The sequence below is a fragment of the Pontibacillus salipaludis genome (assembly GCF_014642405.1).
Taxonomy (GTDB): Bacteria; Bacillota; Bacilli; order Bacillales; family BH030062; genus Pontibacillus; species Pontibacillus salipaludis.
On record NZ_BMIN01000003.1, the window covers coordinates 1 to 115343 of the forward strand.

Consider the following 115343-nt stretch of genomic DNA (forward strand, 5'->3'; position numbering starts at 1 on the left):
TCTAGGGCTTCGTAGTTTATCTCATCGATATAAATTTCTACGTCAAACTTAGGGAAACCGCCGAGTACGGGTCCGTACGCTCGGTGGTGTGAGAGGACGGAGGTTAGTCACCTCCTCCTACTCGATTGGGGGTAGTAAGACTAGTCATTTTGCTGGCTCAGCACTAATTTATTTACGGGGTTTTTCCATTCGACTCTGGCGTGAGGGTAATGAATCAGAATCTCCCTCTCGACGAAGTAAAGATCATTTCGTTCAAAGCCCTTTAAACTATTGGGCTGACTTGTCCACACAGAAATGGAAACCACATCAAAAGAATTTTCAGTTGTACCTAAGTATTTCTCTCCTTCAAACAGTACTCCTTTATAAGTGAGCAAAAAATTCTTCTTTACATTTTCGGGGTCATCTAAAAAATAAAACTGCTTTTTATCCTGAGCGAGTTCTAATTTTCGTTTTGGGTTCATGATGTATTTATAAGCTGTGTAGATCAGGAGGACAGCAGCAAGTAAAATTAAAAATCTAAACAAAATGATGATCATGTTGATCGACTCCCTTACCGAATCTATCTACTTCTCCATACGAATCAACTTGCAAAACGTTTCAACTTTTTATTTAGGTTTGTGAAATAGTCTATTATTTTGCGAACTACAAAGGGTAGGTCCGTTGCATTAGTTGTGTGGTGGGGGTGTCTGGGGAACGACTCGCTTTCCGCGGACAAGCTGTCGAGCCTCCTCGGGGAAACCCACCCCTGCGGGGTCTCGTCGACCTCTTTCTCCCGCAGGAGTCTCCCCGTTCCCCAGACACCCCTGGCTGTAGTTTTACGAACGGCCCCGCATCTTAAGGGTGGTGAGAGTTGCGAGGTATCCCCATATGGCATTTTTCCGTTACACCATATATGGAAGAGGTGGTTCGGGAAATTGCGAGACTCCTGCGGCATTAGGAGCCTAGGTAATAGGTGGAAGTGGAAGTTCGACTAAGACCGTTACGTCAATCGCCAACGTCGAATGACCCCACGTCGTATGGGGGCGCGGAAAGCGAGTGATTTCCCGAACCGCCTTACACTCAATTAAAGCAACGGAAACATTCTCTGACCATTCGATTGTTCGAGATTACGCTCCTAGTCTGGAACAACATCTTTTTTAATAAACGTGATACCCGTGCTATAATCGAACAAAACAGCTAAAAGGAGCTACAAAAACATGAATTGGGAAACTCTCTTTACGATGCAGCAACAATTAGACCAACGTATTGAAATGGAACATGGGTTGGAACAGGAGGATTTGTTTAGAAAAAAAGTTATGGCCCTTCTTGTGGAATTAGGGGAGCTTGCTAATGAGACAAGGTGTTTTAAATTCTGGAGTACAAAACCTCCTAAGGAAGATGAAGTGATTCTTGAGGAGTACGTAGATGGGCTTCATTTTATTCTCTCGCTTGGTCTTGAGAAAGGGTATCGTTATGATTGGAAGCAAGAGCAGCAGGGAGTTCATGAGGGTGGTTTAACGGATCAATTTCATAAAGTATATGGTGAAATCCACCTCTTTCAGGAGTCTCCGACTGATATGCACTATCAGCAACTCTTTGAGACGTTCTTAGACTTAGGAGTAAAGTTAGGATTTTCTGAGCAATCTATCCAAGACGCGTACTACCAGAAGAACGAAGTGAACCATCAACGTCAGGAAGATGGATATTAAGCTTTGGTGATTTTTGTGAATTTTTCAAAAAAGCGTTATAATGAGTAGCGTGAGTACATAGGAGGAGGAATTATAATGGCTAAATGGGATGATACCCTTACAATGCTTAAAGACTTAACCGACGCGAAAGGCGTTCCGGGTAACGAAAGAGAACCACGTGATGTGATGAAGAAATACATATCCCCTTATGCAGATGAAGTGTATACAGATAACTTAGGCAGCTTAATCGCTAAAAAAGTGGGTAAAGAAAACGGACCTAAGATTATGGTTGCTGGTCACTTAGATGAAGTAGGATTTATGGTTACGCGCATAGATGACAACGGCTTTCTCTACTTCCAAACAGTTGGGGGCTGGTGGAGCCAGGTTATGTTGGCTCAGCGTGTCACAATTATGACTAGAAACGGTGACCTCACCGGTGTTATTGGTTCTAAGCCACCTCATATCCTGCCAGCTGAACAACGTAAGAAGGCAATTGATATTAAAGAAATGTTTATTGATATTGGTGCATCTTCTAAAGAGGAAGCACAAGAATTTGGTGTTCGTCCTGGTGATTCTGTAGTTCCATACTTTGAGTTCACTCAAATGCCAAATGAAAAAATGCTGCTTGCAAAAGCATGGGATAACCGTATTGGCTGTGCCATTGCGATTGAAGTTCTGCGTCAATTAAAAGGACAAGAACATCCGAACGTTGTTTATGGTGTAGGAACGGTTCAGGAAGAGGTAGGACTCCGTGGTGCGAAAACTTCCACCAATGCCATCAACCCTGATATCGGATTTGCGGTGGATGTTGGAATTGCAGGGGATACACCCGGGGTTTCTGATAAAGAAGCAGCTAGTAAGATGGGCGAAGGCCCTCAGATTATTCTGTATGATGCCTCTATGATCTCTCATAAAGGATTACGTGATCATGTAATTGATACAGCTGAGAAAAACGAAATTCCTTACCAATACGATGTGATTGCAGGGGGAGGCACTGATGCAGGGTCTATTCATCTTACAGCAAATGGTGTTCCGGCTTTATCCATTACCGTAGCGACTCGTTACATCCACTCTCATGCGGCTATGCTCCATCGAGATGATTTTGAGAATGCGGTTAAATTAATCGTAGAAGTTATTAAAGGAATGGACGCTGAGACAGTAAAACAAATTACATTTAACTAAGGCCATATCTTTAACGTCTAGGGGGATCACCTCCTAGACGTTTTTTGTTCAACTAATCTCTATAAGTAATCGATGGTATATTTAATGATCTTCAATGGATATGTTCATGTCTGGTGTGGGAGGCTAATGGTATGAAAACATGAAAGTAGGGAGTCACATATGAGTGTATTTAACGGAAATATTTTTGAAGGAGAATTTGCTCATGATTTGGATTCATTTTATGTTAAATCTGTAAAGAGCGTGGAAACAGGTTCAAACTTAACAGAAGGTCAAGTGGAAGAACTGTTGAATTATTTAGAGGACCATCAAGGACAATCGACAGCTATTACGATTAATGACCAGATGCCAATGATGTTAGAAGCAGAAGAAGTCCAGTGTCTTATAGGGGAGTTACGTTTTATAAAAAGTCACTTAGATTAAAAAGAGGCTGTCCCGCGGAGCAGCCTCTTTCCATTATTGGTTCATATTTTGTACGTGGCTTTCAAGGGTTTCGAGGACTTCTTTCTTATCTTCCTCATTTGCATTTTCCCAGTAAAGTTCAAAGAGAACACCAAGTCCTGGAAGCATTTTCTCTTCGCCACTTTGAATAGCATCTTGAATGGTTGCTTCAATTTGTTCTTGGTTGTTACCCGAGATATTATTTAAAATAGCGTTTCTTAGGTTAAGGTTCAACTCATCCACCTCTTTTCTTAAGGATACGATCTAATTATAGTTTGACCCGGGTAAATAGAAATATGTATGATAAGATAGGAATTCAAGTGCGAACAAAGGGATGAACAAGATATGATTGAATCAATTCAAAACCCGTCGGTTAAACGATGGAAAAAGTTACAACGCAAAAGAACCCGTGATCAAGAACAAAAGTTTTTGGTTGAAGGGTTTCACCTTGTGGAGGAAGCGTTAAAGAGTCAGTGGAATGTTCTTGAACTTATTATCCGTGAAGACATTGAAATTCAAAACGAATGGCAGAATTATAAATTTACCTACGTAACTTCTCAAGTATTTAATGAGATCACGGAGACAGAGCAGCCTCAGGGTATTGCGGCTGTTGTTCAAATGGATGATCCAGAGTGGAAATCTTATGAGCGAATATTAGTATTAGACGCCGTACAAGATCCTGGAAACCTGGGTACGTTAATACGAACAGCAGATGCAGCTGGATTTGATGCGGTTATTGGTGGTAAAGGAACGGTAGACCCATTTAATGATAAGGTTCTACGAGCTACTCAAGGGTCTGTCTTTCATATTCCTTTCTTTAAGGGTGAGCTTTCAGAGTGGGTCCCTCGATTACAAGAAGAAGGGATTTCCGTATGGGCTACCTCATTAAAGCAAGCAAAAGATTATGCTGACTGTAAACCCACAAAGCCCGTTGCTCTAATAGTGGGCAATGAAGGTGCTGGGGTGCAAGAAACTTATGTAGATCAAGCTGATGAAAGGGTTATGATCCCCATTTATGGGCAAGCTGAATCATTGAATGTTGGAATCGCAGCCGGAATTTTAATGTATTATTTAAGGAACTAAGGTTGCAAAGAGCTTTTAGCTTTTCTATAATAGCTATTAGTTGAATAAAGTATAGCGTTGAAAGAGCCAGTAAATGGTTGCCACCCATACGATCTTCAGGGAGGGGATGTCTTAGACTGTGAACATTCCCAGATCGTTCAATCATTGAATTTTCACTCTTGAGCTGACACTGGGACCTCAGAATATGAGTAATAGTGTGCCGGATGAGAATCCGTTATCAATGATGAAGTGGACATTACCTGCATGAGGAATGTCAACAAGGGTGGTACCGCGAAACCATATCGAACAAGTCTCGTCCCTTTTTTATGAGGGAGGGGACTTTTTTATGTTCTCAAAAAATGACGATCGATTTATGAGGAGGATTAAGATGAAAGAGCGCTTAGTAGAACTGAAAACTGAAGCCCTTGAAAAGGTTGCGCAAGCTGAAGATGCAAAAGCTCTTCAAGATGTAAAGGTTCAATACTTAGGAAAGAAGGGCCCGATTACGGAAGTTCTTCGAGGTATGGGAAAGCTTCCTAAGGAAGAACGTCCTGTTATTGGACAAATGGCAAATGATGTTCGCGAGGAAATCTCGACGGCTATTGATGAGAAGCAGACAAAAATGGAAGAAGCAGCGCTTGAGAAGCAGCTGCAGGAAGAAACGATTGACGTTACGCTTCCTGGACGTCCTGCTCAAACAGGGGGGCCTCATCTTCTGACAAGTTTAATTGAAGAAATTGAAGATCTGTTTATCGGAATGGGCTTTGAAATTGCAGAAGGTCCTGAAGTGGAAGCAGATTACTATAACTTCGAGGCTTTAAATTTACCAAAAGGTCACCCAGCACGTGATATGCAGGATTCCTTCTATATTACCGAAGAGATCTTAATGCGAACGCACACCTCACCTGTACAAGCTCGTACAATGGAACAACATAAAGGGAAAGGTCCTGTTAAAGTGATCTGTCCAGGAAAGGTTTACCGTCGTGACACAGATGATGCTACACACTCTCACCAATTCACTCAAATTGAAGGGTTGCTAGTAGACAAACATGTTCGTATGAGCGATCTAAAAGGTGTTTTAAATGCTTTTGCTAAACAAATGTTTGGTGAAGAGCGTGAAATCCGCCTACGCCCAAGCTTCTTCCCGTTCACAGAGCCTTCTGTTGAGATGGATATCTCTTGTAAGATGTGTGGTGGAGAAGGATGTTCTGTTTGTAAGGGAACAGGCTGGATTGAAATTTTAGGTGCTGGAATGGTTCACCCGAATGTACTTGAGATGGCAGGTTATGATCCGAATGAATATACAGGTTTCGCTTTTGGTATGGGACCTGAACGTATTGCTATGTTGAAGTATGGTATCGATGACATTCGCCATTTCTACACGAACGATGTACGATTCTTGAATCAATTCCATAAGGCGTAAGGAGGAGAAAAGCATGTTTGTATCATTAAATTGGTTAAAACAATACGTGGATCTTCAAGGGCTAACACCAGAAGATCTAGCCGAAAAAATTACTAAGACAGGTATTGAAGTTGAAGGGGTAGAGCCGTTTGGTGAACCGATCGAGAACCTTGTTGTCGGATATGTTAAAGAATGCAACCAACACCCTAACGCTGACAAATTAAATGTATGCCAGGTGGACGTTGGCGACGAGGTTCTGCAAATCGTTTGTGGGGCTCCAAATGTCGCTCAAGGTCAGAAAGTAGCTGTTGCCAAACCTGGAGCGGTACTACCTGGAAACTTTCAAATTAAAAAAGCAAAGTTACGCGGTGAAGAGTCTTCTGGTATGATCTGTTCTCTTCAAGAACTAGGCATCGATGAGAAGTACGTACCGGCTGAATTTGCTGAGGGGATCTTCGTGTTTGATGGTGATCCTGAGGTGGGTGCGAACGCTTCTTCCTTATTAAACCTTGATGACATTATCATTGAACTTGGTTTAACGCCTAACCGTTCAGATGCTTTAAGCATGTTGGGTGTTGCCTATGAGGTAGCTGCGATTCTTGATACACCAATCCACTTCCCAAATGAAGACGTGCAAATTACCGAAGAGAAAGCAGAAGACGTTGTTTCTGTTACTGTTAAAGACGGTAACTTAAATCCTTATTATGGTGCAATGGTTGTGAAAAATATTGAAGTAGGTCCTGCCCCGCTATGGATGCGTAATCGTTTAATTTCAGCTGGTATTCGTCCAATTAATAATGTAGTTGATATTACAAATTATGTGCTTCTTGAATATGGACAGCCTCTTCATGCCTTTGACTATGACCGCTTCGGCAGCAACGAAGTTGTCGTTCGTCGTGCTACAGAAGGAGAAACAATCAAGACGTTAGATGGCGAAGAGCGAACTCTTTCTTCTAACCACCTTGTCATTACAAATGGCCAAGAGCCAGTAGCAATTGCAGGAGTGATGGGGGGAGCTGATTCTGAAGTTCACGAAGGAACAACGACAGTACTTTTAGAAGCGGCTTACTTTGATCCACAAGCTGTTCGCTCAGCTGCAAAGGAGCACGGATTACGTAGCGAAGCTTCTGTTCGCTTTGAGAAAGGTGTCGATCCTGATCGCGTTCAAAGAGCTGGCCTACGCGCAGCTCAGCTTCTTTCAGATTATGCTGGCGGTGAAGTGTTAGATGGAGTAGTTGCTTACGATGAATTGTCCTATGAAGAAAAGACAGTAACTTTCACTACATCACGCATGAATCATGTGCTAGGCACAGATATGGACGATGCTCATATTCAAGATATCTTACGTAAACTGCAGTTCTCTTATGAACAAGAAGGAGAAACGTTTACAGTGAGCATTCCAACACGTCGTGGGGACATTTCTCTTGTAGAAGATATGGTAGAGGAAATTGGACGTATGTACGGCTACGACAATATCCCATTCACGATGCCGCAAGGAGCTGGTAATGCTGGGGGCTTAACAGCGTATCAAGCATTGCGTCGTAAAGTACGTCGTTACCTTGAAGGTGCTGGGCTTTCTGAGACCCTGACGTATTCCCTGACGACAGAAGAGCGAGCGAATCTATTAGTGAGCCCTGATGTACAAGGAGAGAATGTTCGCCCGGTACACCTAGCGATGCCAATGAGTGAAGAGCATAGTCACCTTCGACTTAGTGCGTTACCTGAAATGCTTGCTTCGGCTTCTTATAATGTAGCACGTAAACAAAAAGACGTTGCATTTTATGAAGTTGGATCCATCTATGTAACGAAAGAGGCTGTTTTAACAAAGCAACCAGATGAGAAAGAGCGTTTAGCAGGTGTGCTTACAGGAAGCTGGCTAACTCATCCTTGGCAACAAGAAAAGAAAAACGTTGATTTCTATGTTGTCAAAGGAATCTTAGACGGTTTATTTGATTACTTGGATATAGAAGAGCAAATCTCTTATCAACAAGGTCAAGTCGATGGGATGCATCCTGGACGTACAGCATTGGTTAAGTTAAATGGAGAGACGATCGGTCATGTTGGCCAACTTCACCCTAAACTTCAAAAAGGATACGATCTAAAAGAAGCATATGCTTTTGACGTGGACCTAGAAAAAGTGTTTAAAGCGATCTCCTCAGAAGAGACGTATACACCGATCCCTCGTTACCCATCAATTAGCCGCGACATCGCGCTTGTGGTCGATGAGAATGTAGCAGCAGGAGATCTACGTAAGACGATTCTTGAAACAGGTGCTCCTTTAGTGAAGAATTGTTTAGTCTTTGACGTCTACCAGGGAGAACACCTAGAAGCTGGTAAGAAGTCATTAGCCTTCTCTCTTCTTTACTTGGATCCTACGCGTACGTTAAAGGACGAAGAAGTAGAAGAAACGCACCATGCGATACTTGATAAAGTAAAAGAACAATACAGCGCAGAACTACGCGCCTAAAATTAACCCTCTCTTTTTCGGAAGAGGGGGTTTTTAATTGGGTTTAAGATTACGTTATTGTCATTTAAATTAAGAGTTAGGTAGGGAGAAACGGAAAGCATAAAAGGTGTTGGTTGCTATTACCGCGGGTCATCCCCCATAATACAAATAAAAAGGGGAAAGGCGGTGATTGGGTGCAACATGTAAAAAACGTAGCACTTATCATAATAGGTTCCTTTATCTTCTCGTTAGGAATTAATTACTTTGCAATTCCTAATGGACTATCAGAAGGTGGAATCATTGGTATTTCGATTGTATTATATTACGTATTCGATTTGTCTACAGGACTGTCGACATTTATTTTAAATACGATTCTCATATTGGTTGGTTTTAAGTATCTAGATAAGCAGATGATGATCTACACCTTTATTGGAATCTTTACAACGTCTTTCTTCTTATGGCTTACGGAACATGTAGGAACGCCAATAGAGTCTGATTCATTACTTGCTCCTATATACGCAGGGCTCTTTGCGGGGGGCGGTATTGGTGTGATTTTTCGTGCAGGTGGTACTTCTGGTGGAACTCAAATCATCTCTCAAATGATGAAAAAAAACTGGGGCTGGAGTATGGCGAATGCTACCCTATTCATTGACATGATTGTTATTGGAGGTTCAGTCTTTGTAATTGGGCAGAAAAAAGCACTTTTAACCGTTATTGCTGTATACGTAGGGGCTCGTGCTATAGAATTTATAGTGGACGGACTTAACATGCGAAAAGCGGTGACTATTATATCAGAAACTCCAGATGAGGTGTTAGAAGCTGTCAACTCTAACGTGCCAAGAGGTGTTACAGTCTTAGAAGGTTATGGTGGCTATTCTAAAAAAGATAAGAAGGTATTGTACGTTGTCGTTCACAAACAAGAAACCTTTAAACTGCAGAGAATAATAAATGAAGTCGATGAACAAGCCTTTGTTGTTATTCACGATGTACGAAATGCCTTTGGCGGCGGATTTAAATAATGATATAAAAAAACGAGAGCTCTTGTAAAGGAGCTCTCGTTTTTTTGCTTCTACTCATTTCTAAGCGAAAGGAGGTGACTGAGTATAAGTCACATGTTAGGTGGGTCTTGGTCATGGAATAGAGTAATCTTTGGTTTTGTGTCTTTTCCTTTGTATACTCTACTAAAGTAATCATCGGTCAAATCAATAATCTCTTTTCTCATGAAGAAGAGTGGGATCACGTTAAAGACGACGACAGCGGCTAACATTAAATCAAGGAATTGCCAAACAAATTCTAATCCTCCTATACCACCTACAAAAATAGATACAATATATACAAAACGCATAATCCAAGATGCTTTTAATCCATATAGATATTCTGCCTGTTTTTCTCCGAAGAACACCAATACCCCTATGGTAGTTAGTACGAAGAAAAGGAGAAATAAAGATATGAATCCTCCGCCAAACGTATCGCCATACATAGTCGACAGAGCTATATCAATCATGTTAGATGCTTCTTCAGATGAATCGACCTTCGTCCAAGCCCCTGTCACAAGAACGGTTAATCCTGACACCGTACAGATAATGATTGTGTCAATAAATACACTAAAAACGCCCCAGAATGCTTGTTTAGAAGGGTGATCCGTTTGAGCGGCAGCGTGGGTGATAGGCGCTGTTCCAAGTCCGGCTTCATTCGAATATAAACCGCGAGCGATTCCCCACCGTAATGCAAGTGCAAATCCGGCTCCGGCAAATCCTCCCGTTGCGGAGATTGGTGTGAATGCATGAGTGAAGATTAAATTAAACACAGAAGGTAATTCTGTTAGATTAGCACCTATTACAATTAAACAAATCGTTAAGTAAGTAAGAACCATAAAGGGGACGACTTTGTCAGTGACGTTAGCGATTCGTTTTATTCCGCCGAAGACAATAACCCCTACTAAGGCAGTAATAATTAAACCAGTAATCCATCGATCCCATCCAAACGCTCCTTGTACTTGTGTTGTAATTGAGTTAGATTGAACCATAATGCTTGGTATGAGTTCGAGCATAAGTATAAAGGCAAATAAGAAGGCAACCTTCTTCCATCCTAGCGCTTTCCGGATGTAATACTGAGGCCCTCCAACCCATATTCCTTCTTTATTCTTTTCGCGATATTTTAATCCCATCGCAATTTCTCCATACTTAGTGGCCATACCTATTAATGCAATAATCCACATCCAAAATAATGCACCTGGGCCACCTAAGTAGATTCCAACGGGAACCCCGACGATGTTCGTGGCTCCGGCTGTTGAAGCGAGTGAAGAAGTAAAGGCTTGGAAGGGGGTGATTGAACCTTTTTGCTTGTCTTTTTTGAAGATTTGACCTGCGGTTTGATTGAGGATATGTCCAAAATGTCGAATCTGAAAAAACTTAAGTCTTACAGTGAAGAAAACACCTATAAAAATTAGGAGAGCGGATAACACGTACTTCCAAAGGAAGTTTGAGATCAAGGATAACCATTCCATTTAACAATCTCCTCCAAATAAGTAATTTTTGTTATATAATGGATGTATACCCTAATAATGTATATTGAATCGTTTTGAAAGATATAAAAAAGCTGCACCATTTATATGGTGCAGCTTAAGCCTTATTTAATCCATTTGTATGCTTTCTCTGTATTGGCAAAGTGTACTTTAGCGTATTGCTCTAAGGCTTCGCTTCCTTTTGTTTCAATAAGTTTAGCTGCGGCTTGATCCACTTTCTGTGATGCCCCTTTTGGTAGGGTCAATCCTGCTTGTTCAGATAGCTTATCCATCTGACGTACAAACCCAGTGCGGGCTATAATGGAAGCAGCTGCAACGGCGATGGAATAAGATTCGGCTTTTTTTAAGAAGTACACATTGTCCTGAAGCGTGGCTTTTTCAGAACGTAAGTGTTTCTCGTATATAGACCGTTCTGCAAACTGGTCAATCACCCATCCTTCTGGTTGAGTAGGATTCATTTTCTGTAACAGTTTATTATAAGCGTGGTGATGAAGCATCGTCTTCATTTTCCCTTGAGACCATCCTTTTCTCTGCCACTGGTTATATTTCTCATTATGCAGGGTAACGAGTGAATAAGGGACTTCCATTTGAACAATTTTACGGGCGATTTGCTCAATTTGTGGATCTTTTAAACTTTTAGAGTCTCGAACGCCCGCTGCTTTGAGCTTGGCGATCTGATCTTCTCGTACGTATGCACAGGCGACTGTAATTGGCCCAAAATAGTCTCCTGTCCCAGCTTCGTCAGATCCTGCATGGCTAGAAGTGTACAGGGAAGATGGAGGAGCATGGGTTGATTCAGTTGGAGAAGGCTTACTTGTTTTCTTCTTCTTATTCTCGGAAGGGTTTGAGGTTCCCCATTTGCTAGCTTCTTGCTCGTGATTCGGTCCTTGGAATAATACTTTTCCAGATTTATAGGCGGTAACGGAACAACCGTTTACTTTAGCAGCGAAAACAGCGCCAGGTGGTGGGTTTCCCTTTAATGACGCTTTGTAATAACTTTGCATTTTATATAATTGATTAGTTGGTAGTTTGAGGACTGATTGAGACAACTTGTACCATCTCCTTCTAAAAACGAATACTTTCAGTATACCAAATTGCAAGATAAAGCTGAATAATAGAGGTAAAGATAGGACAACGCTTTCCTTATTGAACAGCTTCATGTTAATATTAAATTTAGGATTCTAATGTGGGTGAGGGGGCATATCTCTGTGTCGAATTCAGACAAAAGAAGAACAACGGTCGATATACATAATCGAACATACAAGATCGTAGGAGAGGAGCCATCGCACCATATACGTATGGTGGCGAGTCTGGTGGATCAAAAGATGAAAGAGATCCAAGAGACAAACCCCAAATTGGATACTGCGCAACTGGCTGTTCTAACAGCGGTTAACACCATGAATGATTACTTAAAGCTAAAAGAAGATTATACAAGTATAGTTGAATCAAAAAGGAAAGAAGAGGATCGTTCAGACCATGATTGATTTATTATTATTGGGAATATTAGTTTTAGGGATATTGGTAGGTTTACGCAGAGGGTTTGTATTACAGCTCTTTCATATGACTGGTTTTATTGTGGCATTTATTTTGGCGGTCGTGTACTATGATGACTTATCTCCTAAGTTGCAGCTTTGGATTCCTTATCCTGAATTGCCGGAAGGGTCAAATTGGGCAGTATTTGTAGAATCTCTTCCATTAGAGGGGGCATTTTACCATGCTATAGCCTTTGCTGCGATATTCTTCTCCGTAAAGATTGTCATGCAAATTATTGCTTCGATGTTAGATTTCTTAGCGGACCTTCCTATTATTCATACAGCTAACGGATTACTAGGAGCAGCACTCGGATTTATAGAAATGTATTTCATATTGTTTATCTTTTTATACATATCGGCTCTTGTGCCAATTAACATAATCCAAAGTGCTATCGATGATTCATTCATTGCACAAACCATTGTTGAACATACGCCTTTATTTTCTGGTCAAATAAAGACCTTGTGGTTTGAGCATGTATCACCGCACCTTTAAAACTTCTCTAATGTGAGAAGTTTTTTCTTTACGGAATGGTTGAATAGGTGGATTTACTCAATTAAGACTTTTGTATTGATATCCTAAAAAGCAGGTGAAACGATGAAAGTAGATAAAAAAGAACTAGTTAAGAACTTGGAGCAGATTGCTGTATATCTGGAGCTGAAAGGTGAAAATCCTTTTAAAATCTCCGCCTACCGCAAGGCAGCACAAGCCTTAGAAAGTGATGATCGTTCTTTATCAGAGATTGAGGACTTTACAAAGATGACTGGTATAGGCAAGGGGACAGCTGCAGTTATTGATGAGTTCATTGAAAAAGGTGAATCTGACACTTTAAATCAGCTACAGGAGGAAGTTCCAGCTGGTCTTGTGCCGTTATTACAGCTTCAAGGGCTTGGCGGTAAAAAGCTTGCTAAACTTTATCAAGAGTTAGGTGTGATCGATGCTACCTCTTTAAAGTCAGCATGCGAAGAAGGTAAAGTTCGAGAATTAAGCGGATTTGGAAAGAAAACGGAAGAAAAAATACTTCAAGCTTTAGAAGATATAACAAAGCGCCCTGAACGACTTCCAATTGCAATTATGCTACCATTAGCAAAGAAGATTGAAGGCTATCTTGATGCTATGACTAGCATTGAACAGTATTCAAGAGCTGGAAGTTTAAGAAGGATGAGAGAAACGATAAAGGATTTAGATTTTATTATCGCTACGAACGATTATGCAGCGGTTCGTGATCAACTCCTAGAAATCGATAATGTAAAAGAAGTTATTGCCAAGGGAGATACGAAGGTATCCCTTCTCTTAGCGGAAGGCTATGATATTGCAGTTGACTTCCGTCTTGTTGCTCCTGTAGAGTTTGCCACTACACTACATCATTTCACTGGCTCGAAAGATCACAACGTGGCCATGCGTCAACTTGCGAAAGACCAGGGCGAAAAGATTAGTGAGTACGGTGTAGAAAACAGCGAAACAGGAGAAGTAAAAACCTTTAAGACTGAACATGATTTCTTTTCTCATTTCAATCTGAATTATATCCCTCCTGAAGTAAGAGAGCAAACAGGTGAAGTGGAAGCTTTTAAAGAAACTATACCATTGCTAGAGCACAAGGATATACGTGGTGACCTGCATATGCACTCTGCTTGGAGCGATGGGGCACAGTCTATTCGGGAAATGGCCGAAAGAGCAAAGGAAAAAGGCTATGAGTATATCGCGATAACCGATCACTCCAAGTATTTGCGTGTGGCAAATGGATTGGATGAAGACCGCCTTCGTAAACAAAGGGAAGAAATACAAAAAGTAAATGAGACAATGGATGATTTTCATATCTTCGCAGGGATTGAAATGGATATCTTACCAGATGGATCATTAGATTTCTCTAATGATTTTCTAGAAGAGATGGATTTTGTTATAGCTTCCATTCACTCTAATTTCAACCAACCTAAAGAAACGATTATGAAGAGATTGCAAACGGCCCTTGAATGCCCTCATGTTCACTTAATCGCTCACCCAACAGGGCGCTTAATTGGAAGAAGGGATGGGTATGACGTAGATATTGATCAGCTAATTAAAGGGGCTAAAGAAACGAACACAGCTCTTGAGCTTAATGCCAACCCGAATCGGTTGGACCTTGCGGCTTCTTATATACGAAAGGCTCAAGAAGAAGGGGTTCGCATAGCTATAAATACAGATGCACACAACTACTCTATGTTAGAAGATATGGAAGTGGGCGTTGGAATTGGTCGTAAAGGTTGGCTAAAGAAAGATACAGTGCTTAATACCTGGACTGTTGACCAACTTAAGGCGTTTATGAATGAAAACAGGTAATGAATAAAAGGGGTTCACAACCATGAATGAACGAATTTATCATGTTTTAGAATATAATAAAATGATTGAACAATTGTCAGAACAAGCATCTTCCTCCCTTGGGAAAGAGCAAATTCTGAAGCTTAAACCATCAATTGATGTTGAAGAAGTTCGTAAGTGGCAAGCCGATACGGACGAAGCGGCTCATGTGCTTCGATTAAAAGGACATGCTCCTCTTGGTGGAGTCTTTGATATTCGACCACATGTGAAACGAGCTAGTATCGGGGGCATGTTACAACCAGAAGAATGTCTAGATATTGCAAGTACCCTGTATGGCAGTAAACAAATGAAGACGTTCATTGAAGACATGGACGTCGAAGAGCTAACGATTCCGATTCTAGAAGAGATGGCTGAACAAATAGTGCCTCTTAATGATTTAGAACGATCGATACGAAATCGCATTGATGACCACGGAAAAGTGATGGACGGAGCTAGTGATAAGCTACGTACCTTGCGTTCTCGCATACGAACAACGGAAAACAAAGTTCGTGATAAATTGGACGGATGGACAAGATCTAAAAGTAAGATGCTTTCAGATGCCATTATTACAATTCGTAATGACCGCTATGTACTCCCTGTGAAGCAAGAATACAGAGGTTCTTTTGGCGGTATTGTTCATGATCAATCTTCATCAGGTGCTACCCTATTTATTGAACCTCAAGCTGTTGTGGAGTTAAATAATCAGCTTCAGGAAGCAAGGGTACAAGAGAAGCATGAAATTGAACGGATTTTAATTGAACTATCTGAACGGATTGCAGCGGATGAGGATTACTTGTATCAAAATGTTGAAGTACTAGCTCAGCTTGACTTTATGTTTGCTAAAGCTCGTTTTGGTAAATCAATGAGAGCTGCTAAACCTACAATTAACGACCAAGGGATCATTAAAATGAAGCAAGCGCGTCATCCGTTAATTCCTGAAGATGAAGTTGTACCAAACGATGTAGAACTTGGTGAAGATTTCACATCAATTGTCATTACTGGGCCCAATACTGGTGGTAAAACCGTAACACTTAAAATGGTTGGTCTTTGTCAATTAATGGCTCAAGCCGGTTTGCAAATTCCTGCACAAGATGGCTGTGAGCTTACCGTTTTCGAGAACATCTTTGCTGATATTGGTGATGAACAATCCATCGAGCAGTCGTTAAGTACCTTCTCTTCTCACATGACCAACATCGTCGATATTTTACAAAAAGTCGATCATAAAGGATTGGTTCTCTTTGATGAGCTAGGAGCAGGAACTGACCCTCAAGAAGGTGCAGCGCTTGCTATGTCCATTCTTGATGATGTGGTTGGAAGAGGGGCCAGAGTAATAGCTACTACCCACTACCCTGAGTTGAAAGCATATGGTTTTAATAGAGACGGCGTTGTAAATGCTTCTGTTGAGTTTGATGTAGAGACGTTAAGGCCAACCTATCGATTGCTCATTGGTGTACCTGGTCGTAGTAATGCGTTTGAAATCTCAAGAAGACTGGGATTAGATGAAGAAATCATCACAACTGCTAAAGGACATATGGGGTCTGATTCTGAGAGCGTTGAAAACATGATCGCTTCACTAGAAGAATCTAAACGTGGAGCAGATCGTGATTACGAAGAAGCGGAAGAATTGTTGCAAGAAGCACAAGAACTACGGGATGAATTAGAGCGGAAATGGTCTGAGTTTGAGAATAAGCGAGAAGGCTTATATCAAAAAGCAGAAGAGAAAGCTAAAAAAGCAGTTGATAAGGCGAAACAAGAAGCTGAAGAGATTGTATCAGAGATGCGTAACATGAAGAGTCAAGCTGAGCTTAAAGAGCACGAATGGATTGAAGCTCGGAAAATGCTTGATGAGGCTCAACCAGAACTGGCTAAGAAAAAACAAGACAAGCCTGCTAAGAAGAAAGCTGCCCAGCCTGCCTTGCAACCTGGTGACGAAGTGAATGTCTTATCATTAAATCAACAGGGACATATAATTGAAAAGGTTAACGAAAAGGAATTTCAGGTGCAGTTAGGGATTATGAAGATGAAAGTAAAGGCTAAAGACCTTGAATTTGTAAAGCGCGAGGAACCACTGAAGCAAAAGCCAATGGCTACAGTTAAAGGATCAAGTCACCATGTTAAGCCAGAGCTCGATCTTCGCGGAGAACGATATGAAGAGGCCTTACACCGTTTAGAGAAATATGTCGATGATGCTATTTTAGCGGGTTATAAAAATGTGAACATTATTCATGGAAAAGGGACAGGCGCCCTTCGTAAGGGAGTCGAAAACTTTGCTAAACAACATCGATCGATAGCAGGTGCACGTTCAGGAGGTATGAACGAAGGAGGAGGCGGAGTCACCGTCTTTGAACTACGTTAAAGGATTAAGGGGAGAGAATGATGAACTTTTGGGAGCATGCCCTTGTAGAGACAGCAGCACGCTATAGCGTTGCTGTTCTCTGCGCTGTTTTATTCCTTGCGATTTTTGAAGTCGTAACGAAATACAACAACTGGGAACAAATCAAGAAAGGGAACTTTTCAGTAGCTATGGCTACAGGTGGGAAGATCTTTGGGATTTCGAATATCTTCCGGTATTCTATTCTCCACAATGATTCTCTTTTAGAAATGATGGCTTGGGGATTATATGGGTTTGTGTTGCTATTATTTGGTTATTTTATTTTTGAATTCTTAACCCCAAGTTTCAGAATTGATGATGAAATCGAACAGGATAATAGAGCTGTCGGTTTTATCTCAATGGTCATTTCGGTAGGATTATCCTTTGTCATTGGAGCAAACATAAATTAAGGGAGAGAATCAGATGGAAACTTTAGCGAAAGTTTTAGGCATCGTTTCCGCCGCTTTTATCATCGTGGGAATTATTTATATGGTGTTTTTCGTTTAACCTGAAGCTTCCGCTGACTCTTACCAAGTCAGTGGAAGCTTTTTAATATCTCGGATCCTGTTTTAAGCGACAATCGTGCCTTCTGTAGAAGACTCGAAGCTGAGAGAATGCTTCCGATTACTCACATTGAGCACATTAAGGGGGAGGATTTCGGTTAAATTTTCTAAATTATCTTTCAATTTTGGCGGGACTATCGTTATAATATAGGTAAGAAGTCTATTTTTATTATTGGAGGGGGTACGGTATGAGTGAATTGCAGAAAGTAGATTCACGTCCATGGTTAAAACATTATCCGAGCGAGATTCCAAAGTCTATTCAGTACGATGAAAAGCCAATCCATCAATTCTTAGAGGAAAGCGCTCGAGAATACCCAAAAAAGAAAGCGCTTCACTTTTTAGGAAAGGAAATGTCGTATGAGTCTTTATACTCAGAGGTAAAGCAATTTGCAAGCTACCTGCAATATTTAGGGTTGAATAAAGGGGACCGAGTTTCTATTATGTTACCGAACTGTCCTCAGTCTGTAGTCGCTTACTATGGGATTTTGTTAGCTGGTGGAGTGGTGGTCCAAACGAATCCACTTTATGTTGAACGTGAACTCGAGTATCAAATGAAAGACTCCGGTGCAAAGATGATTGTATGTTTAGATGTTCTCTATCCTCGAGTATCAACTATTAAGGGGAAAACTGATCTTGAGCATGTAATCGTAACTGGGATTAAAGATTACTTACCATTTCCTAAAAATATTGTGTATCCATTTATTCAAAAAAAGCAATATGGGCTAATTGTCCAACCAGAACATGGGGGCGATACACACGTATGGGAAGATTTAATGTTAGATGCATCTGGAATTGTAAATGACGTAGCTGTTGACCCTAAAGAAGATGTGGCGATTCTTCAATACACAGGTGGAACAACAGGTTTTCCAAAAGGAGTTATGCTCACTCACTTTAACTTGGTATCCAATACCCAAATGTCGGATGCTTGGTTATATAAAGCTAAAAAAGGTGAAGAAGTGATCCTCGGTATTCTTCCTTTCTTCCATGTTTATGGTATGACCTCGGTCATGAACTTATCTATTATGTTAGGAAATAAGATGATCCTGCTTCCAAAATTTGAAGTAGAGGATGTGTTAAAGACCATTCAAAAGCAGCGTCCAACGCTATTTCCTGGTGCGCCAACGATTTATATTGCACTTTTAAATCATCCATCCCTACAGAAATATGATTTATCTTCTATTGAAGCTTGTATTAGTGGTTCTGCACCACTTCCGGCAGAAGTACAAGAACAATTTGAGCGAGTCACTGGCGGAAAGTTAGTAGAAGGGTATGGCCTATCTGAATCTTCACCAGTTACGCATTCGAATTTTGTTTGGGAGAAACGAGTAAGTGGTAGTGTTGGTGTACCATGGCCTGACACAGATGCAAAAATATTTAAACCTGAAACAATAGAAGAAGCTGAACCTGGTGAAATTGGGGAAATAGCGGTCTTTGGTCCTCAAATTATGAAAGGCTATTGGAATAAGCCTGAAGAAACAGATCAAGTGTTACGTGATGGATGGTTACTTACAGGCGACTTAGGATACATGGATGAAGAAGGGTACTTCTATATTGTTGATCGTAAGAAAGATATGATTATTGCTGGAGGTTACAATATTTATCCACGTGAAATTGAAGAAGTGCTGTATGAGCATGAGGCTATACAAGAAGTTGTAGTAGCAGGAGTGCCTGATCCTTATAGAGGTGAAACGGTCAAAGCATATGTTGTCCTAAAAGAGAATAGAACCCTTACTGAGGAAGAATTGGACGCATATAGCCGTAAACACATTGCTGCATATAAAGTGCCTAGAATTTATGAATTCAGAACAGAGTTGCCAAAAACAGCTGTTGGTAAGATTCTAAGACGTTCTCTCGTAGATGAAGAGAAAGAAAAGCTTGCCCAATCCAACAAAACAACTAGTTGAGCCTTTGGCTCTTTTTCTTTGGAATGAACAGAGACAAGCCTACTATATTTAGATTGACAGAAGTTAGATCCTTTTGTAGAATGAAAGATGAATGAATAGTCATTCATTTTATAACGTATAGTTAGGGGATCCACATGAATAAAAATCGACCAAAGTATAAACAGATTATCGACGCAGCAGTAGAGGTCATCGCCGAAAATGGCTATCATTCCTCGCAAGTATCTAAAATTGCCAAAAAAGCTGGTGTAGCTGATGGTACGATTTATCTTTACTTTAAGAATAAAGAAGACATCCTCGTGTCGTTGTTCCAAGAAAAAATGGGGCAATTTATCGAAAAAATAGAGGAAGATATAAAAACAAAGTCGAATGCTAAAGAGAAGCTTCTTGCAATGATTAACACTCATTACGGATTATTGTCACAAGATCATCATTTAGCAATCGTTACACAGTTAGAATTAAGACAATCAAATAAAGATTTACGTTTAAAGATCAATGATGTATTAAAACGTTATTTATTAGTTATTGATCACATCGTAGAAGAAGGAAAAACAGAAGGTCTTTTTCATGATTCGCTTGATTTACGACTCGTTCGCCAAATGGTATTTGGTACATTAGACGAAACGGTAACAAACTGGGTGATGAATGATCAGAAGTACAGCCTTACTGAACAAGCTGAGGAAGTTCATGAACTTTTAATACATGGACTTACTATACATGCTAAACAAGACTAGGGGAGGGAGCGTCATATGGATTACTTGCAGTTAGAAGCAAAAGAAGGCGTGGCGGTCATTACGATTCAAAGTCCACCTGCCAATGCATTAGCTAGCTATATTTTGAAAGATCTTGCCTCAGCTTTTGATGAGATAGAGGCAGATCGTTCTTTAAAGGCTGTGGTTTTAAAAGGAGAGGGAAAGTTCTTCTCAGCAGGGGCAGATATTAAAGAATTTACGTCCTTTCAGAGTCAAGAAGATCTAAGTAATTTAGGCCGTGAAGGGCAATTGCTCTTCCAGCGTATAGAGAATTTTAGGGCTCCTGTTATTGCAGCCATCCACGGAGCAGCATTAGGCGGCGGTCTAGAACTGGCCATGTCTTGCCACATGAGGATTGTGACAGAAGATGCTAAGCTTGGATTGCCTGAACTATCTCTAGGTATTATCCCTGGTTTTGCTGGTACACAGCGGCTTCCGCGTTATGTCGGCAGTGCAAAAGCTTACGAAATGATCTTAACGGGTGATCCAATCACCGGTAAAGAAGCGTATACAGCTGGGCTTGCTAATAAAGCGGTTACATTTGATTCTTTGGAAGAAGAAGCTATGAAACTAGCAAAAAAAGTAGCTTCGAAGAGTGGTCCTTCCATTGAAGCTGTTATGAGACTGATCCCTCATACAATTACTTCTACTTATGAACAGGGTCAACAGGAAGAAGCAAAAGAATTCGGGAAAGTCTTTGGAAATGAAGATGCCAAAGAAGGCGTGCAAGCTTTTATTGAGAAGCGTCAACCAAACTTTAAAGATCAATAGTCTTAGGAGGTTATATGATGAACATTTATGTATTAATGAAGCGTACATTTGATACTGAAGAGAAGATTCAGATTGACGGAGGACGTATTGAGGAAGAAGGAGCAGAATTCATCATCAATCCTTATGATGAATACGCGATTGAAGAAGCGATTCAATTAAGAGATGAACATGGCGGTGAAGTGACTGTCGTAACAATAGGTGAAGAAGAGTCTGAGAAACAACTTCGTACAGCGTTAGCAATGGGAGCAGATAAAGCTGTGCTGATTAACACAGAAGACGACCTTGAAGAAGGTGATCAATATACGACGGTTAAGATTTTAGAAGCTTTCTTTGAAGATAAAGAAGCGGATTTGATTCTAGCAGGTAATGTTGCGATTGATGAGGCAAGTGGGCAAGTAGGACCACGCCTAGCTGAACGTTTGAACTTTTCTTGTGCGACAACGATTACAAGCATCTCAGTAGACGGAGATAAGGCTCAAATTGAGCGAGATGTGGAAGGGGATGTTGAGAAGTTGGAAACGTCTCTACCGTTACTTGTTACATGTCAGCAAGGTTTGAACGAACCTAGGTATCCATCTCTTCCAGGGATTATGAAGGCGAAAAAGAAGCCTTTAGAAGAGCTTGAATTAGATGATTTAGACCTTGAAGAGGATGACGTAGAAGCGAAAACCAAAACAATTGAAATCTATCTTCCTCCTGAAAAGGAAGCAGGAAAGGTATTAGAGGGAGAAGTGGACGACCAAGTGAAAGAGCTTGTTTCTTTACTACAAAACGAAGCGAAAGTACTTTAAATCATTGTCAACGAAAGGGGAATCTGTATGAGTCGCAAAGTATTAGTGATCGGAGAAGTTCGTGAAGGGGCATTACGTAACGTTTCATTCGAAGCTATTGCAGCTGCAAAAACAATGAGTGATGGCGGGGAAATTGTTGGTGTATTATGTGGTTCAGACGATTTAACAAATATGGGTAAAGAGTTGATTTATTACGGAGCAGATCGTGTGGTTACGGTTCAAAGCGATCAATTAGCATCTTATACATCTGAAGGTTATAGCCAGGCGCTTATGGCTGTAATTGATGATGAGAGCCCTGAAGGTATTGTGATGGGACACACTGCTATAGGTAAAGATGTTACCCCAAAACTTGCAAGTAAAATTGAAACCGGTCTCATTTCTGATGCCGTAAACATCGAAGAGACGGGTGACAATATCGTCTTTACTCGTCCAATTTACTCTGGTAAGGCTTTCGAGAAGAAAATCATTACAGACGGTTTGATTTTTGCTACGATTCGACCTAACAATATTAAGGCACTTGATCGTGACGAAGGACGTTCTGGTGAGGTAACAGCTAGAGAAGTCGATATTAAAGATTTACGGACTGTCATTAAAGATGTTATTCGAAAGAGTACTGAAGGAGTCGACCTATCAGAAGCCAATGTCATCATTGCTGGGGGGCGCGGTGTTAAAAGTGAAGATGGGTTTAAACCATTAGAAGAACTAGCTGAAGTATTAGGCGGTGCTGTCGGTGCTTCTCGTGGAGCATGTGACGCTGAATACTGTGACTACTCACTTCAAATTGGTCAAACCGGTAAAGTGGTAACACCAGACCTTTATATTGCGTGCGGTATATCAGGAGCTATTCAACACTTAGCGGGAATGTCGAATTCCAAAGTTATCGTAGCGATTAATAAAGATCCAGAAGCAAATATATTTAATGTAGCGGATTATGGAATAGTCGGAGACCTTTTTGATGTTGTACCTAAATTGACAGAAGAGATCAAACAAATTAAAGTAAATGCATAAACATTCTCTGAGGTGCTCTTTGCAGCACCTCTTCCCTTTTTGGTCTTCTCGTTACGAATAAATGGAAGACTGAGGGGGAGGCTATTTATAAACAGATTATTAGCCAGGGAATTGTTGAAGTGATATACTTTAACCATATTCGATTTAGATGCAATTGAGGAGGAATACACATGGCTATTACACATGCAACTGATCAAAACTTCGCACAAGAAACAGGTGAAGGTTTAGTTTTAGCAGATTTCTGGGCACCTTGGTGCGGACCTTGTAAAATGATCGCTCCAGTTCTTGAAGAAATGGATGCTGAAATGAACGATCAAGTAAAAATTGTTAAATTAGACGTTGACGAAAACCAAGAAACTGCTGGGAAATTCGGTGTTATGAGTATCCCAACACTACTTCTTTTCAAAGACGGTAAAGTAGTTGATCAAGTAGTTGGTTTCCAACCAAAAGAACAACTAGTAGAACTAGTTAACAAACACGCATAGGTACTGAAGAAAACAGCCTGAGTCATCAGGCTGTTTTTTCAATAATAAGCAATTTTTTTGTAGTATTCCGCATCTAAGAAACACATTAGGTGTGTTACGTAGAAGGTGGAAGTGGGAAAAGGAGCTATAAATATCGTTTTGTAGTTTGGGAGAGTGATGAAACGTGTCTGATAACATCAAAGAAAAACTCGCTGTCCTTCCAGATCAGCCAGGATGTTATTTAATGAAAGATAAACATGGAACAATTATCTATGTTGGTAAATCAAAAGTATTAAAAAACCGTGTCCGCTCCTATTTTACAGGAGCAAATGACGCAAAAACACAACGGCTCGTGCAAGAAATTGTGGATTTTGAATACATTGTAACCTCCTCTGAAATAGAAGCGCTTATATTAGAAATGAATTTAATAAAGAAATATGACCCTAAATATAACGTCTTATTAAAAGATGATAAAACATATCCCTACTTAAAGATTACTGCAGAAAGACACCCCCGTCTGATCGTGACAAGAAAAGTGAAAAAGGATAAAGGCAAATATTTTGGACCTTATCCAAACGTAATCGCGGCCCGAGAGACGAAGCGACTTCTTGACCGGCTGTATCCGTTAAGGAAATGCAATACAATGCCTGACCGAGTGTGTCTTTATTATCATATGAATCAATGCCTCGGCCCTTGTGAGTACACAGTCACAAAGCAAAAAAACCAAGATATTGTAAATGAAATTGCACGCTTTTTAAGCGGAGGCTTCAAAGATATCAAGCAAGATCTACAGTCGAAGATGTACAAAGCCTCAGAGGATTTAGACTTCGAAAGAGCCCAAGAGTTACGTGATCAAATTCAGCATATCGAATCGGTCATGGAACAACAGAAGATGACCTTAAATGATCAAATTGATCGGGATATATTCGGATATTCTTATGATAAGGGATGGATGTGTGTCCAAGTTTTCTTTGTACGACAGGGTAAACTCATAGAGCGCGACGTGTCGATCTTTCCATTTTTTGATGATGCAGAAGAAACATTCTTAAGCTTTATAGGTCGCTTCTACCTTCATCAAAACCATCCAAAACCTAAACAAGTACTGATTCCTGTAGGAGCAGATCGAGACGTACTCAAAGAATTATTAGAGGTAGATGTAACGATACCGATGAGAGGTAGAAAGAAAGAGCTTGTAGAATTAGCAATGAAAAATGCTGAAATCGCGTTGCAGGAGAAGTTTTCATTAATAGAGAGAAATGAAGAAAGAACGATTAAAGCTGTAGAAGAACTTGGTGAGAAGTTGAACATTGAGATCCCTCACCGAATTGAAGCTTTCGATAACTCCAATATTCAGGGTGCTGATCCAGTCTCGGCTATGGTCGTATTTATCGATGGCAGACCGGAAAAGAAAGAATACCGTAAATATAAAATTCGTGACGTTAAAGGCCCTGATGACTATGATACAATGCGTGAAGTCATTAGGAGGCGTTATAAGCGAGTAATACGAGACGGATTGCCATTACCTGACTTAATTGTAGTAGATGGTGGTAAAGGGCAAATGTCAGCTGCCACAGATGTTTTAGAAAATGAATTGGGTCTTGATATTCCTCTTTGTGGACTAGCCAAAGATGATAAACATAGGACCAGTGAATTGCTTTACGGTGACCCGCCCGCTGTTGTAGAAATGGATCGCCAGTCTCAGGAGTTCTACTTAATTCAGCGTGTACAAGATGAAGTTCACCGATTCGCTATTTCATTCCACCGTCAATTACGTGGGAAAGGTGCAATCCAGTCCGAGCTTGATAAAATCCCAGGTGTAGGAGAAAAAAGGCGTAAGCTTCTGTTACGTCATTTTCAATCCGTTAAGCACATCAGAGAATCAAAAGTTGAAGATTTAACTAAACTTGGTGTACCAACCCCCCTTGCTCAAACTATCCTTGATTATCTTAATCAACCAGCAGAAGAGGAACCTGAGGAAGAAACTCTTGAATAGTATGTGATGTAACGCCTTCTCCTGTATTAGGAGAAGGCGTTATTTCTTCCTATAACCCCCCTTATATGGAAGGCTCGAAGTTGAGATATTTTCAGAAGGAAGGGACCGTTATGTTTGATGAGCGGTTGGGCTTGCTCGGGGACAACTCGCTTTCCTGCGGGGAGCTGGGAAGCCTCCTCAATCGCTACGCTCTCTGCGGGGTCTTCCCTAGGCTCCTTTTCCCGCGGGAGTCTCGCCGTCCCCGAGCAAGCCCTGGCTTTAATAGAGGTGAACGGCCTCGCGTTCGCATTAGGAGATCTGATGTCACCATATATGGCATGTTTTCGTTTATCCTTATATGGCAAAGGTTGGCCTGGAAACTGCGAGACTCCCGTGGGCAGAAGAGCCAGGCTAGTTCCAGCGTGGAGGACCTAGCGTGATAAGTCATCTTTTTTACAAAGGCTAAACGCCTTTTCCAAAAAGCTGTCTTATCCGTACGGTCCTAGGCACCACGCTTGCACTTTTCAATCTAGGTGAGACCCCGGAGACCGGCTTTGCCGGTTGAGGAGGCTCACCAGCTCCCCACAGGAAAGCGAGTGGTTTCCACGCCAACCTTACGCTCATATAAAGCAAACGGAAATACTCACTCAACTGTTAGTCTTCAACAATCCTGTCCATATCTGGAATAAGGCAACGATGATCGAAAGTGTAAATAAAAGGATGTATTATACACTGTAAATGAAAAAAGTTCTCATTGACATTGAGAATCGTTCTCTATATAATACATAACAGAACATCACTGAAAATCATTTTCATTTGGGAGGACTACATATGCCATTTAGCTTTAAGAAGACATTACTATTCACGGGGTTATCGTTTTCACTTGTTCTAGCAGGATGTGCTGGTGATAGTGAAGGGGAAGAAGAGTCAGAAGGGACAAATTCTGAACAGCAAGAAGAAGTGCAGGATAACGAACAAGAAGAGCAAGAAAAAGAACAAGATCAAAACGAAGAAGCTGAAACGGCTTCCATTGAAGATCAAGTTCAAGCTTATAAAGATATTACAAAAGAATTAGATAAGATGAAAGAAGATCAAGAAGTGAACTGGGACATGATTAAAGATACATATACAGCAGAACTTCAACAGGATTTAACTAGTGTGAATGGGGAATTTGATCAAGCGATTACAGCTGCTATATCTGCAGGGAAAGATGGTTCTTTAGAGAAAAATGCAGCTCGACAAATCATTGATAAAACGACTCAATCATACTTTTATCAAAAGCAAAAGGGTATGCATAGTGAAATTGCTAAAGAGCTAGAAGAAGGAACAAAAGAGAAAGCTCAACAGCAGTTTGATAAGCTTAAATTCCTAGCCAACGAAGTATTTATCCCTACAGCTGTGAAGCGTGACAGCTATTATGAATTAGAAGGGGACTCGAGTCTTGAGCAAAACATTAATGCTGGCTTAACGACTCAACAAGAAGCATTACAAGCAGGGAATGCAGATGACTTTGGTGTGTACAAACAGATTACGGACAAATCAATTTATCGCAGTTATTTCCTAGCTGCTCAGTCTTATGCTGAAAAGATTGAAAAGGCAGCTAATGAAGGTGCTTCTAATGATGAGCTTGCTGCTGAACAAGCAGAAGCATGGGGATTCTATCAAGCAATTAAAGGTTCACTTTCTTCAGGTGACGAAGAAGCGGCTAAGCAGATTAATACTTTATTCAGCCTTGATCAAACAGAACCAAATACGATTAAAGCAGATGAAGTAAATGACTTATTTGTTCAAGCTTTTGTAGGGAAAATAAAAGGCTATCATACTGAATCAGTTGAAGAAGTGAAAAACGGAAACATTACTAAAGCCCGAACAGAAGCTCTTGAAGCGAACATGTTCACGAAGGCAATTGAAATGTCAATGACAGAATCGCTTGGGGAAGAGCAAACGAAGGAAACACTTCAAAAAGCAGAATCTTGGTTAGAGGCAGTAAGTAACGAGAATGCTGAAGAAGCAGAGCAACTTGGTCAAGAAATTGTTTCAACGTTAGACCAACTTGTAAAGTAATCTTCTCGAGAAAAGAGTAAACGGTAAAGAAGATCCTGTAACTTTGACCTAAGTTACAGGATCTTTTTAATGGGTTCCTTAACTATACATATGCTATTCGAAACACGATTTAATTGTGATAAAATGAACAAGATGTCTTGATGAGGTGAGAATATGAACATACTACTAACCGGTGGAGCTGGGTTTATCGGTTCACATTTGACTGAATCTCTATTAAAAGATGGCCATAAAGTTACCATTATTGATAAATTTCATCCTTACTATGACTACAGTCGAAAGAAGGAACAGTTAGACCGACTCTTTAGTTACGATAACCTTACATTTCACGAGGTAGATTTATTAGATAAAGAAAGTTGCGCACCCATTTTTGGTCAGCCATTTGAAGCTGTTGTCCATTTGGCTGCTTTACCGGGAGTTCCTTATTCATTCGAACAGCCTTTAGAATACGTCGATGAAGATATTAAAGGAACCATCAACGTATTAACCCTTGCTGGAGAAGCTGGAATCCCGCACGTGTTATTTGGGTCTTCTTCATCTGTATACGGAAACAGAACCGGGAAGATGAGTGAAGATTTACCTATCCAAAATGTTTCTTCACCTTATGCTGCAGCTAAAGTGAGCGGGGAAACTTATGCACACATGTATCAGCAGGTATACGGCTTCCAATTAACAGTTTTCCGCTACTTCACAGTGTATGGACCATGGGGAAGACCGGACATGGCGATACCGAAATTCATTCAAGCAAGTCTTCAAGGTGAACCAATCGTCGTCTTCGGGAACGGTACAGCTCGTGACTATACTTATATAGATGACATAGTGGATGGTATGCGTCTGGCGCTTCAACATAGTAAGGGGAATCACGTATATAATATTGGTTCTGGTAACCCAGTCACAATTGAAACATTAGTGGAATCATTAAAAGAACTCTTTCCTGAATTGAAGGTTAATTATGCACCATTTCGAAAAGGCGATGTTCAACAAACATGGGCTGACTTGACAAAAGCTAAGCAGTTAATTGGGTATGAGCCAAAGCACACGTTTGAAGAAGGGCTTAGAAAAACAGTTCAATGGTTTATGAGTTATGAAAAGTAAAAGAATGGTTAGTTGGATCATTCGGATAGCTGGTCTCCTTTTATCAGGCTTATTTATATATCTAACTGTACATTATTTTTCTTTAGAGACGGTTACACGGGTCTCGATGGAATTAATTTTTTCCCCATTATGGCTAGGGGTAATGATGTCAACTTATGCTCTTTCTTTTTGTGTGAAAGCATATGTTTGGCAGAGCTATATAGGTGAAAAGGGCAGCTTTGCTCCTTATTGGTCTGGTATACATTACGCGCTATTTATGAATCATATTCTTCCTTTTAAAACGGGTGATGTTGTAAGAGCAGGTGTGATTAAAGGGGCGAAACCTTTATCCTGGGAGCAAAGTGTAAGTAGTGTTGTGGCAATGAGGGTGCTTGATTTAGGCGGGCTTGTCCTTTTGGCTGGTATTGGCACTTTTTTATATATGGATACGTTTTTCTATGTAGGAATGATCGCCTTGATTGCTATGGTTTTACTTGTAATCGCGCTACCTTTTCGCACTAAGCATGTACTAAGGAAATCTGTTTTTCAATCTATGGTCCATTTTTCATCTACATTATTATCTATAAAAGGGCTATTCCTATTTGGTCTAATTCTACTAAGTTGGGTACTCGAAGGGTTTGCGATTTATAGTGTTGGTAGGATTGCAATTGAAGGTATTGGATTCTTCGAAGCCGTTTGGGCGACATCTGTAGCTGTAGTAAGTGGTGTGTTTCAGGTCACACCTGGAAACATTGCAGGTTATGAGAGTGTACAGAGTTATGCCCTGACCTTTATAGATGTTCCGATCGAGACGGGTTATACAATTGCTATCATTACGCATGTATTTAAATTTATGTATGCTTATGTAACTGGGGTAATAAGTTTTTATCTGACACCCGTATCAAGCACCGTTGTTAAAAGATGGCTTAAGAGGAGGGGGTAATACAATGAAACAAGCTTCATCATTTGAAAAAGTAGCAGCACGAGGCTGGAATTTATTAAACGAAGGAAAACCTTTCACTCCTATTTTTGTTATAGGTACAATGCTTTTGTATCACTTAAACGATTTGTATACATCAGCTGGGGCGTTAGCGATCAGTGTTATATACGTATTACCGTTATTAGCCTTGTTTTATTATTTTGATTTTCCATTATTATTAAGGTCATATTTATGGATTCCGGTTGTAGGATTTTTAATGATCTTCCAAAGTAGCTATTTATCGTTATGGTTGTTAGCTCTTGGTTTATATTTCTTCTTTACTGTGTTCTTTTGGGGAACTTTTTATTATCATATGAGAATTGGTACGACATGGTGGAATTTTACACGATTTTGGAAGCTCGTACTAAAGAATAGCGACTCAACAAGTGGGAATGCACAAGAGCAAATACCTAAATTTGTTCTCCTTTTAGGGGTGTGGGAGTATGCTTTTCAACATTTAGATACGGGTGGTCTAAGTATCACTAATCTCTATCAACTTATCTTGTTCTACGCAGGCGTGGCGGTTTTCACATGGATTTTGCACCATTTTCTATTTGATTGGAAGCCAAAGCCTTATGAATCCTACACGAAAGAAAATTACAGTGAAGCAGAAGAAGCAACAAATGAGCGTGTCATTGTAATTGTTATTGATGGAATGAGAAAAGACCGTTTCGAGGCCGCTCATACACCTTTCCTTGATTCTTTAAAACAGCAAGGAACAGAATATACTCAAATGGAGACCGTATATCCTGCTCGTACGGTTGTCTGTTTCACCTCTATGTTTACTGGAACCTATCCATTTGAACATAAAATACAAAGTAACATGGTATGGAAGCTCGGGGCACAAACTGAAAGTATTTTCGATTCTTTACGTAAAGTAGATAAAAAAGGGCGATTACTTGGCATTGCGCATCTTGTTGATACGTTCGGGGATGATGTAGATACAGTAACAGCTGTGATGCACAACGACGTGGCGGATCAAAACATTGTTCAAAAAGGAAAAGAAATAATGGAGACAGAAAACCCAGAACTATTTATTATGCAATTAATAAGTACGGACCAAACGGGACATAGTCGTGGGGTGTTATACGATGATTATATCGAAAAAATTGAAGAAACAGATACGCTTGTTAAAGACTATGTAGATTGGTTAACAGAAAAAGGGTTTATGGAGAATACAACCCTTATGGTTTGCGCCGATCATGGTCAAGCTGATGGGATAGGCGGGCATGGTCACTTAGATGAAGGAGAACGTTTCGTTCCTTTCTTCATGACAGGCCCAACTATAGAGAAAGGGAAACGTGTAGAGAAAAAGCATAGTCTTGTGTCTATGGCCCCAACGATTGCACAGTTACTTGGGGCACCTTTCCCTGACCATTCACGTGGTGAAGTACTGACGGAGCAGGAGAAGGAGGACCCATCATCATGAAAAAGGTAGTCGTATTTTTACCTGCCTACAACGAAGAAGATTGTATAGTGGAAATGATTCAAACGATTCCTCGGACAATGAGTCCGGATGTGGAAGTCAAGATCATTGTCATTGATGATGGTTCCAAAGACAAAACCGTAGAGCTGGCCAATCGAGCAGGAGTTGATGCAGTTTATCAAAATGAAACCAATCAGGGGTTAGGCGCTGCTGTCAGACAAGGGTTTCAACGATGTTTAGAACTAGGTGCAGATATCGGTGTTATGATCGATGCTGACTTAGAATACCCTGGCCGTCAAATTCCTGACGTGATCCAGCCTATTTTGGACGGAAAGGCTGATTACGTTATGGGATCAAGGTTTCTAGGCACGATTGAGGGGATGAAGGTACACCGACGCCTTGGGAACTACGCTTTCACCCTTCTTCAATCCATTCTATTGAAAAGGTGGATTCATGATGGTCAATCTGGCATGAGAGCTTTTTCTAAAGAGGTTTTACAAGAGGCTGAAATCATCCATGACTACAATTATGCCCAGGTTGTCACGCTTAACATTGTTAGAAAAGGCTTCCGAATGATAGAAATCCCGATCCATTATCAAGTTCGAAAAAAAGGTGAATCTTTTATTAAATTTAAAGCTTATATGAGCTCTGTATTACCTGCGATTTATCGTGAAATGAGACGAAAACCAATCCCTTTCACTAAATCTCAAGGGAATGAAGAGTGGACTTGATGTAGTGATGCGGTGGCAAGGGAAACGAGTCGTTTCCCCTGTCACCTTTTTTTAATAATAGGCTATTCAAGAATAGGGGAGGATTGTTGAAGACTTGAAAATGAGAGAGAATGTTTCCGCTTGCGTAGTTAGAGCGTGAGGCGGTTTGGGAAAGCGAGTCGTTCCTCAGACACCCCAAGCACTCAACAAGCGTAACGGCCCTATCTACACAAAAAATAATTACCAGAGTTCTCTGTTATTGTATAGCTTAAAGAAAACCATCTGTTAGGTAAAAAAATGCTAAACTCTGCTTGACTCAGACGTTGATAATCATTATCATTATCGTAGGAGGTCTCAAATGAAAAAGATTATCATTTCCATTATAACGCTTACACTTAGTTTACTAATTATGAATCCAATCCAATTAGCTGCATATTCTTATGGGGACCCTGGTGAAGAAAAATTCGCCGAAGCTTATAAAGAAGTGAAACAGTACGTTGAAGCTGATGATTGGGATCAAGCTGAACAAATTATTGAAACATACGATAAAGAATTTAACTTATATTTTAAACAAACGGTTCCTTACATAGAGCAAGCGCTCGAAAATCAAAACCAAGAGTTACTTTTAAAGAGTTATCGAACAGCGCTACGGTTAAATGTGGAGCGTCGTCTTCATTTTGCTCAGGAACAATTTGAGGATTATGGTCAGGCAAAATTATTACTTGCCAAAGCACGGGGTACATTTGACGTTTTACAACCTTCTTTTAAAGATGATCAAGGGGAAGAGGCAGTTCAATCCATTTATGACTCTTTTGATCAAGCCTTGCAATCCTTAGGAAATCCAGGTCTATTTGGGATTGGGAATCAGGAAAGTGACCAAGAGACGTTTGATAGTGAAATAGAAGCGATCAACACATCTCTAAAAGAAGCTTTTCCAGTTCCTGATCAAGAGGATAGTAATGCGAATTTAACAGAGGAAAACTTAGGTCTGTTTGGTGGAGAAGATGGAGAGTCAAGCCCTATTTGGAAGTGGGTCTCCATTGGTCTTGTCGTTTTATTTGTCTTACTTATTGTCTTTAACAGAATGAAGAATCGTAAGGAAGAATAGGCATAGAGGGGGAGAACAACTATGGATTTTCAAGCCTTTCTGATCACACTTAGAGAAGCATTAGAAGCGATATTAATTGTTGGGTTAATCTTAAGTTATTTAACGCGCTTAGATGCGAAGAAATATCATCCTTGGGTGTACGCTGGTGTGTTTTTTGCGCTCTTAAGTAGCTTTGGAGTTGCTTTGTTATTCCAAGTCATTTTTACTGGCTTTGCTAGCTTTGGGTCTGAAGTATACTTAAAGATAGGTATTCTATTTGCTTCAGTAATCTTGCTTAGTCATATGGTAATGTGGATGAAGAAAGAATCGAAGAATGTAAATGGAGACATGCAAAAGAAAATCAATGCTGCCGTTACCGCAGGCAGTGTGACAGCTCTTATTCTTCATACGTACTTAATTGTGCTACGTGAAGGCGTGGAAACCGTGTTCTTCTTTGCTGCAATAAGTGGTGGTGATATCCAGGAGGTCTTTACAAGTTATGGAGCTCTTAGCGGTTTAATGCTTGCATTAATATTAGGATATCTTTTCTTCACCGGGACTATGAAGTTCTCGTTAAAAACGTTCTTCCGAGTTACCGGAGTATTAATCATGTTTATTGCTGCTGGACTATTGGTACAAGGAGTAGGCATGCTGCAGGACTTAGGGAAAATGGGGTCTGTATATGAGACAGTACAAGGTACTCCTAAAGCGGTTTATGATATTGTAGAATTTATGCCAGAGCACTATCAAGACGAGATGCATTATGAGCGTGATACAGGTAATGACGTTATGGTTAGTGGTCAGATTGGTTTGTTTATGGCTGCCATGTTTGGGTACAGTCATAATCCAACTGTTGAACAAATCGCAGCATACTGGCTATACTTTGCATTTATTATTGGTGCAAATATGTTACATGCCAAGGAGTTTAAACTATTTAGAAGAAAGAAGTCTAAAGCAGTGGATCAAACCGTAGCTTAAGTCTATTCTCCCTCTTATAAACCTAACTCTATGAAACCCGCCATATGTGCGGGTTTTTTCGTATCTAATTGCAGGAAGGGAAACTAGTTCATGAAGAAAATATTACGGTTTATAGAAAATAGCACCACAGGGATCGCAGCCATATGCCTGGTATTAATTGTGTTTGCCCGTGCTCATTATAGTAGCGCTTTCGCGAGAAGCTGGGATGCAGTGGATTTCGCGTTAGGTGTTCAATCATTTAACCTTCTGGATATGCAACCTCATTTCCCAGGCTATCCATACTTCATTTTAGGTGGAATGTTGATGGATAATTTTGTGAATGATCCTGCCCTCGCCCTGTCCGTATGGAATAGCGTTCTATCCTTGTCCTCTATAATTCCAATGTGGCTAATCTATAAACGGTATCTTCCTATGAGTAGAGCGATTATGGCAGTTGCGTTGTCTCAATCAATCCCATTTTTAAATATCATTATAGCCTCTCCGATGTCTGAAGGAATGGCTTATACTGTGATGTGGTGGTACATATGGAGTCTTGTATTAGCACTTGAGAAAGGGAAGTATAGTTTTGACCTTCTCTCTCTGTTGTTATTTAGCATTCTTATGGGTGTAAGGCTTTCTTATTTGCCTTTAAGTATTGGTATTTTGATTATTTGGTATAAAAGGTGGAAGGAGAAAGGTGGGACTCATGTTCTAGAACAAGCAGGGGTAGCTATAATCTTTCAACTCTTTTGGGTTTATCCTCTAGTTTTGTCAGTTGGGGGTATAGGGAGCTTTGAATACATTGCTACTGAATTTGTGAAAGGCCATTTTACAGGGTGGGGTGGATCCATAGCGACTGAAGAAGATCCTTTCTTTATTCGTGCAATCACGTTTTTATGGGGAAATATTCTGTGGGTGGGTCTTTCACTCAAAACTGTTATCATTCTGTTATTATATAGCACTCTTGTTTTTTATAACGTTTATCGACCTCTCAATCTTTCTTATCATAAGCTATGGTGGAGTTTGTTAATGGCTTATACAGTCTGGGCATTCTTTGCTCAGAATGTAGATAAGCCAAGGCATATTCTACCAGTTGTGGTTATACTTATTGCTGTTTTTCTTATGCGCTCACTTCAATCAAGAAGCAGAGGAGTTCTATGGATTAGTACCATCCTCCTTATTGTTCAAACTATCTTGAGTATTCAATACGTAGAAAAGCAGGCAACGGAGTTACCTGCTACTTATCAGTTGGCTCAATACATAGAGCGACAATCTGAACCCTTAAAAATATACACTTGGGAAGAGGAGCGGGTGTTGCAGTATGTAGGAGTATCAAAAGCATTTGAAAAGGTTCAAACGTATGCCCTTTTTGAACAAAATGCAAGGAGTCAACGAGCAAAAGGGAAAACGGTCTATGTTACAGAACGTGTTGTTCGTGGTTTCTCTCAACAAGGAGTAGATACGTCCTCATTCACCCCTGTTAAACAATTTGATTCTGATAACATATTTGACCCTATTTATAGCGATATTACTTTATTTAAATGGATTATGTCGTCATAACGGTAAATGATATCGTTTGTTTTTTACTATGACATTCATAAGCGCATTCGGCTGTCGTACCTAATAGCAATGTAATTTGTTCTGCTAAGAAGCCAGCTTCTAAACGAAAATTATATGGGGTTTTATACTTTAATCTTTTTTGAGTTAGTTCGCCAGAAAGAGTAAACTGATACTCTTTCTTTTTTTCTTTTTCTAAATAAAGTTCACCCCAGGACATTGCTCCAAAAAATGTTCCGATTTCATCAATTGATTCGCAAGGATATTTTCGTGCCAAGCTTTTCCCCATAAAGTATAAGATCGTGTCTTTTTCTTTACCTAATAAATCTGGTAAAAGTTGATTCCTCAGTACCTCATGACCAATTAAAGAAGAGGGTACATCACTGTATTCATCGAATAAGTTGGCGATTTGTTCATTCATTTATGTTCATCCTCTCTGCTCTTTTCATTATTGCAGGGGGCAAGGTTCTCTGCAATATGTTCTTTTCGAAAAGAGAGTAAAGATAAAAGTTTATGAGTGGAAACTTAAAAGAAAAACCACAATCAACCAATTTATTAACTTGTTTTCTTGACGCTTACCATGGATAGAAGTACAATAAACGTGACATAAATTGTGCCTTTTTTTCAGATAAATTAGGGGAAGCTAGAGTTTGTTTCCTTTTTTTAAGGGTTTAGTAAAGCGCTTTATTGTCTGAAAAGTTTGCGCAAATAAAGTTACATACTATTCGAGGGGGGTAAACGTCACACATGGCAGGCAATCGAGAGTTTTTTTATCGCAGGTTACATTCATTACTAGGGGTTATTCCAGTTGGGGTGTTCTTAATCCAACACTTAGTTGTGAACCATTTCGCAACAAGAGGGGAACAAGCGTTTAACGATGCGGCTCACTTTATGGAGAGTCTTCCATTCCGCATTGTATTAGAGCTATTCATTATCTTCATTCCTCTTTACTTCCATGCCATTTACGGGGTTTATATTGCCTTTACGTCTAAAAATAACGTAAATCAATATAGTTATTTCCGTAACTGGATGTTTTATTTACAGCGTATTTCCGGGGTTATTACGCTAATCTTTGTTACGTGGCACGTATGGGAGACAAGAATTCAAGCTGCTCTAGGAGAAGAAGTAAACTTTTCCATGATGGCAGATATATTAGCTAATCCGTTTATGGTTGTTTTCTACATAATCGGTGTTGTTTCGACAACATTCCACTTTGCGAATGGGTTATGGTCGTTCTTAGTAAGTTGGGGGATTACTATGTCTCCACGTTCACAGCGTATTTCTACTTATGTAACATTGGCGATTTTTGTCGCATTAAGTTATGTAGGGGTAGCAGCTATCCTAGCGTTTATTTAAATGCAAGTACGATATAAACGTCTTTGAAAGAATTTAAGGGAGTGAGCATTAAAAAATGAGTAATCAAAACATCGTAGTCGTAGGCGGGGGACTCGCCGGACTAATGGCAACAATCAAAGCCGCTGAAGCCGGTGTACACGTGGACTTGCTTTCCCTTGTACCTGTTAAGCGTTCTCACTCTGTTTGTGCGCAAGGCGGAATTAATGGTGCTGTAAATACAAAAGGGGAAGGCGATTCTCCTTGGGAACACTTTGATGATACGGTTTACGGAGGAGACTTCCTAGCTAATCAGCCTCCAGTCAAAGCAATGTGTGACGCAGCTCCAAGCATTATCCATATGCTGGATCGGATGGGAGTTATGTTTAACCGAACTCCTGAAGGTTTGCTAGATTTCCGTCGCTTCGGAGGTACACAACACCACCGTACGGCTTATGCCGGTGCTACAACGGGGCAGCAGTTATTATATGCTTTAGATGAACAAGTACGCCGTCATGAGGTGGCAGGGCTTGTAACAAAATATGAAGGTTGGGAATTCTTGTCTTCGATCATCGATGACTCTGGTGTAAGTCGTGGAGTTATGGCGCAGAATCTTAACTCTCATGAAATTAAAGCCTTTAGAGCAGATGCTACTATTGTAGCTACAGGTGGACCAGGGATTATCTTTGGTAAATCTACGAACTCTGTAATCAACACAGGTTCTGCGGCATCAGCGCTTTATCAACAAGGAGCGGTTTATGCTAACGGAGAATTTATTCAAATTCATCCTACTGCAATTCCAGGTGATGATAAGTTACGCTTGATGAGTGAATCTGCACGTGGTGAAGGTGGCCGTGTTTGGACTTATAAAGATGGTGAGCCATGGTACTTCTTAGAGGAGAAATATCCTGCCTATGGGAACCTTGTACCTCGTGATATAGCAACACGTGAAATTTTTGACGTTTGTGTGAATCAAAAGCTTGGTATTAATGGTGAAAATATGGTTTACCTCGACCTTTCTCATAAAGATCCTAAAGAGTTAGATGTTAAGTTAGGCGGAATTATAGAAATTTACGAGAAATTTGTAGGAGATGATCCTCGTAAAGTTCCAATGAAAATATTCCCGGCTGTTCACTACTCAATGGGCGGACTTTACGTTGATTATGATCAAATGACGACCATTCCAGGTGTATTTGCTGCTGGTGAGTGCGACTTTACTCAACACGGTGGAAACCGTCTTGGAGCGAATTCACTTCTTTCTTCGATTTTTGGAGGTATGGAAGCAGGACCGAAAGCCGTTCAATATATCAGTGGACTGGATAAAACTGCAGAAGATATGTCTTCTACTTTATTTGATGATAAGCTAAAAGAAGAACAAGAGAACTTTGATGCTATTCTTAATATGAAGGGTACAGAAAATGCGTATCAAATTCATAAAGAACTTGGAGAATGGATGACAGATAACGTTACCGTAGTGCGAGAGAATGAAAAGCTTCGTAAAACGGATGAGAAAATTCAAGAGCTTCAAGAACGTTTTAATGATATCAACATTAATGACACTACAAGATGGAGTAACCAGGGAGCTATGTTTACCCGTCAACTCCAGAACATGCTTCAATTAGCTCGTGTTATTACGATTGGCGCATTGAATCGTAATGAAAGTCGTGGAGCTCACTATAAACCTGAGTTCCCAGAACGTAATGATGAAGAGTGGCTGAAGACAACGAAAGCAAGCTATAATCCAGAGAAGAATGCCCCGGAATTCAGCTATGAAGACGTGGATATTTCTCATATTCAACCACGTAAGAGGGACTATTCAAAAAGTAAAGGGGGTAAATAAACATGAGCGAAACAGAAAACATCACCTTTATAATTAAGCGTCAAGACGACCCGGAATCATCTTCTTATGAAGAAACATTCCATGTACCATATCGCCAGAATATGAACGTAATTTCAGCACTTATGGAAATTCGTCGTAACCCTGTTAATTCAAACGGGGAAGATACAACACCTGTTTATTGGGATATGGGTTGTTTAGAGGAAGTATGTGGTGCTTGCTCCATGAAAATCAATGGGAAGCCTCGCCAGTCTTGTACAGCCCTTGTGGACCAGCTAGAACAACCAATTCGTCTGGAGCCAATGTCTACATTCCCTGTTATGCGAGATCTTGCTGTTGATCGTAGCCGTATGTTTGATGCTCTTAAAAAGGTCAAAGCTTGGGTTCCGATCGATGGAACGCACGACCTTGGGCCAGGGCCTCGTATGGCTGAGAACAAACGTCAATGGGCTTATGAGTTGTCCAAATGTATGACATGTGGTGTATGCTTAGAAGCATGTCCAAACGTAAATAGTAAATCAGACTTTATAGGTCCTGCTGCCATTTCTCAAGTTCGTTTATTTAACTCTCATCCAACGGGAGCTATGAATAAAAATGAACGTTTGGAGGCTTTAATGGGCGAAGGTGGACTTGCAGAGTGTGGTAACTCACAGAACTGTGTTCAGTCTTGTCCAAAAGGTATCCCATTAACAACTTCTATTGCTTCAATGAATAGAGAAACAGCCTTACATTCTTTCAAGAGCTTCTTTGGTAGTGACCACGAAGTAAACTAATTGAAATGATAAGAACGAAATCCAGACTCCTGCAGCTGTTCAAGTTGCAGGAGTTTGTTATGGATTCAAGTAGATAAGAGGAGGAATTTGAATGAAAAAAGTGTCGTACGTAGAAGACCCTGAAAAGTGGTTAGAAGGATTCAGTTTTTCAATAAGCACAAAGGTGCGATTCTCAGAAACAGATTTGTTTGGTCATATGAACAATACAGTTCCGTTCATCTATTTTGAAGAAGCTCGAATTGAATTTTTAAAATCTATAGATGCTTTTCAGAAAGAGTCTGATTCTTCAGGTACGATCCCAGTTGCAGCAGATCTTCAATGTGATTATCATAAGCAAGTTTATTTTGACGACGTCTTATCAGTAGCTGTCAAAATTCATTACGTAGGAAACACGTCTTATGATCTGCATTATCTCGTTAAAAATGAGGAAGGTGCTGTTTGTTTAACAGGTAGGGGTCGAATTGTGCAGATTGATGCCGAATCAGGAAAACCTATATCGATTCCCCGGGAAATAAAAAGAGCTTATGAAAATCAAGTATCGGTTGCAAAAGGGTAATTTCATTTGTATGATATTCGGTAAGGTAACTTAGGAAAATAGACCGATTTTGTCGAAGTTTATATCGGAAATTATACATAATAGAGGGTACCCAATGAAGACAAAAAAGATTTTTAGAGGAACAAAGCGTTATCTTTATCCAATCCTGTTCACGCTCCTTTCTATCTATTTAATAATGGTTATATTAAAAACACCATATATAGGTATTGATGTAGAACAGACGGAAGGAGGACAGTGGGAGGTTTCGCATGTTGATAAGCATAGTTGGGCCGCAAACCAAGGAATAAAAGAAGGCTCCATAGTGCTGAGTGTAAATATGCAGAAACCGGCAGACTATTCTACCATTAAGACATACGAAAAAGTAGAGAAAGCAGATTCCTTAACTCTCCGACCTTTTGATGGGAAAGAGATGGAACAACTCAGTTATTCACGTATAGAAGATGAAGTAAGCTTGGACCAATGGTTATTTTACATCATCTTTCCATCCTCATTTATGTTGATTATGCTACTCTTATCCTTGTTTATACTCTTTCATAAAAAACATGATGAATCAGGTAACAGGCTGATCTTATTCTTCTTAACAGTTGGACTTGCCTACTTATCTGCTAGTGGGTCTGCTAGAGGGGACATGATTTCAACGTTAGTGAGTACGGTTACATTACTCATGGGACCAGCGTTACTATTGCATTTTGTTGATAGTTATTTTAGAGATTTACAAAGCAGGTGGTATGCGTCTGGAGTATACAACTGGATGAAAATTGGAGCCTGTGCCGTCGTAACTTATGAAGCTTATTGTTTAGTTAATGGTTATTATCCTGACTGGTATCCTCAATTTATTTCAATATTATTTATTGCTTTCACTTGTATTGCGTTATCTTTAATTGTTGTTGGCTATAAGCGATATAAACAAACGGTTTACGCTCCTATACTAAAATACATGCTCGTGGGTTTATTTGTATCCTTTACGCCATTTATTCTTTTGTTTATGCTTCCAAACTATTTGTTTGGGTTTCAAATCTTGTCCGGTGAAGCGAGCGCGTTGTTTCTTATGGTCATGCCACTTACTTTTATCTATCTTATAACAGCCAAGCGGTTATTAGATATAGATTTCGTAATGGGGCGTATTCGGTATTATGCTTATTCTTCATTTATACCCACTGTGTTAATTGTAGCATTGGTTGGGTTTGCAATTGATTTTCCTTTTTCCATACAAGATCTTATCCAATTGGGTATTGGAATATTAATAATCATGATTGCATTTCTTTATGTAAAAGAGATTTTCAATTTTCAAATTCAAAGAAATTTATTTTCTGAGAAGAAGAATTATCACCAAAGTCTGCAACGCTTTGTTCATGAAATGAAAAAAGAACGTGATGCGGTTGGGTTATTTAAAAGGTTGAAGCGTGAGTTACTTGATGTATTAGATTTAAAAGAAGTTTATATATTCTCTCAAAATACGATTTCAAATTATTACTGTCTTTATCAAGAAGTTCCTCTTTCATTAATGAATGAATGTGTGGAACGGTCTAAAACAGTATTGGGGGATGTAGGTAATTTAGTGAAACTACAGGATCATGAAGGGTACGTGCTGGTGATCGGACACACGGTCAGTAAAGTTACTTACCTCTATATCTCAGAGAAGCCAAACCGAACCCAATTGAATTTAGATGAGAGGGGATATTTGCAAACGATCTCCTATAACACGAATATTGCTCACGAAAACTTGTTGCTTATTGAAGATTTATTCCAAGAGCTACAACATGTTAAAAACGACCGCCAGCAAAACTATCCTGCTTGGCTTTCAAGACTACTCTTCTCTTTAGCAGAAAATGAGCGTCAGCAAATTGCAATTGACCTTCATGATACTGTATTGCAAGAACAATTATATCTATACAGACAAATGGATGATTTCGTAAATCGAAAGCGTTCAATGGAGCCAGATGTAAAAAAGCAAATGTTCAGCTTTAAGGAGCAGTTATTGGATAACATTCATCTCATTCGTGAAACGTGTAACGAATTGCGGCCTCCGTTCTTAGAGGAATTAGGACTCATCCCTTCGTTACAGAACTTGATTAACCAATATCAACTTCGCTCCAACTATACAGTTACGTTTGATTCAAGAGCATTCCAAATAGAGTTAAACAGTCAGTACGTCCTTGGGATCTATCGCATTGTGCAAGAACTATTGACGAATGCTATGAAGCACTCAAGAGCTGATAAAGTATTTATCATGTTGTATAGAGAGGGATCAGATGTAAGGTTAGTTTATGAGGATAATGGAGTTGGAATTAATCCGAACAAACGAATAGAAACCTATTCACATATGGGGATTTCAGGGATTGAACAAAGGGTAAATGGGTTGAATGGTGAGATCAGTATACAATCAGCTCCTAAACAAGGATTTCAAATGTACATTACATTTTTCAATGCAGCAAACCATGAAGGGGAGGAGTTATATGATTAATGTTTTAATCGTCGATGATCACCCGGCAGTAGGCATGGGGACAAAAGCAATGCTAGAACAAGAAGCAGATATGGAAGTCGACGTTATATCTGATAGTATGAGTGCGGAACACAAAATTGAAGAACATGCGTATGATGTATTACTGTTAGATTTATACATGCCTGGGTTGAATGGTGTGGAGCTCGCCAAAAGGGTGAAGACATCTTATCCAGACATGAAAGTTTTGATATATACAGGGTTTGACATTAATACACATTTTAATCTTCTGGTAGAATCCAATATATCTGGTTTTGTAAGTAAAACGGCTACCAAAGATCAACTAGTAACGGCCATACATTGCGCACTTCGGGAAGAAGTTGTTATTCCCCTTCACTTATTTAAACAGTTAAGAAGAGCTGAAGCGACGACACAGCAAATGTCTTCCGATGGCGATGCCAGTTCGTTGTCCCTTAACGAGAAGGAACAGAAGATACTAAACGAGGTATCTAAAGGACTGACAAACAAGCATATCGCTCAAAACCTACATATGTCTCAAAGAAGTGTGGAGTATACGTTAACCGGTATTTTTAGCAAATTAGAAGTACGTTCTCGTACAGAAGCCTTAATTCGAGCGAAAGAGCTTGGGTTAATCTCAGAGAGTTAAAAAAATAAGTAAAAAGTGGAATGTCTGTGTGGCACAGCTTTATCTTTTTTTTCATAGGATGTAAAGACTAAATAACTACCCTTCGAACTGCAGCTCTAAGTTAGCAAGGAGGGGTTAGCGCTTGAAGGAAAAAGACTATAAGCCGAAGCAATTACTCACGAAACGCGAGAAGGAAGTTTTCGAATTGCTAGTACAAGACAAGACCACCAAGGATATTGCACAGGAACTCTTCATTTCAGAGAAGACTGTTCGTAATCACATTTCGAATGCAATGCAGAAGCTGGGCGTTAAGGGGCGTTCGCAGGCTGTAATTGAGCTTCTTCGTATGGGGGAGCTTAAGCTCTAGATTTCGCCGACTTTCTTCGGAAGGTCGGTATTTATTTTGGAATCCATTCAGCTTGTAATGGGGGAGGCCATACCTTCGTCATTCTTTTATTCTTGCAATTTCTTTCGAAAACCGTAACAATGAACGTAGGATATTTACATTAGGACTCTCGGGAGGTAACAAGTTGGACAAGGTTACGACGACAGAAGTCAAGATTGCAGATGTGGAGAAGAAGTTGCGTCACATTTCTGGGATCATTAAACAAACAGGAAGAGAAATTTTAAATCACTACCCGATTACCCCTCCTCAATTCATTGCTTTACAATGGTTATTGGAATCTGGGGATATGACGATTGGTGAATTATCGAATAAAATGTACTTAGCTTGCAGTACTACGACAGATCTTATTGATCGAATGGAGAAAAATGAACTCGTAGAACGAGTGCGGAACCCGAAAGATCGACGTGTTGTCCTCATACATCTTCTTGATAAAGGCGAATCCATAATACAAGAAGTAATTGATAAGAGACAGGCATATTTAGATCAAGTTCTTCGTAGTTTTTCTAATGAGGAAGTTGATAGCTTACAAGGATTTTTACAACGTATGCATACAGAGATGATGGATGTCCAGCAGCAAGAAAAAAGCAGCAACGACGAATAGAGGCGATAAATTTGGACCAACCAATTGGGGTTATAGATTCAGGTGTAGGCGGATTAACTGTAGCAAAGGAGTTAATGCGCCAATTGCCAAAAGAGGAATTTGTGTATTTAGGAGATACAAAGAGATGCCCTTACGGACCGAGACCTGAGGAGGAAGTCGTTAACTTCACCTGGGAAATGGTTCGTTTTTTGCAACAAAAAAAAATTAAAATGCTAGTGATTGCATGTAATACCGCTACTGCCTTCACATTGCAACAACTTAAAGAACAATTAGACATACCGGTCATTGGTGTCATCCAACCAGGTGCACGATCAGCCATTAAAGTATCTAAGAACCTACATATAGGTATAATCGGAACAGAAGGCACAATTAAAAGTAAAGCTTATACGAATGCACTTCAACATATTAATCCTGATATTAGGGTGAATGCGCTATCTTGTCCCCCGTTTGTCCCTTTAGTAGAGCAAGGATTGTTTAAGGGAGATCAAGCGGAACACGTGGTAAGAGAGACGCTAGAACCTATGAAGAAAGCAAATCATATCGACACCTTAATACTAGGATGTACCCATTATCCTTTATTGAGAGAAACGATCCAAAAAGTGATGGGAGATGACATCACGGTTATCTCATCAGGAGACGAAACAGCTCAGGAAGTAAGTGTAATCCTGGACTATTACGGAAGGCTATACGAAGGTAATCGCCCACCACTTCATAAATTTTACACAACTGGTGATGCTAACTTATTTAGGGAAATAGCCAATACTTGGTTTGAAGAACGAATTTCCCATGTAGGAACCATTACACTTGGTAATTAAACTGTCAGTCTACCCTTAGAAAGGGTAGACTGATTTTTTTCTCTTTTAAGTTTAATATTTTATTTTATATTATGTTTCTTCAAGAAGAGAGCAGTAATAATTAAGAATCGAAGCCGAGACACTTTATCGTGGGTGGGTCCGTTACGTTTATTGAGTGGTAGGGGTGTCTGGGGAACGACTCGCTTTCCGCAGGCGAGCTGTCGAGCCTCCTCACTCACTTCGCTCGCTCCGGGGTCTCGTCGACCTCTTTCTCCTGCAGGAGTCTCCCCGTTCCCCAGACACCCCTTATCAGAAGTTGTACAACGTCCCCCTCAGCTCAAGCATGGAGGGGCATCAACAATACGCCCTCCTTATGTAGCATGCTACCGTTCCCTCTGTATATGGCAAAGGTGTTTTGGGAAATTGCGAGACTCCTGCGGCAGTAAGAGCCTAGGGGAGACCCCGCAGAGAGCGTAGCGAACGAGGAGACTTCCCAGCTCGCCGCGGAAAGCGAGTAATTTCCCGAAACACCTTATTCTCAATTTGGGCAAACGGAAGCATTCACTCAACTTCAAGACTTCCATTTAAGCTTATATGGAAGGACGCTAAATATAAGGGGAGCCTTTTGTTTAGGTGGTCTTTCGTAATTGTTGGTCTAATTTGTTAGATAGCTCGTATATATAGTAGTACAAACCATCATAGGAGGGGAAAACATGCGGAAGCGTGCTGCTTTATTATGTGGAAGTCTTGTCACTAGTGTTGCTCTATTATCAGGATGTGTCTTTCAAGGGGAGCAATCTTTAAAAGAAATGGATCAGCCACAACAAGAAAATACGGAAGGGGAGGTCGCGGTATCGGAAGAGAGTGTGAATGCGGGGCAAACAGATAACACGGAGGTAATCAAAGTTGAGACCGTGGCCCGCCAACTTTATTTATTAGATGAAAATGGCATGGTTGTTCCTCAAACGTTACCTCTTCCTAAGCCGGAAACGAACGATGTTGCTAAACAAGTTCTTGAATACTTGGTTAAAGGAGGTCCTGTTACAGACTTCTTGCCAAGTGGATTCCAAGCTGTCCTTCCTTCAGGTACAGAAGTTAACGGCCTTGATTTACTAGAAGATGGTACCTTAGTTGTGGATGTATCTAAAGAATTTATAGAATATCGTCCCGAAGATGAGCTTAAGATCTTGCAATCTATGACTTACACGCTCACTCAGTTCGAGAATGTAGACCGCATCAAGCTACAAATTAACGGTTATGATGCTGAGGTTATGCCAGTGAACAATACTCCACTTTCTAGCGGATATTCACGAGCCAACGGAATAAATCTTGAAACAGGGGATGTAGCTGATATCTCCAACAGTCGTTCGGTAACCGTTTATTATCCTGCCCAGCATGACGACCAATTTTACTATGTTCCTGTTACGAAACGTGTAGAGGGTGCAGCTGAGAGTGAATACGAAACCATTATACAAACTCTTGTGAATGGACCAGGATATAAGGGAGACCTTTTAAATGTATTTAACGAGGGTGTGCAGTTAACTGAAGAGCCAACCGTCAAAGATGGTATTTTGACTCTAACATTCAACGAAAATGTCTTAAGTAACTTTGAAGATCAATCGATTATTTCAAAGAAAGTTATGGATTCCCTTGTCTTATCTTTAACTGAGGATGAGAAAGTAGAAGCAGTGTCTGTAAAGGTTAAAGACTTTGAAGAGTTATATGATGAAGAAGGAAATGCTTTCACAAAACCAGTGACTCGCCCTGAAATGGTAAATACAGGTCGATTTTAATAAGCCGATTTAGCATATACTATAAAACGAAAAAGAGGCATCCAAAGAAGCCTCTTTTTTCGTGGTTATTGTTTGATTAGCTATGCTTTTATCCCCTCGCCTAATTTAGTGTAATGTTGTCTTGGAAACCACTTGCTTTTCTGTGGCCCGCATTTGCCATATAAGAGTGAATAAAATATGTCATCTTGGGTGACATCAGATACGCTTATGCGAACTGCGGGGCCGTTCACATCTTTAAAGCTAGGGCTTGCTCGGGGACTGCGAGACTCCCGCGGGAAAAGGAGCCTAGGGAAGACCCCGCAGAGAGCGTAGCGAATGAGGAGGCTTCCCAGCTCTCCGCAGGAAAGCGAGCTGTCCCCGAGCAAGCCCAAGCACTCATAAACGTCGGCCCCTTCCAGCTGAAATATCTCAAATTTGAGTATCCCGGTGGGCTTATATGGAACAGATTAAAAATCAACAAACGTCTTCAAGAGACATGGTACTACAGTAAACTTTTGCTTCAAAATATGTTAAGATGAGCAAGGATTAAGTGAAGGAGGACGAAACATGAGAACGGATGGAAGAAATGAAAATGAGCTAAGACAGGTACATATTGAAACAGGTTATGTAAAGCACCCAGAAGGGTCTGTCTTAATTACAGTAGGAGAAACTAAAGTGATTTGTAATGCAAGCATAGAAGATCGTGTTCCTCCTTTCATGAGAGGTCAAGGCAAGGGGTGGGTTACAGCAGAGTATGCTATGCTACCTCGAGCAACCGAATCAAGAAATATAAGAGAATCGTCTAAAGGGAAAGTTACTGGACGAACGATGGAAATACAGCGTTTGATTGGTCGTTCTTTAAGAGCTGTGGTGGATCTTGAGCAATTTGGCGAACGTACGCTATGGGTAGACTGTGATGTGATTCAAGCTGACGGAGGAACAAGAACAGCTTCTATTACGGGAGCGTTTGTAGCGATGGTTCTTGCTTTTGGAAAACTTGTAAAACAAGGTACCATTAAAAAGCTACCTATTAAAGATTTTCTTGCTGCCACATCTGTTGGAGTACTACCTACTGGAGAAGAAATATTAGATCTTTGTTATGAAGAGGATTCAAAAGCTCAGGTAGATATGAACGTGGTCATGACAGGTAATGGAGAATTTGTCGAACTTCAAGGAACTGGAGAGGAAGCAACATTCTCATACCCACAGCTGCAGAAGATGATTGAATTAGCCCAAGGAGGCATAGGGGAGCTATTTGACCAACAGAAAGAAGCTATTGGTGAATGGAGTGCCCATATCGATCGAAATCGCAACCAGTAATAAGGGGAGAGGCATTATGAAAAAAATAGTTGTCGCAACGCATAACGAGGGGAAAGTTCGCGAGTTTCGTCAATTATTTTCGAAATACAATATAGAGACATTATCACTCGATGATCTTGACCAAAACCTGCCTGAAGTTGAAGAGACAGGAGAAACATTTGAAGAGAACGCTGAATTAAAAGCGAGCACAATTTCTTCTATATTAAATGTACCGGTTATTGCAGATGATTCAGGTCTTGTAGTTGACGCTTTGGATGGTAGTCCAGGTGTCTATTCAGCACGTTATGCTGGAGAACCAAAAGATGATCAAAAAAACCTCGAAAAAGTTTTATCAGAACTAAAAGGGGAAAAGAATCGAACAGCGCGTTTTGTATGCGTATTGGCTCTTAGTATACCTGGTCAAAATGTAGTCTTCGAACGAGGGACGTGTGAAGGCCACCTCACAGAAGAGCCACATGGAGAAAGTGGCTTTGGTTATGATCCTATCTTTATCCCAGATGGTTACAAAGAGACCATGGCAGAGATAGGGGCTGATGAGAAAAATAAAATCAGTCACCGGAGTCGTGCGCTATCTAAGATCGAAGACAGCATCCATCAATTATTCTCATAAGGAGAGATAACTCATGCCTAGTGTATTAATTGTGAGCGACAGTCATGGATTAACTGAAGAAGTTCAGCTGCTAAAAGACCGTCATGCGCATGAAGTAGATGGCATGATTCATTGTGGAGACTCAGAATTAGATTACCGTTCTGCTGAGATGGATTCATATATCAAGGTCAAGGGCAACTGTGATTTTGATGACGAGTATCCGGAGGAAGTACAAGAATCTATACAAAACATGTCTTTTTTTGTCACTCACGGCCATCTATTTCGTGTTAAATCGACATTAATGCCTTTATCCTATCGTGCTGACGAACGAGGTGCTCAAATTGTTTGCTTTGGCCATTCCCACATCGCAGGTGCTGAAATGGTCGGTGGTAAATTATTCATTAATCCAGGAAGTATCCGTTTACCAAGAAACCATCCTGAAAAAACGTATGCGATTGTAAACTGGGATGAAGGGCAGTCTGTTCGAGTTCAGTTCTATAATGAACAAGGAGAAGCAATCCCTGGTTTAACATATGAAACAACTTTTTTAGGCAGAAGTTAAATCTTCTGCCTAAAATGTATTGACATATTTCTATATAGTCCTTATAATAAATTTTGTTCGCTTCGACAGACGGAACGAAAATGAATAACCGTGCGGGTGTAGTTTAGTGGTAAAACCTCAGCCTTCCAAGCTGATGTCGTGGGTTCGATTCCCATCACCCGCTCCATAATACATATTTTTATTGCAAAAATCATATATAATAATATCTTTTGATTTTTCTCATATTACGTCCCAGTAGCTCAGTAGGATAGAGCAACGGCCTTCTAAGCCGTAGGTCGGGGGTTCGAATCCCTCCTGGGACATAGAATTTTTCAAAAAAGACTTTAGGATCTTCCTAGAGTCTTTTTTTTACATACCTAAAACTTATATACGGTGAGCATGTTTATGTATATAAGGAGAGAGTTATGGAGACACTGTAGCGTAAAACTTCATTCGTCAAACTAGATTTTTTGAAAATACTTCAGTATCCTTAAAGAAGATAAAGGGATCTCTATAGAATAGATAAAAGGAGATTCTTTGTTTATATCGAATGAAGTGGGTAGCAGACTAGGTAGCGAATGAAGAGGATTGGTTAACGTACATAAGTGATACGAATAGAGGGAGGATGGATCATGACTCAAGAAAAGGCTGATGTCGTCATATTTCCCAAATGGAAATCTTCATTAGAGCAAGACGGATTAGCCGCTTTAAAAGAAAAGAATTATAAAGAAGCACTCCAATCTTTTAACAAACTTATTGATTTTGAAGCGGCAAATTCAGAGATTATGACTGGCAAGCTAATTTGCCTAATGGAATTGGGGCAGTACGAAGAAGTAGAAGAACTGTGCCAAAAACTAATGAGAGATGACGAAGAACATTATTTTCAATACTTACATATTTATTTAACGGTTTTATTCCAAACAGGAAAATATGAAGAATTACTTGATTTGCTAGATGAAGTGTTTAAATCGGAAGACATTCCTCAAGACCTTCGTAAACAATTCTGGCAACTTTATGATATAACTGAAAACCTTCGGACAGATGAAACAAGAACAGAAAATATTGAGGCAGTCGACGAACTGCTTATCGCTCTGGATACACATAATGTTAAAAAACAATGGCAGCTTCTATCTATGCTTCGGAAACAAGATATTCAGCCTTTTATGACGGAAATAGCTCCTTATTTAACGAAGGAGGAAATAGAACCCGTTATAAAGACCGCGCTTGTTCAATGGATGCAAGAGCAACAAGTGGATCGGAAAGTAGCGGTGAAAAAGCTTGGAGCGGAAGTTATGGTCAATCCTATGGAGCTACCTGATATCCTTTCGCACACTTCAGCAAGGCAATTGTTATACTTATTAGAGCGAGTGGAACAAGACAATCCGACATTGTTTGAGTTCATTCAACAGCTCGTGTTTCGGTACATGTATGTTCGCTTTCCTATCATGCCTGAAGATCATGAATTACCTGCGTTGGCAAAAGCCTTTTATGAGCTGGGATCATCATCTCTTCAGTTAGAGGATCATGAGTTTCCTTTGCACCAGTACATAGAGCAAGAAGAAGTAGGAGCTTGGAAAGAACAGATCATGTATTATGAGAGTCAGTATTTTGCTGTGTTGGATGAGGAATAAACTGTAAAGCATACACGCTTTCTAGCTAATAGAAGATTGTTGAAAGCACAATAGATTATGTTATAATAAGGTGGTTGCAAATTACGCATTCACTCTTTTGTTAAAAAACTTAAGAACATTTAATGAACGATTAATGTATGAAAAATAGATGTTGGAGGGAAAATCATGTCTGCAAAATGGGAAAAATTAGAAGGTAACGAAGGTCAACTTACAGTTGAAGTTGATGCTGATGAATTTAAGGTTGCCTTAGACAAAGCATTCGCGAAAGTAGTTAAGGATATCCAGGTACCTGGTTTCCGTAAAGGGAAAGTACCTCGTCCAATTTTTGAACAGCGTTTCGGTGTAGAGTCTCTATATCAAGATGCGCTAGATATCATTCTTCCAGAAGCGTACTCTAACGCAATTGACGAAGCAGGAATTACTCCAGTTGATCGTCCAGAAGTAGATGTTGAGCAAATCGAAAAAGGGAAAAACTTAATCTTCACTGCTAAAGTAACGGTTAAGCCAGAAGTAACACTTGGCGAGTACAAAGGTCTTGAGGTAGAAGCACAAGATACTACTGTTACTGATGAAGATGTTGAAAACGAACTTAAGCAACAACAAGAAAAGCAAGCTGAATTAGTTGTTAAAGAAGAAGGCACTGTAGAAAACGGTGACACTGTTGTTATGGACTTTGAAGGTTTCGTTGATGGCGAAGCATTCGAAGGTGGACAGGCTGACAACTATTCATTAGAAATTGGTTCTGGTCAGTTCATTCCAGGATTCGAAGAGCAACTTGTTGGTAAATCTGCTGGAGAAGAAACAGAAGTAGAAGTTACGTTCCCAGAAGAATACCATGCTGAAGACCTTGCTGGTAAAAAAGCAACGTTCAAAGTAAAAGTTCACGAAATTAAAGCAAAAGAACTTCCTGAATTAGACGACGAGTTCGCGAAAGATATCGACGAAGAAGTTGAATCTATGGATGAACTTAAGAAGAAAACGAAAGAGCGTCTACAACAAGAAAAAGCACAGGAAGCTGAAAACGCTAAGCGTGAAGAGCTTGTAAATAAAGCTACTGATAACGCAGAAATCGAAATTCCTGAAGCTATGGTTGACACTGAGCTTGACCGTATGATGAAAGAATTCGAACAACGCCTTCAAATGCAAGGCATGACGTTAGACATGTACTTCCAGTTCACAGGCCAAGATCAAAACGCACTTAAAGAGCAAATGAAAGAAGATGCTGGTAAGCGCGTTAAGACGAATCTTGTTCTTGAAGCAATTGCTACTGCTGAGAACGTTGAAGTTACAGAAGAAGATATCAACCAAGAGCTTGAAAACATGGCTTCAATGTATCAGACGGATGTTGAAAACCTTAAGCAAATGCTTGGTGGCAACACAGAAGCAGTTGAAGAAGATCTTAAGATCAAGAAAGCTATTGACTTCTTAGATTCTGAAAGCAAAACGGCATAAGGAAGTCTCTCTGACTTTCAGCGGTTTAAGTTAATGAAAGCAAGGCGCGATTTGTTCGTGCCTTGTTTTTACATATAATAAATTCCTTTTTGGAGTATGGAATGAGTCCTACTATGGAAAAATACATATATACTAAATCAGTTGTATATTGGATCTTTATTTCCAGCCCACACATACTTTTGGATTACTGCACATATGTTGACTATTCATACACTCACGTACATAATGAATACAAATGGAAGTGAGATAATCTTCCGACCAGGAAGCTTTTTTACTTTTAGTGACTCATGATATTTGGTATGATGTCGTAAAGAAAGGTTTTGGATGTTTAACCAATGGTTGTAAAGGTTTTTTATAGATTTAGTGTGACATATACTTTGTGAGGTGAAATGCATGTTTAAATTTAACGAAGAGAAAGGACAACTGAAGTGTTCTTTCTGCGGTAAGACTCAAGATCAAGTCCGCAAATTAGTTGCTGGACCTGGGGTTTATATATGCGATGAGTGTATTGAATTGTGTACAGAAATTGTAGAAGAAGAGCTGGGTAACGAAGAAGAAGTTGAATTTAAAGAGGTTCCGAAACCTCAAGAAATCAATGAAATTCTGGATGATTATGTAATCGGTCAGGACTACGCGAAGAAGTCACTTTCTGTAGCGGTTTATAACCACTATAAGCGTATTAATGCTGCTACAAAAGCCGATGATGTAGAACTTGCCAAAAGTAACATCTTAATGCTTGGACCTACAGGTAGTGGTAAAACACTTCTTGCTCAAACATTAGCTCGAATTTTAAATGTACCATTTGCAATTGCAGATGCTACGTCTCTAACAGAGGCTGGTTACGTTGGGGAAGATGTTGAGAACATTCTTCTTAAATTGATTCAGGCAGCTGATTATGATGTTGAGAAAGCTGAAAAAGGAATCATTTATATTGATGAGATTGATAAAGTAGCACGTAAATCTGAAAACCCATCCATTACACGCGATGTTTCTGGTGAAGGTGTGCAGCAAGCCCTTCTAAAAATTCTTGAAGGAACTGTTGCAAGCGTTCCTCCACAAGGCGGACGTAAGCATCCTCATCAAGAATTTATTCAAATCGATACAGGCAATGTGTTATTCATTGTCGGCGGTGCATTTGATGGAATTGACCAAATTGTGAAGCGTCGTCTTGGTAAGAAAGTAATTGGATTTGGCTCTGAACAAGAAACTGCTGAAGATATGGAGAAGAAAGAAGTACTCACTAAGGTACTTCCAGAGGACTTGTTGCGTTATGGTTTAATCCCAGAATTCATCGGTCGTCTGCCGGTAATTGGCGCTCTAGAATCTCTTGATGAAGATGCGTTAGTTGAAATTCTTACGAAGCCTAAGAATGCTTTAGTGAAGCAGTATCAGAAGCTATTCCAAATTGACCATGTAGAGCTTGAGTTTGAAGAGGAAGCGCTACGTGAGATTGCTCGTAAGGCAATTGAACGTAAAACAGGTGCGCGTGGTCTACGTTCAATCATTGAAGGCATTATGTTAGATGTAATGTACGAACTACCGTCTCGTGAAGACATTGATAAGTGTATTATTACTGCTGATACCGTTACGAAAGAAAACGGTCGTCCTAAGCTCGTTTTTAACGATGGTACAGTGCAAGACGAGAATGAAACACCAAAAGAGAGTGCGTAATTCATCTACTAAGAAGAGCCTATTCATTATAAGTTAAAGAGAGAGGTTTCTCCTACCCGGAGAACCTCTCTTGTTTCATCATAAATCTCGGTCTATGCGCCGGGATTATTTTTGTTAGAAAGCCACTATTTGTTCATGCTTTTTCATCATTTGGATTTTAATGATTGGGTTTAATGTAACTATTTGAGGAGATACTAGCTGATAACATAAAAGATGTATGGTACAGGAGGAATCTTTATGACATTAGCGGGTATCGTCTTATTTGTGCAACTGTTTTTTGGGATTGTTATTGGACTTTACTTTTGGAATCTCTTAAAAAATCAACGCTCACAAAAAGTAACAATTGACCGAGAGTCAAAAAAAGAAATGGCTGAATTAGGGAAGATGCGTCAAATTGCGCTTTCTGAACCTCTGTCAGAGAAAGTTCGTCCTAAATCTTTTCAAGATATTATTGGTCAAAAGGATGGAATTGAAGCATTAAGAGCAGCAATATGTGGAGCAAATCCGCAACACGTTATTGTATATGGCCCTCCGGGGGTTGGAAAGACGGCTGCGGCTCGTCTCGTGCTTGAAGAAGCAAAGCAATATAAAGATTCTCCGTTTCGTCAAGATGCTGTATTCGTTGAATTAGATGCAACTACAGCAAGATTTGATGAACGAGGAATTGCTGATCCTTTAATAGGTTCTGTTCATGACCCGATCTATCAAGGGGCTGGCGCTATGGGGCAAGCTGGAATTCCTCAACCTAAACAAGGGGCTGTGTCTAATGCACATGGTGGAGTTCTTTTTATTGACGAAATTGGGGAATTACATCCGATTCAAATGAATAAGTTACTTAAGGTACTAGAAGATCGCAAGGTTTACTTTGAAAGTGCATATTACAGTGAAGAGAATCAGCAAATCCCTTTACATATCCACGAGATATTTAAAAAGGGTCTGCCTGCAGATTTCCGCTTGATTGGAGCCACTACTAGAAGACCTGAGGAGATTCCCCCCGCAATTCGTTCACGCTGTCTAGAGGTCTTCTTTAGAGAACTTGAGCATGAAGAGGTTGTTGAAGTAGCTAAGAGAGCAGCAGAGAAGATTAAATTTACTTCAGATCAAGATGCTTTAGAAACTCTAGCGGGCTATGCACGTAATGGACGAGAAGCTGTCAATATGATTCAAATTGCTACGGGTATTGCTAAAAAAGCAGGCCGAACAGTTATCTCTAAAGCGGATATTGAATGGGTCGTAGATGCTTCACAGCTAGCACCTAGGTATGACAAGAAGATAGGGAATCAAGACCAAGTTGGAATAGTAAATGGACTTGCCGTTTTTGGACCTAATTCAGGGTCACTGCTTGAGATCGAAGTGACCGTTCTCCCAACCACTTCAAAGCAAGGAACCATTAACATTACTGGGATTGCTGAAGAAGAAAGTATAGGTACACAAAGTAAATCCATACGTAGAAAAAGCATGGCTAAAGGATCAATCGAAAATGTTATTACTGTCCTTCGTTCTTTAGGTGTGCCGGCACATGAATATGATATTCATGTGAATTTCCCGGGTGGGATTCCTGTAGATGGTCCATCAGCGGGCGTGGCTATGGCTCTTGGAATATACTCTGCTATTCACAAACTCCCTGTACGTTACAACGTCGCCATGACAGGTGAGATTAGTATTCATGGTCATATAAAACCGGTTGGGGGAGTGATGGCTAAGATCAAGGCAGCCAAAAGAGCTGGTGCAACGAAAGTGTTGATTCCTGCTGAGAATAATCAAGAGATGTTCAATCAAATAGAAGGTGTTCAAATTGTGCCTGTTACCCACATACGAGAAGCACTGGCACTGGCTTTACATGGCGATGTTCAATCGTTATTGGACGAGAAGCGATTCGTTGAAAAGAGATCGTCTCAATCTTCTTAAAACCAATCGCACAAATGAAACATTTTACAAAGAAAATGGTTTTCATTATACTTTTATAGAACCATATGTTTGATGAGTCTTAGAGCATTGTCTATATGGCAGGCTCTCTTTTCTCTTTTCTATTATGGAATTTCATGGAGGTGCAAGAAAAATGACGAAGCAAAATACCATTCACATCCCCCTCCTTCCATTACGTGGACTATTAGTTTATCCATCAATGGTCATGCATTTAGATGTGGGTCGCGATAAATCAGTGAACGCAGTAGAGAAAGCAATGGTTCAAGATCATACCATTTTCTTAGCTGCTCAGAAAGAAACGAATATTGATGAACCAACCGAGAATGATATATATTCAGTGGGAACAATGGCTAAGATTAAGCAAATGCTTAAGCTCCCTAATGGTACAATAAGGATCTTAGTAGAGGGATTGTATCGTGCGGAACTAGTCAATCATACTGATGATGAAGATGAAGAATTACTAATGGCTGAAATTAGGGAAATGGAGGAAACGCACGGGGAGAGTTTAGAAGAACAAGCCCTTATGCGAAAGCTCCTGGAACAATTCGAACAGTACATAAAAGTGTCTAAGAAGGTTAGTGATGAGACGCTTTCTTCTGTACAAGATATAGATATCCCTGGCCGCTTAGCTGATATTGTAACATCACATCTTCCTTTGAAGATTAAAGACAAACAGCAAGTACTAGAAATGATCCATGTTCCAGATCGAATTGAGCATATCATTGATCTCATAAATAATGAGAAAGAAGTTATGCAACTTGAGAAGAAAATTGGCCAGCGTGTTAAACGTTCGATGGAACGTACGCAGAAAGAATACTATCTTCGTGAACAAATGAAAGCTATCCAAAAAGAACTTGGTGATAAGGATGGCAAATCAGGAGAAGTTGAAGAGCTTAAAGCTAAGCTTGAAGAAGCTAATTTACCAGAAAGAGTTCAAAAAGTTGCCTTAAAAGAATTAGATCGATATGAAAAAATTCCTAGTAGTTCAGCTGAAAGCTCAGTAATCAGGAATTATATTGACTGGATTCTTTCTCTCCCATGGACAGAACAAACAGAAGACAACCTGCATATTCCTCACGCTGAAGAAGTGCTTGATGCTGATCACTATGGTTTAGAGAAGGTAAAAGAACGAATCATTGAGTATTTAGCTGTGCAGAAGCTTACAAACAGCATTAAAGGTCCGATTCTTTGCCTAGTGGGGCCTCCTGGTGTTGGTAAAACATCTTTAGCTAGGTCTATAGCACGTTCAATGGATCGTAATTTTGTACGAGCTTCCCTTGGTGGAGTGCGTGATGAAGCAGAAATTCGCGGACACCGTCGTACGTATGTCGGAGCTATGCCGGGGCGAATTATCCAAGGGATGAAGCGCGCTGAGACCGTTAATCCTGTTTTCTTATTAGATGAAATTGATAAAATGGCAAGTGATTTTCGTGGTGACCCATCTTCTGCTATGCTTGAGGTACTTGATCCCGAGCAGAACAGTACATTTAGTGACCACTTCATTGAAGAGACGTATGACCTTTCAAACGTTCTGTTCATTGCCACAGCAAATAATATGCAAACCATACCGGGTCCTCTTTTAGACCGTATGGAAGTGATCTCAATAGCAGGATACACAGAAGTTGAAAAACTTCACATTGCAAAAGAACATCTACTTCCTAAACAGTTAAAAGAGAATGGCTTAAAGAAAAGCCAGCTTCAGTTCAGGGAGGAAGGCTTACTTAAGTTAGTCCGTCAGTATACCCGCGAGGCTGGTGTTCGTGGATTGGAACGCCAAATTGCTGCTGTTTGTCGTAAAGCTGCTAAGATTGTGGTAGCAGAAGACAAGAAGCGTGTAGTTGTTACAGAGAAAAAGTTAGAAGAGTTGTTAGGAAAGCCAATTTTCCGTTATGGTCAAGCTGAGAAGGAAGATCAAATTGGAACAGCAACAGGCCTTGCGTACACGTCTGCTGGTGGTGACACTCTTGCTATAGAGGTATCATTGTATCCTGGTAAAGGGAAGTTAACGCTCACAGGTAAGCTTGGAGACGTAATGAAGGAATCAGCCCAAGCAGCCTTTAGTTACATCCGTTCAAGAGCTGAGGAGCTTAACATCGACCCTGAATTCCATGACAAAAATGATATTCATATTCACGTACCTGAAGGCGCGACACCTAAAGATGGTCCGTCAGCTGGTATTACAATGGCAACTGCATTAGTATCTGCACTTACAGAACGCCCTGTTCGTAAAGAAGTAGGAATGACAGGTGAAATTACGTTAAGAGGCCGCGTTCTTCCTATCGGTGGACTAAAAGAAAAATCTCTTAGTGCTCATCGTGCTGGGTTGACAACCGTCATTATGCCAGCGGAAAATGAAAAGGACCTAGAAGATATTCCAGAGAGTGTACGTGAAGGGTTAACCTATATCCCAGTTACTCATCTGGATCAAGTGTTAGAACATGCACTAGTAGAGGAGAAATAATTCATGAAAGTTAATCAAGCGGAACTTGTTATAAGCGCCGTTAGTCAGCAACAATATCCAGAAGATCCTATGCCAGAGATCGCTCTAGCAGGACGTTCTAATGTGGGGAAGTCGTCATTCATTAATAAAATGATTCAACGAAAAGCATTAGCACGTACTTCTGGAAAGCCAGGGAAGACCCAAACGCTTAATTTCTATAGAATAAATGAAGCCTTCATGTTTGTGGACGTGCCTGGATATGGTTATGCAAAAGTGTCTAAAAAGGAAAAAGCGAAGTGGGGAAAAATGATGGAAGAATATTTTTCCACACGCGAACGCTTGCGTATGGCAATGTTAATTGTTGATATTCGCCATGACCCTTCAGAAGATGATCAACTGATGTATGACTTCTTGAAACACTATGAACTTCCTGTAACTGTAGTAGCAACGAAGTTAGACAAAATCAAAAAAGGTCAACGTGCCAAACAGCTTAAACGCATCATCGAGGTTCTTGAAATGGAAGAAGAAGATAAGCTTCTGCCATTCTCATCAGAAACGGGTGAAGGAAAAGATGAAGCATGGGGTATTATTAAGCCTTATCTAAAAAAATAATGTAATAAAGAAGTCCTCTACTATAAGTAGAGGACTTCTTTTGTATCTTTTATGTTCAACAAATCTTAATACGGAACACTCATTGATCTGGAAGGGACCGTTACCTCTGATGAGTGGTTGGGCTTGCTCGGGGACAACTCGCTTTCCTGCGGGGAGCTGGGAACCCTCCTCGTTCGCTTTCGCTCTCTGTGGGGTCTTCCCTAGTTTTAAAAGTGCAGGTGTGGTGCCTAGGACCGTACGGATAAGACAGCTTTTTGGAAAAGGCGATAAGCCTTTGGAAAAAAGATGACTTATCTCGCTAGGTCCTCCACGCCGAAACTAGATAGGCTCCGCCGCGGGAGTCTCGCAGTCCCCGAGCAAGCCCTGGCTTTAAAGAGGTGAACGGCCCGCGGCAGCACCAAGTAATCTAGGTACCTCCTTATATGAGGTGTTTCCATATTGCGACATATGGAAACAACACACATGTAGATTGAATTAGGCATCAAAAACACTCAAGCAGCCGAGTCGTTCCCCGGTCACCCTTCCCTAAAGTTTTACGAACGGCCTATATCTTAGGGAGGTCAAAGTTGCAGGATCCCCATATCGGCATGTTTCCGTACATCATATTAGGCAAAGGTGGTTCGGGAAATTGCGAGACTCCTGCGGCAGTAGGAGCCTAGGGGAGACCCCGGAAAGCGCGTAGCGATTGAGGAGGCTCCACAGCTCGCCGCGGAAAGCGAGTGATTTCCCGAACCACCTTACGCTCAATTAAAGCAAACGGAAACCATATCTCCTTATCGCTGGTCACCACGCCTGCACTTTTACTTGTATAACTTATTTCTTTTTAAACCATAATAAGTATAATCCAAAACCGACTAAGAGTAGGGGCCAGAACGTTTCGATGAAGTGCACGATGACGTTAATCCAGTAGAACCAGCCTGGTTTATTGGAAGCGAATATAACAAATAGAGATAGGGCAATAAGAATAATAGCAGGGAATATCCCTTTTCGTGTTTTTTGGAACCTTAACAAAAAGGATAATCCAATAATAAGAGGGAAGATCCCCCAATGGTCGATCCAGAAAGAGTAGTTACGTAGGCCGTGGAAGTGGATGCCCAATCCTAGAAGAACGCCACCTGAAAATAGGGTGTCATACTCCATTGCTATATAGCTATGTAAAAGTAGGGCAATTCCGATAATCATTAAGATTGTAGGCCAAGAATAAAATTGGGTGAGCAATGGGATTTGGAATTCTCTTAAAAGAAAGTAAAGGCCAATTCCGATTAATAAGAGGCCACTGAATGTATTTTGTCGTTTCACTATGGTTTACCTCCTCTAAAAACAGCCCTCATTCCTTGCTAATTGAGGGTCATTGTGTTACGGTACTAACGGTATTTATTTCAAATTGCGAATCAGTTTTATATAGATATATGGTATCATAACCTTTCAATAACTGTTCACATTTTTATGAATTGAGACTTTGGTTCTCGTGTTATAATAGAAGCAGTGAGTATAAAGATGGACGTAGATTTTTGTAGTTTTTTTGGGGGTGAAGGTGTGCATATTTTAGTTGCAGGTTTAAATTATAAAACGGCCCCTGTTGAAATACGTGAAAAAGTAACCTTCTCAGAAGACGAATTGGCTAAAGCCATGGAAGCGTTAAATCAACAGAAAAGCGTGTTAGAGAATGTGATCATTTCTACGTGTAATCGTACGGAAATTTACGCGGTAGTCGATCAACTTCATACAGGGCGTTATTACATCAAACAATTTCTATCACAGTGGTTCAACATTGATAAAGAGGAATTTTCACCATTCCTTTCTATTTATGAATCTGATGGAGCACTTGAGCACTTATATCGCGTGACTTGTGGACTTGATTCAATGGTTCTTGGTGAAACTCAAATACTTGGGCAAATGAAACAAGCGTTTTTACGTGCTCAAGAAGCGGGTACTACAGGTACAATCTTTAATCAATTGTTTAAACAAGCAGTTACTTTAGCGAAGCGTTCTCATAACGAGACAGAGATTGGAGAAAACGCGGTTTCCGTAAGTTATGCTGCTGTAGAACTGGCTAAGAAAATCTTTGGTGACTTAATGAATAAGCACGTTGTTATTCTAGGTGCAGGAAAAATGGGCGAGCTAGCTGCTAAGAACCTGCACGGATCCGGTGTGAAGCAAGTAACGGTGATGAACCGTACGTTTGAGAAAGCGGAGCAATTAGCAGCGCAGTTCCGTGGTCAAGCTAAACCAATTAATGAGCTAAGTAGTGTGTTGGAAAAGGCAGATATTCTAATCAGTTCAACGGGTGCGAACGATTACGTGCTAACGAAGCAGCATTTAGAATCGGCTCATAAAAAGCGTAAAGGGCTTCCTTTATTCCTTGTGGACATAGCTGTACCACGTGATTTGGACCCTGCTATCGATGAACTTGATAGTGTCTTCTTGTATGACATTGATGACCTACAGGGGATTGTTGATGCTAACTTAGAAGCTCGCAAGGAAGCGGCTGAAGCGATTGAAGTAATGATTGAAGGCGAGATTGTAGCTTTCAAAGAATGGTTGCAGACCCTTGGTGTTGTTCCTGTAATCTCAGCTCTTCGTCAGAAAGCTCTTACTATACAGGCAGATACCATGAAAAGTATCGAACGGAAAATGCCTGATTTAACAGAGCGAGAAAAGAAGGTTTTAAGTAAGCATACGAAAAGCATTATTAATCAGATGCTAAAGCAGCCGATCTTACAAGCAAAAGAATATTCGGCTCAGCCTAATGCTGATCAGAGCCTTGATATGTTTATGCAAATCTTTGGAATCGAAGAGGAAGTACAACAAGAAATACAAAAGCAAAATGAGAAAAACAGACAAGCCATCCTTGAATCTGATGGGAAATTTTCCTTTCAACCAGCATCGAATGTAGCTAATTCTTAGGAGAGGAATTTCCTTATGTTCGATCTTAAATGGTTATATGAACTGATCATTGTAATATATTGCCTGAGTTTAATCGGGTACTTTATAGATTTTATTCAAAATAACCGGAAGGCAAACCGCGCTGCCTTCTGGTTACTTTCTATGGTTTGGGTTTTACAAACCTTTTTTTTATTAGGACAAACTTTATTAGAATCTCATTTTCCGATTGTCACCATATATGATGGCCTCTATTTTTATGCATGGATTTTAGTAACTTTTTCTCTTATCCTAAATCGTCTCTTCCGAATAGATTTCTTTATATTCTTCACAAACGTATTAGGGTTCTTTATGATGATGCTTCACATTTTCACCCGTGCTCAGTATGACGCTACTGAAAAGGCGATGCGGTTGGTTAGTGAACTATTGGCTACACATATTACATTAGCCATAATTTCATATGGATTCTTCACATTTTCTTGTATATTTTCGTTTATGTATTTATTCCAATATCGTTTGTTAAAGGAAAAGAAGTGGAATAAAAGGTTGTTACGCTTAGGTGATTTGGGGAAATTGGATACGTTTTCTTATGTGGCTGTTATACTAGGGGTTCCGCTCCTTTTAATTGCAATTATTTTAGGGCTCGTATGGGGATATACCTCAGGAGATGAGTTTTACTGGTATGACTCCAAAACGTTAGGTTCGTTTGTTGTCTTACTCATTTACTTAATCTATTTATTCCTTCGTGTTGTTAAAGGCTACCAGGGGCGAACCATGGCCTTTTATAACACAGGAGCTTTTCTATTCTTATTAGTGAACTTCTTTTTATTTAGCTCTCTATCAAATTTTCACTTTTAAATGTTGTCAGGAGGAACTGTTATGCGCAAAATCGTAATCGGAAGCAGAAAGAGTCAATTGGCATTAACCCAAACGGATTGGGTGATTGAGAAACTGAAAGAAATCGCACCACAAAATGAGTATGAAGTGAAAAAGATTGTGACTAAAGGGGATCAAATCCTGGATGTAACACTTTCAAAAGTCGGTGGAAAAGGCTTGTTTGTGAAAGAAATCGAGCAAGCTATGTATGATAAAGAAATTGATATGGCTGTTCACAGTATGAAAGACATGCCGGCAGAAACGCCTGAGGGGTTAACGATTGGATGTATTCCTATTCGTGAAGACCACCGTGATGCGTACATCGCAAATGACAACGTAGCGTTTCGTGATCTTCCTGAAGGTGCTATCGTTGGTACAAGCAGTCTTCGCCGTGCTGCGCAAGTATTGGCAGCGAGACCTGACTTAAATATCAAATCAATACGTGGGAATATTGATACACGTCTACGTAAATTAAAAGAAGAAGATTTTGACGCGATCGTCCTTGCAACAGCTGGTCTTAAGCGCATGGGCTGGTCGGATGATGTCATCACAGAATATTTAGAACCAGAAGTTTGTGTTCCAGCTGTTGGGCAAGGCGCGTTAGCAATTGAGTGCCGCGAAGACGACCAGGAAATCCGTGATTTGATGAACGCGCTTAACCATGCGTATACACATCGTACGGTTATGGCAGAACGCACATTCTTAGATTTACTAAATGGTGGTTGCCAGGTTCCGATCGGAGGATATGCCTATCTAGAAGGAGACGATATTATCCTAACGGCTATGGTTGGTACTCCTGATGGCAAAACGATTCTTAAAGAAGAAGTTCGAGGCCAAGATCCATATGAAGTTGGACGTGAGGCGGCAGATAAGATAAAAGCTCGAGGTGGAGCTGAAATTATTGAAGCTGTGAGAGAGGAGCTCGACCAGTAATGTTTCCTTTAAAAGGGAGACGGATCTTAGTTACAAGATCTGCTGAGCAAGCTGCTTCTTTTACAAATTGTATTGAACAACAGAGCGGGATTTCGGTAGAAATTCCGCTTCTTTATTTTAAAAGCGTTCCGTCTTTAGAAAATATGGATATACTCAGGCGCCTAAACACCTTTAAGTGGATCATATTCACCAGTTCAAACGGTGTTCATTTTTTTATGGAATTATGTGAGCGTTACCAAATCCCTCTCTCAGTCATTAAAGAACGATCTATTGCTGCGGTTGGCCGAAAAACGGCTAATACATTAGCTTATTACAACGTAGAAACGAACTTTATGCCTGATACATACACAGGAGAAGCTTTAGGGGAAGCTTTTTTGAATGAACGAGACCACGGAGCAGTGTTAGTCGTACAAGGCAATCTCGCCAGGCAAAAAGTTGTAGAAACCATTCGACCTTATATGGACGTCGAAACAGCAATTATGTATGAAACGCGTGTAAATGTTAAAATAAAAGAGGTTTTTAATAGAGCATTACAAGAAAATCAATTAGATGCCTTAACCTTTACAAGTCCTTCTACTGTCAAAGCTTTTAAACAGCTTATAGAACCTTCATTGTTTGAACATATTCAATCCACACTTTGTATGTGTATTGGACCTACAACTGAAAAGGAAGCTGAGCAAGCTGGGTTTACACATAGAGTAATACCAGATCATCAAACAGTTGAGGGTATGTGTGAAGCGTTAGGAAGCTATTTTCGCGAGAAAGGAAATGATGATCAATGAGTGAATTGCAATTTAAACGTCATCGTCGCCTTCGTACAACAGAATCGATGAGATCTCTTGTGCGGGAGACCCATTTAAATAAAGAGGACTTAATTTTCCCGATATTTGTAGTAGAAGGGGAGAACATAAAGAATGAAGTTTCTTCAATGCCTGGAGTGTATCAAGTTTCATTAGATCAGCTAACCGCAGAAATGCAGGAGTTAGAAGACCTTGGTATTCGTTCTGTCATTCTATTTGGTGTGCCACATGAAAAAGATGAGAAAGGAACACAAGCCTACTGTGAAACGGGTATTGTTCAAAAAGCAATACGTCAAGTAAAGCAGGATGTTCCAAGCTTAACCGTTGTAGCGGATACATGTCTTTGCCAATACACGGACCATGGACACTGTGGTGTTGTTCGTGACGGAGAGATTGTAAACGATGAATCTCTAGAACTTCTTGTAGAAACAGCGGTTAGCCAGGCAAAAGCGGGCGCAGATATCATTGCACCATCTAATATGATGGATGGATTTGTTGCAGCGATTCGTCGCGGGTTAGATGAGGCAGGATTTGTGAATACCCCTGTTATGTCCTATGCTGTTAAATACGCTTCTTCTTTCTATGGACCATTCCGCGATGCGGCTCATAGTTCTCCGCAGTTTGGGGATCGACGTGCCTATCAAATGGACCCTGCCAATCGACTTGAAGCCATTCGTGAAGCACAATCTGATGTAGAAGAAGGGGCAGACTTTCTTATCGTGAAGCCAGCATTGGCGTACTTGGATATTATGAGAGAAATGAAAGATCGATACCCTCTTCCAATTGTCGCCTATAATGTGAGTGGTGAGTATTCGATGATTAAAGCAGCTGCACAAAATGGTTGGGTTAATGAAAGAGAAATTGTACTAGAGAAACTAACATCCATGAAGCGAGCTGGAGCAGATTTAATTATTACGTATTTTGCTAAAGATGTAGCTCGTTACTTATCTGAGTAATAAATCGAAAAAGGAGTGTTCGTCGTGCGTGAGATGAATCAATCAAAGGAAGCTTATCAGAAAGCAGTTGAGTATATGCCAGGTGGAGTCAACTCTCCTGTGCGTGCTTCTAAGTCAGTAGGAATGGACCCAATCTTTATGGAAAAGGGGAAGGGCTCTAAAATTTATGATATCGATGGCAATGAGTATATCGATTATGTTCTTAGTTACGGACCATTAATTTTAGGTCATGCCGATGATCAGGTGGTTTCCCGTTTGAAGGAGATCACAGAACTTGGGACGAGCTTCGGTGCTCCTACAAAGTTAGAAAATGACTTGGCTGAACTTGTGATCGATCGTGTGCCGTCCATTGAAATGGTGCGTATGGTGAACTCTGGTACAGAAGCTACTATGAGTGCGCTTCGTCTGGCCCGAGGATATACAGGTAAGAATAAGATTCTTAAGTTCGAAGGTAACTACCATGGTCATGGAGACTCCTTACTTATTAAAGCTGGTTCTGGTGTTGCTACTCTAGGCTTACCTGACTCACCTGGTGTGCCAGAAGGAATTGCTATGAATACCATTACAGTTCCTTATAATGATGTAGAAAGCCTTCGATATGCGTTTAATGAATATGGTGACGACATTGCGGGTGTAATTGTAGAACCTGTATCTGGAAACATGGGTGTCGTTCCACCTAATGACGGATTCCTATCAGAACTAAGAACGATAACGGAAGAGCATGGGTCGTTGCTTATTTTTGATGAAGTAATGACAGGTTTCCGTGTGGATTACAACTGTGCTCAAGGCTACTATGGAGTTACGCCTGACTTAACGTGCTTAGGTAAAGTCATTGGCGGAGGTCTTCCGGTTGGCGCGTATGGTGGTAAGAAAGAGATCATGGAGATGATTGCTCCAACTGGTCCGATCTATCAAGCAGGAACTTTATCAGGTAATCCACTTGCAATGGCGGCAGGTTATGAAACGTTGAATGCACTAACAGAAACCTCGTACCAGGAAATCAATAAAAAAGTTGATCGCTTAGTAGAAGGATTCACAGAAGCAGCTGAAGAAAACAATATTCCTCTAACGGTGAATCGTGCTGGATCTATGGTTGCTTTCTTCTTCAACGAAGGCGATGTGACAAACTACGACACAGCGAAAAAGTCTAACACAGATCGTTTTGCGCAGTACTACCGTGCTATGATTGAAGAAGGCATCTATTTACCACCTTCTCAATTTGAAGGAATGTTCTTATCTACCAAGCATACAGATGAAGACATTGAAAAAACAATTGAAGCGACTAAGAAAGCTTTTGCTTCTATACAGGCATAAAACGAACCCCCTCATCATGTACTAAGATGAGGGGGTTTTTCTATAGACTTACGTTTAGGCATAATTGTTTCTTCCCTCTCATATATCTAGAATGACATAGGCGCTCGTAAGGTCTTGCGTGTACATTGAAGGGAGGAGAAACGCTTGACATATGAAGAACAGAATGTGTTTAGCTTTCATTTAAATGAATCACTTTGGTTTAAAAGAGGACAGGAAGTTGAAGAGTTTATGGGCATCTCTCTTGAGCCGGATATTTCCATTCAGGAATACGTTGATTCTGTATCTATACGAGGTGTAATTGAGCTTGGAGGGGAGTATTTCCGATCTTCTGAGGATGTGGATGAAGAAGAGGATCAGATTCTATCTTTACGAGATCACGCTTCGAAGCGGACGATTGAAAATGTAGACCTTCATGATGATGGTGTAAGTGAGTTCTATCACCGTTTTCCAGTCGAGATTTCAATTCCAAAAAGTCGTATTCAATCAATGGATGATGTGACAGTCAGTATCGATTCCTTCGACTATGAGCTCCCGGAGAAAGGGCAATTAAAGTTAAATGCAACTGTCGCGATTCATGGAGTGAGTGAAGAAACTAGGGGAGAAGAATTAGCGGAAGCTCCTTCACCTGAAGAGGTAGAGCCAGAACCGTTTAATTTTGATGTGACGTATCAAGAAGAGCATCAAGAGGATCATCAAGAAGTCATGGAAGCGGTAGAAGATAGACCCGCAGAGGATATAGAAGACATCGTCGCTGAAGTGGAAGAAGAACAAGATGAAGGAGAGCTTGTAGAACAAGAGGGGGGACGCTGGAAATACAAGCAATCCCAGACATTCTCTGAGTTTTTCGGAAAAGTTGAAGAACAATCTCAGGATGAGGAATCTGAGTCTGAGGAAGGCATGGACGGCTTCGAGTTTGAAGAATCATCAGAAGAGTCGTCAGAAGAAAGTCGTGATGAAGAAGATGCGCCTCAGGACGCTCGCTATTTAACGTCAATGTTTGAGCGACATGATGAATCTTACGCAAAGATGAGGATGTGCATTGTTCAGGAAGATGATACGTTAGGGTCTATTGCTCATAAGTATAAAATTCCACCCACTCACCTCAGTCGAGTAAATAATTTAGGTGATGAAGATGTGAGTGCAGGGCAAATCCTTTATATACCTGCAAAAGCATAACATGCTCCACATATCCTGCAACGGCTTACGTTGCAGGATTTTATGTAGGGAAGTGATTTAATGGATTCAAGGAAACTAATAAAGAGGGGGAGTGAATACATTGGAACAAGAGGTGGTGGATGTATTAGCTTCATACAAGCTATCTGCCTACGAGGTCGAAGTACAATCTGATAAAGTATATAAGGCTTACACCCCTGTAGGGCCTGTGGCGGTGAAGCGTTCTAGTTTAGATAGACAAACGATTCAAGATTGGATTGAAGTTTATAGGAAAATAGAAAACTATCGATTTCAGCATGTAGTTCCATTATATATGACTTCTGAAAGGGAGCTTTTTGTAGAGCATCAAGGAGCAATCTACTATGTGATGCCTTGGATCGAGACGCCTAATCGTGACACGCCTCCTTATCCATTTGAACAATTGTATAGAACGATTGGGCAGATGCACAAACGCTCGCTCCACACCAAAGTTGTGAAGCGGGAAGATTACGAAGAGCTGATGAACAATCGGAAGACACAATTGCAAAACTACAGGGATGTATTAGCTAAATGGGTGACTACGTTTGAACAACGCCATTATATGTCTCCTGTTGAATTACAAATTTGCACCCACTACCGTGATCTTGATAAGGTTTGTGAAATTGGAATGGAGTGGTGTGATCGCTTCTTAGATGAACTAGAAGAGGATAAACAAATTCGTACCGCTCTTATTCATGGGAACGTTAAACCCACACATTTCGTTTACGATGATTCAACTCCGTATCTATTAAATTGGGAGCGAGCCAAAACTTATTACCCTGTTTATGACATCACGACGTATTTTTATCATGTCTTACGTTATCATGATGCTCCGGTTGATCAACTGATATCAACTTTCTCATACTATGAAGAGCAACTCCCTTTACTAAATAGTGAAAGGTGTTTACTTGCTTTATTTCTTTTAAATCCAGAACCGTATATTCACCAAGTTGAAGCTTATGTAAATGGCGCCCAGGCGAGCGGGCAACCTTTTCTAGTTCAAAAGTTAGAACGGTCTTATTATGTTTTGCGACATGCATTGGATGTTCAGGAACAAATTGAACAAGCAAGGGTGTACCAAGAACAACAAGCAGAGAATAGTTAAATCCATTCTAGATGGAATGCAAAGTATAGACCAATTAAGATGCCGAGTATAAAAACATCGAACGTAGTGGGAAACAGGAGTGTTCGAACGAGCTGAAAACAAGCGATCGGCAATACACAACGCTCAATGACAATTAACCATTGGCGACACCAGGGTGGCAACTTGTAACGATAAAAACGTGCCACAGGGCATAACCTCCTTTATTGCTTTTTATTAGTATATGTCCCTACAGGCTGTCAGTGTGACTGAAAAACTTGCTTAAATAGGTTGACTTAACAGAGGGAATGTGGATAAAATACAAGTACAAGAAAATCGATAAATGCCGTGAAGGGGAAGAGTATGAAACGCAAGCCTATCAGAGAGGGAATCATTCGCTGTGAGATTTCCAGGTTCTTGCGCTCAGAAGGTCGCCCCAGATGCTGTCTCTTTGAAACCGATAGTAGAAGAGGCCGGAGAATACTCCGTTATGTAAGGAAAGTGTGCAGATGACAGGAGTCGTCTGTAAAATAAAGGTGGTACCGCGAATCCATTTCGTCCTTTTCTAAGGATGAAATGGATTTTTTTGTTTTCATTCCCTTTCCGGTATAGGCGATAAAGGAGGAACTCGTATGGAGAATCATGAAGTATCTCTTCCAACGAAATATGACCCGAATGCGATTGAGAAAGGTCGCTATGATTATTGGGTAGATGGCAAATTTTTTGAAGCAAAAGATGACAAAACTAAAGAACCGTTCACGGTCGTAATCCCGCCACCAAACGTAACGGGTAAATTACACCTTGGTCATGCATGGGATACAACTTTACAAGACATCATCACACGTGTGAAGCGTATGCAAGGCTATGATGTATTATGGCTTCCGGGTATGGACCATGCTGGTATTGCAACTCAAGCGAAAGTAGAAGCGAAGCTAAAAGAACAAGGTACCTCTCGCTATGACCTGGGCCGCGAACAATTCCTTGAGAAATCATGGGAATGGAAAGAAGAATATGCGACCTTTATTCGTAAGCAATGGGAGAAGCTTGGTTTAGGCTTAGATTATTCTCGTGAGCGCTTCACATTAGACAACGGTCTATCAGATGCAGTTCGAGAAGTGTTCGTAACCCTTTATGAGAAGGACTATATTTACCGTGGCGAATACATTATTAACTGGGATCCGACCACGAAAACAGCTCTATCTGATATTGAAGTAATCTATCATGATGTTCAGGGACACTTCTACCATATGAAATATCCGTTAGCGGACGGATCAGGCCATATCGAAATTGCTACAACGCGTCCTGAAACGATGCTTGGAGATACAGCTGTTGCTGTTCACCCTGAAGATGATCGTTATAAGCACCTGATTGGGAAGAAAGTTACCCTTCCAATCGTTGGTCGCGAAATTGAAATCGTAGGCGATGACTATGTTGATATGGAATTTGGAAGCGGTGCTGTTAAGATCACGCCTGCTCATGATCCAAATGACTTTGAAATCGGAAATCGTCATGATTTAGAGCGTATTCTAGTTATGAACGAAGATGGAACGATGAACGAGAACGCCGGCAAGTATCAAGGTATGGATCGTTTCGAGTGCCGCAAGCAACTTGTTAAGGATCTGCAAGAAGAAGGGATCTTATTCGAGATTGAAGAGCACATGCATTCTGTTGGACACTCAGAGCGCAGTGGCGCTGTAGTAGAACCATATCTTTCTACACAATGGTTCGTGAATATGGAGCCTTTAGCAGAAGAAGCCATCAAGCTTCAAGAAGGAAACGACAAAGTTAATTTCGTTCCAGATCGTTTTGAGAAAACGTACTTGAACTGGATGGAAAACATTCGTGACTGGTGTATTTCACGTCAGCTATGGTGGGGCCACCGTATTCCGGCCTGGTATCACAAAGAAACAGGTGAACTGTACGTAGGTCGTGAAGAGCCAGAAGATATTGAGAATTGGGAACAAGATAACGATGTATTAGATACATGGTTCTCCTCTGCGCTATGGCCATTCTCTACGATGGGCTGGCCAGATGAGGCTAATGAAGACTATAAACGTTATTTCCCTACCGACGTTCTCGTTACGGGGTATGACATTATCTTCTTCTGGGTATCTCGTATGATCTTCCAATCCATTGAGTTCACAGAACGTCGTCCATTTAAAGACGTACTGATTCATGGTCTTGTTCGTGATGCTGAAGGACGTAAGATGAGTAAGTCTCTTGGGAATGGTGTCGATCCAATGGATGTAATTGATAAATACGGTGCTGATTCTCTGCGTTACTTCTTAGCAACAGGCTCAACACCAGGTCAGGACCTACGCTTCCAATGGGAAAAAGTAGAGTCTACTTGGAACTTTGCAAATAAGATATGGAACGCATCTCGTTTCGCCCTTATGAATATGGACGGAATCACATATGAAGAAATCGACTTAACTGGTGAAAAATCAGTAGCGGATCACTGGATTCTAACTCGTTTAAACGAAACGGTTGAACAAGTAACGCGTAACGTTGATAAGTATGAATTCGGTGAAGCCGGGCGTCACCTATACAACTTTATTTGGGATGACTTCTGTGATTGGTACATTGAAATGGCGAAACTTCCTCTATATGGTGAGGACGAAGCTAAGAAGAAGACAACTCGTTCGATTCTTGCTTATGTGTTGGATAACACAATGCGCATGCTTCATCCATTCATGCCGTTCATCACAGAGGAAATCTGGCAGGCACTTCCGACGAAAGGTGAATCCATTACGGTAGCGAGCTGGCCAGAAGTACGTAAAGACCTTCACCATGAAGAAGCGTCTGAACAAATGAAGCAGCTTGTAGCGATCATCCGTTCTGTTCGTAATATCCGTGCAGAAGTAGACACACCGATGTCGAAACAAATCCAGTTGATGATTAAGGCAAACACAGATGAAATAGCGGAACAGCTAGAAGCAAATCGTCATTATTTAGATCGCTTCTGTAACCCTAGTGAGCTTATAATTGATGCAAATCTAGCAGCTCCTGACAAGGCAATGTCTGCTGTTATTACTGGTGCTGAACTTTATCTGCCATTAGAAGGCTTGATTGATATCGAGGAAGAAATTGCTCGCCTCCAAAAAGAACGCGAGAAATGGGATTCTGAGGTACAGCTTGTACAGAAGAAACTCTCTAACGATAAATTTGTAAACAAAGCTCCAGAACATATTGTTCAAGCTGAGCGCGATAAAGAGCAGGACTATATCGACAAACGTGATAAAGTTGACGCTCGTATCAAAGAGCTCAAGTCCTAATAAGAAAACTCCGTCTAGTAACGAACTAGTCGGAGTTTTTTAATTCGGTGTAGATATGATTCATATAGTTCTCTACGATATTGATGGAGCTTTTTGCGCTAAGCGTTCGGCTACCAACCACATCTTCTATTTCATTTAAGAGTAAGTTTCCCTCCTCATCAAATAAGAAGTCAATTCCCACCATTCCAAATGAGAAAAGGCTAATGATGCGCTCTATGTGAGCCGTTTCCTTTGGTGATAAAGGGTATAGTCTGGCGGAGCCTCCGAGAGTATAATTTGCTTTAAAGTTAGATGAGCTCTCTCTTAGTATGGCAGCTACAATTTCTTGTCCCACTACAAACACCCGTAAATCCTTCCCAAGAATAGGGGCTGGTTGTTGGAGGATGAGATCTTGGTCTTTCAACGTCGGAGCAAGTTCTGAAGCCTCCTCTACAGAATCAATCCAGTGAACATCTTTTCCTCCTCTTGAATCAACCTTTTTTATGATATAAGGGTAGGGGAGTGGAGCTTCTGTTGGATTGAAATCAACGCCCTTTAGAAAAAAGGTTTCCATCATCGGTATATCGTGGGGGGCAAGGTATTGATGTGTTTTCCATTTGTTGTTACATATTTCACTTACATGGGAAGAATTGAACGTCTTCACTCCTAGCTCTTCGAAATGAAGCGTAAGCATAGAATCAATAGTCCGTATAATAGCGAATGAAGGTAAAGAAGCTTCCTCGCCTTGTAAGAGTACAACAGGACGGCTATTTCGAATGCCTATGGTGATCTTTTCTTTTGGTACAAAGGTAAGTTGTAGCCCCTTCTGTGCGGCTTCTTCAATCATCCATTTGATAAAGGCCTGATTTCGGTCCGCATCTTGATCGGAATAGATGAGCCATCCGTTCATGTATCTTTCTCTCCTTCCTTACCTTGCTGTTCAATCACATACTCGATCATCTTCTCAGCCACATTAATACCTGTGCATTCATAAATATTTCGAATTTGTGCATTGCCATTTACTTCGCAAATAACCGGCTGTTCGTCTTCATCATAAAGAAGGTCTACACCACAAAAGGCTGTCCCGATCGCTTTACTTGCTCTAACAGCGAGTTCTTCTTCTTCAACAGAAGGGGAATAGGGCTCCATTTTCCCACCAGTTGTTACGTTAGCTCTAAAGTCATCTTCAGAATACCGGAGCATTGAAGCAACGACCTGATCACCAACTACATTGAGACGCACATCACGGCCATAACTAGCTGAGATAAACTGCTGAAGCAGGAAAGGACGATTGTGGATGGATTTTAGTGTTTTCATCATTTCTTCTTTCGTATGTACAAGATAGACTTGCTCACCAAAGGAACCATACGCTTCTTTAATAATAAGGGGATAGCCTAGTTTTTCTCCTTCCTTCTGAAGATGGGTTAGATGTAAATCGTCTGTTTTTATGAAAATCTTAGGGCCCAGAATCGTCTTCGGTATAGGAAGTTGGTTTTGAGCTAGGCGTTGATACATAATACCCTTGTGATCACATGCCTCAATTGAATCAGCTGAATTGTACACCGGAATCCCCATTGACTCTAGCTGGCGTGCAAGCAAGATATCCTTGTCGCCAAATAGGACAAAATCAGGGTGCTCTGTTGTATCAGTTCCAGCAATACTCATACCTTCACCAGACATGGTGCTTAAAAGTTCATGATTGGGATAAATGGTCATCGAGATTCCTTTTTGATGCGCAGCTTCTTGGATAAGTTTAGCGTAATCAAGAAACTTAGGGCTTTTCAGATGCCCGTTATAAACGATCCATCCATGCATAGGATCACTCCTTTATTAGATGAGTTATGTTGGTTTTCGATTATGAATTGTTCTACATAAGCCTCCTTATATGAGGGCTCAACCATAAATGGTGTCATTTAGCGATTGTTAGAGAGACGTTCCCGTCAGCTTTAAGAAAGCGTAAGGTGGGCCTGGAAATTACTCGCTTTCCGCGGGCGAGCTGTCGAGCCTCCTCGGGAAAACCACCCTGCGGGGTCTCGTCTACCTCTTTCTCCCGCTGGAGTCTCGCAATTTCCAGGCCCACCTTTGCCAAATGGGGAGAGACGGAAACGTGCGACATATGGGAGATAGGCTTAAAAGCAACTATATATAATGCGCTTCTGTCCACTACATTAACGTCAGGCCTTGCTGGGGGACTGCGAGACTCCCGCGGGGTAAGGAGCCTAGGGGAGACCCCACAGAGAGCGCAGCGAACGGGGAGGCTTCCCAGCTCCCCGCAGGAAAGCGAGTTGTCCCCCAGCAAGGCCCTGCGCTAATAAACATTACGGCTCAAAACACAATAGAGTGTCTCAACAGCATGTATAAACAGTACTGTCCTATTCTTCTTTGGAACCTATCCTAATTTAGGATAAAATAAGGAGGAAATGGAGGTTCACATATGTTTACGACAATGGAACAAATTAATCAATTTTTTAATGACCGAAAAGGGTTAGGGATTAAACCTGGTTTTGGTCGTATGATATACATGCTTGAGGCATTAGACAATCCTCATAAAGATATAAAAGCAGTTCACATCGCTGGTACGAATGGGAAGGGCTCTACTCTTGCTTTTATGAAGCAAGCATTAATCGACCAAGGATTTCGTGTGACTAGCTTCGTGTCTCCGTCTTTTGGTTCTGTGCGAGAACACATCTTTCTTCAAAATGAACCCATTTCTGAAGAACGCTTTATCCATTATATCAATACCCTAATTCCTGTGGTGAAGGAATTGGATGAAAATGAGGATGGTCCTTCTGAATTTGAAATTCTCGTCATGGTGGCGATTCTTTTTTCACGTGATGATTCAACCATTAGTTTATTTGAAACCGGCATGGGCGGAAGTGGCGATTCTACAAATGTGCTTGAACCTGTTCTTAGTATCATTACAATGATTGATCTGGATCATACAGCCTTCTTAGGGGAGACGATTGAAGAGGTTGCCGCTCAAAAAGCAGGCATTATTAAAGCTCAAACCCCTATTGTCTCAGGTGTAACACAAGTGGAAGCAAAGCAGGTAGTAAAAGGTTTTGCTGCAAAGAATAATGCACCTCTTTATCAATGGGGAGAAGCGTTTTACATAAATGTGTCGGAAGAGGTATATTCCTTTACCTATCAAGATCAAGTAATCGAAGGAATTCGTGTTTCTCTTCCGGGCAAGCACCAACAAAGAAATAGTAGCCTAGCGCTAATGGGGCTGTCACTACTTAAAGATGTGAATAGTGAAGAGGCGGCAGAGTCGTTTCAAAAGGTGCTGTATAGTGGCAGATTTGAAACGATTTCCTCGCAACCTACTGTAATCATAGATGGTGCTCATAACTTGTCAGGTATAGAGTCGTTAATCCATACAGTCCTTCAGCGGTATCCTTATAAGAAGAAAACGCTATTATACAGCGCCCTAAAAGACAAGCCAATCGCTCAAATGGTTCCCCTGTTAGAAGAGGCATTTGATGAAGTAGTATTCACCACATTTAATCACTCGAGATCCTCTAGCCCTGAGTACCTTGCTTCTTTCTCTACAAATGCTGACCCTAAAATGGTTTTGGATTGGGAAGAGTATATAGGTGAAGTTTGGGAAGATCTTAATGAAGGTGTCTTAGTTATTGCTGGTTCCCTATACTGGCTTCCGGATGTGAAGGAGTATGTAAATAGAAAGAGAAATAAATAAGAACAACTATTCAGAAATTTTTGAACGAATAGGTGTTATGTGCTACTATAAAAGTATTAGTATTTTCTAAATATTACCTTTACTTAGGCTTGGATACTGTATGAGATTTGATCGATGGAGATAGGGGATGCACGGGATGATATCAAAACAAAAGACGGTGGCGTTATGGAGTATATGGGCAATACTCTGGCCAGGGGTTATTACTACAGTGTTTGTGGTAACGGATCCAAACATGCAAGGAAGGGAGTTTGATCTTCTTTCCTTTACATTTATGATGGTGATCGTGGCACTCTTTCCAATCGTCATTCATAATAGCCCGATTATTTTCATTCACGGGATAAGTCTTGCTGTATTTTTATATTTTGGGCTATTTTTTGAAATGATGATGACACAAATTGCCTATATTGTATCGATCTCCAAGGTGAAATTATCAAGGCCTTACTGGTATAAACTCCCTCTTAATTTAACGATGTTCTTATTTGTTTCTCTAGGTTCTGCCCTTTTTTATTACGCATTAGGAGGGTCTCATGGACCTTCAGCTTTTGATACGCCGGGTGATGCCATTCCTATTATTGGATATGTTTTTTCTCAGTTTATCTTTAATCACGTTTTCATCTATTTTGTACGAAATTATTTTCTGGGTAATAAGGGAACGATTTTTGATAAGGAATTCTTCTGGGACTTAGGAAACACAGCCATTGTGATGCCGATCGGATTTGTATTGTATGTTTTATATATGGAAATAGGTGAAGCGGCAATCTACTACGTAGGTCTTCCGTTTGTTGGTTTATCTCTAATTTTAACTCTCTATTACGCTAGTCAAAATGTGAACGAGTACTTGCAAAAAGCAAATGAAATTGGACAAGAGCTTACAGGGCGTCTGAAAGTAGGTGAAGTTCTTGATCGGTTTGTGGAAAGTTTGACTGTGCTTTTTCCTGTTAATTATGTTTATATTTTTGATCGAAAGAATAAAGATGATCTTGAACTCATTCGATATTTCGATGGTGATAAAAATATTGGATTTCAAAATCCCCAATTCTCATCATTTGAAGGTGTTAGTCAGTCCGTATGCGCTAGTGGCCAGCCTATCCTCTATCAGTCTAGAAAGAAATGGAGGCATATACAATCAGATCTCATCCCTAAAAAAGTAGAGAGCATTATGTCTGTTCCTATTGAGCGAAATAACAAGATTGAGGGTATTATTACGATTGCCTCTCATAAGAAAAGGTCATATGAGAAGTTTCAGCTCATGCTTGTAGGGATTCTAGCTAACTATATGGCTGTAGCCATCCAGAATGCAAGGCACTATGAAGAAACGAAGCGAAGAAGCGAGCTTTGTCCGTTAACGAAACTGTACAATTATCGTTACTTTGAGAATCTTGTAAGTGATTATGCAGACACCTATGAGCAAGTAGGGGAAAAGGGATATGCGTCTGTAATATTGTTAGACTTGGATCATTTTAAGAGAGTAAACGATCAGTACGGGCATGAGAGTGGCAATGAAGCTCTTTGTGAGTTAGCCGTCCGTTTATCGCACATTGTAGGGGATGATGGTACCGTTGCTCGTTATGGGGGAGAAGAGTTTGTTGTCTTCTTGCCAGGAGTGGGAAGGGAAAAAAGTCTTGCCATTGCAGAGGAACTTCGTCACCATATATCTTCAGTCCCGTTTCGTCTTAAAGAACATATTACCGATCATCAAGGGGCCATAGACGCTTGGTTGACAGCAAGTATTGGAGTAGCGACATTCCCTGAAGATTGTGAAAGTCCTATTGAATTAGTCCGTCACGCCGACCGGGCCATGTATGTAGGTGCAAAACAACAAGGGCGCAACAAAGTAGCGAGCTATGAAAGGGTCTTAGAAGCGGCTGAGTGAAGAACTCAGCCGCGTTTTTATTGAAGTAAGAAATCCTCAAAATAGTCGATGGTCGTCTTTAAACGGAAAGAGGGCTCTTTTTCGTTTTTCTTTGGATGATCTAGAGTAGCTTTCAGTGTGAGGTCGAGTTCTATGGTTTCTTTCTTCTTAACTACCTTACAGGTTGGAGTTCCAGGATTTAGCGCAAGCTCCACTGGAGTGCTATTCGTTTTCTCCCCTTTTAAGTAAGTCCTGATACGTAATGTCTCAAAGTATCGGTCATTTAAATCCATAGGGGATCGTTTCTGGGATGGAGTTTCAATGGTCAGTTGTCCTGTGCTATAGCATATTTCAAAGGGGCGTACTTCTTGATTGCGCAAAGCTGTGACAAAAATATTAGCTTCTTGGCTAAGATTTACATTCTTTTCAGCTTTTGCATTATACTTTATACTTTGTAGTAAGAAAGTACTTGCTAAAATGGTCACAATCCCCAAAATCGCAAGTCCAGCTAATAATTCCACTAACGTCATCCCGCGTTCATCCTTGTGTATGAACATAAACATCCCCTCGTTCCTCGTTATATTCTTATCATATAAGAAGAGAAGGGTGAAATAAATGAAGAACGGTTATAAACTTCAAAAAAATAAGGAAAATGGATTCACGCTACTAGAGATCCTCGCTGCCCTTGCGATTATGGGTGTACTTATTGTAGTCATGATCCCCTTCTTTACGAATTACGCTGTATTTACATCAAAAGCTGAAGAGAATGTCGATGCGATAAACCTAGCTGAGAAGGTGATGTATGAGGTGGAGGATGAGTATCCTATTGATGTGAAAAGCATCCATGCCAGTTGTAATTCTAATGCTTTATTAAAACTATCCCCAGGAAATGGACTTCCAGATACAATTGAAGGGGACAAATTATATAACGTGAAGGTATATGTGTGTAAAACGAATGACAGAAAAAGTACAATGTACCAATTAAAAGTCGAGCTCTGGAATGACCAAACATTAATCACAGAAACATTTACATATTTGAATGAATAGGAGGATAGAAGCAATGAAACTGAACAATGAAAACGGTGGGGCATTGCTATTAGTTTTGTTAACCGTTACGCTATTATCGATTTTTTCTCTAGGACTTCTTTATCAACTTCATGCTTCTTCCTCCCAGTTCAATAAGACGGAAAAGCAAATACAAGCAAGAAATGTAGCTGAAATGGGACTACAGCATGTGAGGGAGTTAGTTCGTGATAATAGAAGCAATTTTCCTTTGGACGTTGAAAGCACCAGAAATAAATTAAAAAACACTATATTAACTCATAACATTACTCAAGAAATCTTCCCTGCTGCTAAGAGAACTGAATACTCGGTAGATATAGACTATAAGGCAATAAATAAAGAAGGAAATGGATTTGATTTGGAAGTCGTGAGTACTGGCATTGTAGCAGATCACCAGGAAGAATTTGCAGAGACGCTTTCATTTACATTAACAGGTGAAGAGGGATGGAGAAAACTGGAAGAGTTAGACCCTGAAGAGCCAATTCCGGGATATCAACAAAATGAAGATACAGCTTACAAACAAAATGGAAACGGAAATGGGAATGGAAACGGAAATGGGAATGGGAACGGAAATGGAAATAGAAACGAGAATGAGGAGAAAAGTTGTAATGAGGAAAGTAAAAATAGTGGGGAGTATACATGTAACACTAATCAGCAATTTAAAAATCATATAACAGTGCATAATAAAGCTGCGTTAACAGTAAACGGTAATGTCGTATTAACGAACGGATTGAAAATAATCAACAAAGGTCTGTTAGTGGTGAATGGTGATTTTCATGCTGGACCTTCTGGAAGTAGAATTAAAAATAATGGGGTCATAATAGTTAATGGAAATGCTTATATCAATAAAGGTATAAATTTTCAAGATAACGTAGGTCTATGTATTAAAGGTAGCACTAACTATCCATATGCTAGAGACCTCTACACTTCCACAGGGTTATCTAGTTGCGACGAATTCAATTCCTGGAAGAAGAATGGTTCGCAAATTAAAGGTGTTTATGTATCTAATGAAATCAATGGAGGTGGTTTGAGTTGGAGAGTAGAATCGGAATCAGAATAAATATACTAATTTAAAAAGAGGGCTATTCTGGAAGAAAATTAGGTCTTTGAGTTGATGGGGTGTTGTCGAATTAGGACCTTTTAAATGGTTTAACTTTATTATACAATGATTCTATAACATTACATATTCACTTTATAATGGTAAACGCAGCATGAACACCAGACTTTATAAGTATAGTTCATCGTTTAGATGACTGTTAGTTAGAAAAAGATGTCGAATTGATTGGAAAAGAGGTGAGGTTGTGGTTGGATACATCGGTGCTCTTATTGCTGTAGGCATTCTTTTAATAGGGGCTTCCTACATTCCTATACAACTCGATCGTAAAGGAAAGCTCTATTTAATAGGAGCTTCCGCTTTAATTGCTTTGGCTACCTATGCATCTAAGGTAACGTTTACCTGGTGGCAGAGCAGTTTAATTTTAGTATTACTAGCTTTTCTAACAGCATTACTGCTAAATCGTCGCTTGCAGCAGTTCGTTCTTGTTCATGATACATCCGTATCAAATGAAGCTGTACATATGGAAGAAGAGCATATTGAACTTGGTGCTGTAGACGAACAAGAGGTGGAAGATGAGAAAGAAGGTCTCATTGTGTCTCAAACGGTTGAAGTAGAATCCCTTTCTGACGATAGTAAAGAAGAGGAGATTCTTTTGCAGGAAGAGTTATTAGATGTTGCACCAGATCTTGAAGAAGAATCCTCGGACCCGGATGTCATAATAGAAGACAAGGAGCCTATTGTTTCTCCTGAGGAAGAACTGTTAGCCGCTCGTTCTGATTGGGTTGAGGGAGATGAAGAAGAGATAGAACACGTTCAAAAGGACGCTTTTGTCGAACGCTCCTCTATCTTAGAAGTCATCGAAGAAGATTATAAAGAAGAGGACAACGTCGATCAAACAGTGGAGACCTCTGCTCCTGAATGGGTTAATGAAGATGATGTACTTGAGCCTCTTGGAGAAATGGATAAAGAAGAATTCACGTTGAGAGAAGAGGTTCTAGAAGACCTTGAGCCGTTAGCTGGTGAAGACGTTGATCAAGAAGAGGATGAAGTCGAAGAGCAAGCGGTTAACGAGTCTGGAGTGTCTGCATTTGAAATGGTAGAGCATATCGAGGATGAGCAGGATGCACTGGAGGAGGAAGCTCCGTTAGATAGGGAGTCTTCTAAAGGATCAGCTACACCATTAAAGAGTGTGTTCCAATCGCAAATGCTTCATGCTCTAGTGGAGGAAGTCATGGTCCAGGAAGAGATATTGTCCTCTAACGATTATGAACACTACGTAAAGCAATTCTTACAGCCTTCACTGCCAGCCCAAGACTACTATACATTTGCCTCTCTGCTGGTACAGCATTATATTCAGAATCAAAATTACCAGAAGTTAAATGATTGGCTTCCTGAACTTATCGAAAAGTTTTCTGGTTATCCGATTATTAAAGAGGAACTGCACTATATTAAAGACTTCGCGAAAGAAAATTTAATAGATTCATAGACTACTATAGAAATAGGTGTGATGAGCAATGAAAAGAAGTCATGAAATTACAGAATTACCGATCATAAGTATTGTTGATGGTAAGGAAGTTGGAAGAGTTAAGTCACTTGTCATTAACCCAGATGAGGGACACGTAGACTTTCTGACGATTGAGCATAAAGAATGGCAAGTAAGTGTAAAAGCAATTCCCTTTAAAAAGGTAATCGGTGTTGGAGAGTATGCCGTTACAATTGAGAGCCCTACAGCGATTCTTGATCTGGATGAGATTCCTATTGCGAATGAATTAATTAATAAAAAAGTAAAGATAATCGGCTCTAAAGTCATGACTCGAAAAGGTCAATTAATTGGTGAAGTCACTGAGTATTATGTAAATGATGATACGGGCAAAGTCATTGCGGCATCTGTCCAAATGGGGAATGAAGAGGTAGTCTTAGACAGCACTTCTGTCGTTACATATAGTGAGCACATGACCATTGTCAGTGAAGAGGCGCTAACGCAGTACGTCACTACTCTTGAAGAGCTGACAGGTCAACCAGAAGGAGCAAATACTCAGGAACAGCCAATCAAGGCCTCCCAAGAAGATAGAGGTCAAGATCCCGTTGCTGTAGAAGCAGAAGAAAAAATAAAACAGGCAGTTCCTCAAGAGGAGTCTGTCACGGTTCCAGAAGAGAAACCTTCTTTCTCTAAGGAAGGTGAGGTAGAGAGTACGCTTATTAGTGAAGCGACAACAGGAGAATGGAGTCAAGACGTTGAAGACCCTTCACCACAGCTTGAGCTCGTAGAAGAAGTAACACCTGAGGGAGAAGTGGCTTCGGAATCTCTTATATCCGATGAAGTCGAAGAAGTGATAGAAGAAGAGGAGAAAGAGAAGCCCGCTTCTAAACTAGAAGGTATTCATAACAAGCAGCTTGAACTTCTCAAAGGAAAAGTGGTTCAAAAAGATATCGTCGACTCACGTGGAAATATTTTATTTAACGAGGGTGATCAGCTTACAGAAGATGATGTGAAGCTTGCCCAAGATCAAGGGCCAAGCGTGGTCGTTGATCTGACGATGAGTGTTGAAGGCTAAACCATACATGATAGGGAGAATGCGTTGTGGATAAACGGTGGGATTTGAAATTTTTCATGTACCTCCTAGCAATGGCCCTGTTTATTTATGGATTCTCTGTTGGTGGGGCATTTGCTTATGATGTTGTCATGGCAGGGCCTAAAACATATGAAGAAGGAACAAAAGTAGGGGGAGTATCGGTAGACGGACTAACCCGTCCGGAAGCTGAGAATGCTCTTAAGACCAGAGTGCAAGAATGGCTTGATCTACATCCGGTTGAAATGCTGACAGAAGAACAATCCATTGTTTTGTCAGAAGAATTCTTAACTGTGGATGTAGCTGACACACTAGACAGCTTAAAAGAGGGAACCGTTAATCCGCTTTCTGTTCGGTTTAACCGATCGGCTCTAGAAGGACAAAAAGAGGCATTTGGTGAGGAAGTGTACGATCATTTGCTCCTCGATAAGCTCACTGCTGATATTAGGTCACAAGTCGAAGTGTTGTCAGATAAATCATTGACCTATTCTGTTTACGATTATGTCAGTAACGGGACGGAATCGTTATTCAGTGTTATTGCAGAGTATAATCAGAAGATCCCTGATGGGTCTGATGTATTTACGTATACAAATGAATTAGATGGTTTGGTTATAGAACCGAAGTCAAATGTATCTTTATTAGAACAAGTCAATGACGTTCCTCTTCAAAATCAAACCGCACTAAATGTGATGGCATCAGGTTTATACGGAGCGGTGTTGCAAACAAACTTTGACATTATACAGAGACACATTAGCCAACACCTGCCTGCATATGCGGAAAAGGGAAGGGAAGCGAGTGTGAATCTATCAGAGGGACAGGACTTTATGTTCTTCAATCCGAATGATTCTTCTTATAAAATCCAATTCGAGGTGAGTGAAGAGACGCTCACCGTTCAAATTGTAGGGTACCCGATTTCAAGGGAATATGAAGTCCTTATTCAAAATGAGCGTGAAATTGAACCGCGTACCATCATTCAGTATAGCGCCTTTGCAACCGGAGCAGAAGTGCAAAGAAAAGGCGAATCAGGGCTTGCTTATGACGTGTTCAGAGAAATCTATAATCAGAACAATGAGGCCATAGATACTGAATTTATTACTCAGGATTACTATGCTCCTGTCCATGCATTAGAGGAGCGTCCAGAGCCTGTTGAACCTATTGCCTCAGACAACGAGGGCGCGGACCAGAGTGGATCTGGCTCAGGAGACGACAGCGGTTCAGAAAGTAATGGGGAGAATCAAGAATCTGGATCAAATGAGAATGATTCAGATGATGACACAAATCCTAATCAGTCGGATGATTCTACAACCAAAGAGGGATCACAGGAAGGTTCATCAGGAGATTCTGACAATGAAAACGAAGGACAAGATTCCGACGGAACAGATGGAATATGGAGTCCTGAGGAAGGTCCACCTAAAGGGGAATAACGTTAAGGAATGCGGACTCGATATAAGGGTTCGCATTTTCCTTACGAAGAGAGTGAGGAAAACGGACAATGGCAGAACGTAAGCGTCTGGGTGACTTGTTAAAAGAAGCGGGCATGATTAATGAAGGTCAAATTAAAGAAGCGCTAGAAACAAAGGAAAGTGGTCAAAAGCTAGGAGATGTGCTATTAGATAAAGGATACATAACCGAGCAGCAATTAATTGAAGTCTTAGAATTTCAACTAGGTATTCCTCACATCTCCTTATACCAATATCCAATAGACACGAATCTGCTATCGCTGATCTCAAAAGAATTCGCAAGACGAAACATTTTAATCCCGATTAGTAAAGAAGAGAATGAAATTGTTGTCGCTATGAATGATCCGATGGACTACTATGCGATAGATGACTTGCAAATCTCAACAGGTTTTCAAATCTCCCCTGTAATTGCAACCAAAGACGAGATCTATCAAGCGATTAACAAGTACTATAATTTAAACAGCGGCGAAGATTTAGAGCCATCAGATGACCCTGATGATGCACCAGCCATACGGTTGTTAAACCAAATGCTACAAGCAGGTGTTCAAATGAAGGCTAGTGATATTCATATTGATCCTCAGGAAACGAAAGTGCTGATCAGGTACCGGGTAGATGGCGTCTTACGAACGGAACAAGGACTTTCAAAGTCTATGCAGAACTCATTGACCGCTCGCGTGAAAATTATGGCTAACTTGAACATTACAGAAGTTCGTTTACCTCAGGATGGACGAATTAAGACGTTTATTGATCATACTCCTGTTGATTTGCGGATTTCCACCTTGCCTACCGTATATGGAGAGAAAATTGTTATACGAATCTTGAACCTTGGTAGCGCTATGGGAAAATTGAGTGATTTAGACTTTAACAAAATTAACTATAAACGTTATTTGGAATTAGTGAATCAACCCTCAGGTCTTGTTTTAATTACAGGTCCTACTGGTTCAGGAAAGTCGTCTACCTTATACGCTTCTTTAAACCATTTAAATACAGACGATGTCAATATTATTACGGTAGAAGACCCGGTTGAGTATCAATTGGATAAGATCAATCAAGTTCAGGTGAATGCGAATATCGGGCTCACCTTTTCAGCCGGCCTGCGCTCCATTTTGCGACAGGATCCAAACATCATTATGGTTGGAGAGATTAGAGATTCTGAAACAGCAGAGATTGCGATTCGAGCATCCTTAACCGGACACCTCGTATTTAGTACCCTTCACACGAACAGTGCCATAGCTACGATTCCTCGTCTAATCGATATGGATGTTGAGCCTTACCTAGTCATGTCATCTGTATCTGGCATTGTTGCTCAGCGACTTGTCCGGAAGATTTGTCGTGATTGTAAAAAAGCCTATACACCGACTGAAATAGAAAAAGAGTTATTTCATAAGCGAGGACTTAAGGTCGAAGAGGTTTATAAAGGAGAAGGCTGTAATAGTTGTCAGCATACGGGTTACAGAGGTCGCATGGCCATTCAAGAAGTGCTCACCATTGATGAAACGATCCGGAAAATGATGATGAATAATGGATCGATGTCTCAGATTAAAGAGTACGCCTGGAAGAAGGGGATGATCTTTTTAGTTGATGATGGCCTGCTTAAAGTCAAGCAAGGTCATACGACGACTGAAGAAGTGCTGCGTGTAGCTAAAAGTGAGTAAGGAGGTGTGTTCATGAAAGAGCGATTTGAGAAACTGTTAAGAGCTGCATTTGAGTTGAAAGCATCGGATATTCATATAACGGTCGGTGTGCCGCCGATCTTTCGACTGCACGGAGATTTAAAGCAGTACGGGAAAGAAACGATGCGACCAGATGATACATTGGGGATGGCAAAAGCAATTCTGTCAGAAACGCTATGGGATAAGTTTAAAGATAAAGGAGAGGTCGACTTCTCCTACGGAATCCCTGGTGTGTCACGTTTTCGAATTAATGCATACCATCAACGGAATTGTGTATCACTAGCTGTACGAATCGTGCCGACAGAGATCCCTACACTTGATGCTTTACATATGCCGAATGTGTTGAGAGAAATTGCTGAGAAACCTCAAGGGCTTGTGCTCGTTACAGGACCTACAGGAAGCGGGAAATCAACGACGCTAGCATCTATGATTGATTACATGAATAACTCGATGCGCCGCCATATCATTACACTTGAAGATCCTATTGAGTATTTACACTCTCACCGCTATTCCATTATTGATCAGCGTGAAGTAGGATTCGATACGAATAACTTTGCCAACGGCTTACGTGCTTGTTTGCGTCAGGATCCTGATGTCATTTTAGTCGGAGAAATGAGAGATTTAGAGACCATTTCTACAGCTATCACAGCTGCTGAAACAGGGCATTTGGTGTTAGGAACGCTCCATACTACCGGGGCAGCAAGCACCATTGATCGAATTATCGACGTGTTTCCTCCCAATCAGCAAACACAAGTGCGGATTCAGCTAGCAAGTGTCCTGCAATCTATTGTGTCGCAGCGCTTGTTTCAGCGTAAGGACAAGAAAGGGAGGCGGGCTGCTACTGAAGTTCTTATGAATACGTCTGCTGTTAAGAACCTTATCCGGAATGAGAAGATTCACCAGATTCCAAACATCATTCAGACGTCCAAAGCCCAAGGCATGCACACTCTTGATTTTTCTGTCCGTGCTTTAGTGGAGGAAGGGGTTATCACAACAGAAGCGGCCGCCCCGTTTTTAGAAGAGAGGGGACAATAGGCATATGGCTTACTTCAAGTACAAAGCCCGTACCTCTAAGGGAAAGATGAAGGAAGGACGTATAAAAGCGGACTCTAAGCGAGAAGCTGTTGGGAAATTAAAAGAAGACGGAATGACCGTTGCAACCATTAATGAACTAAATAGCATTTTGTATAAAGATATTCAACTAGGCAGTCAGGTGAAAAATAAAGAGTTTGTCATTTACCTTCGTCAATTTGCGACGCTGCTTGAATCAGGGATATCGCTCATTCAATCTACTTATATATTAAAAGAACAAACATCGAGTAAAGCACTTCAGCGTGCTCTCACTCAAATAGCAGAAGATCTTGAAGGAGGTCTTTCCTTCTCAGATGCGGCAGAAAAGCATCACAAGATTTTCCCTGACCTATTTGTCAATATGGTTCGCGCTGGTGAGGCTGGGGGTAACCTTGATGAAATTTTAGACCGTCTTGCTGCTTATTATGAGAAGCAGTATGACACACGACAAAAGGTCATTTCGGCTCTCGCGTACCCTATAGTTGTATTAGTTATTGCCATCGGTATCGTGATCTTTTTATTAAGCTTCGTCGTCCCAAGGTTTGCGGATATGTTCCTATCCTTTGGAGGTGACATCCCTCCGATTACACAATTTGTGATGAGTTTAGGGGAACTATCTCAGAGCATGTGGTGGTTGTTTATCGTCATTCCACTCCTCCTTTATGGCGGAATTCAGTATATGAAACAGTACCCGCGATTCTCTTATGGACTAGACCTTGTGAAATTAAGAATCCCTATATTCGGCCCTCTTATTCAAAAGGCAGTACTCGCTCGTATGACAAGGACGATGAGCTCATTATTTAATAGTTCTGTGCCGATTTTACAGGCGGTGTACATTACAGAACGCATCGTCGGCAATAAAGTTGTCGAATCGGTCTTGAAAACGACAAGAAAATCTCTTGAAAAGGGAGAATCGATGGCAGCTCCTATGCAAAAACACTGGATCTTCCCTCCGCTTGTGACGCAAATGGTCTCTGTTGGAGAGAGCTCTGGTTCTTTAGACCATATGCTAGGGAAAGTAGCGGATTTCTATGAATCTGAGCTTGATTACGCAACAGATCGGATTAAAAGTTTAATAGAACCTGTTATGATCGCCTTCCTTGCGCTGATCGTCGGCGGCATTGTAGCAGCCATTGCCATCCCGATGTTCTCTATTTTTGAGCAAATTGGGTAAATGTGCTAAATTTATAAGATAATAGTGGTAATAATGAGACGTATTTACTATAATGGATGTAGATGATTACACGTACTAACATACCATCGGAAGCAACGAAAGGCTGGCTGTATATGGGCACTTAGCCACCCTGGAGCGAGTAGTGCAACCGACCGTACATAAAAGGAGAAAGGTTTATGGTGTGGTCGTTTTTGTATTGAGAGTTTCATAATTTTTAATGATAAAAAGGGGAGAACAGACTCATGTTAAAGAAGTTTCGTCAACTGATGAACAAAGATGAGAAAGGTTTTACGCTTGTTGAACTACTTGCAGTTATTGTTATTTTAGGGATTATTGCGGCGATCGCGATTCCTAGTATAGCTAATGTGGTGGAGAATGGAAAAAAGGACTCAGTGTTAAGGACAGCTGAACAGGCTGTGGAATCATATCGACTAATGTATACAGCTGAACCATCTAATGAAGTTTTTACAGATGCTACTAATGGTATGGATGTTTCATTATCAGAGTTGTCTAGCAATGGATATTTAGAAAACACTAATGATTTCAGTGGTACTGTTACTTCTTCTAAAGATGATGCTGGCAAAGTAACTTATAATGTGAATATTACTAATGGTGAGTATAAACTAAACACGATCGATGGAGATAATTCTGGGGAAGATATGGATAGTGCAACAAGGGAACATGTAGATGAAGATAATTGATAATTTATATAATTGACATATGAAGATCCCTCTGCAGAGGGATCTTCAATTCTATTACATATTGGAGTTAAACATATGGGCGTATTATATCTTACATATTTCACAATTTTAGGTCTCATATTTGGTTCTTTTTTTAACGTGGTTGGTCAACGGGTTCCAAAGAATGAGATGTTAAAAGAATCTCGTTCCTACTGCCCCAAGTGTGGTTACAAGCTAAATTGGCTGGACTTATATCCGGTCTTATCCTACATAACCCTAAAAGGCAAATGCCGCAACTGCAAAACTAGCATTTCACCCCTATACCCGATAGTCGAAGCGACTACGGGATTTTTGTTTGCTTATAGCTTTATACGATTCGGCTTCTCAGCTGAACTCATCGTTGCGCTCCTGTTCACCTCGTTACTCGTTATTATTACCGTAACCGACCTCACCTATATGCTAATCCCTAATGTAATCCTGCTCTTTTTCTTACCCCTCCTTATAATAGGGAGGATCGTTTCTCCTCTCGATCCGTGGTGGGATTCGTTAGCTGGAGGGGCGACAGGGCTCGTTTTAACAGCCATTATAATTATCGCCAGCCGAGGCGGTATGGGAGGCGGAGATATGAAGCTGTTTGGTGTTATTGGCATTGTGCTTGGATTGCCAGGAGTGCTGTTAGCTTTCTTCTTATCTACTTTATACGGATCTCTCATAAGTGGAGTCTTGCTTTTGTTTAAGAAGATTGATCGGAAAAAGCCGGTGCCGTTTGGTCCTTACATTGTGTTGGGTGCACTAACAAGTTATTTCTTCAAAGCTCCTATTATTGATTGGTACCTTCACTTATTCTAATCAGAAAGGCAGGTGACTTTAGTATGTTTAACTTTCGAAAGTCAAAAGAGCGCATTAACATTATATTTAAAGACCATGTACTCCGATATATAGAATGTGACACCCCGGAACTTACTGGCATAGTGGATTACGGAGAACGTTATCTAGAAAGTGGAATTATAGAAGAAGGTAAGGTCGTGGATGCAAGGAAACTTGCTTCAGTTATTGAGGAGTTGACTGAAGAGAAAGAGTGGCGTAAGAAGAAGGTATACTTTAGCGTGCCGGATGCCTCCGTTATTATTAAGTCGTTTCATATCCCAAATGATTTAAAGACGGCTGATGAGGTGAAGGGCTACTTGTATATGCAGATCGGTGAAGGATTGCACCTTCCTTTTGAAGAGCCTGTATTTGATTATGTTGTGTTAGAAGAGAAGGAAAATATGAATGAAGTGCTCTTGTTTGCCTATCCGGAATCTCGGGTTCGGGCTTTTGAGTCTGCTCTCTTAGATGCGAATACGAAACCAGCTGTAGCCGACCTGACTTTCTTGTCTTTATACCGTTTATATTATGATTTGGATCATGCTCGTTCAGATGATCATTTACTATCCCTTCAGTGGAATTTGGATGGTGTCGTGTTAACGGTCTTTCATAATTGCCATCCTCAATTTACACGTTACATGAAGAGTGGGTTAGATCCCAACCTGTGGGAAGTTCCGGTTAAAGGGGATTCAGCCGTGAGTTTTACAGGCGATGATCAAGAAATTGAAGCCTATATAGAGGAACAGATGAGAGAGGTCGAACGGATTATGAACTTCTATCGTTATTCAGTCACTAATGGCGAATCCGCTGTTACGAATCTATTAATTTCAGGTGATTTTCCTTTGTTACATAAAGTGTATGAAAAGTGCCAGAACACTTTTCAGTTGAACGTAAAAATGATTGATTCTCATGAATTTTCAGTAGCCGAGGATGAGATCATTCCATTTCGATATGCGGAGTCCGTAGGCTTAGCTCTGAAACCATAGGTGGGAAGACGTTAGGGGGATCGAAAGTCGATGAAGGTAGAAATAAATTTACTTGAACAGAAAGAGAAACAAAATATGGTGCCTTATTTACTGGCGCTTGCAGCTGTCCTTGCCATCCTCTTCATTTGGCTCCTCCTACACATGGACAAGCAAGCAGCTTTAGATGAAGTAGAAGAAGTGAATGGTCACATTCAGCAAGTGAGAGTAGCGCAACAGGAGTATCAGGAAGCGCTGAAAGATGAAGTTCAGACCAATCGTCTTGAATTGCAGCGTTCTGTCGAGGCATTAGAAAGCAACCTTTTCCCTGCAGTTTCACTTCTTGAACGAATGGTGTCTTTGTTACCTAAGCGTGGATTCTTTGAGCGATACGTCTATGTTCGTCCCCAATCGCTGCTGCTTTATGTTCGATTTGATGACTTTCAGGATGTGGCAGCTTATACAAATGCGCTAATTGATGAAGATTATGTTGAAAACGTGTCGGTTCAACAAATTACGTCGAACGTGCTCGAGGAAGACTTAGACCCCACTCAGTACAGACCGAGATATGTGGCTGAATATGAAGTGACGCTTAATGAAGACCTATGGGAAGAGGGGGAAGAGGACGATGAAAATTGAATGGAGACGAATACATACGATTGTTGTAGTTATACTGCTCATCGTCTTCTTGGCTTTTTACTGGATTGTTCACTCTCTCTATGTAGATCCAGCACTTCAGGAAGTAGACCAAGTGAAATCTTCACTCAAAAATGAGGAAAGAATACTCAATTCGTTAGCAGAGCAAGAAACAGAGCAACAAGATCTTACTTTGAAAACCTCACGCGAACTTCAATTAAAGCTCCCAGTCCTACCTGTTCAGGACCAAGTCATTCTGGCTATAGAACGGGCTGAAAACGTGTCTGGCACATTTATTGAGTCAGTGATTCTAAATGGAGACGAAATAATAGAAGTGGAAGAAGATGAGATTGTAGATACGGCTGAACCTACCAGTGAAACAGAAGAAAAAGTGGAAGAGGAAGCAGAAGTAGAAGAAGAAGCATTAGCGGTTGATCCCCCTCCTGTTATGCCATCGGTGAATGCACTTACGTACCAAGTTAACGTCCTGGCAAAGAGTTTCGAAGATTTAACGCTATTCCTTGAAGAACTAGAACGGATTCCTCGCCTAGTTAGTTTTGATGAGATCGAGTTTCAACCAAATGATTCTACTACTGATGAGGGCGAACAAGTTTCTTTTCTAGTAACCTTTTCTGCCTTTTATGAACCTGATTTAAGCGGTCTGAAAGATGAACTTCCACAATATCACTACCCAGACCCATCTCAAAAAGAGACGCCATTTGAAGAAGATGATGAAGATTTATCCGAGGATGAACAATAGAGCAACGTACACCCTTTCAAACTGAAAGGGTGTTTTTATTCCTTTTTGCCAAATCATGGCGAAAAGACGAGAACCCCAGATGACAGAAGTCGCCTTTCTTTTCTCTAGTCGTGTGATAGATTGAAACAAACTAGTAGAGAAATGAGGGGAGCATGTGGACAAGCACAATAAGATCTCCGTTCGCATTAATGGAGAAGATACGTATCTTGACCGGGACAAAGATGTGAAGGAAAAGAATGTTACAGATGAGTTAGTCGTCGCCAAAGAAGAGCAGGCGTCTGCGATAGAGGAGTGGATGGAAGAGCAAGAAAAGAAAAAGCACACTAAGGAAGAGGTTAAAAAGGAGAAGTTACCCGTTTTTGAGCGGAATTATTCTCCCAAGAAGCGATCATTTTCTCTCCCTTCTGAAATGAAGCAATTATTAATTGCTGCCGCTTCTGCCATTCTTGTAGGGACACTAATCGGCTTTATCATGATTCGAATCTTTGGTGGAATTGAGGGTAGTGCTAATGGTGGGGCTCAGCCTGCTATGCCAGCGCTTCAGCCAGGCACTGCTCAAGATAAAGGGGGAGTAGCAGGCAATGGGAATGCGCAAGCTCTTTCATTTCCTGGAGTTTCTGCCTATGTTGTACAAGCCGGGATCTTCTCAACGGAAGAGAAGGCAAAAACGTGGGCGAGCAATTTATCTGAGAAGGGATTAGAGGGTTATATCTGGCCTAGAGATGGACAATTTTACTTATTTGCAGGCGTTGCTTCTTCTAAGGAGGATGGAGAGAAGATTGCCACGTATTTAAAAGAACAGGGATTTGAAACGTTTGTGAAAGAGTGGCATGTAGGAAGTGGCGAAAAAAAGGTAGCAAAAGCTGAAGGAACATGGATTCAATCTGGTGTGGAAGCGTGGAAGAATGTATTGCCAGCGACAACGTCCTTAATTGAAACAGGTTCAGGCACTGCTTCTGATTTAGCAGCTAAGGCTGATGCTTGGAAAAAAGCGATTCCAAATGAAGCTTCAGAGAGAACCTCGCCGATCCAAGAAAGCTTTAATCAATTTAGCCAAGCAGCCCAAGCATTTGAACAGAATAAAAGTACAACAAGCCTTTGGGATATGCAAACGAGTATGCTTTCTGTATGGCATGCCTACGAACAATATCTGAAGTAAAGCATAAAGGTGCTTCCTGTGAAGGGAGCGCCTTTTTTTATGCTTAAGCTTTATTCATAATGAGATCTTTAAACGATCGGAACTAACACTGGAGTAAGAGTGCATAATAAAGCCCTCTTTGTAGGTATCCTAACGGTATCGAAGGAGGCTTTATTATGAAAGGTTATGTATGTGTTGGGGTAGTACTGTTGTTTATTCTATTTACATCAGAAGATCAGATTAAAGCTGAAATCATTCATATTACTCAAAAAGGCGATACGCTCTACAATATAGGGGAACGCTACACTATCACACCAGATCAGCTCGCAAAGCTAAACGGAATGCCTAAAGAACGAAAGCTTGTGCGAGGCCAGTCCATTGTAGTACCAGGTCAGGCATACATTGTTCAACCATCAGATACTTTATATAAGATCGCAAAGCGCCACAAGGTAAGCGTGAATGAAATCATGGAGAAGAATGGTTTGAAATCCACAACGATTCTTAAAGGTCAGACGCTTACTGTTCCAAAAAAGCAAAAGACTCCTGTAAAAGTTGGAGCTTATTTTATCCCTAAGGACGAAGTATACAATGAGAATATTATTGATAATCTTGGTCAGTATTTAACAACGATTTACTTATTCAGCTACACCCCGAGTAGAGATGGAACGTTAACCTCCATCTCATTGAAGGGGAGTGTTAACAAAGCATGGAGAAAAGGGATATTGCCATTTGCTACTGTGACAAACTTAAGTTCAAAGGGCTTCGACCCGGACCTTGCCCATGAACTTATTCGTACAGAAAAGAAGCGAAAGACATTTATCAATCACCTCTACCTTTTGTTGGACCGTCATGATTACAAAGGTGTCGTAATTGACTTTGAAGGACTTCATCCCGAAGACCGGTCCTTGTTTTCTCTTTTTATTAAAGAGCTTAGTGATCGCCTCCACCCTAATAATATGGAAGTGCATATTGCTGTTCCCCCACTGAAAGGGAGTAAATCTCCTTCTTATAGCGCGGCTTTTGATTATAAGACGCTCGGGGAGCATGCAGACAGTCTTTTTCTCATGACCTACAATTGGCATTGGCTTGGTGGACCATCTGGCCCCATTGCGCCTATTCAAGAGGTGAAAAAGACGTTAGACTTTGCTACATCTGTTGTGCCAAGGGAAAAGCTCATGCTTGGTATTCCTATGTATGCCTATGATTGGGTGATTTCTGGTGAAAAGCGTGTGAAAGGAGAAGCTTATTCTGTCCAAAATGCCATTGCAAAATATATTCATCATGAGAGTCAGATCTTTTATGATGAGCAGTCAGAAGCACCGTGGTTTCGTTACAAAGATGAACAAGGTCGTACCCATGAAGTGTGGTTTGAAGACCCGAGGAGCTTATTAGCGAAGTTTGAACTCGTTCGAGACTATCAGTTAGGTGGAATGGGGGCTTGGCAGCTAGACTTTAGCATGCGCCAAAGCGAAACATTATTGAGATCTGAGTTTAGCGTGCGGGAATAAAGGGAAAAAAGAGCTGTTGGGTTTGCTTTTTTCTATTTCCGCTTATATCTAGAACGCGATTTTGCATTTTTGTATATGAAAAAAACGATATTAAAATACTGTAAAGAATGTAATAGTTGTTTTCACCCTTTTGCTAGGGTGGCTTTGAGGAGGTATGATGAAACTACCCTGTAACGATCAGAACAACGAGAAAAGGATGATGTATATGTCACAACTTATTTTGGCTTCTTCTTCTCCAAGAAGAAAAGAACTATTAGAACAAGTTCATATCCCATTTCAAACAAGAAAGCAGGATGCGGACGAGTCAAGCTTACCATTTTATAATCCTCGTGCTTACGTTCAAGCTCTAGCTGAACTTAAAAACCGTACGGTCAACCTTCAGGAGCACAATGAAGTGATTCTAAGTGCCGACACAATCGTAAGTTATGAAGGGAAAGTACTTGGTAAGCCACAATCAGCTGATGAGGCTTATGAGATGCTTTCTATGTTAAGTGGTGCTCAACACGAAGTCTACACGGGGGTTATGCTTCGCTCGTCAGAACAAGAGTCGTTTATAGTGGAGAAGACGACAGTTGAATTCTGGCCACTAACGAAGGATGAAATCGAATACTATATCGAAACAGGCGATCCTTTTGATAAAGCAGGGGGCTATGGTATTCAGACGTACGGCGCTACATTGGTAAAAGGAATTAAAGGGGACTACAACAATGTCGTTGGTCTGCCTCTTTCTCGAGTCGTTCGCTCCTTGCAAGCTTATGGCGTCTATCCTTCTTTACCTGAATTAGAGAATGAGCGTACAGGGAATTAAGTGAAGGGAGGCGTTGATGTGCCAGAAGTGCCTGTATTTATTAAGCAGGTCCCCCAGGAAGATCGTCCAAGAGAAAGACTGATTCGACTGGGGGCACGTCAATTGTCTAATCAAGAACTGCTGGCTATTTTGTTAGGAACAGGTACCAAGAAAGAATCGGTGACCTCTTTATCTCAAAGACTGCTCGTTCATTTTGAGGGGTTACTGTTATTGAAAGATGCAACGATTGAAGAGCTAACAGCCATTAAAGGCATAGGAGAAGCGAAAGCTGTTAATGTTCTGGCGGCTCTTGAAATTGGCAAGCGGATTCATTTTCATAAACCAACAGAGCGATATACTATTCGAAGTCCTGAAGACGGGGCTGATTACGTCATGGAAGAAATGCGCGATTTAAAGCAGGAGCACTTTGTGGTCCTTTTTTTAAATACAAAAAATCAAGTCGTTCATAGACAAACTATTTTTATTGGCAGTCTAAATGCCTCAATCGTACACCCTAGAGAGGTGTTCAAAGAGGCTGTGAAACGCTCTGCAGCTTCAATTATATGTGCCCATAATCATCCCTCAGGTGACCCCTCCCCATCTCAAGAAGATATCCACGTCACACGTCGGCTTATCGAGTGTGGAAAGATGTTAGGGATTGAGGTTCTTGATCACCTTGTCATTGGTGATCACAAATATGTCTCCCTTAAAGAAAAGGGATATTTGTAAGACTATTGCTGTTTTAATTGTATTACTCTACTCCCCCATTCCTTCTATCTGCCTATTCTAGAAAAAATGACCCGATTACTACTATCTATTTCTTCTGTTTTTTCGTATAATTGAAAAGAAACCCAATGCTATCAAGCGCCAGGCGTTAAGTATCCTTACTTACGTTTGGCGCTTGTTCACTTGATAAAAAAATGATGTTCCTAATGATGGAAAACAGGGAAATTAAATCAAATGATGTTTAGGTTACATAATAATTATGAGAACGGATAAATACGTTCGTGAACTGGTCATAGAAAGGAAGATGTAAGGTGGTTGGATTTGGATTTTCGCAAGATTTAGGTATTGATTTAGGTACGGCTAACACACTAGTTTTCTTAAAAGGTAAAGGGGTAGTCGTCAGAGAACCTTCTGTTGTTGCTAAAAATATGAACTCAGGGGAAATTCAGGCGGTAGGTAGCTCGGCTAAGAATATGGTTGGGCGTACTCCTGCTAATATATCTGTCATTCGACCAATGAAGGATGGGGTTATTGCAGACTACGATACAACAGCTGCTATGATGAAATATTACATCAAGAAAGCTCAGAAAAATCGTTCCTCATTCGCCAGAAAACCAAATGTAATGGTTTGTGTTCCTTCAGGTATCACAATGGTGGAAGAACGTGCAGTTATTGATGCTACGAAACAAGCTGGAGCTAAGGATGCATTCCCGATAGCTGAGCCTTTTGCTGCTGCGATTGGTGCTGGTTTGCCAGTGTGGGAACCGACTGGTAGTATGGTTGTAGACATTGGTGGAGGAACCACAGAAGTAGCGATTATCTCACTTGGTGGAATTGTTACGAGTCAATCCATTCGTGTGGCAGGTGATGAGATGGATGACTCCATTATCCAATACATTAGGAAGCAATATAATCTAATGATTGGTGAACGATCAGCTGAGACGCTAAAAATGGAAATCGGAACAGCAGGAAATCCTGCAGAAGGTGAAGAATTGGATATTAGAGGGCGTGACCTTGTAACGGGTCTGCCGAAGACGATTACCATTACCGCTGAAGAGATTGCAGGATCGCTTAAAGACACAGTCGATCAGATTGTGGATGCCGTGAAAAATACGCTTGAGAAAACTCCTCCAGAGCTCTCAGCAGATATCATGGATCGTGGTATTGTCTTGACTGGAGGCGGAGCCCTTCTGAAGAATATTGATACAGTTATTAGCGATGAAACGAAGATGCCTGTGTTTGTGGCGGAAGACCCACTTGATTGTGTCGCAATTGGTACAGGTAAATCTTTAGAATATATTCATCACTTTAGATCACAGCCGAACGTGGCTTCTAGAAGCATGGATTAAGTAGGTGTAAGGTATGCCATCATTTTTTCGAAATAAGCGACTGATTATCATTCTTGTAAGTATTATATTTCTGGTGGCGCTCATTGGATTCACGATTCGAGATCGAGAGAATTTAACCCTGCCAGAGCAATTCTTGCAAGATACAATCGGTTGGGTTCAGACAGCTTTTCATGCCCCAGTGCAGTTTGTTACAGGGACATTCGACAACGTGTCAGATATTAAAAACACGTATGAACAGAATAAAGTGTTGAAGCAAAAGTTGCTTGAGGACCGCAATTTACTTGAAGATATACAGCTTTTAAGAAAAGAGAATAAAGAGCTTCGCAGTATGTTAGATAAGAATGAAAGCTTAGGTGGTTATACCCCCATTCAGGCTACTGTTATTGCGCGAGGGCCTGAAGAACGGTGGTATAAGCAGCTTACAATTAACAGAGGTGAGCAACACGGTGTTCAAAAAGGTATGGCAGTCATTACTGGTAAAGGAATGATTGGGAAAATCCAGAGCACCTCTCAGGTAACTTCAACCATACAGCTTCTGAGTGGATTTGGAGGAAGTAACCTTATCCACGCGAAAGTAGTCGGAGACGACAATCAATATGGTCTAATCGAAGGTGGGTATGATGAAGAGAAGAAAGCTCTTCTCTTGAAGGAAATCCCTTATGATGCCAAGATTGAAAAAGGCCAGCTTGTCGTTAGCTCAGGAATGGGAGGCGTATTTCCTAGTGGGTTAGAAATTGGGAAAGTGCGTGAGGTTGTTATTGATGAATACGGCCTAACCCAGCTTGCTTATGTTGAACCAGCAGCTGACTTTTATGAGATTAACCACGTGTCTGTTGTAGATCGTGATATGTTCTCACCAGAGCTCGATGAACAACCTGAGGATTCAAATGAAGAGGAGGAGGGACAATGAAGCGTTTACTCCTTCCTGCTATTCTTTTAGTATTTCTTATCTTAGAAGGGACGGCTACAGATTTCCTGCCGAAAGAATGGCTGCTCTCTGATTACTATATGATCCCGCATTGGGTGTTTGTCATCCTCGTGTACATAGCTATATTTTACGATTTTGACAGCACGTATTATTGTGTGTTGTACGGCATTATATTTGGTTTTCTTTTTGACCTCCTTTATACAGATATTTTAGGGGTATATATGTTTACCTACGGAATTGCGGCTTATATCATCCATGGATTGAAGAAGCTCTTACATGCAAACATGTTTGTCGCAATTCTAATGAGTATAGTTGGTGTAGCATTAGCTGATGCTCTCATATTCTTCTTGTATTCTTCCGTACAAGGGTTTGTAATGACGTGGAAAACCTATGCGCTTATGAGTTTGATTCCCACATTACTGGCTAACCTAGTCTTCACGCTCGTTTTATATCCATTCTTACCACCGCTTCTCTACAAGTGGTCAGAAGAGCAATTGGCAAGCCAGAAAGCCGTGTAGGCAAAAGGAATTGCGAGACAAAGAGTCGAATATATTGTTTGAGGTGAAGCTTCCGTGAGTACCAAGAAGCAAGTCGTTACTATAAAAGGCACAAAAGATGGCCTAACATTACACATTGATGATACATGCTCATTTCACGATGTTTTGTTTGAACTAGACCGAAAGATTTCGGGGAATTATGTTGACGAAGACCAACCGATGATTACTGTGAATATTCAGCTAGGAAATCGGTACTTAAATGAAGAGCAAAAAGAAGAGCTTCGTGAAGTGATTCGGCGTCATAATAAACTAGTTATTGATGAAATTCACTCTAACGTGATAACGAAGGATGAAGCACAAGAATGGGAGATTGACCGTGCTGTTAATCCAATCTTCAAAGTCATTCGAAGTGGACAAGTGTTAGAGGTTCGCGGTGATTTATTGCTTGTAGGTGATGTAAATCCAGGTGGTAAAATTGTCGCAACAGGAAACATCTATGTAATGGGAAACCTAAGAGGAATCGCCCACGCTGGCGTAAATGGAAATACAAAAGCTGTTATCGCTGCTTCATACATGAAGCCTAACCAGCTTCGCATTGCGGATTTTCTAAGCCGATCTCCTGATTATGATGAGGCAGAGGGAGCGTATATGGAATGCGGGTATGTAGATGACAAAGAAGAAAAGATCATAATTGATCGTTTGCAACTTCTCACACAAAAGCGCCCTGAGTTAGCAGGGGTAGAAAGGAGCATGCTAAATGGGTGAGTCGATCGTAATTACATCAGGAAAAGGTGGCGTCGGAAAAACCACGACTACAGCCAACCTCGGAACAGCCTTAGCGCTTATGGGGAAGAAGGTGTGTTTAGTTGACACAGATATTGGACTTCGGAACCTAGACGTGGTGATGGGGCTTGAGAATCGTATTATCTATGACATTGTCGATGTCATTCAAGAGCGTTGCCGCCTTAAGCAAGCTTTAATAAAGGACAAGCGTTTTGAGGACCTATCTTTATTACCTGCTGCCCAGACCAGTGATAAGTCAGATTTAACTCCAGAAGGTATGGTCACGATCGTTCAAGAATTAAAGCAGGACTATGATTACATATTAATTGATTGTCCTGCAGGTATTGAACAAGGATATAAAAATGCTGTAGCTGGTGCTGATAAAGCTATCGTTGTAACAACACCGGAGAAATCTTCAGTACGTGATGCCGATCGAATTATAGGTTTGTTAGAACAAGAGGATGTAGAACCTCCTCGTCTTATTGTAAACCGCATTCGTAATCACATGGTCCAAAATGGAGATATGTTAGATGTCGACGAAATTGTAACCATCTTATCTATTGATCTATTAGGAATCGTGGCTGATGATGACGAGGTCATTAAAGCATCCAATCACGGAGAACCTGTAGCCTTTCAACCGAATACAAAAGCAGCATTAGCCTACCGGAACATCTCAAGAAGAATCCTTGGAGAATCGGTGCCGTTATTATCACTAGAAGAAAATAAAAGCTTTGTTTCTAAGGTAAAACGATTTTTTGGAATCCGTTCTTAAACGTTATATCTAGACGAATAGTGAAAAGCTCAGTCCAGTGCTTATTAAAGCGCTGGACTGAGCTTTTTTTGTAAAGGTTGTATAAGAACCAAGAAGGAGGGTTGGAGATTAGAAGTTGAGAGGATGTTTCCGTTTGCGTTATTAGAACGTAAGGTGGTTCGGGGAAACACTCGCTTTCCGCGGCCCCATACGACCCCACATCGTGTGGGGCCGCCCGCGGAAAGCGAGTCGTTCCCCAGACACCCCAAGCGCTCAATAACGTCACGTCCCCATGCACACAATATTGAGAAATCCTCCCCTTATTCTTTCTCCGAATTCATAACTCGTCTACCTCCATCATAAACTTGTACAAAGAATGGATGAAGGAATGAGGAGAGGCTATGAAAAGAGACGTTAAAGACATTCGAAGATCAATTGCGGAACGAAAAAAGAAACGAGGGGTGGGAGGAGAACGAAAGTCTACATCAACATCAACAACTCAGGCTGTTTCTTATGTGCAAGAAGAAGAGAAATACGGCTACTTCCCTTTTTCCGAAAACGATCGTGGTTCAAATGCAAACGCTCAGTTCCTGACGGCTTTCTTATTTAAAAGTGTTATTGCAGGTGTTTTATTTTTCTCCGTTGCGATCCTTTACAGACTCGATGCCGCATTCCTCGAGACCCCGCAACAATGGGTAGATCAGGCGGTGACAGAAGAGTTTCAATTTGCTGCTGTGAATCAGTGGTATATGGATAAGTTTGGTGAACCATTAGCGTTTCTCCCTCAATCTCCGGGAGAAGATGAGGTTGTTCCAACTGCAGCGGGCGAACTAGCTCTCCCTGTGAGTGGAAGTATTAGGGAGTCATTTCAAACAAATGGTCAGGGGGTAGTCATTGAAACGTCTTCACAAGAAGATATTCTCGCTTCTGGTTCCGGAATGGTGGAGTTCGCTGGAAAGAAAGAAGATACAGGGAATACCGTCATTATCCAGCACGCAGATGGCAGTAAGTCTCATTACGGGTACTTATCTGAAATTAATGTGAACCAATACCAACAGGTCTCAGCGGGCAATGTAATCGGGAAGACGGCACCTGCTGAGAACGGTACAGCTGAGAAGGTCTATTTTGCCATACAAAAAGGTGGTCAATTTGTTGATCCAATTGAGGTGATCCAGGTTCATGACGAGGCTGATCAATAATCATTTTCACGTTCATCCGCTGCTTTGGATGCTGCTAGGAATCGGAATTTTAACCGGTTCCCTGTGGCAACTTGTTATCATGTTCTCACTTGTATGGATACATGAGCTGGGTCATTATGCAATGGCCCGCTTTTTTAAGTGGAGAATTCGCTCGGTTATGCTGTGGCCTTTTGGTGGTGTGATGGAAACAGAAGAACATCATACAAGACCATTCCATGAAGAGGTTCTTGTTGTTGTAGCTGGGCCATTACAACATGTGTGGTTGTGGGGTGCTATATCCTTGTTGGGGTATGCAGGATGGTTCTCCCCGGCCACCATAGAGATGATGCATGTATACAATGGGATTTTATTTTTGTTTAATTTATTACCGATTTGGCCACTTGATGGTGGAAAGCTTTTGTTCCTTTCTCTCTCCTATGCGTTGCCGTTTGTACGCGCTCAGCAAATCTTATTGTACTTATCGCTATTCTTCCTAGCTGTTTCGCTAATCTTTGCTTTAATTTTCTTACCTTTTTCTTTAAGTACAATCTTTTTGGCAGCTTTCTTGTTGTGGGAAAATCGGCTAGAATGGAAGCAAAGAGAGTATTCCTTTCTGCGATATCTAATGAAACGCCATGAACAGAATGGCGAAAAGGTTCATAAGCTCCGTGCCATACATGTAAATGAAGATATTCCTGTGATGCACATTTTTAGGCAATTCAAACGTGGAAACCATCATCAAATTTTTGTGACACGTCCGAATCAAAGCCGTGCGCAAATTGATGAAGGCGAATGTTTGTATTATTATTTCACGATGAAACAATCTCGAGCTAAAGCAGCAGAACTCGCAGAATGGTTTGCTTCATAGAGAAGGTGAAAAGATGAAAGACATTTATATTCAAACGCTGCCAACAGAAAAATGGGCAGTCGTAATGGAAGATAGGGAGATCGACATGGTATCTGTTTCAAGACAAGATGATGAAGATCTCGTTGGGAATATATATAGAGGAAGAGTCGTTAATATAGAGCCAAGTTTACAAGCGGCCTTTGTGCATTTTGGCCCCAGTAAGCTTGGCTTTTTGAAATGTTCAGAGATTCCTGATTCGAGGCAGCATCCTCAAAAACGAATTGAACAGCTCATTCATGAAGGACAGGCGTTATGGGTGCAGGTTACAAAGGATGCCATTGAAGATAAAGGGGCTCAGTTAACGGCGAACGTTACGCTTCCCGGCCAGGACATCGTTTACCTCCCATTTGGGCAATACCATGCTGTGTCGAAGAAGATTGATGAAGATAGGCGTAATGAATTAATGGAGTTAGCCACAAGGTGGAGTATGGGAACAGAAGGAGTGTTATTTCGGACTTCTGCAAAGAATGTGTCCGATTCGAGCTTGCTGGAATCCTGCAGTCGTTTAAAGCAAGAATGGGAAGAGATTGAAGCAGCCTTTCAAAATCGAAAGCCACCTATCTTAGCCTTTGAGGACCCTGTTATACCTGATCAAATCGTGAGGCAACACGGTGAAAAAGAAATTCAATCGATTACAGTGGACGAACAATGGGTGAAACGCCACATTGATCATCGTTACCCTCATCTTGCCTCTAAGTGTGAGTGGAAAGATTCCACTTATGAGAAACCTTTTACATTAGACCAAGTAATCGAGAGGATTATTGAGCGGAAGGTTACGCTTGAGGGAGGGGCAGAGATCGTGGTGGATCAGACTGAAGCCATGGTGGTGATTGATGTAAATTCAGCCAAAAAAGTGGGGAAAGCCTCAAAGTCTCAATCTGTACTGCAAACCAATGTAGCAGCTGCCAAAGAAGTAGCTAAACAGCTCAGACTTAGGAATTTATCTGGTATGATTTTAATCGACTTTATAACGATGAAAAATCCGAAAGACCAGAAAAAAGTTATTGGGGCTTTAAAAAAAGAACTAAAACAAGATCCAGTACGCTCTGAAGTGATAGGATTTACGAAGCTTGGACTAGTTGAAATGACGAGAAAGCGTACATCGTCTTCTCTACCTTACAGAATCGCTGAAAAAAGGGCGGATTATGTCTTAACCCTTGAGACGAAAGCCTATCAGTTAGAGAGGGAACTCCTTTCTTATCGGAGAAGTGATAAGGACATTATCGTACTTGAAGTCGATCCAGAACTCCTATCCTTATTTAAGGAGAAAATCGACATCGAAAAAATAAAATCTTTCCTTTACAAAGAAGTCTATGTCCTTAATAATAGTAAAAGCGATAGTTCCTATCGCATCCGTTATGTAGGAGATGAGAAAAACCTGCAAGAGCGACCTTTTTATATCGACGGGTCTCTTGACAGGTTGTTTTAGAGGTGGTAACATCTATATGTTATGTCTCGTAGCACCAAGTGCTACAACCGCTCAAAACAGGTTTTTAAGCTCATAATTTGAGCACCTGCATGGCGAGTCTGAGTGCAAGAGGAGGTGCAAGTATGTACGCAATTATTGAAACTGGTGGCAAACAAGTCAAAGTAGAAGAAGGTCAAACAATCTACGTTGAAAAAGTTGAAGCTGCTAATGGTGAAAACGTAACGTTCGACAAGGTACTTGTAGTAGGTGGCGAAGACACGAAAGTCGGAGCTCCTTACGTAGACGGTGCTTCTGTTACGGCTAAAGTCGACAAACAAGATCGTGGCCGTAAAGTAACTGTATTCAAATACAAGCCTAAAAAGAACTACAAGCGTAAACAAGGTCATCGTCAACCTTACACAAAACTTACTGTTGAAAAAATCAACTCGTAAGGGTGCCTTATGATTCAGGTGCTTGTAACACGAAATGAGCAAAGCCACATCATAGATTTTGAATTGAGTGGACATGCTGAGAGTGGTCCTTATGGACATGATCTTGTTTGTGCTGCTGTTTCAGCTGTATCTTTCGGTGCAGTAAATGCTGTGATTGAACTTTGTGAGTTTGAACCTGTCATCGAGCAAGAAGGTGAAGGTGGTTATTTGAGAGTTGAACTCCCAGATTCCCTTTCTCCAAATATGCTTGAGAAAGCGCAAGTCTTGTTAGAAGGCATGATGATATCACTCGAAACCATTGAACGTGATTATGGTCAATATATTACAATAGTCGAACCATAAGGAGGTGCAGCCCAATGCTACGTCTGAATTTACAATTCTTCGCCCAAAAGAAGGGTGTAGGTAGTACAAAGAACGGTCGTGACTCTGAGTCTAAGCGTCTTGGAGCGAAGCGTGCCGACGGTCAGTTTGCGACAGCTGGTTCTATTCTTTACCGTCAACGTGGAACAAAAGTTTACCCAGGTGCTAACGTAGGCATCGGTGGTGACGACACACTATTCTCTAAAGTAGATGGTGTTGTTAAATTTGAACGCTACGGTCGTAACCGCAAAAAAGTTAGCGTATACCCTGTAGCTCAAGAAGCGTAAGCTTTTTAGAAAAACTCTAGCCTTCGGGTTAGAGTTTTTTTAATGAGATGTGAATGGGTAAGGTGAGTTGGTGCACGAAAGGTGAGCATCTTTTGTCATATGAAATCGTAAAGGAAAACCCTCTCTAATGACCCTCTGGAATTAAATCGCTACATTTCAACAATCTTTTCCCAATGACCCTAAGTCTGCTATACTTTTACTATTATGATAAAAGGGGCGGGATATGATGAAAGTTGATGAGGTTGAGAATCTCTTGAGGCACTACCGGCATGATTGGATGAACCAGCTACAGCTTGTGTATGGTTATGCCACAATGGACAAGATGGAATTAGTAAAAGAGAAACTTCAGCATATTATTGCGGTTTCAAGAGAAGAATCAAAACTAATGAGTCTTAAGGCGCCAAGGTTTTCGCTTTGGGTCGTGCAGTTCCATGAGCATTATAATCAATTTCATATGACCTATCATGTAGATTCTTCGCTAGACTTGTCTGCTTTTGATCAGTCCTTAGTTCACTCATTAAACCAATTCATGTCGCATCTGAAACAACATGTAAATGAAATGAATTTATACGACATTGAGATGTCTGTCATAAAAGGTGATTCGCCTAAAATCACGCTGGATGTGAGTGGTGATTTGAATGAGGTGGAATGCCTTAAGTCAGAGGTCCAACAAATACAATTTGTAAAAGACATAGAGATAACAGACAGACAGATGTTAATCTCTTTGTTATTAAAATAAGAGGTGAAAGAAATGTTTGTCGATTCGGTTAGTGTTTATATAAAAGCCGGTGACGGAGGAGACGGAAGTGTATCCTTCCGCCGAGAAAAGTATGTTCCAATGGGTGGCCCCGCTGGTGGTGACGGTGGTAACGGAGGCGACGTAATCTTTGAGGTCGATGAAGGCTTAAATACACTTATGGACTTCCGTTACAATCGTCATTTTAAAGCAAAACGTGGTGAACATGGTAAAAGTAGAGGCGCGCACGGGAAAAATTCCGATCCTCTAATTGTGCCGGTCCCACCAGGAACAACGGTAAGAGACGCTGATACTGGAGATGTGCTTGCTGATTTAATTGAACATAAACAACAAGCCATTATCGCTAAGGGTGGTCGAGGTGGCCGTGGAAACATTAAGTTTGCAACGCCTCGCAACCCAGCGCCTGAGATTTCTGAGAATGGTGAACCAGGTGTAGAACGTAATGTTTCATTAGAATTAAAACTAATGGCTGACGTAGGACTTGTAGGATTTCCGAGTGTAGGTAAATCGACACTACTATCTGTTGTTAGTGCGGCTAAGCCTAAAATCGCTGAATATCATTTTACAACCATTACTCCGAATTTGGGAGTAGTTGAAACGGAAGATCAGCGTAGTTTCGTTATGGCTGACCTTCCTGGGTTAATTGAAGGAGCTCATGAGGGTGTGGGTCTTGGTCACCAGTTCTTGCGCCACGTTGATCGAACACGTGTCATTGTACACGTTGTGGACATGGCTAGTATGGAAGGGCGCGATCCATATGAGGATTTTGTGACGATTAACGAAGAGTTAAAGCAATATGACGAGACCATATTAGAGCGTCCTCAAATCATCTTAGCGAGTAAGATGGATATGCCTGAATCAGAAGAGAAGCTTGAAGAATTTAAATCACAACTTGAGCAAGATATTCCGATTTACCCAGTTTCTTCGATCACACGTGGAGGTTTAAAGGAAGCGTTGTTTGCGATTGCTGACATTCTTGAAACGATTCCAAAAGATGATACACCTGTTGAGGAAGTTGAAGAACGTGTCGTATACCGCTTCGAAAAAGAAGAGACTCCGTTTGAAATTACGCGTGAATCTGACGGTGCCTTTGTATTAAAAGGACCGAAGATTGAGAAATTATTCAAGATGACTAACTTCGACAGGGACGAATCCGTCAGCCGTTTCTCTCGTCAGCTACGTACAATGGGCGTAGACGATGCCCTACGTAAACGTGGTGCGAAAGATGGCGATACGATTCGCTTACTTGATTTTGAATTTGAATTTGTCGAATAGACTATTCAAAAGGGGAACTTAGATCATGGGTATAAACAATGAACAATTTTTTTTAGTCCGTAGTGACGTTTTACCAGAGTCCATGCAGAAAACATTAGATGCGAAAGCATTGCTTGAAAGAGGGAAGGTTGATTCGGTGCATGATGCGGTGCAAAAAGTAGACTTAAGCCGAAGTGCCTTTTATAAATATAGGGATGCTGTATTCCCTTTCCAAGCAATGGTGAAAGAGAAAATGATTACGCTTTTCTTTCATTTGGAAGATCGTTCTGGTACGCTTTCTCAATTACTTGCGGCGGTTGCTGAATCAGGTTGTAATATTTTAACGATTCACCAAACGATTCCGTTACAAGGGAAAGCGAACGTAACGCTTTCATTGAATACATCTGGTATGAGTCAATCAATTGAGCAATTATTACAAGATTTCAAACGCTTAGACTTTATAGACCGAGTAGAGGTTGTAAGTAGCGGAGCATAGCTGAGGGGGATTCATAGTGGTGAAAGTAGGATATCTAGGTCCAAAAGGGACATTTACGAATATAGCGGTTGAGGCACTTTTTGAAGCAGATCAGACGGTTAGTTACAGAACAATTCCAGAGTGTTTAGATGCGGTAGACAGACAGGAAGTTGAGCTAGCAGTTGTCCCGGTTGAAAATGCAATTGAGGGGACAGTGTCCATGACGATTGATTATTTAATTCATCAAGTGGAACTTCCTATTATTGCGGAGGTGGTTGTGCCGATTACGCAACATATCCTCGTTCATCCTGAGTTTGAGGGTGATGTGGAGCGTATAGAGCACGTGTATTCACATAGCCATGCGATTGCCCAGTGTCACCAATTTATTCATAAAGAAATGCCTGAGGTTGAAGTGCACTATAGTGCTTCAACAGGAGAAGCGGCCGCTAAGGTGAAAGACCTTAAAGGTCAGCACGCTGCTATAGGGAATGCTCTTGCGGCACAAGAGTACGGTTTAAAAGTGTTAAGAGAAAATGTTCATGATTATGATAATAACCATACACGCTTTGTGGTTGTTCAAAAAGAGCAAGCTCCCGTTGAGATGAAAGATCATGAAGTGAAACAACAAAAAACAACACTAATGGTCACGTTACCAAGTGACCGAGCAGGTGCGCTTCATCAAGTTCTTTCCGCTTTTGCTTGGCGAAAAATGAACCTTTCAAGGATAGAATCACGTCCTATGAAAACGGGGTTAGGCAACTACTTCTTCATTATCGATGTGAACAGGTCCTATGATTCCGTGTTGTTTCCCGCTTTGCAGCAAGAACTACAAGCATTAGGGTGCGAAACCAAAATTCTAGGAACTTATCCTTGCTTTGAAATCCAGTCTAATGCCGTTCATAAAATGTAACGAGAAGGCCTCTTTCCTTACCTGGGAAGAGGCCTTTTTTATTTAGAAGGCTCTGTATATTTTTAGTGTTGATTTTGTTCCATATAAGCCTCCTTATATGGAAGTTGAGATATTTCAGCAGAAGGGGCCTTTACGTTTAAGAGTGCTTGGGCTAGCTCGTGGACAACTCGCTTTCCTGCGGGGAGCTGGGAAGCCTCCTCGTTCGCTGTCGCTCTCTGTGGGGTCTTCCCTAGGCTCCTTACCCCGCGGGAGTCTCGCAGTCCCCGAGCAAGCCCTGTCTTTAAGGTGGGTGAACGGCCCCGCAGTTCGCATCAGCAGATCTGTTGTTACCCTATATGGCATGCTTTCGTTCCTCCTTGTATGGTAAAGGTGGGCCTGGAAACTGCGAGACTCCCGTGGGCAGAAGAGCCTAGTCTAGTTCTGGCGTGGAGGACCTAGCGTGATAAGTCATCTTTTTTACAAAGGCTAATCGCCTTTTCCAAAAAGCTGCCTTATCCGTACGGTCCTGGTCACCACGCCTGCACTTTAAATTCTAGTTGAGACCCCGGAGACCGGCTATGCCGGTTGAGGAGGCTCACCAGCTCCCCACAGGAAAGCGAGTGGTTTCCAGGCCCACCTTACGCTCAACTAAAGTTAACGGAAACATTCTCTCATTTTCAAGTCATCAACAATCCTGCCCTATTTTGAACGATCTTGTTATAAGGAATAACAACGTTAAACTTTAACAGCCATTAAAAAAATATTTCCATGCTTTAGAAGTCCTGTCCTATAGAGGTCACGAAATTAATGTTCTCTAAGGCTAATTCACACAATCGGAGTAACTTTTCGTGTGGCCAAGATGATAAGAGGAAGCAGGAATCCAGAAAAAAGTTAGGCAAATCCATCAATCTTTTGGTTGTTCATGCATATGTTGTATGGAGTTCATCTGTTATTTATTTTCTTATGGAAATGCCTATAACAGAAAGAAGGGAGTAACTGCGGTGAAAATACATGTTGTTCAAAAAGGGGACACATTGTGGAAGATTGCCCAAAAATATGGGGTAAACTTTGAAGAGCTGAAAGCAATGAATACGCAGCTCAGCAATCCAGATATGATTATGCCTGGCATGAAGATCAAAGTGCCAACTGATTCAAAGCCGGTAAAAAAAGAGATGAAAAAATACCCGGCTGAACATCCGTATAAGGATACGTCACCAAAGCCGTTACCTATGATAAAAGAAGAGAAAAAAGAACAGCCGAAGGAAATGCCGAAAAAGGAAATGCCAAAAAAGGAAATGCCGAAAAAAGAAGCTGTGAAACCGGCGACGCAAGAGAAGCCGATGATGCCTGTCCAGCAGCAACCTCAAATGCCTATGCAGATGGCTCCTATCCAAATGCAATTTCCGACTATGGAGCAGCAAATGCAGAATTACTATACGACGGTGAATATTCCTAAGATGCCTCAATACAAGGAACCTAAACCTGAAGTTAAACCTAAAGCAAAAACGGAACCGAAGCCTAAAGCGAAACCTGAAGCGAAACCTGAAGCAAAACCTAAAGGGAAATCTGAAGAGAAGCCTCAAGAGGTAAAAGGGGTTCAGCAATGGGAGCAAAAGCCTCAACAGATGCCGCAAATGCAACAAATGCCTCAAATGTCTCAAGAGATGCCACAGATGCAGCAGCAAATGCCTCAAATGCAACAACCAATGTACTACTATCCAATGATGCATCATCCTTGTGTACCTTGCCCTCCTCAACCATGTATGCCTTGCTATCCGCATCCGCAATACATGGGGAGTAGTGATGTGAATTGCTACGATGACGGGCAAATGATGCCAATGCAGCAAGGTATGGTTCAAGGAGCTTATGATGAATCTTCTGAATCATCTAGTATGGATATGCCGCAAATGCCTGGTCAAGTAGCGGGGATGAGTGATGATTGCGGATGTGATGATGGATATCAGCAAGGCTATGGAATGCCACAACAAGGCTATGGAATGCCACAACAAGGCTATGGAATGCCACAACAAGGCTACGGAATGCCACAACAAGGCTACGGGATGCCGCAACAAGGCTACGGAATGCCACAACAAGGCTATGGAATGCCGCAGCAAGGCTATGGAATGCCGCAACAAGGCTACGGAATGCCGCAACAAGGGGACGGGATGTTTCAGCAAGGTGGAGACCAGGGAGGGTATGGTTTCCCTCAAATGGGACCCGGAAGTTCTCAGTTTAGTGGATTAGATATGCCTAGATTTGATGATGACGACGAGGATTATTAAATATGAAGAAATTAAAAGGGGGAGTCGGAAGCGACTTTCCCTTCTCTTTTTTTGAGGAGAAGGCAGGCTTATTTATTCGTAATTTCAAGATCATTAAGCCTCATGTCCTGCTAGTGTCCGCAGCATCAGGTGCATTTATCTTAAAGCGAAATAGCTCGATTCATTCCGTCAGGCAACAATGGGAATTGTTTAAAGGTCTTCCTGGAAACTGTCCTGTGATTCCATTTTATCCGTTTCCCTCAGGGGATTTATATCTAAGGGATGAACATGGATCAACCTGGACATTAGCTCCTTATATGAATGGTGGTAAAGCTTTAAGCTATAAGCGTAAATGGGATAGGACAGCTGCTGTTGATGTGTTGAATAGGTTCCATCAACAGGCTGAGGGAGTTAAAGTAAACTCATTGATTGTGAAGCAGCCATTATATATGCATTGGAGGAAACGGTTTCGTCTGTTTGAAAACGATTATGACGTATTTAGAAGGTATGGCTATGGTGACCTTTTTGATTCTCTTTGCCGAACATCAGAAAAAGCATACAATCTATTCATGAAGTTAGATTGGTATGGTATTGAGAACCGTGGGGTTAATGAGCTCTCTTGGGTTCATGGGGATGTAGCGGCTCATAATTTTTTGAAGGGAGAACATAATAAGGTATATCTCATTGATTTTGATTTGGCATCACAATCACCCAAGGTTTATGATTGGATTCAAATGGCCCAGCGTTTTTTACCCTTTCTAGAAGATCATGAAGAGATCGCTTATATAGAACGTATATTAACAAAAGAGGAACGGCCTTTCTTTCGGCTTGGATTAGCGATTCCTGCCTCTCTAGTAAGGGAGTGGAATACGTTTCAGGCAAGTCATCCATCATCTAGTGAGGTCCTTTACTACCTCGAAGTACTTAATGGTAGGTGGCACAAGCAACTAACATTTGTAGAACAAAACAAAATTATGCTAACATGATATGAGAACTAACCTAACATAACTTATGGAAACTGAAAGGAAGAGCGTACTTATGCAAGAAAAAATTGATAAGCTTGTGAAATGGTTGCAGGATCAGGCGAATGATGCGGGATTAGAAGGACTTCTTGTAGGAGTAAGCGGAGGGATTGATTCTGCTGTAGTAGCGCATTTGATTAAGCGTGCTTTCCCAGACAATTCGCTAGGTGTAATCTTGCCATGTAAGAGTAACCCAAATGACCAAGAGGCTGCTCAGAAGGTTATTGAGAGCTGTGGGATTAAGTCATTAACAGTGGATTTAACAGAAACACATGAAGTGATGTTCTCAAACATTCAGGACCAACTTAAATCTGCAGGTGACTATAACGAAAGCCAAGAAAAATTAGCCGATGCAAACCTACGTGCGCGACTACGTATGAGTACGCTATACTCTGTTGGTACGAATTACAAATATCTTGTAGTTGGAACAGATAATGCAGCAGAATGGTATACAGGTTACTTCACTAAGTATGGTGATGGAGGGGTTGACTTAGTCCCTCTTGTTCATCTAACAAAAGGTGAAGTACGTGATTTAGCTCGTGAATTAGGAGTCCCAGAAGAAATCATCGAGAAGAAACCAAGTGCAGGTTTGTGGGAAGGTCAAACAGATGAAAATGAAATGGGAACATCTTATGAAATGATCGACAAACACCTTAAGGGTGAAGAAATTCCTGAAGAAGATCGCAAAATTATTGAAGGTATGCATAAGAAGAGTGCTCATAAGCGCGAATTAGCTGCAGCGCCTCCTAAATTTTAAATCATAAATTACCTAAATGTAACTCGGTTAATGAAAACCTCCCTAAGCCATCCTAAGGATGTAAGGGAGGTTTTATTCATGAAAAAAGAACTCATGATGGGCGCTATTCTCTCTCTTGGATTACTTGCAGGCTGCGGTGGCGCTGACGAAGAATCCATTCAAACTGAACTTGAACCAGAGTCCTTGAACTCCGAATTAGAAGGTCAGGCAGAGAAGAATGCTAAAGAAGATAATAATCAAGATGTCGGCAAAAATCAGCCGAAGTTTCAAACGAATATTGATACAGAGTATTATCAATATGAATTAGAGCGATCTCGTCCTAAGAATGGCGAACCTCAAAAGGAATATCCAACAACCCCAATTTCTGATAAGGATGCGAACTCTTATAATAATAAAGAGTACGACAAGCAATCTAGAGAAATTGGAAAGCGTTTGAGTCAGTCTCGATATGTTAAGACTGCACAAGTTGTTGTGACAAATGATGCTGTTTTAGTAGCAGTGGAAGAGCCAGATCGTGCGACTTATACAAGAGTGGATGTGGCTGAAAAGGTACGAGCAAGCTTAAAAGAAATGCCTGAAACAAAAGGTAAAGAGATTGTCGTGTATACGGATGAACGCTATTGGGATCGGATGAAAGATCTTAAGAGCCGAATCAATCAAGATGAACAAATGCCAGAAGGAATCGATCAATTTAGAGACAAAAATTATAAATAACTAAAGAGTGCTTTAGAAGCGCTCTTTTTTTTATGGATTTACATGATGTATAGGAGATAAACAGTGCGATTTACATATATGTCAATGAAGCACTTAGCCTTGAATTGGCAGGCTTTTTCAAATATTTTCTTTGTGTTATAGTAAACATGGATTTAATTTATTTATGGAAAGATGAAGAGAGGAGAATGTCCGATGGCAGGTCATTCGAAATGGGCCAATATTAAGCATCGTAAAGGTGCTCAAGACAAAAAACGTGGAAAGCTATTCATGAAAATGGCAAAAGATATATATGTAGCAGCGAAAGAAGGTGGAGGGGATCCTGAAACAAACCCTCAACTTCGTTTAATGATTGATAAAGCAAAAGCAAATAATGTGCCAAACGAAAACATCGATCGTGCGATTAATAAAGCAACGGGTGGTTTAGATGGTGCAAATTATGAAGAGTTCACATATGAAGGGTACGGACCAGGGGGAGCAGCTGTTATGGTAGAGGTGCTTACCGATAACCGTAACCGTACAGCCTCTGAAGTTCGTCACGCTTTTAATAAGAATGGTGGAAACCTCGGAGAAAATGGATGTGTTTCCTTCATGTTCGATCGTAAAGGATATATTGTCATCGATCGTTCTGAAGTAGAGGTTGATGAAGATGAATTAATGCTTGAGGCGATTGAGGCTGGTGCAGAGGAAATGGAAACAACAGAAGGAGCATTTGAGATTTATACAGATCCTGAAACGTTCCAAGATGTTCGTACTGCTCTGAAAGGGCAAAACATTTCTCTTGATACTGAAGAAGTAACGTTCTTCCCGCAGACATACTCCGAGCTTGAGGGAGAAACTGCTGAGCAGATGGAAAAGCTAATTGATATGCTTGAAGATCTTGAAGACGTGCAAGAAGTCTACCATAATTTCCGACAAGCATAACCATACCTTAAGGATAAAACTTCTAATTTTGGGAACCCTAAAATTAGAAGTTTTTTTATTCCTGAAACACAACCTACATCCTTTAGTGAGTGAAAGGGTGCCAGACACCATGTTGTGCTTTAAAGGGATAAAGAATGATGGAGGTGGATGGTTTGCGAGGAATTCGTTTGGTAATGATCATAGTGACATTTTGTTTGTTTGTAGGCGGTTTACGTGTTATGGATACTTTGCCGCTTAAGGCTTCAGAATCTTCTTCTAAAGAAGGAGCGAATGCAAGTGTTGAGCAGCCTCTAGAACTAGAAGTTGTGTTGAAGAGGGAGTATATTGATGGACACGTTGGTGAAGAACGGAAAAAAGAAACGATATGGTCAATGGAAGACTTCTGGGCTCGTTACGATGGCTGGGAGCTTGTAGATCAGCGTGAAGGGCATATTACATTTAGAAAAAAAGTTGATGACCTTTCACCATTTGTGAAAAAAGCGGGATATTTTGGCATAAATGAAGGCAATGAATTAATTTTATTTGATGGTTCAGATGAACGTTCTGAGGTCATTCAATCCTTTTTCCAAATAGATGTTGGAAAGCTTGAAAGTTTCCAGAGTGAAGAGTTACAAAAAGGGATTAAAATCAAATCTAAAGATCAGTACTTAAGTTTACTGAAAAAGTATGAGTACTTTTCTATTACGCCAACGCCATAACAAAACCCCTTCCTCTAAGCCTAGAGGAAGGGGTTTTATGGTTTATATGTATCACGATTGCGTTTTACTCTTTGGTGGTCGGTACACTTTTTCAGCATTTACTCCGAGGTTTTTGAGATATTCCACAATACGATCGATCGTACTCATAACTAACACCCCGTTCCCTAATAATATACGTCGATCATACATCTTCATGACCAGTCAGTCAATATAAAAATATGTGCAATTCTGAATTTTTCGTTTGTCGTTATCCTATATTCATTTCTATATGTGAGGCTTCTTGAAAGGCGCCTCCCTCCGTTCTTCGTCTTATGCCTGACGGAGCAAAACGGGGGCCTGCGCTTTTGGTACATCCAGCTCCGGCCCCCTGCTCCTCGGGGTCATAAGTCAAAGAACTGCGGGAGGAAAAGGCGCCTCCCTCCGTTCTTTGTCTTATGCCTGACGGAGCAAAACGGGGGCCTGCGCTTTTGGTGTTCATATGTTAAAATATATAGAGGTGACTACGGATGTAAGGGAGAACGATTTTGATGATAGCTTATGTTAGAGGGAATGTGGCTTCTGTGTCGGCTGAGAATGTCGTTTTAGAAGCGAATGGTATTGGTTATGAAATTTTATGTGCGAATCCTTTTGCCTTTCAATCGATGAAGGGGAAGGAAACGCTTATCTACACGTATCATTATGTAAGGGAAGATCTGCAGACGTTGTACGGGTTTAAGACGTCTGAGGAGAAGGGGATTTTCTCTAAGTTATTAAATGTATCTGGTATCGGGCCTAAGGGTGCTCTTGCTATTGTTGGTTCCACATCTGTTGGTGAAGTGGTTTCGGCAATTGAGCGTGAGGATGATAAATTTTTAACCCGATTCCCTGGAGTTGGGAAGAAGACTGCTAGACAGATGATCCTCGATCTAAAAGGGAAACTGACCGAATGGTTACCTGTGGAACAGGATGAGACGAGTATATTCTTTGAAGGGGAACAAACCCACGCTGAGCAGTCGAGTTACGTAGACGAAGCGCTTGAAGCCATGAAGGCGCTTGGTTATTCGGATAAAGAAATTAAATCCATTCGACCTAAGCTTCAAAAAGAAGAATGTTCAAGTGTCGATGAATATGTACGTAAAGGGTTAGCCCTTATGATGCAGAAAGCGTAAGCAAGGAGGGTTACCATGGATGATCGAATGGTTAGTGGGGAGGCCATGACAGATGATGCCTCAGTCGAATTAAGTCTCCGACCACAAACGCTTGCTCAATACATTGGGCAAGGGAAGACAAAAGAAAATTTACGAATTTTTATAGAAGCTGCGAGAATGAGGGATGAACCTTTAGACCATGTTCTTCTCTATGGCCCTCCGGGTCTTG

107 protein-coding genes, 2 tRNA genes, 1 riboswitch and 2 other annotated features (1 of these 112 running past the window's edge) are annotated in these 115343 nt (G+C 40.8%); of the genes, 99 read left to right on the forward strand and 10 right to left on the reverse strand.

Annotated features, from left to right (window positions below):
* Positions 1-140: 140 nt before the first annotated feature.
* Positions 141-536 (reverse strand): sigma-w pathway protein ysdB, encoded by a 396-nt coding sequence (locus IEW76_RS03965; protein WP_188651141.1) that lies wholly within the window; start codon positions 534-536, stop codon positions 141-143.
* A 660-nt stretch (positions 537-1196) separates the two neighbouring features.
* Between IEW76_RS03965 and IEW76_RS03970 the strand changes: the two genes are divergently transcribed.
* The 3 genes from IEW76_RS03970 (at position 1197) to IEW76_RS03980 (ending at position 3269) form a co-directional block, all read left to right on the forward strand.
* The gene (locus IEW76_RS03970) at positions 1197-1688 is read left to right on the forward strand and encodes a dUTP diphosphatase (protein WP_188651143.1); all 492 of its coding nucleotides are present in this window, start codon (positions 1197-1199) and stop codon (positions 1686-1688) included.
* 75 nt (positions 1689-1763) lie between these two features.
* Positions 1764-2849, forward strand: coding sequence for a M42 family metallopeptidase (locus IEW76_RS03975; RefSeq protein ID WP_188651145.1), 1086 nt, complete (start codon positions 1764-1766; stop codon positions 2847-2849).
* 159 nt (positions 2850-3008) lie between these two features.
* Positions 3009-3269 carry a hypothetical protein gene (locus IEW76_RS03980; RefSeq protein ID WP_188651147.1) on the forward strand — a complete coding sequence of 87 codons (261 nt, stop codon included), beginning with the start codon at positions 3009-3011 and terminating at the stop codon, positions 3267-3269.
* 33 nt (positions 3270-3302) lie between these two features.
* On the opposite strand, the gene sspI is transcribed toward IEW76_RS03980, so the two are convergent.
* Positions 3303-3521, reverse strand: coding sequence for a small acid-soluble spore protein SspI (gene sspI, locus IEW76_RS03985; RefSeq protein WP_188651149.1), 219 nt, complete (start codon positions 3519-3521; stop codon positions 3303-3305).
* A 111-nt stretch (positions 3522-3632) separates the two neighbouring features.
* Here sspI and IEW76_RS03990 point away from each other — a divergent pair, with 111 nt between their 5' ends.
* The 4 genes from IEW76_RS03990 (at position 3633) to IEW76_RS04005 (ending at position 9216) form a co-directional block, all read left to right on the forward strand.
* Positions 3633-4370: a TrmH family RNA methyltransferase gene (locus IEW76_RS03990; RefSeq protein ID WP_188651152.1), complete on the forward strand. Its 738-nt coding sequence runs from the start codon at positions 3633-3635 to the stop codon at positions 4368-4370.
* 367 nt (positions 4371-4737) lie between these two features.
* The gene (gene pheS / locus IEW76_RS03995; RefSeq protein WP_188651154.1) at positions 4738-5772 is read left to right on the forward strand and encodes a phenylalanine--tRNA ligase subunit alpha; all 1035 of its coding nucleotides are present in this window, start codon (positions 4738-4740) and stop codon (positions 5770-5772) included.
* 13 nt (positions 5773-5785) lie between these two features.
* Positions 5786-8218: a phenylalanine--tRNA ligase subunit beta gene (gene pheT / locus IEW76_RS04000; RefSeq protein ID WP_188651156.1), complete on the forward strand. Its 2433-nt coding sequence runs from the start codon at positions 5786-5788 to the stop codon at positions 8216-8218.
* A gap of 173 nt (positions 8219-8391) precedes the next feature.
* Positions 8392-9216 carry a YitT family protein gene (locus IEW76_RS04005; protein ID WP_188651158.1) on the forward strand — a complete coding sequence of 275 codons (825 nt, stop codon included), beginning with the start codon at positions 8392-8394 and terminating at the stop codon, positions 9214-9216.
* 89 nt (positions 9217-9305) lie between these two features.
* Here IEW76_RS04005 and IEW76_RS04010 read toward each other — a convergent pair whose 3' ends face one another.
* Positions 9306-10703 carry an alanine/glycine:cation symporter family protein gene (locus IEW76_RS04010; protein WP_188651160.1) on the reverse strand — a complete coding sequence of 466 codons (1398 nt, stop codon included), beginning with the start codon at positions 10701-10703 and terminating at the stop codon, positions 9306-9308.
* A 122-nt stretch (positions 10704-10825) separates the two neighbouring features.
* Positions 10826-11770 carry a ribonuclease HIII gene (gene rnhC / locus IEW76_RS04015; protein ID WP_188651162.1) on the reverse strand — a complete coding sequence of 315 codons (945 nt, stop codon included), beginning with the start codon at positions 11768-11770 and terminating at the stop codon, positions 10826-10828.
* A 159-nt stretch (positions 11771-11929) separates the two neighbouring features.
* Here rnhC and zapA point away from each other — a divergent pair, with 159 nt between their 5' ends.
* From zapA to IEW76_RS04115, 20 genes are all read left to right on the forward strand, one after another.
* Positions 11930-12205, forward strand: coding sequence for a cell division protein ZapA (gene zapA / locus IEW76_RS04020; RefSeq protein ID WP_036784522.1), 276 nt, complete (start codon positions 11930-11932; stop codon positions 12203-12205).
* A complete protein-coding gene (locus IEW76_RS04025; protein WP_188651164.1) occupies positions 12198-12746 on the forward strand; it encodes a CvpA family protein in 549 nt (182 codons plus the stop codon). The genes zapA and IEW76_RS04025 overlap by 8 nt, the downstream gene beginning before the upstream one ends.
* Before the next feature lie 102 nt (positions 12747-12848).
* Positions 12849-14567 carry a DNA polymerase/3'-5' exonuclease PolX gene (polX, locus tag IEW76_RS04030; RefSeq protein WP_188651166.1) on the forward strand — a complete coding sequence of 573 codons (1719 nt, stop codon included), beginning with the start codon at positions 12849-12851 and terminating at the stop codon, positions 14565-14567.
* Positions 14568-14589: 22 nt separating this feature from the next.
* Positions 14590-16941: an endonuclease MutS2 gene (locus tag IEW76_RS04035; protein ID WP_188651168.1), complete on the forward strand. Its 2352-nt coding sequence runs from the start codon at positions 14590-14592 to the stop codon at positions 16939-16941.
* Between the two features lie 17 nt (positions 16942-16958).
* A complete protein-coding gene (locus tag IEW76_RS04040; RefSeq protein ID WP_188651170.1) occupies positions 16959-17366 on the forward strand; it encodes a DUF350 domain-containing protein in 408 nt (135 codons plus the stop codon).
* 341 nt (positions 17367-17707) lie between these two features.
* Entirely contained in the window at positions 17708-19423 is a 1716-nt protein-coding gene (locus IEW76_RS04045) for a long-chain-fatty-acid--CoA ligase (RefSeq protein WP_188651173.1), read from the forward strand.
* Between the two features lie 134 nt (positions 19424-19557).
* Positions 19558-20154 (forward strand): fatty acid metabolism transcriptional regulator FadR, encoded by a 597-nt coding sequence (gene fadR / locus IEW76_RS04050; protein WP_036784535.1) that lies wholly within the window; start codon positions 19558-19560, stop codon positions 20152-20154.
* 15 nt (positions 20155-20169) lie between these two features.
* The gene (locus tag IEW76_RS04055; protein ID WP_188651175.1) at positions 20170-20943 is read left to right on the forward strand and encodes an enoyl-CoA hydratase; all 774 of its coding nucleotides are present in this window, start codon (positions 20170-20172) and stop codon (positions 20941-20943) included.
* A 17-nt stretch (positions 20944-20960) separates the two neighbouring features.
* A complete protein-coding gene (locus IEW76_RS04060) occupies positions 20961-21734 on the forward strand; it encodes an electron transfer flavoprotein subunit beta/FixA family protein (protein WP_188651683.1) in 774 nt (257 codons plus the stop codon).
* 27 nt (positions 21735-21761) lie between these two features.
* Positions 21762-22742: an electron transfer flavoprotein subunit alpha/FixB family protein gene (locus tag IEW76_RS04065; RefSeq protein WP_188651177.1), complete on the forward strand. Its 981-nt coding sequence runs from the start codon at positions 21762-21764 to the stop codon at positions 22740-22742.
* A 170-nt stretch (positions 22743-22912) separates the two neighbouring features.
* Entirely contained in the window at positions 22913-23227 is a 315-nt protein-coding gene (gene trxA, locus IEW76_RS04070; protein WP_036784544.1) for a thioredoxin, read from the forward strand.
* Between the two features lie 163 nt (positions 23228-23390).
* Complete coding sequence (uvrC, locus tag IEW76_RS04075) at positions 23391-25199, forward strand: excinuclease ABC subunit UvrC (RefSeq protein WP_188651179.1); 1809 nt, start codon at positions 23391-23393, stop codon at positions 25197-25199.
* Positions 25200-26009: 810 nt separating this feature from the next.
* Positions 26010-27242, forward strand: coding sequence for a hypothetical protein (locus tag IEW76_RS04080; protein WP_188651181.1), 1233 nt, complete (start codon positions 26010-26012; stop codon positions 27240-27242).
* A gap of 153 nt (positions 27243-27395) precedes the next feature.
* Positions 27396-28334, forward strand: a complete 939-nt coding sequence (locus tag IEW76_RS04085; RefSeq protein WP_188651183.1) for an NAD-dependent epimerase/dehydratase family protein — start codon at positions 27396-27398, stop codon at positions 28332-28334.
* A 4-nt stretch (positions 28335-28338) separates the two neighbouring features.
* The gene (locus IEW76_RS04090; protein WP_229721134.1) at positions 28339-29256 is read left to right on the forward strand and encodes a lysylphosphatidylglycerol synthase transmembrane domain-containing protein; all 918 of its coding nucleotides are present in this window, start codon (positions 28339-28341) and stop codon (positions 29254-29256) included.
* A 4-nt stretch (positions 29257-29260) separates the two neighbouring features.
* Entirely contained in the window at positions 29261-30721 is a 1461-nt protein-coding gene (locus IEW76_RS04095; RefSeq protein WP_188651187.1) for an alkaline phosphatase family protein, read from the forward strand.
* Entirely contained in the window at positions 30718-31449 is a 732-nt protein-coding gene (locus IEW76_RS04100) for a glycosyltransferase family 2 protein (RefSeq protein ID WP_188651189.1), read from the forward strand. The genes IEW76_RS04095 and IEW76_RS04100 overlap by 4 nt, the downstream gene beginning before the upstream one ends.
* A 337-nt stretch (positions 31450-31786) precedes the next feature.
* A complete protein-coding gene (locus IEW76_RS04105; RefSeq protein WP_188651191.1) occupies positions 31787-32536 on the forward strand; it encodes a hypothetical protein in 750 nt (249 codons plus the stop codon).
* 21 nt (positions 32537-32557) lie between these two features.
* Entirely contained in the window at positions 32558-33493 is a 936-nt protein-coding gene (locus IEW76_RS04110) for an FTR1 family iron permease (protein ID WP_188651193.1), read from the forward strand.
* Positions 33494-33583: 90 nt separating this feature from the next.
* Complete coding sequence (locus IEW76_RS04115) at positions 33584-35032, forward strand: glycosyltransferase family protein (RefSeq protein ID WP_188651195.1); 1449 nt, start codon at positions 33584-33586, stop codon at positions 35030-35032.
* On the opposite strand, the gene IEW76_RS04120 is transcribed toward IEW76_RS04115, so the two are convergent.
* Positions 35019-35450: a YslB family protein gene (locus IEW76_RS04120; RefSeq protein ID WP_188651197.1), complete on the reverse strand. Its 432-nt coding sequence runs from the start codon at positions 35448-35450 to the stop codon at positions 35019-35021. The two genes, IEW76_RS04115 and IEW76_RS04120, sit on opposite strands and share 14 nt — an antisense overlap.
* Positions 35451-35776: 326 nt before the next feature.
* On the opposite strand from IEW76_RS04120, the gene IEW76_RS04125 reads away from it, so the two are divergent.
* From IEW76_RS04125 to yihA, 21 genes are all read left to right on the forward strand, one after another.
* Positions 35777-36385: a succinate dehydrogenase cytochrome b558 subunit gene (locus tag IEW76_RS04125; protein WP_188651199.1), complete on the forward strand. Its 609-nt coding sequence runs from the start codon at positions 35777-35779 to the stop codon at positions 36383-36385.
* 55 nt (positions 36386-36440) lie between these two features.
* Complete coding sequence (gene sdhA, locus IEW76_RS04130; RefSeq protein WP_188651201.1) at positions 36441-38201, forward strand: succinate dehydrogenase flavoprotein subunit; 1761 nt, start codon at positions 36441-36443, stop codon at positions 38199-38201.
* A gap of 2 nt (positions 38202-38203) precedes the next feature.
* The gene (sdhB, locus tag IEW76_RS04135) at positions 38204-38971 is read left to right on the forward strand and encodes a succinate dehydrogenase iron-sulfur subunit (protein WP_188651203.1); all 768 of its coding nucleotides are present in this window, start codon (positions 38204-38206) and stop codon (positions 38969-38971) included.
* A 91-nt stretch (positions 38972-39062) separates the two neighbouring features.
* Positions 39063-39527: an acyl-CoA thioesterase gene (locus tag IEW76_RS04140; protein WP_188651205.1), complete on the forward strand. Its 465-nt coding sequence runs from the start codon at positions 39063-39065 to the stop codon at positions 39525-39527.
* A gap of 94 nt (positions 39528-39621) precedes the next feature.
* Complete coding sequence (locus tag IEW76_RS04145; protein ID WP_188651207.1) at positions 39622-41991, forward strand: sensor histidine kinase; 2370 nt, start codon at positions 39622-39624, stop codon at positions 41989-41991.
* On the forward strand, positions 41984-42634 hold the full coding sequence (locus IEW76_RS04150; RefSeq protein WP_188651209.1) for a response regulator transcription factor: 651 nt from the start codon (positions 41984-41986) through the stop codon (positions 42632-42634). The genes IEW76_RS04145 and IEW76_RS04150 overlap by 8 nt, the downstream gene beginning before the upstream one ends.
* Positions 42635-42755: 121 nt before the next feature.
* A complete protein-coding gene (locus IEW76_RS04155; RefSeq protein WP_036784583.1) occupies positions 42756-42980 on the forward strand; it encodes a helix-turn-helix domain-containing protein in 225 nt (74 codons plus the stop codon).
* A gap of 163 nt (positions 42981-43143) precedes the next feature.
* A complete protein-coding gene (locus tag IEW76_RS04160; RefSeq protein ID WP_188651211.1) occupies positions 43144-43620 on the forward strand; it encodes a MarR family winged helix-turn-helix transcriptional regulator in 477 nt (158 codons plus the stop codon).
* 11 nt (positions 43621-43631) lie between these two features.
* Positions 43632-44435, forward strand: coding sequence for a glutamate racemase (gene racE, locus IEW76_RS04165; RefSeq protein ID WP_308422038.1), 804 nt, complete (start codon positions 43632-43634; stop codon positions 44433-44435).
* A gap of 692 nt (positions 44436-45127) precedes the next feature.
* Positions 45128-46207 carry a GerMN domain-containing protein gene (locus IEW76_RS04170; RefSeq protein ID WP_188651213.1) on the forward strand — a complete coding sequence of 360 codons (1080 nt, stop codon included), beginning with the start codon at positions 45128-45130 and terminating at the stop codon, positions 46205-46207.
* Between the two features lie 546 nt (positions 46208-46753).
* Positions 46754-47506 carry a ribonuclease PH gene (rph, locus tag IEW76_RS04175; protein ID WP_188651215.1) on the forward strand — a complete coding sequence of 251 codons (753 nt, stop codon included), beginning with the start codon at positions 46754-46756 and terminating at the stop codon, positions 47504-47506.
* Between the two features lie 16 nt (positions 47507-47522).
* Positions 47523-48116 carry an XTP/dITP diphosphatase gene (locus IEW76_RS04180; RefSeq protein ID WP_188651217.1) on the forward strand — a complete coding sequence of 198 codons (594 nt, stop codon included), beginning with the start codon at positions 47523-47525 and terminating at the stop codon, positions 48114-48116.
* Positions 48117-48129: 13 nt separating this feature from the next.
* Entirely contained in the window at positions 48130-48657 is a 528-nt protein-coding gene (locus IEW76_RS04185) for a metallophosphoesterase (RefSeq protein WP_188651219.1), read from the forward strand.
* A gap of 92 nt (positions 48658-48749) precedes the next feature.
* Positions 48750-48823 (forward strand) — tRNA-Gly (locus tag IEW76_RS04190).
* Between the two features lie 62 nt (positions 48824-48885).
* A tRNA-Arg gene (locus IEW76_RS04195) sits at positions 48886-48959 on the forward strand.
* A gap of 309 nt (positions 48960-49268) precedes the next feature.
* Positions 49269-50267, forward strand: coding sequence for a tetratricopeptide repeat protein (locus IEW76_RS04200; protein WP_188651221.1), 999 nt, complete (start codon positions 49269-49271; stop codon positions 50265-50267).
* A gap of 165 nt (positions 50268-50432) precedes the next feature.
* Positions 50433-51719, forward strand: a complete 1287-nt coding sequence (gene tig / locus IEW76_RS04205; protein ID WP_188651223.1) for a trigger factor — start codon at positions 50433-50435, stop codon at positions 51717-51719.
* Positions 51720-52112: 393 nt separating this feature from the next.
* Positions 52113-53390 carry an ATP-dependent protease ATP-binding subunit ClpX gene (gene clpX / locus IEW76_RS04210; protein WP_036784604.1) on the forward strand — a complete coding sequence of 426 codons (1278 nt, stop codon included), beginning with the start codon at positions 52113-52115 and terminating at the stop codon, positions 53388-53390.
* Between the two features lie 237 nt (positions 53391-53627).
* Positions 53628-55298 carry an ATP-dependent protease LonB gene (gene lonB, locus IEW76_RS04215; protein WP_188651225.1) on the forward strand — a complete coding sequence of 557 codons (1671 nt, stop codon included), beginning with the start codon at positions 53628-53630 and terminating at the stop codon, positions 55296-55298.
* Positions 55299-55449: 151 nt separating this feature from the next.
* Positions 55450-57777, forward strand: a complete 2328-nt coding sequence (lon, locus tag IEW76_RS04220) for an endopeptidase La (protein ID WP_188651227.1) — start codon at positions 55450-55452, stop codon at positions 57775-57777.
* A 3-nt stretch (positions 57778-57780) separates the two neighbouring features.
* A complete protein-coding gene (gene yihA, locus IEW76_RS04225) occupies positions 57781-58368 on the forward strand; it encodes a ribosome biogenesis GTP-binding protein YihA/YsxC (RefSeq protein WP_188651229.1) in 588 nt (195 codons plus the stop codon).
* A gap of 813 nt (positions 58369-59181) precedes the next feature.
* On the opposite strand, the gene IEW76_RS04230 is transcribed toward yihA, so the two are convergent.
* Complete coding sequence (locus IEW76_RS04230) at positions 59182-59667, reverse strand: LiaI-LiaF-like domain-containing protein (RefSeq protein ID WP_188651232.1); 486 nt, start codon at positions 59665-59667, stop codon at positions 59182-59184.
* A 237-nt stretch (positions 59668-59904) separates the two neighbouring features.
* On the opposite strand from IEW76_RS04230, the gene hemA reads away from it, so the two are divergent.
* From hemA to IEW76_RS04270, 8 genes are all read left to right on the forward strand, one after another.
* Entirely contained in the window at positions 59905-61275 is a 1371-nt protein-coding gene (hemA, locus tag IEW76_RS04235; RefSeq protein ID WP_188651234.1) for a glutamyl-tRNA reductase, read from the forward strand.
* Between the two features lie 15 nt (positions 61276-61290).
* Entirely contained in the window at positions 61291-62109 is an 819-nt protein-coding gene (ccsA, locus tag IEW76_RS04240) for a cytochrome c biogenesis protein (RefSeq protein WP_188651236.1), read from the forward strand.
* A 21-nt stretch (positions 62110-62130) separates the two neighbouring features.
* Positions 62131-63060 (forward strand): hydroxymethylbilane synthase, encoded by a 930-nt coding sequence (gene hemC / locus IEW76_RS04245; protein ID WP_188651238.1) that lies wholly within the window; start codon positions 62131-62133, stop codon positions 63058-63060.
* Entirely contained in the window at positions 63060-63842 is a 783-nt protein-coding gene (locus IEW76_RS04250) for a uroporphyrinogen-III synthase (RefSeq protein ID WP_188651240.1), read from the forward strand. Before hemC ends, IEW76_RS04250 begins: the two co-directional genes overlap by 1 nt.
* The gene (gene hemB / locus IEW76_RS04255) at positions 63839-64816 is read left to right on the forward strand and encodes a porphobilinogen synthase (protein ID WP_188651242.1); all 978 of its coding nucleotides are present in this window, start codon (positions 63839-63841) and stop codon (positions 64814-64816) included. Before IEW76_RS04250 ends, hemB begins: the two co-directional genes overlap by 4 nt.
* A gap of 33 nt (positions 64817-64849) precedes the next feature.
* Positions 64850-66130, forward strand: a complete 1281-nt coding sequence (gene hemL, locus IEW76_RS04260; RefSeq protein WP_188651687.1) for a glutamate-1-semialdehyde 2,1-aminomutase — start codon at positions 64850-64852, stop codon at positions 66128-66130.
* 144 nt (positions 66131-66274) lie between these two features.
* Positions 66275-67306 (forward strand): stage VI sporulation protein D, encoded by a 1032-nt coding sequence (gene spoVID, locus IEW76_RS04265; RefSeq protein ID WP_188651244.1) that lies wholly within the window; start codon positions 66275-66277, stop codon positions 67304-67306.
* 100 nt (positions 67307-67406) lie between these two features.
* Positions 67407-68426, forward strand: coding sequence for a phosphotransferase (locus IEW76_RS04270; RefSeq protein WP_188651246.1), 1020 nt, complete (start codon positions 67407-67409; stop codon positions 68424-68426).
* On the opposite strand, the gene IEW76_RS04275 is transcribed toward IEW76_RS04270, so the two are convergent.
* Positions 68423-68611, reverse strand: a complete 189-nt coding sequence (locus tag IEW76_RS04275; protein WP_188651248.1) for a YszA family small membrane protein — start codon at positions 68609-68611, stop codon at positions 68423-68425. The two genes, IEW76_RS04270 and IEW76_RS04275, sit on opposite strands and share 4 nt — an antisense overlap.
* 130 nt (positions 68612-68741) lie before the next feature.
* Positions 68742-68968, forward strand: a binding site (T-box leader).
* Positions 68969-69034: 66 nt separating this feature from the next.
* On the opposite strand from IEW76_RS04275, the gene IEW76_RS04280 reads away from it, so the two are divergent.
* A complete protein-coding gene (locus tag IEW76_RS04280; protein ID WP_188651250.1) occupies positions 69035-71677 on the forward strand; it encodes a valine--tRNA ligase in 2643 nt (880 codons plus the stop codon).
* Positions 71678-71702: 25 nt separating this feature from the next.
* Here IEW76_RS04280 and IEW76_RS04285 read toward each other — a convergent pair whose 3' ends face one another.
* Both IEW76_RS04285 and IEW76_RS04290 read right to left on the reverse strand, forming a co-directional pair.
* Positions 71703-72566 carry an ATP-grasp domain-containing protein gene (locus tag IEW76_RS04285; protein ID WP_188651252.1) on the reverse strand — a complete coding sequence of 288 codons (864 nt, stop codon included), beginning with the start codon at positions 72564-72566 and terminating at the stop codon, positions 71703-71705.
* Positions 72563-73471: an ATP-grasp domain-containing protein gene (locus IEW76_RS04290; RefSeq protein ID WP_188651254.1), complete on the reverse strand. Its 909-nt coding sequence runs from the start codon at positions 73469-73471 to the stop codon at positions 72563-72565. The genes IEW76_RS04285 and IEW76_RS04290 overlap by 4 nt, the downstream gene beginning before the upstream one ends.
* A 619-nt stretch (positions 73472-74090) precedes the next feature.
* On the opposite strand from IEW76_RS04290, the gene IEW76_RS04295 reads away from it, so the two are divergent.
* Positions 74091-75356 carry a bifunctional folylpolyglutamate synthase/dihydrofolate synthase gene (locus IEW76_RS04295; RefSeq protein ID WP_188651256.1) on the forward strand — a complete coding sequence of 422 codons (1266 nt, stop codon included), beginning with the start codon at positions 74091-74093 and terminating at the stop codon, positions 75354-75356.
* A 136-nt stretch (positions 75357-75492) separates the two neighbouring features.
* Positions 75493-77229, forward strand: coding sequence for a sensor domain-containing diguanylate cyclase (locus tag IEW76_RS04300; protein ID WP_188651258.1), 1737 nt, complete (start codon positions 75493-75495; stop codon positions 77227-77229).
* A gap of 17 nt (positions 77230-77246) precedes the next feature.
* Here the strand turns inward: IEW76_RS04300 and IEW76_RS04305 are convergent, their stop codons facing one another.
* Positions 77247-77765 carry a type II secretion system protein gene (locus IEW76_RS04305; protein WP_188651260.1) on the reverse strand — a complete coding sequence of 173 codons (519 nt, stop codon included), beginning with the start codon at positions 77763-77765 and terminating at the stop codon, positions 77247-77249.
* 58 nt (positions 77766-77823) lie between these two features.
* On the opposite strand from IEW76_RS04305, the gene IEW76_RS04310 reads away from it, so the two are divergent.
* From IEW76_RS04310 to ruvB, 40 genes are all read left to right on the forward strand, one after another.
* Positions 77824-78255 (forward strand): type II secretion system protein, encoded by a 432-nt coding sequence (locus tag IEW76_RS04310; RefSeq protein WP_188651262.1) that lies wholly within the window; start codon positions 77824-77826, stop codon positions 78253-78255.
* Between the two features lie 13 nt (positions 78256-78268).
* A complete protein-coding gene (locus tag IEW76_RS04315; RefSeq protein ID WP_188651264.1) occupies positions 78269-79330 on the forward strand; it encodes a hypothetical protein in 1062 nt (353 codons plus the stop codon).
* A gap of 241 nt (positions 79331-79571) precedes the next feature.
* Positions 79572-80813 carry a hypothetical protein gene (locus tag IEW76_RS04320; RefSeq protein ID WP_188651266.1) on the forward strand — a complete coding sequence of 414 codons (1242 nt, stop codon included), beginning with the start codon at positions 79572-79574 and terminating at the stop codon, positions 80811-80813.
* Between the two features lie 28 nt (positions 80814-80841).
* Positions 80842-81882 (forward strand): PRC-barrel domain-containing protein, encoded by a 1041-nt coding sequence (locus tag IEW76_RS04325; RefSeq protein WP_188651268.1) that lies wholly within the window; start codon positions 80842-80844, stop codon positions 81880-81882.
* A 26-nt stretch (positions 81883-81908) separates the two neighbouring features.
* Entirely contained in the window at positions 81909-83321 is a 1413-nt protein-coding gene (locus tag IEW76_RS04330) for a VanW family protein (RefSeq protein WP_188651270.1), read from the forward strand.
* Between the two features lie 68 nt (positions 83322-83389).
* A complete protein-coding gene (locus IEW76_RS04335) occupies positions 83390-85012 on the forward strand; it encodes a GspE/PulE family protein (RefSeq protein WP_188651272.1) in 1623 nt (540 codons plus the stop codon).
* Between the two features lie 12 nt (positions 85013-85024).
* Positions 85025-86065, forward strand: a complete 1041-nt coding sequence (locus IEW76_RS04340) for a type IV pilus twitching motility protein PilT (protein ID WP_188651274.1) — start codon at positions 85025-85027, stop codon at positions 86063-86065.
* Positions 86066-86069: 4 nt separating this feature from the next.
* On the forward strand, positions 86070-87275 hold the full coding sequence (locus IEW76_RS04345) for a type II secretion system F family protein (protein ID WP_188651276.1): 1206 nt from the start codon (positions 86070-86072) through the stop codon (positions 87273-87275).
* A gap of 79 nt (positions 87276-87354) precedes the next feature.
* Positions 87355-87438, forward strand: a riboswitch (cyclic di-GMP riboswitch).
* 79 nt (positions 87439-87517) lie between these two features.
* Complete coding sequence (locus IEW76_RS04350; RefSeq protein ID WP_188651278.1) at positions 87518-87976, forward strand: prepilin-type N-terminal cleavage/methylation domain-containing protein; 459 nt, start codon at positions 87518-87520, stop codon at positions 87974-87976.
* Positions 87977-88051: 75 nt separating this feature from the next.
* Positions 88052-88804 (forward strand): prepilin peptidase, encoded by a 753-nt coding sequence (locus IEW76_RS04355; protein ID WP_188651280.1) that lies wholly within the window; start codon positions 88052-88054, stop codon positions 88802-88804.
* A gap of 23 nt (positions 88805-88827) precedes the next feature.
* A complete protein-coding gene (gene pilM, locus IEW76_RS04360) occupies positions 88828-89808 on the forward strand; it encodes a type IV pilus biogenesis protein PilM (protein WP_188651282.1) in 981 nt (326 codons plus the stop codon).
* A 30-nt stretch (positions 89809-89838) separates the two neighbouring features.
* On the forward strand, positions 89839-90423 hold the full coding sequence (locus IEW76_RS04365; RefSeq protein WP_188651284.1) for a PilN family protein: 585 nt from the start codon (positions 89839-89841) through the stop codon (positions 90421-90423).
* Positions 90413-91180 (forward strand): hypothetical protein, encoded by a 768-nt coding sequence (locus IEW76_RS04370; protein ID WP_188651287.1) that lies wholly within the window; start codon positions 90413-90415, stop codon positions 91178-91180. The genes IEW76_RS04365 and IEW76_RS04370 overlap by 11 nt, the downstream gene beginning before the upstream one ends.
* A 154-nt stretch (positions 91181-91334) precedes the next feature.
* Positions 91335-92339 (forward strand): SPOR domain-containing protein, encoded by a 1005-nt coding sequence (locus tag IEW76_RS04375; protein ID WP_188651289.1) that lies wholly within the window; start codon positions 91335-91337, stop codon positions 92337-92339.
* 155 nt (positions 92340-92494) lie between these two features.
* On the forward strand, positions 92495-93826 hold the full coding sequence (locus tag IEW76_RS04380; RefSeq protein ID WP_188651291.1) for a glycoside hydrolase family 18 protein: 1332 nt from the start codon (positions 92495-92497) through the stop codon (positions 93824-93826).
* Between the two features lie 205 nt (positions 93827-94031).
* Complete coding sequence (locus tag IEW76_RS04385; protein ID WP_188651293.1) at positions 94032-94634, forward strand: Maf family protein; 603 nt, start codon at positions 94032-94034, stop codon at positions 94632-94634.
* Positions 94635-94652: 18 nt separating this feature from the next.
* Positions 94653-95342: a RadC family protein gene (gene radC, locus IEW76_RS04390; RefSeq protein ID WP_036784687.1), complete on the forward strand. Its 690-nt coding sequence runs from the start codon at positions 94653-94655 to the stop codon at positions 95340-95342.
* Between the two features lie 308 nt (positions 95343-95650).
* Entirely contained in the window at positions 95651-96688 is a 1038-nt protein-coding gene (locus IEW76_RS04395; protein WP_188651295.1) for a rod shape-determining protein, read from the forward strand.
* A 13-nt stretch (positions 96689-96701) separates the two neighbouring features.
* Positions 96702-97598 (forward strand): rod shape-determining protein MreC, encoded by an 897-nt coding sequence (gene mreC / locus IEW76_RS04400; protein ID WP_188651297.1) that lies wholly within the window; start codon positions 96702-96704, stop codon positions 97596-97598.
* Positions 97595-98134 carry a rod shape-determining protein MreD gene (gene mreD, locus IEW76_RS04405; RefSeq protein ID WP_188651299.1) on the forward strand — a complete coding sequence of 180 codons (540 nt, stop codon included), beginning with the start codon at positions 97595-97597 and terminating at the stop codon, positions 98132-98134. The genes mreC and mreD overlap by 4 nt, the downstream gene beginning before the upstream one ends.
* Before the next feature lie 54 nt (positions 98135-98188).
* The gene (gene minC / locus IEW76_RS04410) at positions 98189-98878 is read left to right on the forward strand and encodes a septum site-determining protein MinC (RefSeq protein ID WP_188651301.1); all 690 of its coding nucleotides are present in this window, start codon (positions 98189-98191) and stop codon (positions 98876-98878) included.
* Entirely contained in the window at positions 98871-99668 is a 798-nt protein-coding gene (gene minD / locus IEW76_RS04415; protein ID WP_036784698.1) for a septum site-determining protein MinD, read from the forward strand. The genes minC and minD overlap by 8 nt, the downstream gene beginning before the upstream one ends.
* 380 nt (positions 99669-100048) lie before the next feature.
* Entirely contained in the window at positions 100049-100846 is a 798-nt protein-coding gene (locus IEW76_RS04420) for a M23 family metallopeptidase (protein WP_188651303.1), read from the forward strand.
* On the forward strand, positions 100827-101693 hold the full coding sequence (locus IEW76_RS04425; protein WP_188651305.1) for a M50 family metallopeptidase: 867 nt from the start codon (positions 100827-100829) through the stop codon (positions 101691-101693). The genes IEW76_RS04420 and IEW76_RS04425 overlap by 20 nt, the downstream gene beginning before the upstream one ends.
* 13 nt (positions 101694-101706) lie before the next feature.
* Positions 101707-103161 carry an Rne/Rng family ribonuclease gene (locus IEW76_RS04430; RefSeq protein ID WP_188651307.1) on the forward strand — a complete coding sequence of 485 codons (1455 nt, stop codon included), beginning with the start codon at positions 101707-101709 and terminating at the stop codon, positions 103159-103161.
* A 35-nt stretch (positions 103162-103196) separates the two neighbouring features.
* Positions 103197-103271: a sequence feature (ribosomal protein L21 leader region), on the forward strand.
* A gap of 12 nt (positions 103272-103283) precedes the next feature.
* Complete coding sequence (gene rplU / locus IEW76_RS04435; protein WP_188651309.1) at positions 103284-103592, forward strand: 50S ribosomal protein L21; 309 nt, start codon at positions 103284-103286, stop codon at positions 103590-103592.
* Between the two features lie 9 nt (positions 103593-103601).
* Complete coding sequence (locus IEW76_RS04440) at positions 103602-103934, forward strand: ribosomal-processing cysteine protease Prp (protein ID WP_188651312.1); 333 nt, start codon at positions 103602-103604, stop codon at positions 103932-103934.
* Between the two features lie 14 nt (positions 103935-103948).
* Entirely contained in the window at positions 103949-104239 is a 291-nt protein-coding gene (gene rpmA, locus IEW76_RS04445; RefSeq protein WP_036784714.1) for a 50S ribosomal protein L27, read from the forward strand.
* Positions 104240-104462: 223 nt separating this feature from the next.
* Positions 104463-104978 (forward strand): Spo0B domain-containing protein, encoded by a 516-nt coding sequence (locus tag IEW76_RS04450; RefSeq protein WP_188651314.1) that lies wholly within the window; start codon positions 104463-104465, stop codon positions 104976-104978.
* Between the two features lie 12 nt (positions 104979-104990).
* Positions 104991-106271: a GTPase ObgE gene (obgE, locus tag IEW76_RS04455; RefSeq protein WP_036784716.1), complete on the forward strand. Its 1281-nt coding sequence runs from the start codon at positions 104991-104993 to the stop codon at positions 106269-106271.
* Positions 106272-106296: 25 nt separating this feature from the next.
* Positions 106297-106746 (forward strand): transcriptional regulator ThrR, encoded by a 450-nt coding sequence (thrR, locus tag IEW76_RS04460; RefSeq protein WP_308422040.1) that lies wholly within the window; start codon positions 106297-106299, stop codon positions 106744-106746.
* Between the two features lie 19 nt (positions 106747-106765).
* A complete protein-coding gene (gene pheA, locus IEW76_RS04465; RefSeq protein ID WP_188651691.1) occupies positions 106766-107635 on the forward strand; it encodes a prephenate dehydratase in 870 nt (289 codons plus the stop codon).
* A gap of 980 nt (positions 107636-108615) precedes the next feature.
* A complete protein-coding gene (gene safA / locus IEW76_RS21015) occupies positions 108616-109896 on the forward strand; it encodes a SafA/ExsA family spore coat assembly protein (protein WP_188651317.1) in 1281 nt (426 codons plus the stop codon).
* A gap of 2 nt (positions 109897-109898) precedes the next feature.
* On the forward strand, positions 109899-110861 hold the full coding sequence (locus IEW76_RS04475; RefSeq protein ID WP_188651319.1) for a phosphotransferase: 963 nt from the start codon (positions 109899-109901) through the stop codon (positions 110859-110861).
* Positions 110862-110913: 52 nt separating this feature from the next.
* Positions 110914-111654, forward strand: a complete 741-nt coding sequence (nadE, locus tag IEW76_RS04480; RefSeq protein WP_188651321.1) for an NAD(+) synthase — start codon at positions 110914-110916, stop codon at positions 111652-111654.
* Positions 111655-111732: 78 nt separating this feature from the next.
* Positions 111733-112368: a YhcN/YlaJ family sporulation lipoprotein gene (locus IEW76_RS04485; protein ID WP_188651323.1), complete on the forward strand. Its 636-nt coding sequence runs from the start codon at positions 111733-111735 to the stop codon at positions 112366-112368.
* Between the two features lie 192 nt (positions 112369-112560).
* A complete protein-coding gene (locus tag IEW76_RS04490) occupies positions 112561-113289 on the forward strand; it encodes a YebC/PmpR family DNA-binding transcriptional regulator (protein ID WP_188651325.1) in 729 nt (242 codons plus the stop codon).
* A gap of 134 nt (positions 113290-113423) precedes the next feature.
* On the forward strand, positions 113424-113987 hold the full coding sequence (locus tag IEW76_RS04495) for an intercompartmental signaling factor BofC (RefSeq protein WP_188651328.1): 564 nt from the start codon (positions 113424-113426) through the stop codon (positions 113985-113987).
* 527 nt (positions 113988-114514) lie between these two features.
* Positions 114515-115135 (forward strand): Holliday junction branch migration protein RuvA, encoded by a 621-nt coding sequence (ruvA, locus tag IEW76_RS04500; RefSeq protein WP_188651693.1) that lies wholly within the window; start codon positions 114515-114517, stop codon positions 115133-115135.
* A 15-nt stretch (positions 115136-115150) separates the two neighbouring features.
* Positions 115151-115343, forward strand: the start of a protein-coding gene (ruvB, locus tag IEW76_RS04505) for a Holliday junction branch migration DNA helicase RuvB (RefSeq protein WP_188651330.1). Its footprint extends 812 nt past the window's final position; the window shows 193 of its 1005 coding nt (coding positions 1-193); the start codon lies at positions 115151-115153; its stop codon lies off the right edge, out of view.

Coding starts and splice junctions, on each gene's coding strand:
- IEW76_RS03965 (WP_188651141.1), bottom strand. CDS start 536: ATGATCATCATTTTGTTTAGATTTTTAATTTTACTTGCTGCTGTCCTC.
- IEW76_RS03970 (WP_188651143.1), top strand. CDS start 1,197: ATGAATTGGGAAACTCTCTTTACGATGCAGCAACAATTAGACCAACGT.
- IEW76_RS03975 (WP_188651145.1), top strand. CDS start 1,764: ATGGCTAAATGGGATGATACCCTTACAATGCTTAAAGACTTAACCGAC.
- IEW76_RS03980 (WP_188651147.1), top strand. CDS start 3,009: ATGAGTGTATTTAACGGAAATATTTTTGAAGGAGAATTTGCTCATGAT.
- IEW76_RS03990 (WP_188651152.1), top strand. CDS start 3,633: ATGATTGAATCAATTCAAAACCCGTCGGTTAAACGATGGAAAAAGTTA.
- pheS (WP_188651154.1), top strand. CDS start 4,738: ATGAAAGAGCGCTTAGTAGAACTGAAAACTGAAGCCCTTGAAAAGGTT.
- pheT (WP_188651156.1), top strand. CDS start 5,786: ATGTTTGTATCATTAAATTGGTTAAAACAATACGTGGATCTTCAAGGG.
- IEW76_RS04010 (WP_188651160.1), bottom strand. CDS start 10,703: ATGGAATGGTTATCCTTGATCTCAAACTTCCTTTGGAAGTACGTGTTA.
- IEW76_RS04025 (WP_188651164.1), top strand. CDS start 12,198: ATGATTGATTTATTATTATTGGGAATATTAGTTTTAGGGATATTGGTA.
- polX (WP_188651166.1), top strand. CDS start 12,849: ATGAAAGTAGATAAAAAAGAACTAGTTAAGAACTTGGAGCAGATTGCT.
- IEW76_RS04035 (WP_188651168.1), top strand. CDS start 14,590: ATGAATGAACGAATTTATCATGTTTTAGAATATAATAAAATGATTGAA.
- IEW76_RS04040 (WP_188651170.1), top strand. CDS start 16,959: ATGATGAACTTTTGGGAGCATGCCCTTGTAGAGACAGCAGCACGCTAT.
- IEW76_RS04045 (WP_188651173.1), top strand. CDS start 17,708: ATGAGTGAATTGCAGAAAGTAGATTCACGTCCATGGTTAAAACATTAT.
- fadR (WP_036784535.1), top strand. CDS start 19,558: ATGAATAAAAATCGACCAAAGTATAAACAGATTATCGACGCAGCAGTA.
- IEW76_RS04055 (WP_188651175.1), top strand. CDS start 20,170: ATGGATTACTTGCAGTTAGAAGCAAAAGAAGGCGTGGCGGTCATTACG.
- IEW76_RS04060 (WP_188651683.1), top strand. CDS start 20,961: ATGAACATTTATGTATTAATGAAGCGTACATTTGATACTGAAGAGAAG.
- IEW76_RS04065 (WP_188651177.1), top strand. CDS start 21,762: ATGAGTCGCAAAGTATTAGTGATCGGAGAAGTTCGTGAAGGGGCATTA.
- trxA (WP_036784544.1), top strand. CDS start 22,913: ATGGCTATTACACATGCAACTGATCAAAACTTCGCACAAGAAACAGGT.
- IEW76_RS04080 (WP_188651181.1), top strand. CDS start 26,010: ATGCCATTTAGCTTTAAGAAGACATTACTATTCACGGGGTTATCGTTT.
- IEW76_RS04085 (WP_188651183.1), top strand. CDS start 27,396: ATGAACATACTACTAACCGGTGGAGCTGGGTTTATCGGTTCACATTTG.
- IEW76_RS04090 (WP_229721134.1), top strand. CDS start 28,339: ATGGTTAGTTGGATCATTCGGATAGCTGGTCTCCTTTTATCAGGCTTA.
- IEW76_RS04095 (WP_188651187.1), top strand. CDS start 29,261: ATGAAACAAGCTTCATCATTTGAAAAAGTAGCAGCACGAGGCTGGAAT.
- IEW76_RS04100 (WP_188651189.1), top strand. CDS start 30,718: ATGAAAAAGGTAGTCGTATTTTTACCTGCCTACAACGAAGAAGATTGT.
- IEW76_RS04105 (WP_188651191.1), top strand. CDS start 31,787: ATGAAAAAGATTATCATTTCCATTATAACGCTTACACTTAGTTTACTA.
- IEW76_RS04110 (WP_188651193.1), top strand. CDS start 32,558: ATGGATTTTCAAGCCTTTCTGATCACACTTAGAGAAGCATTAGAAGCG.
- IEW76_RS04115 (WP_188651195.1), top strand. CDS start 33,584: ATGAAGAAAATATTACGGTTTATAGAAAATAGCACCACAGGGATCGCA.
- IEW76_RS04120 (WP_188651197.1), bottom strand. CDS start 35,450: ATGAATGAACAAATCGCCAACTTATTCGATGAATACAGTGATGTACCC.
- IEW76_RS04125 (WP_188651199.1), top strand. CDS start 35,777: ATGGCAGGCAATCGAGAGTTTTTTTATCGCAGGTTACATTCATTACTA.
- sdhA (WP_188651201.1), top strand. CDS start 36,441: ATGAGTAATCAAAACATCGTAGTCGTAGGCGGGGGACTCGCCGGACTA.
- sdhB (WP_188651203.1), top strand. CDS start 38,204: ATGAGCGAAACAGAAAACATCACCTTTATAATTAAGCGTCAAGACGAC.
- IEW76_RS04140 (WP_188651205.1), top strand. CDS start 39,063: ATGAAAAAAGTGTCGTACGTAGAAGACCCTGAAAAGTGGTTAGAAGGA.
- IEW76_RS04145 (WP_188651207.1), top strand. CDS start 39,622: ATGAAGACAAAAAAGATTTTTAGAGGAACAAAGCGTTATCTTTATCCA.
- IEW76_RS04150 (WP_188651209.1), top strand. CDS start 41,984: ATGATTAATGTTTTAATCGTCGATGATCACCCGGCAGTAGGCATGGGG.
- IEW76_RS04170 (WP_188651213.1), top strand. CDS start 45,128: ATGCGGAAGCGTGCTGCTTTATTATGTGGAAGTCTTGTCACTAGTGTT.
- rph (WP_188651215.1), top strand. CDS start 46,754: ATGAGAACGGATGGAAGAAATGAAAATGAGCTAAGACAGGTACATATT.
- IEW76_RS04180 (WP_188651217.1), top strand. CDS start 47,523: ATGAAAAAAATAGTTGTCGCAACGCATAACGAGGGGAAAGTTCGCGAG.
- IEW76_RS04185 (WP_188651219.1), top strand. CDS start 48,130: ATGCCTAGTGTATTAATTGTGAGCGACAGTCATGGATTAACTGAAGAA.
- IEW76_RS04200 (WP_188651221.1), top strand. CDS start 49,269: ATGACTCAAGAAAAGGCTGATGTCGTCATATTTCCCAAATGGAAATCT.
- tig (WP_188651223.1), top strand. CDS start 50,433: ATGTCTGCAAAATGGGAAAAATTAGAAGGTAACGAAGGTCAACTTACA.
- clpX (WP_036784604.1), top strand. CDS start 52,113: ATGTTTAAATTTAACGAAGAGAAAGGACAACTGAAGTGTTCTTTCTGC.
- lonB (WP_188651225.1), top strand. CDS start 53,628: ATGACATTAGCGGGTATCGTCTTATTTGTGCAACTGTTTTTTGGGATT.
- lon (WP_188651227.1), top strand. CDS start 55,450: ATGACGAAGCAAAATACCATTCACATCCCCCTCCTTCCATTACGTGGA.
- yihA (WP_188651229.1), top strand. CDS start 57,781: ATGAAAGTTAATCAAGCGGAACTTGTTATAAGCGCCGTTAGTCAGCAA.
- ccsA (WP_188651236.1), top strand. CDS start 61,291: ATGTTCGATCTTAAATGGTTATATGAACTGATCATTGTAATATATTGC.
- hemC (WP_188651238.1), top strand. CDS start 62,131: ATGCGCAAAATCGTAATCGGAAGCAGAAAGAGTCAATTGGCATTAACC.
- IEW76_RS04250 (WP_188651240.1), top strand. CDS start 63,060: ATGTTTCCTTTAAAAGGGAGACGGATCTTAGTTACAAGATCTGCTGAG.
- hemB (WP_188651242.1), top strand. CDS start 63,839: ATGAGTGAATTGCAATTTAAACGTCATCGTCGCCTTCGTACAACAGAA.
- hemL (WP_188651687.1), top strand. CDS start 64,850: ATGAATCAATCAAAGGAAGCTTATCAGAAAGCAGTTGAGTATATGCCA.
- IEW76_RS04280 (WP_188651250.1), top strand. CDS start 69,035: ATGGAGAATCATGAAGTATCTCTTCCAACGAAATATGACCCGAATGCG.
- IEW76_RS04285 (WP_188651252.1), bottom strand. CDS start 72,566: ATGAACGGATGGCTCATCTATTCCGATCAAGATGCGGACCGAAATCAG.
- IEW76_RS04290 (WP_188651254.1), bottom strand. CDS start 73,471: ATGCATGGATGGATCGTTTATAACGGGCATCTGAAAAGCCCTAAGTTT.
- IEW76_RS04295 (WP_188651256.1), top strand. CDS start 74,091: ATGTTTACGACAATGGAACAAATTAATCAATTTTTTAATGACCGAAAA.
- IEW76_RS04300 (WP_188651258.1), top strand. CDS start 75,493: ATGATATCAAAACAAAAGACGGTGGCGTTATGGAGTATATGGGCAATA.
- IEW76_RS04305 (WP_188651260.1), bottom strand. CDS start 77,765: ATGTTCATACACAAGGATGAACGCGGGATGACGTTAGTGGAATTATTA.
- IEW76_RS04310 (WP_188651262.1), top strand. CDS start 77,824: ATGAAGAACGGTTATAAACTTCAAAAAAATAAGGAAAATGGATTCACG.
- IEW76_RS04315 (WP_188651264.1), top strand. CDS start 78,269: ATGAAACTGAACAATGAAAACGGTGGGGCATTGCTATTAGTTTTGTTA.
- IEW76_RS04325 (WP_188651268.1), top strand. CDS start 80,842: ATGAAAAGAAGTCATGAAATTACAGAATTACCGATCATAAGTATTGTT.
- IEW76_RS04335 (WP_188651272.1), top strand. CDS start 83,390: ATGGCAGAACGTAAGCGTCTGGGTGACTTGTTAAAAGAAGCGGGCATG.
- IEW76_RS04340 (WP_188651274.1), top strand. CDS start 85,025: ATGAAAGAGCGATTTGAGAAACTGTTAAGAGCTGCATTTGAGTTGAAA.
- IEW76_RS04345 (WP_188651276.1), top strand. CDS start 86,070: ATGGCTTACTTCAAGTACAAAGCCCGTACCTCTAAGGGAAAGATGAAG.
- IEW76_RS04350 (WP_188651278.1), top strand. CDS start 87,518: ATGTTAAAGAAGTTTCGTCAACTGATGAACAAAGATGAGAAAGGTTTT.
- IEW76_RS04355 (WP_188651280.1), top strand. CDS start 88,052: ATGGGCGTATTATATCTTACATATTTCACAATTTTAGGTCTCATATTT.
- pilM (WP_188651282.1), top strand. CDS start 88,828: ATGTTTAACTTTCGAAAGTCAAAAGAGCGCATTAACATTATATTTAAA.
- IEW76_RS04365 (WP_188651284.1), top strand. CDS start 89,839: ATGAAGGTAGAAATAAATTTACTTGAACAGAAAGAGAAACAAAATATG.
- IEW76_RS04370 (WP_188651287.1), top strand. CDS start 90,413: ATGAAAATTGAATGGAGACGAATACATACGATTGTTGTAGTTATACTG.
- IEW76_RS04380 (WP_188651291.1), top strand. CDS start 92,495: ATGAAAGGTTATGTATGTGTTGGGGTAGTACTGTTGTTTATTCTATTT.
- IEW76_RS04385 (WP_188651293.1), top strand. CDS start 94,032: ATGTCACAACTTATTTTGGCTTCTTCTTCTCCAAGAAGAAAAGAACTA.
- mreC (WP_188651297.1), top strand. CDS start 96,702: ATGCCATCATTTTTTCGAAATAAGCGACTGATTATCATTCTTGTAAGT.
- mreD (WP_188651299.1), top strand. CDS start 97,595: ATGAAGCGTTTACTCCTTCCTGCTATTCTTTTAGTATTTCTTATCTTA.
- minD (WP_036784698.1), top strand. CDS start 98,871: ATGGGTGAGTCGATCGTAATTACATCAGGAAAAGGTGGCGTCGGAAAA.
- IEW76_RS04420 (WP_188651303.1), top strand. CDS start 100,049: ATGAAAAGAGACGTTAAAGACATTCGAAGATCAATTGCGGAACGAAAA.
- IEW76_RS04425 (WP_188651305.1), top strand. CDS start 100,827: ATGACGAGGCTGATCAATAATCATTTTCACGTTCATCCGCTGCTTTGG.
- IEW76_RS04430 (WP_188651307.1), top strand. CDS start 101,707: ATGAAAGACATTTATATTCAAACGCTGCCAACAGAAAAATGGGCAGTC.
- rplU (WP_188651309.1), top strand. CDS start 103,284: ATGTACGCAATTATTGAAACTGGTGGCAAACAAGTCAAAGTAGAAGAA.
- IEW76_RS04440 (WP_188651312.1), top strand. CDS start 103,602: ATGATTCAGGTGCTTGTAACACGAAATGAGCAAAGCCACATCATAGAT.
- rpmA (WP_036784714.1), top strand. CDS start 103,949: ATGCTACGTCTGAATTTACAATTCTTCGCCCAAAAGAAGGGTGTAGGT.
- IEW76_RS04450 (WP_188651314.1), top strand. CDS start 104,463: ATGATGAAAGTTGATGAGGTTGAGAATCTCTTGAGGCACTACCGGCAT.
- obgE (WP_036784716.1), top strand. CDS start 104,991: ATGTTTGTCGATTCGGTTAGTGTTTATATAAAAGCCGGTGACGGAGGA.
- thrR (WP_308422040.1), top strand. CDS start 106,297: ATGGGTATAAACAATGAACAATTTTTTTTAGTCCGTAGTGACGTTTTA.
- IEW76_RS04475 (WP_188651319.1), top strand. CDS start 109,899: ATGAAGAAATTAAAAGGGGGAGTCGGAAGCGACTTTCCCTTCTCTTTT.
- nadE (WP_188651321.1), top strand. CDS start 110,914: ATGCAAGAAAAAATTGATAAGCTTGTGAAATGGTTGCAGGATCAGGCG.
- IEW76_RS04485 (WP_188651323.1), top strand. CDS start 111,733: ATGAAAAAAGAACTCATGATGGGCGCTATTCTCTCTCTTGGATTACTT.
- IEW76_RS04490 (WP_188651325.1), top strand. CDS start 112,561: ATGGCAGGTCATTCGAAATGGGCCAATATTAAGCATCGTAAAGGTGCT.
- IEW76_RS04495 (WP_188651328.1), top strand. CDS start 113,424: ATGATGGAGGTGGATGGTTTGCGAGGAATTCGTTTGGTAATGATCATA.
- ruvA (WP_188651693.1), top strand. CDS start 114,515: ATGATAGCTTATGTTAGAGGGAATGTGGCTTCTGTGTCGGCTGAGAAT.